Annotated in this window: 102 protein-coding genes (2 of these 102 running past the window's edge); 62 read left to right on the top strand and 40 right to left on the bottom strand. The window is 59.9% G+C overall.

Annotated features, from left to right (window positions below; genetic code table 11):
* Both GNP00_RS15250 and wecB read left to right on the top strand, forming a co-directional pair.
* Positions 1–659 carry the 3' portion of a glycosyltransferase family 4 protein gene (locus tag GNP00_RS15250; RefSeq protein ID WP_011583005.1) on the top strand. It extends 394 nt beyond the left edge of the window, so the window shows 659 of its 1,053 coding nt (coding positions 395–1,053); its start codon lies beyond the left edge, outside the window; it ends in the stop codon at positions 657–659.
* A complete protein-coding gene (gene wecB, locus GNP00_RS15245) occupies positions 656–1,765 on the top strand; it encodes a non-hydrolyzing UDP-N-acetylglucosamine 2-epimerase (protein ID WP_011583006.1) in 1,110 nt (369 codons plus the stop codon). Before GNP00_RS15250 ends, wecB begins: the two co-directional genes overlap by 4 nt.
* 13 nt (positions 1,766–1,778) lie before the next feature.
* Here the strand turns inward: wecB and GNP00_RS15240 are convergent, their stop codons facing one another.
* The 6 genes from GNP00_RS15240 to iolC form a co-directional block, all read right to left on the bottom strand.
* Positions 1,779–2,549 (bottom strand): glycosyltransferase family 2 protein, encoded by a 771-nt coding sequence (locus GNP00_RS15240; RefSeq protein ID WP_011583007.1) that lies wholly within the window; start codon positions 2,547–2,549, stop codon positions 1,779–1,781.
* Between the two features lie 306 nt (positions 2,550–2,855).
* Positions 2,856–3,569, bottom strand: coding sequence for a glycosyltransferase family 4 protein (locus GNP00_RS15235; RefSeq protein ID WP_166016145.1), 714 nt, complete (start codon positions 3,567–3,569; stop codon positions 2,856–2,858).
* 608 nt (positions 3,570–4,177) lie between these two features.
* Complete coding sequence (locus GNP00_RS15230; RefSeq protein ID WP_166016143.1) at positions 4,178–5,023, bottom strand: SMP-30/gluconolactonase/LRE family protein; 846 nt, start codon at positions 5,021–5,023, stop codon at positions 4,178–4,180.
* Between the two features lie 26 nt (positions 5,024–5,049).
* Entirely contained in the window at positions 5,050–6,054 is a 1,005-nt protein-coding gene (locus tag GNP00_RS15225) for a zinc-dependent alcohol dehydrogenase (RefSeq protein ID WP_041544892.1), read from the bottom strand.
* A complete protein-coding gene (locus GNP00_RS15220) occupies positions 6,026–6,949 on the bottom strand; it encodes a MurR/RpiR family transcriptional regulator (protein WP_011583011.1) in 924 nt (307 codons plus the stop codon). Before GNP00_RS15220 ends, GNP00_RS15225 begins: the two co-directional genes overlap by 29 nt.
* The gene (gene iolC, locus GNP00_RS15215) at positions 6,949–8,841 is read right to left on the bottom strand and encodes a 5-dehydro-2-deoxygluconokinase (RefSeq protein ID WP_011583012.1); all 1,893 of its coding nucleotides are present in this window, start codon (positions 8,839–8,841) and stop codon (positions 6,949–6,951) included. The genes GNP00_RS15220 and iolC overlap by 1 nt, the downstream gene beginning before the upstream one ends.
* Positions 8,842–8,978: 137 nt before the next feature.
* Here iolC and GNP00_RS15210 point away from each other — a divergent pair, with 137 nt between their 5' ends.
* The 6 genes from GNP00_RS15210 to GNP00_RS15185 all read left to right on the top strand — a co-directional run bounded on the left by GNP00_RS15210 (position 8,979) and on the right by GNP00_RS15185 (position 16,198).
* Positions 8,979–9,752, top strand: coding sequence for an SDR family NAD(P)-dependent oxidoreductase (locus GNP00_RS15210; RefSeq protein ID WP_011583013.1), 774 nt, complete (start codon positions 8,979–8,981; stop codon positions 9,750–9,752).
* Positions 9,753–9,816: 64 nt separating this feature from the next.
* Positions 9,817–10,779, top strand: a complete 963-nt coding sequence (locus tag GNP00_RS15205; RefSeq protein WP_011583014.1) for a substrate-binding domain-containing protein — start codon at positions 9,817–9,819, stop codon at positions 10,777–10,779.
* 52 nt (positions 10,780–10,831) lie between these two features.
* Complete coding sequence (locus GNP00_RS15200) at positions 10,832–12,352, top strand: sugar ABC transporter ATP-binding protein (RefSeq protein WP_011583015.1); 1,521 nt, start codon at positions 10,832–10,834, stop codon at positions 12,350–12,352.
* 31 nt (positions 12,353–12,383) lie between these two features.
* On the top strand, positions 12,384–13,391 hold the full coding sequence (locus tag GNP00_RS15195; protein ID WP_011583016.1) for an ABC transporter permease: 1,008 nt from the start codon (positions 12,384–12,386) through the stop codon (positions 13,389–13,391).
* Positions 13,392–13,427: 36 nt separating this feature from the next.
* Entirely contained in the window at positions 13,428–15,059 is a 1,632-nt protein-coding gene (locus tag GNP00_RS15190) for a GMC family oxidoreductase (RefSeq protein WP_011583017.1), read from the top strand.
* Positions 15,059–16,198, top strand: a complete 1,140-nt coding sequence (locus GNP00_RS15185; RefSeq protein WP_011583018.1) for a hypothetical protein — start codon at positions 15,059–15,061, stop codon at positions 16,196–16,198. Before GNP00_RS15190 ends, GNP00_RS15185 begins: the two co-directional genes overlap by 1 nt.
* 235 nt (positions 16,199–16,433) lie before the next feature.
* Here GNP00_RS15185 and GNP00_RS15180 read toward each other — a convergent pair whose 3' ends face one another.
* From GNP00_RS15180 to GNP00_RS15135, 10 genes are all read right to left on the bottom strand, one after another.
* On the bottom strand, positions 16,434–16,733 hold the full coding sequence (locus GNP00_RS15180) for an antibiotic biosynthesis monooxygenase (RefSeq protein ID WP_041544896.1): 300 nt from the start codon (positions 16,731–16,733) through the stop codon (positions 16,434–16,436).
* A 2-nt stretch (positions 16,734–16,735) separates the two neighbouring features.
* A complete protein-coding gene (locus tag GNP00_RS15175) occupies positions 16,736–17,344 on the bottom strand; it encodes an NADPH-dependent FMN reductase (RefSeq protein WP_011583020.1) in 609 nt (202 codons plus the stop codon).
* A 101-nt stretch (positions 17,345–17,445) separates the two neighbouring features.
* Positions 17,446–18,210 (bottom strand): SDR family NAD(P)-dependent oxidoreductase, encoded by a 765-nt coding sequence (locus GNP00_RS15170; protein ID WP_011583021.1) that lies wholly within the window; start codon positions 18,208–18,210, stop codon positions 17,446–17,448.
* 142 nt (positions 18,211–18,352) lie between these two features.
* Positions 18,353–19,630, bottom strand: coding sequence for a TRAP transporter large permease (locus tag GNP00_RS15165; RefSeq protein ID WP_343037187.1), 1,278 nt, complete (start codon positions 19,628–19,630; stop codon positions 18,353–18,355).
* Between the two features lie 45 nt (positions 19,631–19,675).
* Positions 19,676–20,185, bottom strand: coding sequence for a TRAP transporter small permease (locus tag GNP00_RS15160; RefSeq protein WP_011583023.1), 510 nt, complete (start codon positions 20,183–20,185; stop codon positions 19,676–19,678).
* Between the two features lie 69 nt (positions 20,186–20,254).
* Complete coding sequence (locus GNP00_RS15155) at positions 20,255–21,268, bottom strand: TRAP transporter substrate-binding protein (RefSeq protein WP_011583024.1); 1,014 nt, start codon at positions 21,266–21,268, stop codon at positions 20,255–20,257.
* Positions 21,269–21,501: 233 nt separating this feature from the next.
* Positions 21,502–21,888: a cupin domain-containing protein gene (locus GNP00_RS15150; protein ID WP_198139703.1), complete on the bottom strand. Its 387-nt coding sequence runs from the start codon at positions 21,886–21,888 to the stop codon at positions 21,502–21,504.
* Positions 21,888–22,754 carry a sugar phosphate isomerase/epimerase family protein gene (locus GNP00_RS15145; protein WP_011583026.1) on the bottom strand — a complete coding sequence of 289 codons (867 nt, stop codon included), beginning with the start codon at positions 22,752–22,754 and terminating at the stop codon, positions 21,888–21,890. Before GNP00_RS15145 ends, GNP00_RS15150 begins: the two co-directional genes overlap by 1 nt.
* Complete coding sequence (locus GNP00_RS15140; protein ID WP_198139704.1) at positions 22,751–23,620, bottom strand: phosphoenolpyruvate hydrolase family protein; 870 nt, start codon at positions 23,618–23,620, stop codon at positions 22,751–22,753. Before GNP00_RS15140 ends, GNP00_RS15145 begins: the two co-directional genes overlap by 4 nt.
* Complete coding sequence (locus tag GNP00_RS15135) at positions 23,607–24,839, bottom strand: Tm-1-like ATP-binding domain-containing protein (protein WP_011583028.1); 1,233 nt, start codon at positions 24,837–24,839, stop codon at positions 23,607–23,609. Before GNP00_RS15135 ends, GNP00_RS15140 begins: the two co-directional genes overlap by 14 nt.
* A gap of 221 nt (positions 24,840–25,060) precedes the next feature.
* Here GNP00_RS15135 and GNP00_RS15130 point away from each other — a divergent pair, with 221 nt between their 5' ends.
* The 14 genes from GNP00_RS15130 (at position 25,061) to GNP00_RS15065 (ending at position 43,685) form a co-directional block, all read left to right on the top strand.
* A complete protein-coding gene (locus GNP00_RS15130) occupies positions 25,061–25,729 on the top strand; it encodes a GntR family transcriptional regulator (protein WP_011583029.1) in 669 nt (222 codons plus the stop codon).
* A gap of 170 nt (positions 25,730–25,899) precedes the next feature.
* On the top strand, positions 25,900–27,069 hold the full coding sequence (locus tag GNP00_RS15125; protein WP_011583030.1) for an LLM class flavin-dependent oxidoreductase: 1,170 nt from the start codon (positions 25,900–25,902) through the stop codon (positions 27,067–27,069).
* A gap of 386 nt (positions 27,070–27,455) precedes the next feature.
* Entirely contained in the window at positions 27,456–28,379 is a 924-nt protein-coding gene (locus tag GNP00_RS15120; protein WP_011583031.1) for a LysR substrate-binding domain-containing protein, read from the top strand.
* A gap of 146 nt (positions 28,380–28,525) precedes the next feature.
* Positions 28,526–29,644 carry a hypothetical protein gene (locus tag GNP00_RS15115; RefSeq protein ID WP_011583032.1) on the top strand — a complete coding sequence of 373 codons (1,119 nt, stop codon included), beginning with the start codon at positions 28,526–28,528 and terminating at the stop codon, positions 29,642–29,644.
* Between the two features lie 20 nt (positions 29,645–29,664).
* Complete coding sequence (locus GNP00_RS15110) at positions 29,665–30,837, top strand: DUF5624 domain-containing protein (RefSeq protein ID WP_011583033.1); 1,173 nt, start codon at positions 29,665–29,667, stop codon at positions 30,835–30,837.
* A gap of 249 nt (positions 30,838–31,086) precedes the next feature.
* A complete protein-coding gene (locus GNP00_RS15105; RefSeq protein ID WP_011583034.1) occupies positions 31,087–31,926 on the top strand; it encodes an HpcH/HpaI aldolase family protein in 840 nt (279 codons plus the stop codon).
* Complete coding sequence (locus GNP00_RS15100) at positions 31,926–32,804, top strand: amidohydrolase family protein (protein WP_157038132.1); 879 nt, start codon at positions 31,926–31,928, stop codon at positions 32,802–32,804. The genes GNP00_RS15105 and GNP00_RS15100 overlap by 1 nt, the downstream gene beginning before the upstream one ends.
* Before the next feature lie 8 nt (positions 32,805–32,812).
* The gene (locus tag GNP00_RS15095; protein WP_246259130.1) at positions 32,813–34,942 is read left to right on the top strand and encodes a dipeptide ABC transporter ATP-binding protein; all 2,130 of its coding nucleotides are present in this window, start codon (positions 32,813–32,815) and stop codon (positions 34,940–34,942) included.
* Between the two features lie 2 nt (positions 34,943–34,944).
* A complete protein-coding gene (locus tag GNP00_RS15090) occupies positions 34,945–35,904 on the top strand; it encodes an ABC transporter permease (RefSeq protein WP_011583037.1) in 960 nt (319 codons plus the stop codon).
* A complete protein-coding gene (locus GNP00_RS15085) occupies positions 35,901–36,815 on the top strand; it encodes an ABC transporter permease (RefSeq protein WP_011583038.1) in 915 nt (304 codons plus the stop codon). The genes GNP00_RS15090 and GNP00_RS15085 overlap by 4 nt, the downstream gene beginning before the upstream one ends.
* Positions 36,816–36,848: 33 nt before the next feature.
* Entirely contained in the window at positions 36,849–38,435 is a 1,587-nt protein-coding gene (locus GNP00_RS15080; protein WP_011583039.1) for an ABC transporter substrate-binding protein, read from the top strand.
* Positions 38,436–38,881: 446 nt separating this feature from the next.
* Complete coding sequence (locus GNP00_RS15075; protein ID WP_011583040.1) at positions 38,882–40,960, top strand: hydantoinase/oxoprolinase family protein; 2,079 nt, start codon at positions 38,882–38,884, stop codon at positions 40,958–40,960.
* Entirely contained in the window at positions 40,957–42,981 is a 2,025-nt protein-coding gene (locus tag GNP00_RS15070; protein WP_011583041.1) for a hydantoinase B/oxoprolinase family protein, read from the top strand. The genes GNP00_RS15075 and GNP00_RS15070 overlap by 4 nt, the downstream gene beginning before the upstream one ends.
* A 248-nt stretch (positions 42,982–43,229) precedes the next feature.
* Positions 43,230–43,685, top strand: coding sequence for a hypothetical protein (locus GNP00_RS15065; RefSeq protein WP_011583042.1), 456 nt, complete (start codon positions 43,230–43,232; stop codon positions 43,683–43,685).
* Positions 43,686–43,931: 246 nt separating this feature from the next.
* On the opposite strand, the gene GNP00_RS15060 is transcribed toward GNP00_RS15065, so the two are convergent.
* The 6 genes from GNP00_RS15060 to GNP00_RS15035 form a co-directional block, all read right to left on the bottom strand.
* Positions 43,932–45,551, bottom strand: coding sequence for a GMC family oxidoreductase (locus GNP00_RS15060; RefSeq protein ID WP_011583043.1), 1,620 nt, complete (start codon positions 45,549–45,551; stop codon positions 43,932–43,934).
* Positions 45,552–45,782: 231 nt separating this feature from the next.
* Positions 45,783–46,961, bottom strand: a complete 1,179-nt coding sequence (locus GNP00_RS15055; protein ID WP_011583045.1) for a MalY/PatB family protein — start codon at positions 46,959–46,961, stop codon at positions 45,783–45,785.
* A gap of 64 nt (positions 46,962–47,025) precedes the next feature.
* Complete coding sequence (locus GNP00_RS15050) at positions 47,026–48,579, bottom strand: ABC transporter substrate-binding protein (RefSeq protein WP_011583046.1); 1,554 nt, start codon at positions 48,577–48,579, stop codon at positions 47,026–47,028.
* The gene (locus GNP00_RS15045) at positions 48,576–50,618 is read right to left on the bottom strand and encodes a dipeptide ABC transporter ATP-binding protein (RefSeq protein WP_011583047.1); all 2,043 of its coding nucleotides are present in this window, start codon (positions 50,616–50,618) and stop codon (positions 48,576–48,578) included. The genes GNP00_RS15050 and GNP00_RS15045 overlap by 4 nt, the downstream gene beginning before the upstream one ends.
* Complete coding sequence (locus tag GNP00_RS15040; RefSeq protein ID WP_011583048.1) at positions 50,615–51,493, bottom strand: ABC transporter permease subunit; 879 nt, start codon at positions 51,491–51,493, stop codon at positions 50,615–50,617. The genes GNP00_RS15045 and GNP00_RS15040 overlap by 4 nt, the downstream gene beginning before the upstream one ends.
* A complete protein-coding gene (locus GNP00_RS15035; protein WP_011583049.1) occupies positions 51,490–52,458 on the bottom strand; it encodes an ABC transporter permease in 969 nt (322 codons plus the stop codon). Before GNP00_RS15035 ends, GNP00_RS15040 begins: the two co-directional genes overlap by 4 nt.
* A gap of 288 nt (positions 52,459–52,746) precedes the next feature.
* Between GNP00_RS15035 and GNP00_RS15030 the strand changes: the two genes are divergently transcribed.
* From GNP00_RS15030 to GNP00_RS14990, 9 genes are all read left to right on the top strand, one after another.
* Entirely contained in the window at positions 52,747–53,685 is a 939-nt protein-coding gene (locus GNP00_RS15030; protein ID WP_049764962.1) for a LysR family transcriptional regulator, read from the top strand.
* Positions 53,686–53,791: 106 nt separating this feature from the next.
* Entirely contained in the window at positions 53,792–56,116 is a 2,325-nt protein-coding gene (locus tag GNP00_RS15025; protein ID WP_011583051.1) for a molybdopterin-dependent oxidoreductase, read from the top strand.
* Positions 56,117–56,331: 215 nt separating this feature from the next.
* Positions 56,332–57,354 (top strand): ABC transporter ATP-binding protein, encoded by a 1,023-nt coding sequence (locus GNP00_RS15020; protein WP_157038240.1) that lies wholly within the window; start codon positions 56,332–56,334, stop codon positions 57,352–57,354.
* Between the two features lie 79 nt (positions 57,355–57,433).
* Positions 57,434–58,471: an extracellular solute-binding protein gene (locus GNP00_RS15015; RefSeq protein ID WP_011583053.1), complete on the top strand. Its 1,038-nt coding sequence runs from the start codon at positions 57,434–57,436 to the stop codon at positions 58,469–58,471.
* Between the two features lie 7 nt (positions 58,472–58,478).
* On the top strand, positions 58,479–59,378 hold the full coding sequence (locus GNP00_RS15010; RefSeq protein ID WP_166016137.1) for an ABC transporter permease: 900 nt from the start codon (positions 58,479–58,481) through the stop codon (positions 59,376–59,378).
* Complete coding sequence (locus GNP00_RS15005) at positions 59,379–60,185, top strand: ABC transporter permease (RefSeq protein WP_011583055.1); 807 nt, start codon at positions 59,379–59,381, stop codon at positions 60,183–60,185.
* 26 nt (positions 60,186–60,211) lie between these two features.
* On the top strand, positions 60,212–61,084 hold the full coding sequence (locus GNP00_RS15000; protein WP_011583056.1) for a sulfurtransferase: 873 nt from the start codon (positions 60,212–60,214) through the stop codon (positions 61,082–61,084).
* A complete protein-coding gene (locus GNP00_RS14995) occupies positions 61,081–62,046 on the top strand; it encodes a substrate-binding domain-containing protein (RefSeq protein ID WP_011583057.1) in 966 nt (321 codons plus the stop codon). The genes GNP00_RS15000 and GNP00_RS14995 overlap by 4 nt, the downstream gene beginning before the upstream one ends.
* Positions 62,043–62,546, top strand: a complete 504-nt coding sequence (locus GNP00_RS14990; RefSeq protein ID WP_011583058.1) for a hypothetical protein — start codon at positions 62,043–62,045, stop codon at positions 62,544–62,546. The genes GNP00_RS14995 and GNP00_RS14990 overlap by 4 nt, the downstream gene beginning before the upstream one ends.
* A gap of 22 nt (positions 62,547–62,568) precedes the next feature.
* Here GNP00_RS14990 and GNP00_RS14985 read toward each other — a convergent pair whose 3' ends face one another.
* Positions 62,569–63,786, bottom strand: coding sequence for a CoA transferase (locus GNP00_RS14985; protein WP_011583059.1), 1,218 nt, complete (start codon positions 63,784–63,786; stop codon positions 62,569–62,571).
* Between the two features lie 202 nt (positions 63,787–63,988).
* Between GNP00_RS14985 and GNP00_RS14980 the strand changes: the two genes are divergently transcribed.
* Positions 63,989–66,022 carry a 3-hydroxyacyl-CoA dehydrogenase NAD-binding domain-containing protein gene (locus GNP00_RS14980; protein WP_011583060.1) on the top strand — a complete coding sequence of 678 codons (2,034 nt, stop codon included), beginning with the start codon at positions 63,989–63,991 and terminating at the stop codon, positions 66,020–66,022.
* Positions 66,023–66,114: 92 nt separating this feature from the next.
* On the top strand, positions 66,115–66,885 hold the full coding sequence (locus GNP00_RS14975; protein WP_166016136.1) for an enoyl-CoA hydratase/isomerase family protein: 771 nt from the start codon (positions 66,115–66,117) through the stop codon (positions 66,883–66,885).
* An 85-nt stretch (positions 66,886–66,970) separates the two neighbouring features.
* On the opposite strand, the gene GNP00_RS14970 is transcribed toward GNP00_RS14975, so the two are convergent.
* The 5 genes from GNP00_RS14970 to GNP00_RS14950 all read right to left on the bottom strand — a co-directional run bounded on the left by GNP00_RS14970 (position 66,971) and on the right by GNP00_RS14950 (position 72,921).
* The gene (locus GNP00_RS14970) at positions 66,971–67,894 is read right to left on the bottom strand and encodes a 2-hydroxyacid dehydrogenase (RefSeq protein WP_011583062.1); all 924 of its coding nucleotides are present in this window, start codon (positions 67,892–67,894) and stop codon (positions 66,971–66,973) included.
* Positions 67,895–67,957: 63 nt separating this feature from the next.
* Positions 67,958–69,616, bottom strand: coding sequence for a GMC family oxidoreductase (locus tag GNP00_RS14965; protein WP_011583063.1), 1,659 nt, complete (start codon positions 69,614–69,616; stop codon positions 67,958–67,960).
* A gap of 103 nt (positions 69,617–69,719) precedes the next feature.
* A complete protein-coding gene (locus GNP00_RS14960) occupies positions 69,720–70,223 on the bottom strand; it encodes a flavin reductase family protein (protein WP_157038133.1) in 504 nt (167 codons plus the stop codon).
* Between the two features lie 108 nt (positions 70,224–70,331).
* The gene (locus GNP00_RS14955) at positions 70,332–71,222 is read right to left on the bottom strand and encodes an amidohydrolase family protein (protein ID WP_011583065.1); all 891 of its coding nucleotides are present in this window, start codon (positions 71,220–71,222) and stop codon (positions 70,332–70,334) included.
* Positions 71,209–72,921 (bottom strand): IlvD/Edd family dehydratase, encoded by a 1,713-nt coding sequence (locus GNP00_RS14950; protein WP_011583066.1) that lies wholly within the window; start codon positions 72,919–72,921, stop codon positions 71,209–71,211. Before GNP00_RS14950 ends, GNP00_RS14955 begins: the two co-directional genes overlap by 14 nt.
* Positions 72,922–73,167: 246 nt before the next feature.
* Here GNP00_RS14950 and GNP00_RS14945 point away from each other — a divergent pair, with 246 nt between their 5' ends.
* The 6 genes from GNP00_RS14945 (at position 73,168) to GNP00_RS14920 (ending at position 78,117) form a co-directional block, all read left to right on the top strand.
* On the top strand, positions 73,168–74,055 hold the full coding sequence (locus GNP00_RS14945; RefSeq protein ID WP_011583067.1) for a dihydrodipicolinate synthase family protein: 888 nt from the start codon (positions 73,168–73,170) through the stop codon (positions 74,053–74,055).
* 120 nt (positions 74,056–74,175) lie between these two features.
* Positions 74,176–74,865 (top strand): GntR family transcriptional regulator, encoded by a 690-nt coding sequence (locus GNP00_RS14940; protein WP_246263724.1) that lies wholly within the window; start codon positions 74,176–74,178, stop codon positions 74,863–74,865.
* Positions 74,866–74,983: 118 nt separating this feature from the next.
* On the top strand, positions 74,984–75,325 hold the full coding sequence (locus GNP00_RS23740) for a carboxymuconolactone decarboxylase family protein (protein ID WP_011583069.1): 342 nt from the start codon (positions 74,984–74,986) through the stop codon (positions 75,323–75,325).
* Between the two features lie 60 nt (positions 75,326–75,385).
* Positions 75,386–76,381 (top strand): dihydroxyacetone kinase subunit DhaK, encoded by a 996-nt coding sequence (locus tag GNP00_RS14930; RefSeq protein ID WP_041544900.1) that lies wholly within the window; start codon positions 75,386–75,388, stop codon positions 76,379–76,381.
* 2 nt (positions 76,382–76,383) lie between these two features.
* Positions 76,384–76,998 carry a dihydroxyacetone kinase subunit L gene (locus GNP00_RS14925; RefSeq protein ID WP_166016134.1) on the top strand — a complete coding sequence of 205 codons (615 nt, stop codon included), beginning with the start codon at positions 76,384–76,386 and terminating at the stop codon, positions 76,996–76,998.
* A gap of 66 nt (positions 76,999–77,064) precedes the next feature.
* Positions 77,065–78,117, top strand: a complete 1,053-nt coding sequence (locus GNP00_RS14920; RefSeq protein WP_041544902.1) for an aldo/keto reductase — start codon at positions 77,065–77,067, stop codon at positions 78,115–78,117.
* 354 nt (positions 78,118–78,471) lie between these two features.
* Here GNP00_RS14920 and GNP00_RS14915 read toward each other — a convergent pair whose 3' ends face one another.
* The 3 genes from GNP00_RS14915 to GNP00_RS14905 are packed head-to-tail and all read right to left on the bottom strand — an operon-like array spanning position 78,472 to position 81,379.
* On the bottom strand, positions 78,472–78,774 hold the full coding sequence (locus GNP00_RS14915) for a hypothetical protein (protein ID WP_011583073.1): 303 nt from the start codon (positions 78,772–78,774) through the stop codon (positions 78,472–78,474).
* A 39-nt stretch (positions 78,775–78,813) separates the two neighbouring features.
* Complete coding sequence (locus GNP00_RS14910) at positions 78,814–79,872, bottom strand: LLM class flavin-dependent oxidoreductase (protein ID WP_011583074.1); 1,059 nt, start codon at positions 79,870–79,872, stop codon at positions 78,814–78,816.
* A 55-nt stretch (positions 79,873–79,927) separates the two neighbouring features.
* Positions 79,928–81,379: an NAD-dependent succinate-semialdehyde dehydrogenase gene (locus GNP00_RS14905; RefSeq protein WP_011583075.1), complete on the bottom strand. Its 1,452-nt coding sequence runs from the start codon at positions 81,377–81,379 to the stop codon at positions 79,928–79,930.
* An 87-nt stretch (positions 81,380–81,466) separates the two neighbouring features.
* Between GNP00_RS14905 and GNP00_RS14900 the strand changes: the two genes are divergently transcribed.
* Complete coding sequence (locus GNP00_RS14900; RefSeq protein ID WP_343037186.1) at positions 81,467–82,606, top strand: GlxA family transcriptional regulator; 1,140 nt, start codon at positions 81,467–81,469, stop codon at positions 82,604–82,606.
* Between the two features lie 30 nt (positions 82,607–82,636).
* Here GNP00_RS14900 and GNP00_RS14895 read toward each other — a convergent pair whose 3' ends face one another.
* Both GNP00_RS14895 and GNP00_RS14890 read right to left on the bottom strand, forming a co-directional pair.
* On the bottom strand, positions 82,637–83,692 hold the full coding sequence (locus tag GNP00_RS14895; RefSeq protein ID WP_011583077.1) for an ABC transporter ATP-binding protein: 1,056 nt from the start codon (positions 83,690–83,692) through the stop codon (positions 82,637–82,639).
* 96 nt (positions 83,693–83,788) lie between these two features.
* Positions 83,789–84,532, bottom strand: a complete 744-nt coding sequence (locus GNP00_RS14890) for an SDR family oxidoreductase (protein ID WP_011583078.1) — start codon at positions 84,530–84,532, stop codon at positions 83,789–83,791.
* A gap of 281 nt (positions 84,533–84,813) precedes the next feature.
* On the opposite strand from GNP00_RS14890, the gene GNP00_RS14885 reads away from it, so the two are divergent.
* From GNP00_RS14885 to GNP00_RS14810, 16 genes are all read left to right on the top strand, one after another.
* Positions 84,814–85,785 carry an SMP-30/gluconolactonase/LRE family protein gene (locus tag GNP00_RS14885; protein WP_011583079.1) on the top strand — a complete coding sequence of 324 codons (972 nt, stop codon included), beginning with the start codon at positions 84,814–84,816 and terminating at the stop codon, positions 85,783–85,785.
* 128 nt (positions 85,786–85,913) lie between these two features.
* Entirely contained in the window at positions 85,914–87,179 is a 1,266-nt protein-coding gene (locus GNP00_RS14880; RefSeq protein ID WP_011583080.1) for an ABC transporter substrate-binding protein, read from the top strand.
* Positions 87,180–87,246: 67 nt separating this feature from the next.
* Positions 87,247–88,116, top strand: a complete 870-nt coding sequence (locus tag GNP00_RS14875; protein ID WP_011583081.1) for a carbohydrate ABC transporter permease — start codon at positions 87,247–87,249, stop codon at positions 88,114–88,116.
* Positions 88,117–88,118: 2 nt separating this feature from the next.
* Positions 88,119–89,063: a carbohydrate ABC transporter permease gene (locus GNP00_RS14870; RefSeq protein WP_166016130.1), complete on the top strand. Its 945-nt coding sequence runs from the start codon at positions 88,119–88,121 to the stop codon at positions 89,061–89,063.
* Positions 89,064–89,160: 97 nt separating this feature from the next.
* The gene (locus tag GNP00_RS14865) at positions 89,161–89,949 is read left to right on the top strand and encodes an SDR family NAD(P)-dependent oxidoreductase (protein WP_011583083.1); all 789 of its coding nucleotides are present in this window, start codon (positions 89,161–89,163) and stop codon (positions 89,947–89,949) included.
* A gap of 421 nt (positions 89,950–90,370) precedes the next feature.
* Positions 90,371–91,312: a sugar-binding transcriptional regulator gene (locus GNP00_RS14860; RefSeq protein WP_011583085.1), complete on the top strand. Its 942-nt coding sequence runs from the start codon at positions 90,371–90,373 to the stop codon at positions 91,310–91,312.
* A 142-nt stretch (positions 91,313–91,454) separates the two neighbouring features.
* The gene (locus GNP00_RS14855) at positions 91,455–92,765 is read left to right on the top strand and encodes an ABC transporter substrate-binding protein (protein WP_011583086.1); all 1,311 of its coding nucleotides are present in this window, start codon (positions 91,455–91,457) and stop codon (positions 92,763–92,765) included.
* A gap of 97 nt (positions 92,766–92,862) precedes the next feature.
* Complete coding sequence (locus tag GNP00_RS14850; protein ID WP_011583087.1) at positions 92,863–93,735, top strand: carbohydrate ABC transporter permease; 873 nt, start codon at positions 92,863–92,865, stop codon at positions 93,733–93,735.
* 10 nt (positions 93,736–93,745) lie between these two features.
* Positions 93,746–94,570, top strand: a complete 825-nt coding sequence (locus GNP00_RS14845) for a carbohydrate ABC transporter permease (protein WP_166016129.1) — start codon at positions 93,746–93,748, stop codon at positions 94,568–94,570.
* Between the two features lie 35 nt (positions 94,571–94,605).
* A complete protein-coding gene (locus GNP00_RS14840) occupies positions 94,606–95,604 on the top strand; it encodes an ABC transporter ATP-binding protein (RefSeq protein ID WP_011583089.1) in 999 nt (332 codons plus the stop codon).
* On the top strand, positions 95,604–96,377 hold the full coding sequence (locus GNP00_RS14835; RefSeq protein ID WP_166016127.1) for an L-iditol 2-dehydrogenase: 774 nt from the start codon (positions 95,604–95,606) through the stop codon (positions 96,375–96,377). Before GNP00_RS14840 ends, GNP00_RS14835 begins: the two co-directional genes overlap by 1 nt.
* A gap of 15 nt (positions 96,378–96,392) precedes the next feature.
* Positions 96,393–97,169 carry an SDR family NAD(P)-dependent oxidoreductase gene (locus GNP00_RS14830; protein ID WP_011583091.1) on the top strand — a complete coding sequence of 259 codons (777 nt, stop codon included), beginning with the start codon at positions 96,393–96,395 and terminating at the stop codon, positions 97,167–97,169.
* Between the two features lie 26 nt (positions 97,170–97,195).
* On the top strand, positions 97,196–97,894 hold the full coding sequence (locus GNP00_RS14825; RefSeq protein ID WP_041545733.1) for an HAD family hydrolase: 699 nt from the start codon (positions 97,196–97,198) through the stop codon (positions 97,892–97,894).
* Positions 97,891–99,480 carry an FGGY-family carbohydrate kinase gene (locus GNP00_RS14820; RefSeq protein ID WP_011583093.1) on the top strand — a complete coding sequence of 530 codons (1,590 nt, stop codon included), beginning with the start codon at positions 97,891–97,893 and terminating at the stop codon, positions 99,478–99,480. Before GNP00_RS14825 ends, GNP00_RS14820 begins: the two co-directional genes overlap by 4 nt.
* 362 nt (positions 99,481–99,842) lie before the next feature.
* A complete protein-coding gene (locus GNP00_RS14815; protein ID WP_011583094.1) occupies positions 99,843–100,754 on the top strand; it encodes a sulfurtransferase in 912 nt (303 codons plus the stop codon).
* A 108-nt stretch (positions 100,755–100,862) separates the two neighbouring features.
* A complete protein-coding gene (locus GNP00_RS14810; protein ID WP_041544907.1) occupies positions 100,863–102,077 on the top strand; it encodes a YeeE/YedE family protein in 1,215 nt (404 codons plus the stop codon).
* 70 nt (positions 102,078–102,147) lie between these two features.
* Here the strand turns inward: GNP00_RS14810 and GNP00_RS14805 are convergent, their stop codons facing one another.
* A complete protein-coding gene (locus GNP00_RS14805) occupies positions 102,148–102,363 on the bottom strand; it encodes a hypothetical protein (RefSeq protein ID WP_041544908.1) in 216 nt (71 codons plus the stop codon).
* A 98-nt stretch (positions 102,364–102,461) separates the two neighbouring features.
* Between GNP00_RS14805 and GNP00_RS14800 the strand changes: the two genes are divergently transcribed.
* The 3 genes from GNP00_RS14800 (at position 102,462) to GNP00_RS14790 (ending at position 105,189) form a co-directional block, all read left to right on the top strand.
* On the top strand, positions 102,462–103,070 hold the full coding sequence (locus GNP00_RS14800) for a DUF6969 family protein (protein ID WP_011583096.1): 609 nt from the start codon (positions 102,462–102,464) through the stop codon (positions 103,068–103,070).
* Positions 103,071–103,450: 380 nt separating this feature from the next.
* Positions 103,451–103,867, top strand: a complete 417-nt coding sequence (locus tag GNP00_RS14795; RefSeq protein WP_011583097.1) for a MobC domain-containing protein — start codon at positions 103,451–103,453, stop codon at positions 103,865–103,867.
* A complete protein-coding gene (locus tag GNP00_RS14790; RefSeq protein WP_011583098.1) occupies positions 103,864–105,189 on the top strand; it encodes a relaxase/mobilization nuclease domain-containing protein in 1,326 nt (441 codons plus the stop codon). Before GNP00_RS14795 ends, GNP00_RS14790 begins: the two co-directional genes overlap by 4 nt.
* Before the next feature lie 296 nt (positions 105,190–105,485).
* On the opposite strand, the gene GNP00_RS14785 is transcribed toward GNP00_RS14790, so the two are convergent.
* Together GNP00_RS14785 and GNP00_RS14780 are read right to left on the bottom strand one after the other, a co-directional pair.
* The gene (locus GNP00_RS14785; RefSeq protein ID WP_011583099.1) at positions 105,486–105,755 is read right to left on the bottom strand and encodes a hypothetical protein; all 270 of its coding nucleotides are present in this window, start codon (positions 105,753–105,755) and stop codon (positions 105,486–105,488) included.
* Between the two features lie 89 nt (positions 105,756–105,844).
* Positions 105,845–106,078, bottom strand: coding sequence for a hypothetical protein (locus GNP00_RS14780; protein ID WP_011583100.1), 234 nt, complete (start codon positions 106,076–106,078; stop codon positions 105,845–105,847).
* A 546-nt stretch (positions 106,079–106,624) separates the two neighbouring features.
* Here GNP00_RS14780 and GNP00_RS14775 point away from each other — a divergent pair.
* On the top strand, positions 106,625–106,804 hold the full coding sequence (locus tag GNP00_RS14775) for a hypothetical protein (RefSeq protein WP_041544910.1): 180 nt from the start codon (positions 106,625–106,627) through the stop codon (positions 106,802–106,804).
* 61 nt (positions 106,805–106,865) lie between these two features.
* Here the strand turns inward: GNP00_RS14775 and GNP00_RS14770 are convergent, their stop codons facing one another.
* Entirely contained in the window at positions 106,866–107,771 is a 906-nt protein-coding gene (locus GNP00_RS14770; protein ID WP_011583102.1) for an ArdC family protein, read from the bottom strand.
* Between the two features lie 548 nt (positions 107,772–108,319).
* Between GNP00_RS14770 and GNP00_RS14765 the strand changes: the two genes are divergently transcribed.
* Together GNP00_RS14765 and GNP00_RS14760 are read left to right on the top strand one after the other, a co-directional pair.
* Positions 108,320–109,429 carry an AAA family ATPase gene (locus tag GNP00_RS14765; RefSeq protein ID WP_011583103.1) on the top strand — a complete coding sequence of 370 codons (1,110 nt, stop codon included), beginning with the start codon at positions 108,320–108,322 and terminating at the stop codon, positions 109,427–109,429.
* Positions 109,430–109,435: 6 nt separating this feature from the next.
* On the top strand, positions 109,436–111,658 hold the full coding sequence (locus tag GNP00_RS14760) for a S8 family peptidase (RefSeq protein WP_011583104.1): 2,223 nt from the start codon (positions 109,436–109,438) through the stop codon (positions 111,656–111,658).
* Positions 111,659–111,869: 211 nt separating this feature from the next.
* Here the strand turns inward: GNP00_RS14760 and GNP00_RS14755 are convergent, their stop codons facing one another.
* The 3 genes from GNP00_RS14755 to GNP00_RS14745 form a co-directional block, all read right to left on the bottom strand.
* A complete protein-coding gene (locus tag GNP00_RS14755; RefSeq protein ID WP_011583105.1) occupies positions 111,870–113,024 on the bottom strand; it encodes a P-loop NTPase family protein in 1,155 nt (384 codons plus the stop codon).
* Positions 113,025–113,384: 360 nt separating this feature from the next.
* Positions 113,385–114,476 (bottom strand): phospholipase D-like domain-containing protein, encoded by a 1,092-nt coding sequence (locus tag GNP00_RS14750; protein WP_011583106.1) that lies wholly within the window; start codon positions 114,474–114,476, stop codon positions 113,385–113,387.
* A protein-coding gene (locus GNP00_RS14745; protein ID WP_343034291.1) for a TRM11 family SAM-dependent methyltransferase crosses the window boundary here: on the bottom strand, positions 114,473–115,343 show its 3' portion. 530 nt of this gene lie beyond the right edge of the window; the window shows 871 of its 1,401 coding nt (coding positions 531–1,401); the start codon falls outside the window, past its right edge; its stop codon occupies positions 114,473–114,475. Before GNP00_RS14745 ends, GNP00_RS14750 begins: the two co-directional genes overlap by 4 nt.

Genomic DNA, 115,343 nt, shown 5'->3' with positions numbered 1-115,343 from the left:
TTGTCATGGAGCATCCGCGCCTGAGCAAGAGATGCGAGTTAGTCCGCAATTTTGTGCCTTGGGATCTTCTGCCAAATGAAAATCGGAAAGAAATAAGCCTACCGGGATGGCATCGCCGGCCCATCTTGTTTCTCGGCCGGATGGATGGGCTAAAAAACCCATCAGAACTCTTGGACGCCTTCGAAGTCATTGAGGCGAACCGACCTGGGCAATTCCTTCTGCTCTTTTGCGGCCCGATTATGCCGGAGTTTGATCTCCAGAAGGAGTTGAAGACACGCCGTCTTATGAGCAGTTGTGTTTACATGCCACCGGTTCCTTTTACGTCCGTTCAGAAGCTGCTACGCGCCATTGCAACAAGGAAGGGGATATTCGTCTCGCCATCAAGGGACGAATCCTTCGGCCTGTCAGCGGCCGAGGCGATTTCGTACGGTGTGCCCGTGGTCCTGTCGGATATCGAAGCTCACCGCAGTCTTACTGGCACACATCGTGAGGCATTTACCTATGCTCTCGGCGATCCCAAGGGACTGGCGGCACGCGTCTTTGCCGTCATCGATAACTACGAATACATGTTGAACGCCGTCTCAGATCTCAGGAAGTCCCTCTCCTCCACGTCCTTCCTGAGCGACTGGAACAAGCTCATGACGGAATTGAAACTGTGACGAAAAAGGTCCTCTGTATTGTCGGCACTCGCCCCGAGGCCATTAAAATGGCGCCCGTCATTCTGGCATTGAAGCAACAGCCATGGGCCGTGGTTCATGTGCTGGCCACCGCGCAGCACAGGCAAATGCTGGACCAGGTTTTGAATTTCTTCGGCATTGTGCCCGATAGTGACCTGAACGTAATGCGCCCCAACCAGGACCTTACCGAGCTTACCGCGCGGCTCCTTGTCGGGGCCGGCGAGGTATTGGACCGGGAGCGGCCCGACGTGGTGCTGGTGCAGGGGGACACAACCACTGTTATGGCGGTCGCCATTGCCGCGTTCTATCGCCGGATCGCACTCGGGCATGTGGAGGCCGGCCTGCGAACGGGGGATATCCGCAACCCCTTTCCCGAGGAGGCGAACCGGGTCATCGCCGGCAGGTTGGCGCGCTGGCATTTCGCTCCGACAGAGGGCGCAAAGCAGAATTTGCTGCGTGAAGGGGTCTCGGAGGATCGCATTTTCGTGACGGGTAATACCGTTATCGATGCGCTCCTCAACACCGCGGAGCGCAGGATCGACAGTGGCCTCAACCTTCCGGAAGGGAGGCGTATCGTCCTGATTACTGCGCACCGGCGCGAGAACTTTGGCGAACCCATCCGGCGCATTTGTGCGGCGCTTAAGGAATTGGCGCTGCGGAATCCGGACGTGCACCTCGTCTACCCGGTTCATCCCAATCCTAATGTAAAGGAGGTGGCCGAGACGATGCTTGCCGGGTTGCAAAACGTGCAGCTTTGCGCTCCGCTAGACTATGCGCCTTTCGTTTCCGTCATGCGCCGCTCACACCTGATCATCAGCGATTCTGGCGGAGTTCAGGAAGAAGCACCCGCGCTCGGCAAACCTGTTCTCGTCCTGCGGGATGAGACGGAGCGTCCTGAGGCGGTGGCCGAGGGCGTGGTAAAGCTGGTGGGCACGGATCACGATTACATCGTTTCTCAGGTGCAGCTTCTGCTTGACGATGCCGATGCCTATAAAAATATGTCCCGCGGTGTCTCTCCTTATGGAGACGGAATGGCGTCGCAGCGCGTCATCGAAATCCTGGCGTGTGATACTGCCGGGCGGGGTTGAGGCTTCTACTCACTCACACTGCATGGCATCTTTTCCGCAGGCCATGATATATATAGTTGGTCATGTAGTAGCAGCTCTTCAGCTTGCTATAACCAAGATGCTGTGTGTAGATGATCCAGGGCCATTTTGCCGACCGGAACTTATTGCCGGAGAGCGATGCAGAGTTAACACGATAGTTGGCTAGCGGAACATCGCTTGGAGTCGCGAAAACCGGCTCACCGAGGCGCTGCAGAGCCTGGAGCCAAAACAAGTAATCTTCAGCGCCGACATTCTCGAATCGGAGATCCTGTAGACGGCTCTTCTTGTAAACCGCCGTGAGATTACCGATGAAGTTTGAGCGCAGCATGCGATGGTAATCTGTGCTTTCCGGCGCTCGAACAGATCCGATCGGCTGGCCATCCGGTCTCATGCGAATATAGTCGCCAAAGGTGATGGCGGTGCCGCTCGCCTTTATGAACTGTAGCTGTCTGTCGAGCTTCATGGGATGCCAAAAGTCGTCGCTGTCAAGAAAAGCGATATAGCTTCCCTGAGCGAGGTCCAAAGCTCGATTTCGGGAAGCCGCGGCACCCAGCCGTCGGTAATTGGTGAGCTGGCGAATCCTGGGTTCGGCTTTCGAAACTTCCTCAACGATTTGCGCCGTTTCATCGTCCGAACAATCATCGATGACGATCAATTCCCACGCCAGATAGGTCTGGGCACATACAGAGCTTATCGCGTCCATAATGAACGGTGCCGCATTGCGCGCTGGCATAACGACGCTGACGAGAGGGAGGGTGCTATGCATTTTCTAAACTTCTTGAATATTGGCTTATGTGCCGTCCGTATCGACCGACATAATGTTCTTGAAAATAATCGCGGTAACGGGTCTCCCAAAGCGCCCTGGCATTCATTCCAGCTCGCCTCATGTCACTAAGATGCAGTTCAGCTATCCATCGGTTTAAAGGGTCAAGCCCCTCTTCTATGGCCCATCCAGAACCATGCCTCTCGACTCTTTGGCCGGGAGGGGTGCCTCTCGTGGTCAGCAGCCCACGTCCGAGCATAAGATGCTCGTAATACTTGTTTGGCGCTGCATAGGCATGATTGGGATTGCTCAGGTAATAAAAACCGCAATAACATGCACTTGCCGCATAAGCGCGACGCCCTCCGCCCATTGCATCGGGCCGTAGTAGGTGATGTTCCCGCTCCGGGACGCCGCAAGCCTGACTTCTTGTTCCCGCGCTCCATACCCGGCGATGTGAAGGTGTATATCGGCGCGGGAGGATGCGAACGCCACAAGGTCCTCGATACCACGATGGCGTCGCTCCAATACGCCGAAGTAGCCGATATGGAGGGTTCCGGAATATTCCGGTATCTCCTCTGCACCCAGATCCTCAAGAGGTACGTTTTCGAGAATCAGCGGGGCATTTGCGCCTTTCTGCAACCTGTGCTGCTCGACCCGTTCTTCTGCAGCGATGATGCAGAGATGGGCTTCGCGGGCCAAATAGGATTCCATACAATTCATAATCCTGGATGCGTAGCCAGACACACCCCGTGAAGATGAGTATTGGTCATAAATATCGAAAATGAATTTCTTCCTGAATAACCAGCAGAAGAGATAACCCACCAATGCTGTATCCAGGTCTGCGCAGTGGACCGCTGCTATTTTTTCCCGGTGTTTGTATAAGGTGGCGAGCAAGTATCGCTGCCAACGAAGAAACCCTATGAAATTCCCCCACCTTGCACCTATCCGGGTGCCGCTGCGGTAGATGACTTTGTAAGGTGCGGGCTCATAGTCCGCGCCCGCGCGCGCCCATCCGATGAACATGAACTCTTCGTTTACGAGCTCGGCGCATCGGAAGAATTTTCTTATTCTCGAATCGTAGTCCGATAGGTAGGACCTTACAAATGCGATCAGCAATGTGTCACCGCGAGCGTTTTCGAATATCTGTTTATGTACTCGATAAACGAACGCGTCAAGCGTCGTCGGCGCTGTGTACAACAAGTTTAGGGCGCGTGAGGATTATCGATATCGGGGCGGTAGGCACTTTCAGCGGCAGACCAGCAACTTCTGCCGCCTCTCCAGGGGAGTCTGGGCTATTCACACCTTGGTGTCAGTCGGCTAGTGAAGCACCCGTGTTTACAATGCGGAGGCTTGGTGAAAGCCGACCACAATTATCATCGGCCGAGGCCCAAAGATTTTTGGGAAATTGCGGGCGGCCCGCAAGACGATTGTCGGGCCGAAATAGCCACCCCGGTCGGTTCTGGGGCCGGCAGCGCATCTCGCATTTCAGGAGATCAGCGGAATAGAGCCTGTATGCGCAGGTTCAAACCATCTACTGATTATGCTGGAGCTCAGGATCGAGGCTGAGTGATCCAGATTTTCCACTCCGTCAGCCGATGCATCGGAGAGCGTCGCCCATCACGCAAAAATGATCAGAGTGCCAGCAAAGTGTCGGCGACAAACCGAGGCCCAAGCCCGCGATAATCTTGTTCAAGCCGGAATACACTCCCAGCGAGGGGCTGTAACCTGCGTTCCACGCCTCTATTCGCGGTGGTTGCATAAATGGTTCGGAGATCCTCACCGCCGAATGCGATTTTTGTCACCCGGCCCACGGGTAGCTCAATATGGGCTTCATATCGACCGCTTGGCGAGAAACGCGTGATTCTACTGCCATCCCAGTGAGCGATCCAGACATTGCCGGCTGAATCCATGACGAGACCATCGGGGATGCCCCATTCTCTCGGCCATTCCGTGAACAACCGCTTGTTTGTGAAGGAACCGTCGGCCTCGCGGTCGAATACGTACACTTCGTGCACTTCGGAATTGACTGTAAAGATGCGCGGGTTGGCGGGATCGGCGAACGGTCCGTTGAAGACAATATAGCCTTCGTCGAATTTCAGGAGGCGCCCGTCCGGGAACAACTTGTATGCTGACCCGGTCGGATTCCTTAAGCCGAGGTCCAAAGTACCGAAGATAAGGCCGCCATCGATGTCGACGGTGCCGTCATTGATGCGGTTGCCGGCGATGCCGGGTTCGGGATCGATGATCAACCGTAGTTCCCGACGGTTCAGATCGTAGGCATATAGGCCGTCCTCGAGGCCCAGGACTACAGTATCGACCTTATATGTAAGCGCCGCGAACCCGACCTGCTGTGGAAGCGCGTAGCGGCGAACCTGGTTGGATCCGGGTACAAAGGCCCAAAGAGCCGGGTTGGTAGAATCCACGCAATACAGCGTGCCATTTCTCGGGTCCCAAATCGGCCCTTCGCCAGTTTCCATTCCTGCTTCGAAAAAAACATCCATTCCTACAGCCGGGGATCAAAAACGAACTTCACGCCTTCGGCCGACATGGAGCGGTCGAAGGCAGTCTTCCAGGCGTGCAATGCGCAGACATCAGAGACAAGGGGCTCAAGATCCACCTTCCGGTCGCGAATCAGCTTCATCGCCCGAAGCCAAGACTTCGGGGTTGATGCAAATCCTGCGGTAATCTTGAGTTCCTTGTAGCAGACGTAATCGAAGGGAAGCTGCGAATCCCTGCCGACAATCCCCATCTGCATCAGGTGGCCGCCTTTCGTGAGTGCCGCCAAGGCGTCGGCGATGCCGTATGGAGAACCCGAGCACTCGACGACACGGTCGAAACTCTGAGGGACGAGGGGCGTGTCATTGTCACTGACGCTGAATCCAAGCCGTTCGGCGAGATCGAGTCTGGCCTTGTCCTTGGTCGTGCCGCGGATATTGACGTTCGCTCCTGCCGCCCGCGCGACCTGCGCCGCGATGAGGCCGATCGCTCCGGGGCCGATGACAAGAACCTCATTATCAGGGCCGACATAGTTGTATTCGCCGGCCATGGAATTTGTCACGAAAGCGACGGGTTCTGCCATGGAAGCCGCGGCATCCGACATGAAATCAGGAACGGCGTGCAGTCCATGGGACGGCACCTCGACCCAGCGCGTCATCGCTCCGTTGGCATGGGTGCCGATCGACTTGCGATTGGCGCACATGTTCGGCCTACCGTTCCGGCAATAGGCGCAGGTGTGACATACCGAATAAAACGTCTCAGTGACGACACGCTTGCCGACAAGCGCCGGATCGACGCCTTCCCCGGCGTCACAAACAAAGCCGCAAACTTCATGACCCACGATTACCGGTGGGACAACCTTATATTCACCCTTCAGGATGTGGATGTCCGTGCCGCAAATACCAGCGGCGGCAACCTCCAGCACAACGTTGCCGTGTCCTGCGATTGGCCGAGGGAACTCGATCAGGTCCATCTCGCCGGACTCATTGCTCAGTTTGGTGATGCCTTGCATTGTTCTCTCGATTTTTGTTCAAAGCCTGCTTGTTCTCGATGCGGATGCCGAGACCAACGAACAGGGATTGGAGAATTGTGGATGTCACCGATATCGATCGGATCCCGTTCAAGTTGGAATCCTGGACAAACAGCGCTCTTGTTGCGATGTCAGCCAGCGGGCTTTCCTTACTGTCGGTGATGGCGATCACCTCGACATTGGCCTCTTTTGCTGCCCGCGCGGTCGCGATGACATCTTCGGCATACTTGGCGAAACTGATTGTAATGAGGACATCGTTCTTGTCGAGAATGGCCGCCTGGCGCTGTAGCAGGCCACCGGGCCCGTCGAACAGGACGGTTTTGCAGCCCAACATCGACAGGCCGTAAAAGAGGTAGGACGCCAGCGGAAATGCCCGCTTTTGGCCGATGACCGCGATCAGGTTGGCCGAAGCCATGGCCTCGACGATTTTCTCCATCTCCTGGACATCCACTTCGGCACGACAGGCCTGAAGCGCCGATATGTTGGCATCGAAAAACGCGTCGAGCACATGTCCTATCGTTGAAACCTGACCGGCCCCGGGTCGGGTCAGTTTGCTGGTCAGGCCGACATAGGAGTTCTGTCCTGTAATCGCCTGGGAGCGGAGGAGCCTCTGCATCTCCGAAAAGCCGCTGAATCCAAGCAGCTTGGCGAAGCGAACGATTGCCGACGGCGCAATATCCAGCATACGCGCGAGTTCGGTAATCGAGTGTATCGGAACCTCATGCGCTCGCTCGATGATGAAGTCGGCAACGGCGCGCAGCTTCTGCGGCATCGACATGCGGCGAAGCCGGATGAGATTAATGAGGCCGTCGGCCGATGTCGGCGGCTCTATCACCGGATCCAGAATCGCGTCGATGGATTTGTTTTCGGCGGCCATCAAGCCACCTCGGCTATCGACGTGCTTTGCTTTGTAGAGCTCCACATATCCACCACCTTCGCGTAGTTCCCCTTGATCTCATTGACGGTTTCTTCGTCCGTCGAGATACCGGCGAACCATTTCCTTGCGGGGTCCATAAAGATCGACCGTCCAACAGCGAATCCTTGGCAGAACGGCTGCTGTGCGGCAAGCTCGATAGGTATGCGCAAATCTTCGATCGGCTGGCTGAGGCCCAGCAGAATAACTCCACGGCAGTAGGGATCGAAGCTCTTGACCATACTCTCGAGCTGATCCCATGCGTCTGCTGTTTCGAAGCCGGAAAGCTTCAGCCAATCGGGCTTGAGGCCGGCAGCGTAGAGCTCGCCGACCGCAGCAATGAGCAGCGCGTCGGACCGCTCAAGGTCCAGCGGGAGAATGACCTCCAGCATCCACTCCTGTCCACGGCCGCGGCAGCAGGCTTGCAGCCTTTTGAGGCTCGCCTGTTGCTCGTTCTTGAGTGCGATGTCATCGCCTGGATGATACCAGACCAGCACCTTGGCGACGTGCTTCGGGTTCCACGCGGAGATGGTTTCCTCAAGCGAATCTTCGGCTTCAAAACGCAGCGGACGAGAGCCCGTTTCTTCCACCGGGCGGCCGACCCACCAGCCGTCTTCGGTCAAGGCCTCCATCACATCGGTGCCGTAATGCTGATCGATCAGGACGCCGGGATTGGCAAGACCGCGTTCTCCGGCAACTTCCTTTGCGGCGCGGGCGATCAATTTCTTGAAAGCGATGGCGTCAGCCTTAGAGCGCCCGGTTTCGGCTATCAGCTGGGCGAAGGGGACGCGATGGTCGAAAGCAAGCGCGGTGAGGCCTCTTTCAACACGAGGCCGTTTCAGCACCGCATGCAGCCGTTCCAGCTCGCTGCCCTTCGCTATCAGATCCACCGCTGATTCATCTTCAATTGTTTCGATCTCTGCCAGGAATGGCATGGCGTCAGAGCATGCATGACGCGACACAACGAGCGCACCATTCAGGTTACCTCTGCGCAAACATGCGTTGACAGGCTCGCCTTGCAGCCAAAGCGAAAGGAACCCCGCGAGGAAAGCGTCGCCCGCGCCGACGACATTTAGGACGTAGACTTTGAAGCCCGGGACAGGTCTCCATTCGGACCGAGGCGGTATCTCACCGGCAAACGCGATGGAGCCCTCGGCGCCGAGCTTCAAAACGAGAAGAGCCGACGTGTTGCCGCGGACCTTCTTCAAAGCCTCGACAATATCGTTGCTTCCACCGAGCCTCAGGAACTCCTCCTCGTTGCCGACGACGATATTGATCTTGTCCAGCAGATCATTGATTGAACTGACGACACCCTCAATGCCGCCCGGCGACTGCTCCCACAGGGCCTTGCGGAAGTCGATGTCCAGAACGACCTTGCCTGCGGCCTCGCGGGCGGTCTCGACGGCTTTGCGCAGGGCGTCGGCGGTACCCGGTTCCGACATGTGCGTGCCGGTCAGCGCCAGTAATCTGGATTGGCGGACCTTTTCCGCTTCACGGTCACCGAAACCAACCGCCATGTCCGCGGCGCGGTCACGGTAGAAATCGAGCGCGATCGCATCGGCACGCTGCATTCCAAGGAACGCGAGGGCGGTTCGTCGCTGGGGATTTGCCGTAACGCAGGTATTATCAACGCCTGCTTTGGCGAGTTCGGCGCGGATATACCGTCCCATCGGGTCTTCTCCGGTACTCGAAATCATCGCCGTCTTCAGACCGAGCCTTGCGCAGCCAATCGCCAAGTTTCCGCTTGAGCCGCCGACGTAGCGTCGGAATGTCGCGGTGTCCTCCAGGGATGTGCCCTTTTGTTCGCCATAAAGATCGACTGCGATCCGGCCTAATGCAGCAACGTCGAATTGCACGACAACTCTCCTCCGAACATGCGCGTCCATTCGTTTTTTGCTAGAATGTTATTTTCATTCAGTCAACGAATTGATCTTGCAACAATAGAAAAAAATGTCTAAACGAGTGCTGCGGTTGATGGGAGGAATGCGACGGAATGGAAGTGCTCTCTGGTAAGGTCGCCCTGGTGACGGGCGCTGCGCGCGGGTTGGGAGAAGCGATCGCGGTGGAGCTTGCCGCCCAAGGCGCAAGGGTTGCCCTGCTGGACGTTCTCGACGAGCTTGGCGCTGAAGTCGCAGAAAATATTAAGAAATCCAGCGGAAATGCATATTACCGGAATTGCGATATCCGCGATACTGAAGAAGTCAGATCGGCCGTTGACGAAGTCTATTCCACTTACGGCAAGCTCGATGTTCTGGTGAACAACGCGGCTGTGAGCACGGCGCCCACGTCAATCCCAGAGCTCTCTGAGGAGACGTGGAACAATATTTTCAACGTCAACGTCTCCTCCATCTATCGCTTTTGCCGTTTCGTCCTGCCGCGCATGCAGGAAGCGGGCGGCGGCGCTGTGATTAACATGTCGTCTGTGCACCAAAGCCATTCGCTGACCGGATGGACCGCCTACGCCGCCACCAAAGGCGCGATCATTTCGATGTCGCGGCAATTGGCGGCCGAATGGGGGCGCTTCAACATCCGGGTCAACACAGTCTCGCCCGGTGCGATTGACGCGACGATGACACGTCAGATTCTCGACCGCGATCCGACCGGCCGGCAGGAAGCAGCCTTCCGGCACATGCATGCACTGGAGCGTCTCGGCAGGTCGGAGGAAGTCGGCAAGACGGTGGCATTCCTGGCGTCCGACGGCGCGGGTTTCATCACGGGTGAGGACATTCTTGTCGATGGCGGGCTGACCAAGCTCTGCCGCCTTTGACAGATGGGCCGCGGGCCTGGGCTGGGCGGCGGCGATTTCGTATCCAACCAAGGAGGAGAAGTACATGAAGAAGATACTGGCTGGCCTGCTGATGGGTGCTGCACTCGTCTCGGGTTCAAGCGCTTTCGCGGACGAATGCAAGGTCGGCGTGTCGGTGTATACCCTGAACAGTCGCTTCATGGCAGCGCTGCAGCAGGCGGCCATCGCCAAGGCACAGGCACTGGGCTGCGAAGTGGTTTCGACTGACGCCCAGAACGATCTTACGAAGCAGATCAGCGATGTCGAGGATTTGCTGGCCGGCGGCGTCAACGTTCTTGTGATCGATCCTTATAACCAGGGCGGCCTCGTCGCCACGGTCAACAATGCGGCCGCCCAGGGGATTCCTGTCGTCGTTATGGACAACACGATGGATGCGAGCGCCAAGTTCGTCACCATGGTCCAATCCTCCAACATCAAGAACGGCACGCTCGTCGGCGAATGGGTCGCCAAGAAGATGGGCGACACGCCGATGAAAATTGCGCTCTTGTCTGGTCAGGAAGGCAGCGGTGCCGGTCTCGAACGCCGGAGCGGGTTGCTGCTCGGGATTTCAGAGGAGCAGCTGCGTTCGCTTGGCAAGACGAATTATGAGATCGTCGCGCAGCGCTACACCGATTGGACGTCCGATGCGGGCCTCCGCGCGATGGAGGATATCCTCACCGCGCATCCGGATGTCAACGTGGTCCTGAGTGAAGCCGACATCATCAATTTCGGCGCGATGAGGGTTCTGGACGAAAAGGGCAAAAACGACGTCCTTGTCGCGGCTGCCGCTGACGGCCAGAAGGAAGCTTATGCCTTCATCAAGGAGGGCAAATATGGTGCGACTGGCCTCAATGATCCGACCCTTGTCGCCAATACCGCTGTCGAAATCGCAGTGAAGGCCTTCAGGAAAGAACTCGGCGACGGCGTTCAGAAGCTGACGCTTACCGAACCGGCTGCCGTCCACGCCGAAAACGTCGACGAGTACTATAACCCGGATTCAGTTTTCTGATCTTCGGACTTCGGCGGCGGGGAGACCCGCCGCCGATGTTCAGTGTGTGACCATGACAGACTTCGTCCAACTTATCGGCATCGAAAAGCATTTCGGCGGGATCGCGGCGCTCAAGAGCGTGGATTTCACCGTTAAATCCGGGGAAGTGCATGCCCTCATAGGTGAAAACGGGGCGGGCAAGTCAACGCTCATGGGAGTGCTTAGCGGCAATGTGATCCCTACCGCGGGGACGATCAGTGTTGAAGGATGTGTGAGGCGGTTTTCCACCCCTGGTGATGCCATCGCCGCGGGCATTGCCATGATCCATCAGGAACTCGTCCTTGCTCCTGATCTCACGGTCGCCGAAAACATATTCATGAATCGGATGCCCCGGTTGATCGATTGGGCAAAGCTCCGTCGCGACGCTGCCCAGATACTCGACCGGCTTGGCTTTGAAATCGACCCGGGCGCCACCATCGGCGACCTACCTTTGGCGCAACGTCAGATCGTTGAGATTGCCAAGGCGCTTTCGCTCAACGCGCGGCTGATCATTTTCGACGAACCGACGGCGGTGCTCGGTCCATCCGACGCGCGGCGGCTCCTGAACTTGATCAGGTCACTGCGTAGCGAAGGCGTGGCCATCGTCTACATCTCGCATCGTCTCGACGAAGTTGCCGATATCGCAGACCGTGTCACGGTTCTCAATGACGGTTCCCTTATCGCGACCAGGGCGGCAAAGGACGTTACCATCGAGGAGATGGTAAGATTGATGGTCGGTCGCCCCATATCCGCGTTGTTCGGCGAGAAACGGACATCACCCTTTGGAGCGGAGATTTTCCGCGTCGAGTCGCTTACCGCTGGGCCGCTCGTGCAAGATCTGTCGTTCGGCGTTCGAGCCGGTGAAATCGTCGGACTTGGCGGCCTCATCGGATCAGGTCGCACGGAGACGGCGCGCGCCATTTTCGGCGCCGACAAACGGGAATCCGGACGGATTTTCATCGATGGCTCCCAAGTGAAAATCAGGGACCCGCGCGACGCCGTCAAAGCGGGGATCGGCCTCGTTCCGGAGGACCGCCGGGGCCAGGGTGTCGTTATCGATGCCTCCATCCGGATCAACACGACGATGACGTCGCTCAGGAGATTTTCCCCGGCGGGAATCATCAAGCGAACTTTCGAGCGCCGCTTCGTGGGAGAAAAGATAGCTGCGCTCAAAGTGAAATCGGCGGGCATCGACGCGCCCGTACAGTCACTTTCAGGCGGCAATCAACAGAAAGTCGTCATCGGCAAATGGGTCGACGTCGCAAGCAAGGTGATCATCCTGGATGAGCCCACTCGCGGTGTCGACGTGGGTGCGAAATCGGAAATTTACGCGATCATTCGACGCCTGGCCGATGAAGGCAGAGCCGTGCTGCTGATCTCGTCGGACCACCAGGAGCTCTTCGGCCTGTGCGACCGGGTGCTTGTGATGGGCAGGGGGCGAATCCGGTCGGAGCTTCTGCCTGGCGAATTCGACGAAGAGCGGCTGCTCTCGGCCTCGCTCGCAATCGAACCAATACAAACGACCGTGAGAACGGATCAAAACCCTGCGGGCTGAAACCTGCAGAGGAAGGAATTCGGAGTTGACCATGACGCCGTTGCAGAACGTTCAGCATTTCCGCAGCAACGCCATTAAGACCGAGAGGCATAGACAAGGCGTCAAGTTTTTGAGCTTTACACGCCGTTACGGCACGCTTGTCATCTTCGTTCTCCTCGTTGCTGCGGCGGCATATATCTCGACCGACTTCCTGACATTGCGGAACGTGATGAACCTGCTCAGGCAGGCATCGACGACCATCATCATGGCGATCGGCATGCTCTTCGTCGTGCTCACCCGCGGCATCGACCTGTCGATCGGATCGGTCCTTGCCGTGGGCGGCGTGATTGCCGCGCTTCTCGCGCCGGAGTGGGGATTGCCTGCATCAATTGCCGTTGCGCTGGTCGCTGGTCTTATTTGCGGACTCGCATGCGGCACTCTCATCGCGTATCTCAGGCTGCCCCCGTTCGTCATAACCTTGGCTATGATGACGGTGGCTCGCGGCTCTGCCTTTATCCTGACCGGCGGGCAGCCCATCATGCTCAACGACGCGGCCAGTGGGTTAAGTGCTTTTGCCGGCGGCTACATCGGCCCGGTCCCCTATCCCGTGCTGCTGATGGCAGCGATCGTTCTGCTGGGAACCTTTGTGCTCATGTTCACTTCGTTCGGGCGCCTGGTGAAGGCGATCGGTTCGAACGAGGAGGCTGTGCGCCTGTCCGGCATACGGACACAACGCTATATCGTGGCGGTTTATGTCATTTCGGGTTTCATGGCGGCGCTTGCCGGTGTGCTGATCACCGGCCGGACCGGTGTCGGAGCGCCCAATGTCGGCGTCGGATTCGAATTGCAGGTCATAGCCGCCGTCGTCATCGGTGGCGCAAGCCTCATGGGCGGCCGGGGCGATGCGCTGAACACCGTGCTTGGCGCGCTCATCCTGGCCATTATCGGCAACATCATGAATCTTTCCAACGTACCAGGCTATACACAGCAGGTGATTATGGGTGCGGTCATCGTCGCGGCTGTGATCCTTCAGAAGATTCAGAACCAGAAAATGAGCTGATAGCCGTCCGCTCATCGACCGGGAAGACATTGAACCATGGCTGACTACATCATCATCGGCGCCGGGGCGGCGGGGTGCGTCCTGGCGAACCGTCTCTCCGCGGACAGGGGCTGCGAGGTGCTTTTGATTGAGGCGGGTGGCCCCGACCGCAATCCACTCATTCATATGCCGGCGGGCTACTTTGGTCTGATGAAGACGGGTGTGGTCGATTGGGGCTATCACACTGTGGCCCAGAGACACCTGGACAATAGGGTGATGTTTTGGCCCCGCGGCAAGACGGTTGGCGGTTCCACGTCGGTAAACGGCATGGTCTATGTCCGCGGGCATCCGAACGACTTTGACGGATGGGCGCAGATGGGCAACCAAGGTTGGTCCTACGACGATGTGCTGCCTTATTTCAAGCGCCTAGAGAACTGGGAGCTTGGTGCCGATGCGTTCCACGGTTCGGGAGGTCCCGTATCCACCACCCGCGTTAAGAATCTCAGCCCACTCAGCAAGGCCTTCATCGAGGCCGGAGTGCAGGCGGGCTATCCGTATACGGACGATGTCAATGCGGCCAGCCAGGAGGGCTTCGGGCCGATGGACGGGTATGTGGCCAACAAGCGCCGCGTCAGTGCTGCCACAGCCTACCTCCGCCCGGCCATGACGCGGCCGAACCTGACTGTTCTGACCAATACGCTCGTCTCCCGCGTCCTCATCGAGAACGGCCGTGCAGTCGGGGTAGAGATCGTCAAGGGAAGGCAAAGCCAGGTCAGGCGTGCGCGGCGCGAGGTGATTCTCTGCGGCGGCTCGATCAATTCCCCCCAACTGCTCCAGCTATCAGGCATAGGGCCCGAGGCGGTTCTTTCCTCCGCGGGCGTCGATACCATCGTGAACTTGCAGGGGGTCGGGGCCAATCTCCAGGATCATCTCGCCGCCGGCGTCAAACTCGCGATAAAGAAGCCCCTCAGCCTTTATCCGCACACTCGGCCATTGAAGGCGGCACTGGGCCTGGCACAGTATTTCCTGACGAATTCGGGGCCTTGCGTCTATAGCGGCGGCGAAGCACTGGCATTCGTTCGCTCCAGGCCCGAGCTGGTTATGCCCGATCTGCAATATCACTTCGTCGGTCTGATGTACGAGGATTGCGGCCGGATCATCGTTCCACGGCATGGCGTAATGGCATATTTCAACATTTCGCATCCACACAGCCACGGAACGATCAGGATCAAGTCGGCCGACCCGCGCCAGCATCCGATGATCGATCCGAACTATCTCTCTTCGCCCGAGGACGTCCGGCTCATGCGCGAAGGTGTGCGCATCGGTCGCGAAGTCTTCGCGCAGGCGGCCTTCAACGAATATCGTGATTTCGAATATGCGCCGGGGGCGCACATGACCGACGAAAACGATATCGACCGCTACATCCGCGAGAACGCCAATTCAACCTTCCACCCCGTAGGAACCTGCAAGATGGGCAGCGATCCAATGGCTGTCGTCGACGACCGCCTGCGTGTGCATGGCATCGAGGGACTTCGAGTGGTCGATGCTTCGATCATGCCGAAGCTTATCTCCGGTAATACGGCGGCTGCGACGATGATGATCGCAGAGAAGGCGGCGGATATGATCCTCAAGACGGTCGACACCGAGAGCGCTAAACAGCCAGTCCCTGCGCAAGCTATGGTGCGCTGATGAAGTCTTACAATCTTTCGGCGATCGGAATCGAGGTAATCTTCGACCTCGGCCTCGGGCAGATCTCAAAACTCGTCGTCACCCGCGACGGCCGCGAACTGTCGCCGTTCCACACAGTCCCGTGGAGGGACGATCCAAACCAGGAATTCCCGGAGGGAACGGACCCGCACCTGGAACGAATGTCGGTTGACTTCTTCTGTGCGCCCTTCGCCAAGTCCGATATCGAGAATACGCCCCTTCACGGCTGGCCTGCGAATGCGCCATGGACCTTGCTGGAGGAGGAGGATTTCGAAGGAAGTAAACGCGCCAGCTTCCTGCTTTCTAAAACGGTCATGGGCGGTCAGGTCATCAAGACTTTGACGGTACGTGACCGGCATCCGTTCCTCTACCAGTCGCACCGTTTTGTGGGAAGCCAAGGGTCAATACCGGTCGCCTATCATCCGATGGTGAGCTTGCCGTCCGGGGGTGTGGTATCTGTGTCGCCCAAGCTGCGAGCGGAGACGATGGCCATTTCGCTGGAGCCTGATCCGGAAAGGGGAAAATCCGCACTTGCGTATCCTTCAACGTCAGAGGATCTCCACGCATTTCCGACGAGTGATGGTGGGCAGGTGGATCTCCTGCGATACCCGATTGCCGATATTAATGAAGACCTGGTGATGCTTATCGAAAACCCGGCGAATCCGCTGGGTTGGACTGCGGTTGTCCGCCCAAACGAACGGGACATCGCCATTGCGTTGAAACAACCGGCCGTTCTTCCGGCGACGATTTTCTGGTACTCCAACGGGGGGCGGTTTTATGCCCCATGGAACGGCCGCCATCGCGGCGTTCTTGGCGTGGAAGAAGCATGCACTTATTTTGCCTACGGCCACAGCTCGTCGATTTCCGACAATCACCTTAGCCGCAATGGCATCAAAACGGCGATATCCCTCGAGGGAGACCCGGAAATCCGGTGCGTGATAGGAGCCACAACGCTCTTCGGGCACGAAACGGAAGCGGAAAGGATAGACATTGTGGATGGACAGCTTCGGGTGACAATGCGTGGCGGTCACAACTTTATGCTGCCCTATGATGCCGACTTTCTCGCAAAATCCGCGAAACAGGGCGCTGGCTCCGGGTCCGCTCGCGCGATTGCGGACTGATGATGCATTGAGCTTCTGTAAGCACTGGCCTGAGTAAGACTGATGGCGTCGGCACGTTGCTCCTAAGTTTACGTGCCCTGCAGGCAAAGCAGATTTGAGCAGTGGTCGAGCCAGAAACATGGGCGCACATAATCGGTGGTCCATGGTCAATTCGGTTTGCCACCAGCTTCCGGATACTGACGTGGCTTCCTACCCGGATCATTTCCCCTCTGCAGGGTGCAGGCTGCAGGCAAATCTAGGACCAGGTCTTGTGATGTCTGATCCGGCAAATCTGGTTGTTGTTGCGATCCGTAAAATGTTTCTGAAGTTGGGAAACCGTTTGTTGCCTGAGAGCCGAATTATCATACGCGGCCAACTCGGCTTCGTTCGACCACACCGTCAATGCAAAGCCGGCATCTGGTTGAGTAATGTCCTGAACCAGATAATAGGATTGACGTCCGGCCACCAAATTGCTGTCGTGCAAGGTGACGTAATCTCGCTCAAAATCCTCCCAGCCTCCTGGCCGGAGACGGCCCCATCCAATCTTGAGAAGCATAGTCATTCCTTTCTAGCCGTAGCGCGCATCCGGGCCGGCCATTTCGCATGCTCGCCATTGAGAAAGTCCAGAACCTGCTGCGAAAGCAGGGTCAGCTGCCCACGTACGGCCTCATCCAGACAATCGCCATTCGCGCTGAATGCCTTTCCTACCGCTGTGTTGATCCCAACGCCCAGCGGCGTGGGCCAGCCCCTTAGCGCGTGAATCACAGACCGCAGACCGGTCAAAGTAGTACCGACCGCCTGCCAGCCGGAAGCGCAGACAATGCAGCCGACAGGCCGCCCCTCGAAATAGGGCCGTACGTCGCTGCGCAAATCCTCCACATAGTCCAGGGCATTCTTAAGCATGCCGGAGACCGAGCCATGGTAGCCGGGAGAACTCAGGATCACGCCATCTGCACGCTGAAGCGCGGCAATCAGCTTTTGCGCTTCCGCAGTCCTGAAGGGGATTTCTGGCGCGTACATGGGAATTGACAATGCTGCTCCGTCGAAGATCTCGATATCCGCCCCTAGATTGCTCGCCATGGTCATCGCATACCGCAATGCCATTTCTGAAGACGAGCCCGGCCGGGTCGACCCGCCTATGCCGACGATCAGAGGCCTGCTACTCAATTCGGTTCTCCTCCCGTTGTGTTGCCGCTGGCGGTCGCTCGTCGCGACCGCGATTCTGGCGACTGATGGAGCCGTCATCGGTCGCATGCGAGCGGCCGCAGTCAGCCCATCCTGAGCCCGCCATTGACGTCGAGGGTCGAGCCGGTGACGAACCCGGCACCCGGTGACATCAGATAGGAGACCGCGGCGGCGACTTCCTCGGCTTTGCCGACGCGCTTCAGCGGAACCTCCTGGATGTAGGGGCCCCGCAATTCGTCTTGGGGACCTGCCTCCACGATGCCGCGGAAGGCGGGCGTGTCGATGACTCCCGGCGCCACGGCGTTGCAGGTAATCCCCTGGGGCGCGACCTCGAGCGCCACAGTGCGCGTCAGGCCCAGCACCGCTGCCTTGGCCGCACCGTAGGAAACCCCGGCCTTTCGGCCGGTTTGGCCAGCCAGCGACGCGAAGGTCACGATCCTGCCGCCCTGCAACCGGTTTGCACGATGCTGACGCAGGAATTCGCGAATACACAAGAACGCGCCGCGCGCGTTTAACGCCTCCGTCCAAATCCAGTCGTCGAGCGAAACATCTGCGGTTGCGGGCATCTTGTCATAGGACGACTTCACGCCCCCCGCGCAACAAACGACGCCGTAGATTGGCCCCATACTCTCGACGGCACCGGCGAAGCTGGCGGCCACGCTCGACTCATCCGTCACATTCATCAGCCACGCTTTGTGGCCATCCCCCAGCGCTGACGCGGTTGCCTCCGCGCCAGGCAAATTCAGGTCGCACGCCGCAACGCGAAATCCGTCTGCGGCGAGCTTGCGCGCTACGGCGGCGCCGATTCCGCTGGCCGCCCCGGTAATCAATACGACTGCCTTTTCCAAGATCGTTTCGCTCCCTAGTTTCTGTGTACAGTATACCAAATACCAAATCACGTCAACGCAACGCAATTCTCACCGTCCGAAACAGCGGCACTCGAATTGCTGCGGTCAGCCCAGCACTGGTGATCTGGGTCCTGCTCCGGTCTCAGTGATAGAGATTGGGCAGAACCATTACGATTTGCGGGGACGCCACCAGAACGAAGATGCAGATGACCATCATCAGGAAGAACGGAAATGACATCCGGCCGATCGAGAATATGTTCTTGCCGGTAATGTTCTGAAGGACGAAGAGGTTGAAGCCCACGGGTGGGGTCAGCGCACCAATCTCAATCATCAGAATAAGGAAAATCCCGTACCAGATTGGGTCGAAGCCAGCGGCGACGACCATCGGCAGGGTTACCGGCAAGGTCAGAAGAATCATGGACATGCCGTCGAGGAACATGCCCAGCACGATAAAGACCAGCATCAGGATCGCCACCAGTCCGAAGGGGCCGACGCCCAGACTGTCCACCGCGCGCGACATTGCGTTGGGTATCCCGGCAAGGGCGACAAACGACGACATGATGGCGGCCATGCCGATAAGCATGACAAGCATGCTGGTGGTACGAACCGTCCCTCGTATGCTGAGCTTGAATGTCTCCCACGTCAGCAAGCGCTGCTGCGCAGCAATCAGGAGGGCGCCCGCCACTCCCCACGCCGCGCATTCGGTGGCGGTGATGTAGCCGGCAAACAACGCGCCGAAGATGAAGATGAACAGCACGGCAACTGGTGCGAGTTCGAATAATCTGGCAAACCGCTCGATGAGTCGCATCGGTTCGGGATCGTCTGGTGTGCGATGTGGATTGAGGACGGACCAACCACAGATGTAGCCGGAGAAGAGCCCCATCATCAGCAATCCGGGCAGGAAGCCGGCGAGCATCAGCTTGACAAGTGAAACCTCGGCGACGACCGCATAGATCACCATGGCGATCGAGGGTGGGATCATAATCCCCAACGTGCCGCCCGCGGAGAGAGCGCCGATGATAACACCGTCGTCGTAGCCACGCTTGCGCAGTTCCGGCAGGGCAATCTTGGACCCGGTCGCGCACGTGGCCGTGGATGAACCGGAAACGGCTCCGAACAATCCACAGGCTACGATAACCACGTGGAGAAGCCTTCCCGGTACCCAGTCCACCCAGGGCGATACGCCTCTGAAAATCTGCTCCGACAGTCGCGTTCGGAACAGAATCTCGGCCATCCAGACGAACAGCGGGAGCGAGGCCAGTTCATAGCTGGTGAGGGCGCGCCACGACACGGTTTTCATTAGCGTGCCTATACGAACGAACGAGAAATCCTGCAGAAAGAACAACCCGCCGAGACTGATCAGGAAGATTGCCCCGAAGATCCAGATGCCCGACCCGAGGAGCACCAGCAGCACGGCCACTATGATGAGACCTCTTGCGAATTCCGGTTCCATGGCAAAAATCCCCTAGGTGGCTTCTGCCATCGATTCCGCGAAGCGTTCACCGCCGATCATAATCATGATGAACTGGCGAACCATCTCGACCAGGAAAAGGACCGATCCAAGTACGAGGCCCAGAGGCGGCACCCAGAGAGGCAGCGCAATGACGCCTTCCGTTTCATAGCCGCGCACATAGCTGCTATACATGTCCACGCAGTAGTAGTACCCGACAAAGGATATGGCAAAAATGCCGATGGCAATGCAGAGCAGATCAAATGCTTTTCGCACACCCTCGGGCAGGAAATAGAGGAGAAGGTTTATCCGCAGCATTCCGCCGTCGCGGACGGTCTGGGCCGCGCCAAGGAAGGTCATCGTCGCCAGCCCATATCCGACGAACTCCACCACTTGGTTGGACGAGACGCCAAGTGTCCAGCGCAGGACGATTTCCACAAGCATATACGCAGTCATAGCCACCAGAACGGCGCCGGCCGCAATTTCGCCAAACCGCGCCGTGGCAGCAAGAATCCTCGCCAGCATGCAAACCTCCTCCCGTGTGAATCAGCCCCGGCCCGCCTGCGCGAGCCGGGAGGGTATGCGTCGGCTAAATCAGTTTGACCCTTTTTTGGCTTCTTCATAGGAAGACAGCACCGCAGAGCTGACATCCGCGCCGACCTTCTGGGACCACTCATCGCGCAAAGGCGCCGCAGCTTCAATGAGCGCCTGCCGGAACGGCATGGATATTTCTTCAGCCACTGCAATGCCTTTCGAAATCATTTCAGCGCTGTTTTCCTTGAGGCGCACCTTCGCCCTGTCATATGCGTCGGAACGCGCCTGCTCGGCGGCCTCCAGCACAGCCTTCTGCTCGTCGGGAGAAAGGGAATTGTAGGCATCCTTATTCATGTGAACGATCCAGAATGCCGTCGACATGTTGAGCCGTGTGAAGTCTGACATCTGCTCGTAAAGATGCGACTGGAGCCCGTTATCGTCCGTCGTGATGACGGAGTCGATAACGCCCGTTACCAGCGCCGGCGCAACATCACCCCAGGCCATGGGAACCGGAGAGGCGCCGACATTACTCAGGGTTCTTGTCGCAATCGGGCTGTTGGTGCGGGTCTTCAGCGTTTTCAATGCATCGACGTCGGGAACGGGCTTCTTCGACCAGAGTCCATCCGGCAGCGAGATCACCTCGAACAGAAGCATCTGATTTTGGCTTTCGAGCTGCTCGCGGACATAGGGCTCGAAAGACTCGAAGAGCGCACGTGACTCGTCTAGCGACGTCGCCATGAACGGCACCGACTGAATAGCGGCGACCGGGATCGTGCCGAGCATCTTATCGAGCATGGATGTTGAGAGCGGCACAACGCCCTGCTCGACTGTCTTCAGGATGTCTGCTTCCCCCAGGCCCAACGAGCCGTTGAAGTGAACATTGATCTGGACCTGGCCGTTCGTCTTTTCTGAAACCAGCTTCGCGAAATCGGAACTGGCGGTTCCCGAGAGATTGGTCGGACCGAAATATTCCTGCATGTCCAGTCTGACTTCCTGGGCCACCGCAGGCGCGGCAAGCGATATACAGCCTGTGGCGGCTGCGGCCAGTAACAGGCGTCGGCTCATCTTGAACATTGAATTTCTCCTCCTCCACTATTGCTTGGACGACGTTCATCAGCGACGTCGTTGACGGTGTATGGTATACGAAATACCAAATTCGTCAATGGAACGCGCCATCCAACGTTTTGAAAAATATGTCTCTCCGTTGGTTGGCGCTGGTCTAGCGAAGTGCCGCTAGACAGGCGCCACGAAGCAGCGCCTCTGGTCATGGTCGTCAGCAGAGGAGGATGGGCCGTGCTCACGGCCGTTCACTGTTTCTCCTCCGCAATCGCTGCGCGGTAGGCACTGGAAAAGACGATGAACATCGCCGCCGTATGTTCGCCGATGTTGCGTGCGTTGTGGACGATGTTCGCAGGTATGGTAATGGCGTCACCCTCGCTCATTTCAACTTCCTGATCATCCCAAGTGTGCACGATACGGCCGCTGACGACGGTTAGGACTTCCTCGCAATTGGGATGATAATGACGCCCGTTTGCCTGTCCGGGCTCGATGTAGCACATGCCAACCGTGAGGTTCCGCGAGTTGTTCTGCGAGGCTCCGACCTGCCAGACCAGACGTCCCCAAGAGGTCGGTACGACGAGGTGTCGGTCGTTGCGGCTCACGATAACCTCGTCTGCCATTGCATCTTCGCTCATCATTCGATCCCTATTATTTCACTACGCAAAAAGTCGATGTCTCGCTTGGTCAGCGCTTCGTAGTCGTACCCCGGCTTGGGCCTGCCGTGGCTCGGCCGGTTGAGGCAGATAACTGGCGAGATACCCGAGTCCACCACAGCCTGAACGATGGTCCTGACCGGCCAGTCTGAATCCTCAAGGGAAGCCGCCCAGACCAGATCGCGGCCTGACGGCTCCGCTTGCCCGCCTTTGACGTGGACATAGCCGATCAAGTTCTTGAGCCGTTCGAACCCCTCGATCGAAGGAAATACCCCGCAGGCCCACTGGTTCTGGATGTCCCATGTGAAGCTTGCGGTTTCGGGCCGGCCGAGAAGTTCAAAAAAACCGATAATGTCGTCGTCGTGGGTGAAGATTGAATTTGGGGCCTCGTTCTCGATGGTCGTCCTCAGGCCGGCCTCGGCAATCCGGTCCACCGCCTCGCGATAGAGGTCGACAACCCAGGCGAGTTCATGCTCAAGCAGCGCCAGACGGCGCCCATTGCCGTCGACGGGAAGGCTTGCCGCGATCAGCCTGAAAAAGCGCGGCCTGAGGATCTGGGCGGCGGCAAGGACGCTCTCGAGCTTGCGCAAGTGTTGTTCAACGAAATGATCCTGGCCCTTGGACAAGTCCTCCTTGAAGAAGGTGCTGGAAAGGCAGGTCACTTCCAGCCCGCTCCCGTCGATCGCCTTGCGAACCCGTTCGGCGGTGGGCTGGCTAAGATCATTGATGCTTTCGCCAAGGATCGAATCCCGAAGATCAAGGTCGCGAATGCCCCAGCTTTTCTGTATCTCGATTGACTCTGAGAAGTCCGCGGAAGCCATCGAGTTCAACACGGTCAGTCGTGTCATTTGAGATTTCCGTCTTCGGAAGCGGGCTGACGGGCAGCATGCCCCACAGCCTTGAACGCGCGCGCGGTCTCCGTCATCGCTGTCTCGGTAGGCAGCCGCTCGAGGCTTGATGCGCCAAAAAAGCCCGCGACGCCTTTGGTTCGCGAAAGCACGAATTCCGCGTCCGCGGGCATCGCGATCGGGCCGCCGTGGCACAGCACTATGATATCGTTGCGCACCTCTGCCGCGGCATCACGAATCTCCTGCACGCGGGCAACAGCGTCTTCGAGTGACATCGCTACGGAAGCGCCGATCGTCCCCGAGGTGGTCAGACCCATGTGGGCGACGATAATGTCGGCGCCAACCGCCGCCATCTGACGCGCCTGCTCTGGATCGAACACGTATGGGCAGGTAAGCAAGTCAAGCTCGTGCGCCCGGGCGATCATTTCCACCTCAAGGCCGAACCCCATGCCGGTGCCCTCGAGATTCTCGCGGAATGTACCGTCGATCAGTCCCACGGTCGGAAAGTTCTGAACACCGGCAAAGCCGGCATCGGCAACCTGGCGAAGAAAGATCGGCATGAGGCGGAAAGGATCGGTCCCGCACACACCTGCCAGAACCGGAGTGTCCTTCACGATAGTCAGCACCTCGCGCGCCATGTCCATGACGATTGCATTGGCGTCGCCATAAGGCATCAATCCGGCAAGCGAGCCGCGGCCGGCCATCCGGTATCTGCCCGAATTATAAATGATGATCAGATCGACGCCGCCCGCTTCCGCGCATTTCCCTGAAAGCCCGGTTCCCGCGCCTGCGCCCACGATGGCCTTGCCATCGGCAATTGTTGAACGAAGGCGTTTCAGAATGGTTTTGCGATCATGCATGAGCATTGACCTTCTTTTCGGCCATTATCTCGATAAGCGCCTCCACCATTGCTTCCGCGAAGGAGGGATCATTGATGTCGGTATTGAACTCGCGGATCTCGATGTCGGCACGCAACGACTCACGCAGCCCACGCAGCAGCGCATTATCGGCTTCGGGATCGTGGAAGGGCTGGCCCGCACGCGCGATGAGCGAAATGCCCTTGAGCGGCACGAAAACCACGGTGGGCCCTTTTGACTGGCTAAGACGCGAACCGAGCCGCCTTCCGATTTCCAGGCACTCCTGTGGCGTAGTCCGCATCAGGGTAATCGAAGCGTTGTGGCGATACAGATTCCGCTCCCGGAATTTTTCCGGAACCGTCTCCCATGCGCCGAAATTGACCATATCCAGCGCGCCGAGGCTGACGATCTGCGGAATGCCAGCCGCGCCGGCGGCCGTCAGCCGGTCCGGCCCTGCTGAGAAAACGCCTCCGACGAGTTCATCTGCGAGTTCGGTCGTCGTCACGTCGAGCACGGCTGAGAACATTCCTGCTTTCGTGAGTTCCTCCATCGAGCGCCCGCCGGTTCCGGTCGCATGAAAGGTGAGAACTTCGAAGCCGCTCCGCTCGAGCAATTCACGGGCCTTCTGGACACACGGCGTCGTCACGCCAAACATTGTGGCGGCGATCAGCGGTGCCTCACGCGATGGCGCGTCGGTCACGGGCTGTCCCGCCATGCCTGCAACAGCGCCTGCGGCGTTTCCGAGTATTTTGCGGGAAATTTTGTTGATGCCCGCGATGTCGACCACCGAGTGCATCATCGTAATGTCCGTTGAGCCGACATAGGCACGCGTGTCGCCGGAAGCCACCGTCGAAACCATCAGCTTCGGCACGCCAATCGGCAGTGCTCTCATGGCAGCGGTCACCAAGGCGGTTCCACCGGTGCCGCCCAGCCCGGCGATCGCGTCCAGCTTGCCTTCCTCATAGAGGCGCAGCGCAAGAGCTGCGGCGCCCTTGGCCATCGCCGAAACGGCGGCACCGCGATCGTGAGCCTCTATAAGGGCCGCAAGGTCGGCGTCGGCCGCCTCTGCCACCACGCTTCTGGATATGTCGGGCCGGGTCGATGGATCCCCGAGGATCCCTGTATCCACAAGAAGGGTTTCAATCCCCTGCTTTTCGATCTCGTCACGCAAAAAGGCATATTCCGCGCCTTTCGTATCGAGCGTGCCCATGAGCACAACAGTAGACATGCGGCTCCTCCCTCGCTCACCAACGGTCCACCAGCCTCAACGTGCAGGAATCTCCCGAGCCGTCAGCACTTGGCGTTTGGTATACCAAATACCATCCCCGGTCAAGACCGGGGAGGTGGGCGATCGCGTTAGCCGACTGGGAGGAAGTGCATTGTACTTGGTATTTTGTGCACTTTCCTATATCTGGGCTGAACAGAAATGAGGAGCTTTCGGTTCAGACCATGGACTATGCAATTGGGATCAGCACGGTCAATCAACGCGCATATGACCTTCTGTGCGAGCTAATAGCCGCAGGCCACCTGCAAATCGGCGAGCGGCTCGATGAACGCGACTTGGCCGAGAAGATGAACATCAGCCGCACGCCTGTGCGTGAGGCCATCGGCCGGCTTTCCGCCGAAGGCATCATCGAGCGGCGCCCCTATCAGGGGAATTATGTGCGAACCTTCTCCAGCAAGCAGATTCGCGACCTTTTTGATGTCCGAAAGAATCTCGAGACCCTTGCTGTCAGCCTGGCAGTCCGCAATGCCAGCGATGATGATCGTGCTGCGCTCAAGTCGCTGGTCGAGCGTTGCCATGCGGCATTCGACTCGGGAGACCGGTCTGAATTCGAGAAGGCGGACGGCCAGTTCCATGCCATGATCGCGACGCTGTCGGGCAATGACACATTGATCAGTTGCCTGAGCAATCTGCGGCTGCAAGTTCAGCTCGCGCGGCACTCAGCCAATGAAAGCCTCGAACTCCAGGTGCGCACCATTGGCGAGCGAAACGCTATCGTTGAAGCCTTCTTCGCCAAGGACGCGGCCATGGCGGCGAAATTCATGCGCAAGCACATCGATGGATCCAGGGACGCAGTTCTCTCACAACTGCAGTCTCGCGCCGTTGGAAAATGAGATTTCCGGCAGGTCTACGGTAGCGTTCGCGGAGTGAAGGCGGACGCTCCACGTTCCGGAGGTTCCGACGCCATGCCGTGCCGATCTGGCCGTTGACAGCAATTTGGTATTTGGTATACCAAATTCTGTCTCTGCTGGGAGACGCCGCATCCACAAGGAGGAGCTTACTGATGCCGAATCTCGGACATGGTGTCTTCGTGGCACCCTATCATCCGCTCGACGAGAACCCGACGATGTGCATCCATCGCGATTTCGAGCTCATGGAATGGCTTGATAAACTCGGCTTTGACGAAGCATGGATCGGCGAACATCACTCAGCCGGCTTTGAGACCATTTGCTCGCCGGAGCTTTTCATCGCGGCGGCAGCCGAGCGCACACGTCGTCTGCGCTTTGGAACCGGCGTCATCTCGTTGCCCTATCACAACCCTCTGATGGTGGCGAACCGTATAATTCAGCTTGATCACATGACGCGCGGTCGCGTCAGCTTCGGATTTGGACCCGGTCTGTTGGCATCGGATGCGTTCCAGTTGGGAATCGACACGAACAAGCAGCGCGAGATGATGACGGAGGCGCTGGACGTTATCCTGCGCCTGCTGGATGGGGAGACGGTGACCGAGAAAACGTCCTGGTACAATCTTGTCGAGGCCCGCGCCCACCTGCTTCCCTATACGCTGCCGCGGCCCGAGATCGCAGTGGCAAGCTCAGCGACGCCGTCAGGCGGGAAGATCGCTGCAACCTACGGCCTGAGCATGCTGTGCGTGGCCGCCGCCTCGCCCACGGGATTCAATGCATTGTCGACCAATTGGCAGATCGCCTGCGAAATCGCGGCCGAACGCGGCACGACGATGGACCGCCAGCGGTTGCGTGTCGTTGCGCCGATTCACATCGCCGAGACGCGGGAAAAAGCCCGTGCCAACTGCGAATGGGGCTTCATGCGGTACATCAACTACTACAACAATCACGATCAGCGCTATACCATTCCTGCGGGAGAGGATCCCGTCGAGTGGTTCTGCGCCAATGGCTATGGCGTCGTCGGGACGCCAGATGACGCCATAGAGCTGATCCAGCGGCTCCTCGACCAGCAAGGCGGGTTCGGCTATTTCACGCAGCTCATTCATGACTGGGCTGACTGGGAGGAGACAAAGCGTTCGCATGAACTTTATGCGCGCTATGTGATGCCGCATTTTTCGGGCGCAAACGCCAACCGCATAGCTTCCTACGAATGGAACTCCGCGCACAAATCGGACCTTCAGGACAGCAAATCACGTGCCACGAAACTGGCTTTTGACCAGTTCGAGTCCGAGCGGAAACAGAAAGCAAGCCAAGCGGTTGCAAACTAGCAAGCCACAGCCGGATTGGATCAGCTGCTCATTGTGCGCAGCTGATCTGTACCGATAGGCGTAATCTCTCTAGCGGCGCGAAACCTTACTTGATCTAGATTGGTGCCACGGATTGGAGCAGCTACGCAGTCAGCTGCCGGTTTCCGGGCGCCGAACTGCGGACCGGAGGTGAGCGCAGGGTGACGCAGGTTCAATAGCGCGTTCTAGTTGGATGCCGCGGACGGACAGACAGTCGGCAGCGGCGCCCGGAGGCCTTCAGCTTTTTCCGCTGCACAACGCCCAGAGTCGTTAGCCCTATGCGGATCAAAATCACGCCAGTTTTTCTTGTTGTATACCAATCAATCCCCTGGCATTGATTTTCAAAATGCCGTCATTGGGGCTTTTGCGTGAATCTGAAGCAGCTTCAATATTTTAGCGTTCTGGCCGAGGAGCTTCATTTCAGGCGTGCTGCCGAAAAGTTGAACATCACACAAAGCCCCCTTTCCATCGCAATTCAAAATCTTGAGCAGGAATTAGGCGCAAAGCTTTTTCATCGGAATCAGCGAAGCGTCCAGCTTACCGAGGTCGGCAGACGGCTCTACGATCATGCGCAGGGGTTGATTAGCCGACTGGAACATTGCGAACAGGACATCCGCGCGATCGTGAACGGCAAGGCAGGACAGTTGCGCATTGCTTTCACGGCCGCTTCGTCGTTGCTGTCCCCGTTCCCAAAGCTGATCAGTGCATTTCAGAAGAAATTCCCGGAAATCGACGTGCAGTTGCAGTCGATGACCACTGTGCAGCAAATTTCTGCCCTGAGTGAGGGAACGATCGATATCGGGCTGCTGCGCCGACCCCGCCAGAGTATACCCGCCGAGATTTCGACCCGACGACTGGCCACCGACCGGCTCGTGGTGGCCTTGCCTTCGGGACACCCTCTGACGTCCAAGTCGGTCGTCGCTATTCCAGAGCTTGCCAAGGAGAAGTTCATCTTTTTTCCACGTAAGATGGGTATCGGGATCTACGACCAGTTCATTAAGCTCTGCGGCAAGTGGGGCTTCGCGCCGGACATCGTTCAGGAAGCCGAGGAGGCCACCACAATCGTGGGATTGGTTGCCGCCGGATTGGGGGTGGCGGTGGTTCCTGGAGGATTGAGATATATCCAGATACCAAACCTTGAGTTTCGGCATATTGCCGACGAAGATGCCATTACAGAGCTTCTACTCGCGTTCCGAACCGGTGAGGCCAATCTGAAAGTCCAGCAATTGGTTCACCTTGCCCAGCAGGCGTTCTCGACGGAGGCTGGTGAGGGTATCGGTGCTGAAATCTGATTAGAGATCCGGGAAACGATCTGCTGTGCCGTCGATGCTCCCTTCATTGATTGGAATTCGCAATCAATAGAGGCCGAAGTTGAAATTGCTTCGGTCATGCTCCTCCCACTAGACACGTTCTCATATCCGCTGAGAGGGGAAACGTGATGACGGGCGATTTGCGCGCCTTCGAGGGTGAAGGTCGGGTTATCCATCCGGTAGCTGCCATTGAAACATTTGGTGCTCGGGCGGCCGCTGTCTGCGTGCAGGATGACAATGTGCTTCTTGCCGTTCCCCAACTCGCCAAGGATATCGAGGGCAGCGATGCGCACATGAACGGCGGAACGAGCGATGTTGATATGCCCCTGTTTCGCTGGATGTCGGGAGCCTTTGTGCAGATAGCAGCGCTGGGGGTTCCCGGCGGAGAGGATGCCGAATTCTTCGAAATAGGCGGCCAGAGGTTTTTAGCCACGGCAAGCGCGCGGTCAGGACGGGGGCCTTATGAACCTAACTTGGCCAGTCGCATCTGGCGGTTGGGTGATCGCGGCTACGAGGTTTTTCAAGATGTGCCAACGTTCTACGCCAAACAAGTGCGTCACCTCCGCATCGGTAGCCGAGACTTCCTTGCTTACGCGGTGGGCGTGACCGTGGATGGACCCGAGCGGCGGCACCCGAGCCGGTCATTCATCTACGAGTGGCGTGGTCACGAGTTTGTTCCCCTTCAGACACTGGATGGAGAATGGGGGTATAATTTCTCCGCCTTTTCGATCAGCGGACGCGAATTCCTCGCCTATGCGGATCACGTCTCCGGTTCCAGGATATACGAGTGGCGGGACGGACGCTACGAGGAGTTTCAACTTCTGCCTGGAGATGGAGGGCGCGCGTTTCAGCCCATCAGGCTGGGTGATGGCTTCCAGCTGGCTTTCGCCACGATTTCGGGAGACGTCAGTATTTTCGAATGGACCGGAGAGGCATTCGAAATGCGGCAGATCTTGCGGCGCGATGGCGGCCGCGAATTCGCACTTTATCAGCGTGGCGAACGGTCTTGGCTGGTTCTGGTGCGGTTCATAGAGGGAACGCCGCAATCTCCGAAAACTGACCTGACATCGTTCGTTTATGAATGGCACCCGGATGGGTGGAGGCAGGTGGATAGCTTTCCGAGCTTTGGCGCCACAGATGCGGCATTCTTTGAAAGCGACGGACAGCCCTTCCTCGTCGTAGCGCATAGCCTGACCGCCGGCATCCGGTTTCGGCAGGACAGCGCCGTCTACGAGTTTAGAGCATAGCGACAGCGAAGGGACGTGCCGTGGAAAACCAATATGCCCCGCACGAAGATTTTGTGCGCCTTTATGACCTATACACCGGCCCGCAAAGCATCGCGGCTGATCTGGCCGAGCAGATGGTCGGCGCCACGTCGGCAAACCCGCTGTTGGTGTCGACAGGTTCGGACCTCGTGCTGTTCCCCGGGGGCGGCGCCTCGCCGATTGCCGAGAGTTTCCGTCACAGTACCCGCGGCTTCAAAGAAATGACCGCAGTATCCCACCTCGGTACAACCGTGGCATGGCTTGCCGAGATGCATGAAACAGGCAATCCCGAATGGCAGCATTGGGCCTCCCGCTTGATCGATCAGGCCAATCGCACGCGGGAGCTTTGCAACCGGGATTTTGTTCAAAAGCAGATCGCGGTTGAAGCTTGGCGGGAACAGGAGGAGAAAATTGCGAGGCTCCTGGACTATGGCTGCCGAACCACGTCCGAGTTTCTGCAAGATTGCCTCGCTGACCCGTCGAAGTTGAGTTTCGACAACGTTCGGGAGGACTTCCTCGAGCCTCGTCCGGGATCGCAGATGGCTGTTCCTTTCAACGATGTGATGGTGGCAACTTTCGCGTTGACGTTCCTCGACATTGCCTACCGGACGATGAACTGGATTCATAGCCAGTCCATCGATTGGCAAAAGATAATGGTGCTGATCGCAGGACCGTCCGGACGCCCCACGGCCGGCTTGACCTGGGCTACGAATAACATGTGCCATTTGTTGTGGCGGGCCTCTGGAAAAAGCCTGCCCCCGGAACGGCTGTTGATCGCAGCGCACCTGCCCGGACTGGAAGTCGACGAGCTGAGCAACAAGGAAATGGTCGAGAAACTGGAGGCCGTATATCGCGGGTACTGGTGTAAGACCCGGGTGACGGCGGATATCGGCGCCAAGATGTTCGAGGGCTTTCCGGCATTTGTACCGAACATCGATGCGGCTCCGATCATCACATCCGCAACGAAGACGCTGGCCGAAATGCCCCGGTTGCGTGATCCCGATGACCGCTTGACGGCAATCTCCCGGCTGCGGCTTGTCATGGAAGATCCGCGTCAGTTGCTGTCGAACTCGGTTGCCGAATTCATCATCGATGAACTCTGCGTCCAGGACATGGACCCGTCTCGGGTTCGCATTCCCGGTTTCACCAACGTGGATTTCCCGGCCGTTTCCTGACGCGGGGCAGTCTGCTCATGGACAAGCCGTTGGGCAGGTTGCCTCAATTGCGACGCTACCATTGCTGGACGGTGTGCGCTCTGGGGCGCGTGCAGTCGGTGCAGGGTTTGCGAGTGGCCGCAGATTGGCCACGTCACGCTTCATTGATTGCCTATTCCAATCAATATGGCTCTTAACTTGAATTGGCGCATATCGCGCCTCGAAACTAGTTTCGCGGAATCGCCGCTTCAAAAGGCGGTGGAGGAGACTATGGATCATAAGCTACTACTCGTTCAACGTTCCGACATGATCGTTGAGCGGCTCGCTGCGGGCCAGTCATTGCTGTCCCTGGGTATTCGAACCTCCCGGACACCCGATATCGTCCGGATGGCGGCGACCTGTGGCTATGACGTCGTCTGGATCGATCTTGAGCATTCAACGATGTCGCTCGAAACGGCGTGTTTGTTGGCTCAAACTGCCCGGGATATCGGTTTGGCCGCATGGGTCCGGCCGCCGGAACAGGACTACGGCGCGATCGGCCGGCTTCTGGATGGCGGCGCCAGCGGAATAATCGCCACCCATATCGCCACGGCGGATGATGCCCGCAAAGCCGTAGCGTCTTGCCGGTATCCGCCGCGCGGAGAGCGTTCGCAAAACGCCCTGCTGCCCCAGTTGGCGTTTGAGCGTATGCCTGCCGCAAAGCGGGTCGAGGTCGTTGACCGCCAAACCGTACTGCAGGTTCTCATCGAATCGGAGGAGGGCGTTCGCAATGCCGAGGCCATCGCCGCCGTGGACGGTGTGGATCTGATCGCGCTTGGGTTGAACGATCTGTCGTCCCAGCTGGGCTGCATAGGGCAGCCGCGGCATCCTGAAATAATGTCTGCGTGCCGCCATGTCGCGAAGGCTGTGCGCCGTCAGGGCAAGCAGTTGGTCGTCGGCGGCGTTACCGATCCCGAGCATTTCAACGAATTGGTCGAGCTTGGTGTCGCGCCGCTCGCATTTGCGGCCATCGATACTGAGCTCTTGATCGAGGCGCTCGATGGCCGAGCTGCGAAATGGCGTGCCGGCCAGACTTCTCCTAATACCCACGACAGGACTTCGCAAAGCTGATGAATAAGCCACTCGTTTCCGAACCGATGTTGTCCCTTTCTTCGGTTGAAAGGCCAAAGTTCGATATGCCGCTGGGGGCATGCGACATGCATATGCATGCGTTTGGACCATTGGATCGGTATCCGAGTGTCTCCGAGCCGCAATATACCCTGCCGGACGGAAAGCTTTCGCATTATCAGCAGCTAATGAAAGTTCTCGAGCTCGAACGGTTTGTCGTGGTGCAGCCGAGCTTCTACGGCACGGATAATAGCTGCCTCGTGGACACCTTGAAGGCTGCCGGCGCTAATGCTCGCGGCGTCGTAATGGTCGAGGATGATGTGGCGGATGCGACGCTTGAGCATTTCCACTCCGTCGGCGTGCGGGGCATCCGTCTCGACTTGTTCAAGCGTGCTGCGCTTCCGCTTGCCGATATCAAGAGATACATCGCCAATATGGCCGAGAGGGTAAAGCCGCTCGGGTGGCACCTGCAATTCTACGCACCCGGTTATATCGTTCGCGACCTCATCGACTATCTCGGGACGCTCGATACAAATTTCATCATTGACCACATGGGCTACATGCTGGAGGAGGACGGGCTCACGGATGCGGATTTCCAGCGTCTCCTGAACCTGCTCAATGAAAGCAATGGCTGGCTCAAGCTTAGCGGACCATACAGAATTGCAAAAAACAAAGGATATGATGCGGTTAGCCACATCGCTCGGGCGATCGTGGACGCGGCTCCCCACAAGGCTGTCTGGGGATCCGACTGGCCCCACATTCCGCAGTCCAGCCGCAACACTGGCGAACTTCTGAACCTTGTCATGGACTGGGCGCCGGACGCCGCGATACGCCGCCGCATACTCGTGGACAACCCTCTCAACCTTTTTGATTTCACCTAGGCTGGATAATGTTGCCGCTCCCGAATTTCGTCCGGAAGGACCGGCTTGCAAGCCGCCATAGCGCGCTCCCCACCCGCTGGCGTCAGCGGGTGCATGAGCTGCTCGGGAGCATCAATGACAGCGAGAATCCCGGCAACCCGATGGCGGAAAAGCAGATCGAGGGAGACGTGCTCCTGTCAGTGCGCGACCTGCATGTGCAGTTTTTGACAGGAGCGGGCCTTATTCATGCCGTTCGGGGCGTCAGCTACGACGTTTGGGCGGGAGAGATCGTCGCCCTTGTGGGAGAATCGGGCTGCGGGAAATCCGTTTCTTCGCTGGCCCTGATGGGGCTGCTGCATGGCGGTGATGCGACTCGGATCAGTGGTGCCGCCAGTCTGAAGGGCATGGATTATTTTGGCCTTTCAGAAGAGCAGATGCGCCGGCTGCGGGGGCGCGAGATCGCCATGGTGTTCCAGGAGCCCATGACGGCGTTGAATCCCGTGTTGACGATAGGGATACAGATTATGGAGCCCATGCTCGCGCATCTGGGCTACTCCCGGGAAAAGGCGTGGAACAGGGCTGTCGAATTGCTGACCCTGGTTGGCGTGCCCGATCCCGAGCGGCGGCTGGGGCTGTACCCCCATCAGTTCTCGGGGGGCATGCGTCAAAGGGTGATGATCGCAATCGCGCTCGCATGCAATCCCAGCGTCATAATAGCGGATGAACCCACCACGGCGCTGGATGTGACGATTCAGGCCCAGATTCTCGATCTCTTGCAGGACCTGGTCGATGAACTGAAGATCGGATTGGTTTTAATTACGCATAATCTTGGCCTGGTTGCGCGATATGCCGACCGTGTCAACGTCATGTATGCGGGACGAATTGTGGAGGCCGGCACAACCAGTCAGGTGCTGCGTCATCCCCGGCATCAATATACGGCTGGATTGCTGAAGGCGGTTCCGCAGCTTGATATGCCACGCCAGGAACTGCTCGAGACGATACCGGGGCAGCCGCCAAGCCTCAGGGCCTTGCCGGAAGGATGCGCCTTTCGTCCAAGATGCTCTGCGGCTAGCGATAAGTGCCTGGAAATTCCGGCGCTGACGCGCAGCACGCAGGATCACAGCGACGCCTGCTTCCATCCCTTCAAGGACAATGGGGTCTACCCGGCGGCTGGAACGCCAGAACCCATCAAACCCGCAATCTCCAAAGAAGCTCTTTTGACGGTTTCAGGTCTGACCAAGCATTTTTACTTGGGTAGGGGCGCTACGGTGCGGGCTGTCGAAAATGTCAGTTTCAGCGTGCCGACAGGAGGCACATTGGGGCTCGTTGGCGAATCCGGGTGCGGAAAGACCACACTGGCTCGTCTTCTTCTGCGGCTGGAACAGGCAACTGCGGGTACGTTTGAACTGGACGGCGACGACCTGCTTTTTAAGCGGGGGCAGCGCCTTAAGGACATGCGCCGCAAAATTCAGGTGGTCTATCAGGATCCGTTCACGTCATTGAACCCAAGGCACAAGGTGGCGGACGCACTGGTCGAGCCGCTGCTTGTCCATAAATTGCGCAAGAACCGGCGTGAAGCGAGGGAACGGGTCGAAGAGGCTCTATCCCTTGTGGGCCTTCCATCGGAAATGGGCGATCGTTATCCCCATCAAATGTCGGGCGGGCAGCGCCAGCGGGTCGGTATCGCGCGGGCATTGGTGATGGAGCCGGACTTCATAATCTGTGACGAGCCGGTCTCCGCGCTCGATGTTTCAATCCAGGCGCAAATCATGAATCTCCTGGTGGAGCTTCAGAAAAAACTGGGCCTCACCTATCTCTTCATTGCTCACGATCTGGCGGTCGTTCGTCATATTTCCGATATCGTCGCGGTCATGTATCTCGGCCGGGTCGTCGAAAGCGGCCGCCGCCAAGAGCTTTTTGCCGAGCCGAGACATCCTTACACGCAGGCCTTGCTTGCCGCAGTTCCTTCGTTTCGAGGGCTGAAGGGTGAGGGATTGTCGCGTGGCCCCTTGCAGGGCGAGATCCCTTCACCGCTCAATCCACCCTCCGGCTGCGTCTTTCATACGCGCTGCCCGTTGGCAACGGATGAGTGTCGCACGGCCGTTCCCGAGAGCCGCTCCCTTACCGAAACTCACAAAGTTGCGTGCGTAAGGGCCTAGCCATGCTGCGTTACCTACTAAATCGGCTCATGCTCGCAATCCCGACATTGCTGGGTGTCGCGACGCTCACATTTTTCATGCTTGCCCTACTGCCGGGAGATGCCGTTGAAACGATGCTGCGTGCGGACGGAGGCAACCCGACACCCGAGATCATTGCGGCTGAACGCGCGAGACTGGGGCTGGATCGCCCAATCCTGGTGCAATTCGGCGACTTTTTATGGGGGTTGTTCACGGGTGACCTCGGCTCTTCGTCGTGGACGGGCAAGCCGGTCCTCGACGAGATAATGCTTCGCCTTCCCGTTACGCTGGAACTTGCCGTTCTCGGCATGATCATCGCGGTGGTCATTGCCTTGCCGTTGGGCACACTGGCCGGGATTTTTCACGGCACCTGGCTAGACAATCTCATTCGCATCTTCGCCTTCGGGGGCATTGCCCTGCCGTCCTTCTGGCTGGGCATGATGCTGGCACTTGCGATGCTTTGGTTTTTCAACTGGCTGCCGCCACTTGGTTCCAACTCGCTCTTTTCCGATCCGATACGGGTGCTGCAACAACTCACGCTGCCGGCATTGGCCGTCGGCTACCGATATGCCGCCATGCTGGTGCGCATGATGCGCGCCTCGGTCATCGAGGCAATGTCGGAGGACTATGTAAGAACGGCTCGCGCCAAGGGATTACCCGCAAGCAGCATTGTGCGCAGGCACATTGTGCCGAACTCCCTGCTGCCCACGGTCACGATAATCGGTCTGGAGTTTGCCCTGATGGTTGGAAGCCTTGTCGTGATCGAGCAGGTCTTCAGCCTGAACGGCCTCGGCCGCCTTTTCGTGGAGTCCGTGGCGCGCAGCGACCTAATTGTTATCCAGGGCATCGTGGTTGTCCTGACCATTATTTTCATCGCCATCAATCTGCTGGTCGATCTGGCCTATGCGGCAATCGATCCAAGAATAAGGCTGGGCCGAGGATGAGGAACGTCTTTCCCCCACCGTCTCACGGACCCCTTTGGGCAAACGAGCCCAAGCGGCTGCCCAACTGGGTTGAACTAATACGAAACTACCCGTTTGGGGTCGTCGGTCTGCTGGTTCTGGTTATCATCTTTGTCGCTTCGGGACTGGCGCATTGGATCGCGCCGTATGATCCCCTGGAAACAAACTACGCCAACACCTTAGCGGCGCCATCCTTGCAACACTGGCTGGGAACCGACACTTTTGGGCGCGATCTCTTGAGCCGCGTGCTCTATGGTGGGCGCACCGCACTATTTATCGGCGTTTCGGCGAGCATTATCGGCTCCACCATCGGCGCGATGCTCGGCATTACGTCCGCCTATATCGGGGGGTGGTTCGAGCTCATACTCGAACGTTTTCTCGAAGTGCTTCTCGCAATTCCAACCATGATTCTCGCCCTCGTACTTGTGGCAACGATGGGCCGGAATCTTGTGTTCGGCATCGATTTCAATCTCGTACTGGCGATCGCGCTGCCAATCGTGCCCAACATGGCAAGGATCGCGCGCAGCCAGACCTTGACGATCCGGCGGCAAGCTTATGTCGATGCCGCGCGCACGCTGGGATTTTCTTCCTCACGCATCATAGCCTGGCACATTGCGCCCAATATTGCGGGTCCCTACATCGTTATGGTCACGACCTTCGTAAGCCAAGCCATCCTGATCGAAGCCTCACTTTCCTATCTTGGGTTGGGCGTGACCGCACCAACGGCAAGCTGGGGACTGATGTTGGCGGGCAACGCGTTCAACAGCGCCTTGACCGCACCCTGGATCGTCATTTTCCCAGGGGTGGCGATCGCTTTGGTCGTCTTCTCCTTTTCCATGCTGGGTGATGCGCTGAGGGATATTTTCGATCCCAAGGCCAGCGCCGGGCGCTAGTTCAAAACCATGCATAATCTGGGAGGGAACTGCATGATACCGGGTAAAACATTCATCGCCGGTCTGGCAGCAGCAACTGTGATCGTCTCCGCCGCACCTGTTGCGGCACAGGGGGAGCCGCAGTATGGCGGCGCGCTGCGCTACGCCGTAAGCGACGATCCTGCGAATTTCGACTGTCACGCAGCCAACAATTTCGCGGTTCTGATGCGGCTCGCGCCTCATTATTCAACGCTGCTGCGCTTCAAACCCGGTAACTATCCCGAGATCGAAGGAGATGTCGCAAGGAGCTGGGAGGCCGACCCCGAAGCGCTGACCTATACGTTTACTCTTCACCCCGACATCCAGTTCCACGATGGCTCGCAGTTGACTGCGGAAGACGTCGCGGCCACCTTCGAGCGGCTAGCCTTTCCGCCGGAAGGCGTCATTTCGGAAAGAATCGAAACCTTCCGCCAGATCGAATCCGTCGAAGTCGTGGATGAACTGACGGTACGGTTTCACCTCAAGGAATGGGACACGTCGGTTCTCGGCACCTTTGCTTCACCGTGGAACTGCATCTACTCCTCGGAACTGCTTGAATCGAATCCCAGCTACCCATCGCGAGTCGTCATGGGGAGCGGACCGTTTGTATTCGAGGATTTCGTCGCGGGGTCGGTCTGGACGGCGTCACGGTTCGAGAATTATTTCCGTGAAGGCCAGCCTTACCTCGACCGGCTCGAATCCTACACCATGGAAGGGCAGGCCGTCGTCAATGCCATTCAGGCGGGTCAGGTTCATACGGACTTCAGAGGTGTGAGCCCACAGGCCGCTGAACGTCTTCGCACAGCATTGGGCGACGGGATTACGACCCATGTTGGACCGTCGCTGACTCACTTCCTTGTCACATTCAACAGCCAATCCGCTCCGTTCGACGATCAGCGGGTGCGCAAGGCGCTGAACCTGGCGATAGATCGTTGGGGCGGCGTCGCGGGTCTGGGCGCCACCAGCGAGATGAAATATGTTGGAGGGCCGCTTATGCCCAACGGCCAGTTTTCCGGCAGTGACGCTCATCTCGAATCGCTGCCCGGATTCAGCAGAAACATAGAGAAAGCGCGTGAGGAAGCCCGGCAGCTTTTGGCTGAGGCCGGTCAGGCAGACCTGTCTTTCACGCTGACCGTGCGGGACGGCCCTCCAATCCTCGTCGATTTCGCGGTATTTCTTGCTGACCAATGGCGTAGAGTTGGGGTCAATGCGGAACTCAAAATCGTCCAGACGCCCGAATGGGCCTCTGCCCTGACCAATAGCAATTTCGTGGCCATTACCGACATCTATTCGGCACTGCGCGAAGAGCCGACAGAGCAGCTCACCAAGTATATCTCCTATGATCTTTCTCACCGATCTGCCGGCCGTTTCGACGACCCGGTGCTTGACGATATATGGGCGCGCCAGGCTGTCGAAACAGATCCTAGAGCGCGGCTGGATCTCTTGCGTAAGTTCGAGGAACGCCTGATGGAGCAGTCATACTCCTTGCCGGTCGTCTGGTTGGAGCGAAGCGTTGCGATGGATGCCAAGCTTCACGGCTGGACGTTCAGCCCTTCCAACTTTCTCTATCTGGATCAATCGGGCACGTGGCTATCCAACTAACGAACAGCCGCCGATGGAATTCTCCGCTCGATAGTTCAGCCCCTTGCGCACGCGGTGTTCTCAACTGGGGCGATGACCTGACATCTTGCCGCACCTCACGAGTGCGGCCTGTCCGTGCTCATGCGCCTTGATGCGGAGCGGGCTGTCCAAGGGGCAGCCAACGGTTACGACGAAATTGTGTCTGACAACGCGACAGGCATTTGCGGAGAATACCGCCTTTTATTGAATATCCTGCAGGTCCCGGCGTCCGGCGGCTTCATGCACTTGGTCTAAGTGCGGGTTGCATAAGCGCATAAGAGCCTCCGCCTGTAACGGATTTGTAAAGCTGCCATCCTGAATAGGCAGGTTTCTGCAAAATCGAGGCAATGCTAGCAAATCACCTGGGCTGCGACGGCCGCGCCGCTGCCCGGCATATTCTCTTGCTTGCTTAGTCATGGAGATCGCGGATGAGCCTGGATACATTGAATGGAACCTGTCGCATCGGCATCGATGTGGGAGGGACATTTACAGACCTCGTCCTGGTCGATCGTGCGACTGGTGCACTCACCGTGTTCAAGGAACCGAGCACGCCTGCCGATCCGTCCGAAGCCGTGGAACGCGGGGTGAGAGGCGTGCTCGAACGGGCCGGTCGTCGGCCCGAGGAGGTCGAGCTGATCATTCACGGCACCACCATCGGCCTCAACGCCATCATCCAGCGGCGCGGCGCAAGAATGGCGCTGGTGGTTTCGAAAGGAAACCGCGATGTGCTCGAGATCGGCCGGGGCAAAGTGGATCGCCCGTTTGACCTGAACGTCGTCAAGGAAGTGCCACTGATCGCCAGCAACATGGTCCATGAGGTGCCGGTCCGCATCCTGGCCAATGGACATGTTGAAGGCGAACCCGCCGTAAACCCCGAGCTGATCGAAAGTCTGACCCGGGCCAAGGTCGATGCCGTCGCCGTGGTTCTCCTCAACTCCTATCTTCACCCGGCGCCCGAGGCCAAGCTTGCCACTCGTCTGGCGGAGGCATTGCCCGGCACGCTCGTCACCGCATCGGCCGCGATCTGGCCGGAAATCAGAGAATATGAGCGGTCTCTGGTTGCCGCGCTGAACGCCTATATCAGCCCCCTGATGGAAGCCTATTTCTCGCGCCTGACCAACCGAATGGCGGAATTTGGGCTGCGCGCGCCGGTCTATGTGACGACGAACAATGGCGGCACGATCGGACTGTTGACCGCGCGCCAGCGCCCAATCGAAACGGTGCTATCGGGGCCAGCCGCGGGTGTGGTCGCCAGCTCGTCATTTGCCATCCAGGGCGGCATCGAACGCATCATCACCTTCGACATGGGCGGCACCAGTTCGGACATGGCTGTCTCGGAAGCCGGCGTGCCGGAATTCACCACCCGCTCGACCGTTGGAGACTTCCCGCTGATCCTGCCGGTGGTCAGTGTCAATGCCATTGGCGCGGGCGGCGGCTCGATCGTTACGGTGGACAAGCAGGGAGTGCTCAAGGTTGGCCCCGAAAGCGCGGGCGCCGAACCCGGCCCCATCTGCTACGGTCGCGGGGGAACGCGCCCCACGATTACGGACTGCTATCTTGCCATGAATCTGCTGCGTGAGGACGGGTTCCTCGGCGGCGCCATGCGGCTGGACCGCGCCGCCGCGATGAATGGACTGGCGGAACTGGGTGCCCGACTCGGCTTCGAGGGCCGCGACATCGCCGAACGCACGGCCGTGTCGGCGTTGCGCGTCGCCACGGCGCGCATGGCCACCGATATCTACAAGGGCTTTGCCCAGCGTGGCCTCGCACCACAGGACTTCATGCTGGCCGCCTATGGTGGCGCTGGCCCCACCCATGCAAATTTTCTGGCCGAGGAGGCGCACCTAAAGGGCATAATGATCGCTCCTTCACCCGGCACCCTCTGCGCATATGGCGCTCTCATTTCCGACCTTCGCCGCGATTTCGTGCGCACTTTCCGTACTGCCGTGGACGGCAGTGCCGCGTTCACCGCAAGGCTGGCTGAGCTGGCGGATGAAATGCGGGCGGAGGCTAGCGCCTGGATCGAGGCGGAAGGCGATATCGTCGGACCGGTGGAGCGTCGCTGGACAGCCGATCTGCGCTATCGCGGAGAAGCCAGCGAGATTCAGGTCGATCTCCAGGAAGCCGATATCGACGCGCATAACCATGCCCCCCTGGTAGAGGCTTATCACGCCGCCCATAAGCTGGCCTATGGCTTCCGCGACGACGCCCATGTGATCGAAATCCTGAACCTCCGGGTTCAGGTTACGGGCCGCGTGCCGAGCTTGGATGCGCCCATGGCCGCCGCCACGCCTGGGCCGGCGACGCCGCGCACGAAGCGGCCCATCTACTTGACGGGCGGCTGGGTCGAGGCCGATGTTTACGATCGCGCCGCCCTGGGCGCCGGCGCAGTGGTCAAAGGGCCCGCCGTCATCGAGCAGGAGGACACGACCTCAGTAATCCTGCCGGGCTGGAGGGGTGTCACAAACGCTCAAGGGGTGATCCTAGTGGAAAGGATGATGTCATGAAGCTCGACCCAATTCTGATCGAGATCCTGTCAAACAAGGTGACCTCGATCGCCGAGGAAGCGGGCTATACCATCCGCCGTATCGGCCATACGCTGATGGTCAAGGAGATCGCCGATTTCTGCTGTGCATTGGCGACCGACGAGGGCAGGTTCTTCGCCTTTCCGCGTGAAATCGGCGCCACCGGCGGCGTTGTCGCTGACGCATCGGTCGTGATCGAGGCCATGCCCGACCTGCGCGAGGGCGACGTGGTCGTCACCAACCACCCCTATGCCTCCGGGGGGCTGTGCACTCACACGCCCGACGTGCAGCTCCTGGTGCCGTATTTCCACAATGGCGAGCGGGTCTGCTACGGCTGGTCCTTCCTTCATATCTCTGATGTGGGCGGCCGGGTGCCGGGCAGCATCTCGCCCACCTCCACTGAACTCTTCCAGGAAGGGCTGCTGCTGCCGCCCGTCCGCCTGATGTCGGGCGGCGAATTCAACCCCGACGTGCTGGCGATCATGAACGCCAATTCGCGCACGCCGGAAGCCAATCTCGGTGACATCAAGGCCATGATTGCGGCCCATCGTGTCGCGCAGCGCCGGGTCTCCGAAGTCATCGAGGAGCATGGGCTGGAAACCTTCCGGCAGGCGCAGGTGGACCTTATCGAATATGCGCGGCTGAAATCGCGCGAGGCGCTGCGGCGCATTCCCGACGGCACTTACGATTTCTGGGATTACCTCGACGACGATCTCACCAGCCGGATTCCGCTCAGGATAAGGCTGCAGATGACCGCGCGGGACGGGCTAGTCCACCTCGACTATTCCGGCACCGATCCGCAGACGCTCGCCGCCTACAATATCGTTACTCGCGGCCAGCGCCATCAGTGGCTTACCCAGAGGATGATTTCGTTCATCTCCACCATGGCGCCCGATATTCCGTTCAATGCCGGGCTGATGGAGAACGTAACCGTCACCGCGCCCAAGGGCACGGTGCTCAATCCGGAATTTCCGGCGGCCACCGGGGTGCGCCATGCCACCGCAATGCGCGTCAACGACGTGATCCATGGAGCACTGGCCGCTGCCGCGCCCGACCTGATACCGGGCTGTATGAGCGGGGTTATCGTGCCGGTGACCATCGCCGAACCCCCGACTGCCACCAAGCCGCGCAACGTCATGGTCGTCGAACTGATGGTAGGCGGCACCGGCGGGCGGCCCGGGCTGGACGGGGTGGACGGGCGCGGCGCGCTGATGTCGTCCATGTCCAACAATCCGATTGAAGTGATCGAGGCCTCGGCCTCGGTTGCCATCCGTGAATTCCGGCTGCGCCCCGACAGCGGCGGCGCCGGCGAATGGCGCGGCGGCTCGGGCCTGTCCCTGACCTTCGAAGTGCGCCGCGACGGCTGCCAGATCCTGGGCCGCGGCATGGAGCGCTTCCTGTTCCGGCCCTGGGGCGTGGCCGGCGGTCGGCCCGGCGCGGCGGCGCGCACGCTCATCAACATGGGCACGGCCAATGAACGCGAACTGGGCAAGATCGACATCATCACGCTGAACCGCGGCGATACCTTTACCGTCATGACCCCGGGCGGCGGCGGCTATGGCGATCCCTTCGCCCGCGACCCCGCCGCGGTAGCTGCGGACGTGGCCGTCGGCATCGTCTCGCTCGAGGCAGCGCGGACGGCCTATGGCGTTGTTCTGACCGAAGCGGGCGAGGTCGACATGGCAGGCACCGCTGAATTGCGCAGTGCCCCCCGGCCCGCCCCCTCAGCCTTCGGCTTCGACGACCTGCGCCTGTTATGGGACTCGGTCTTCGACGATGCCGGGTTGAGCCGGTTGAACGCGCTGCTGCTCACCATACCGGCCCATGCCCGCAATGCGCGCCGCCGCGCCTTCTTCGATGCAGTGATTCCCGGATTGTCAAGCGATGGCATCGATCCCAAGGCTTTTGCCGAGCTGGCCGAAACCTACCGGGAACGCTTCGTGGCCGAGCTTGCCCGGCTGGAAGCCCACTATGCCGAGGCGGAGCTGAAGGCTGCCGAATGATACGGGGGCGCATGAGCGCCTGGGCTGAAGGGCGGCTGTCTTTCCGCGTCTTGTCACAACCGGCATTCAGTTTGGACGGTCGTGACAAAGCTGGTTTTTCAATTCGTCAAATGTCGGATGGGCTGCATGTCGTTAGATTGACGCGGAAGATTCGATAGGCAGCAGCCCAGATGGCTGAAGCGGACGGGCAGCCCACCTCTATGGCTATCCGATCCTCTCAATACAATCACGCAAGGAGTGTGTGTTCGATGAAGCTGATGCGAAGTGTATTCGAAGTCGACGAAGAAGAGATGTCCCGGCTCATGCAACCGTCCGCCGGTTTTGGCATCGATCTTGCCATCAAGCGCAAGCTGTGGGACCCCGCATGCCATGTGCTTGTTGAAGACTATGCTGCCGGCGCGGTAACACCCCGCTATGGCGTCTGGGCAACGGGTCTGCACATCGCCCTGAAGGGCAAGGTCCAGGTGGAATACTGGTCTTCCTACAGTATGGGCAACTGGGTGAGCGGCAAGTTCGTGGCGGAGCCCGGTGACGCCTACTTGCTCGACAAGGGCGACCAGCTTCGGTTCACCGTCCTGTCAGATATCCCGTACCGTCATCTGGGCATCCTCATGCCGGCGCATGCTTTTGCGGCAGAGCCGGACGAGAGCGTGCGGCCAGAAGGCGAAGTTCAAAGTCGCAAGCGCGAATTCGGCAAGCTGTAGATTTGCAAAACAGATGCCTTTGTCCGATTTCTTCTGATTTGAAGAAACGGAAAGCCCGAGCGGCCGGACAAGGTGCCGGCCGCCCAACAGCCCGTGGTCGATCCGGGGCCAAACCCCGTTCTGTGCGAGGGATCGGCATTGACGGTTCCGCAAATATCGCCGCTATAGCGCCGCGCCTCATCCCGCAGAACCCGAACCGAAGGTCTCGCGGTTTGCAGTCATCGGCAGAGCTGCCGCAAGACTATCTTAGGAAACGCAAAGCAGTTGCGCTGCCTTTTCGGCAATCATCATCGTCGGGGCATTTGTGTTGCCCGACGTGATCGTGGGCATGATCGAGGCATCGGCAATGCGCAGATTGTCTATACCGTAAACACGCAATTCTGGATCAACCACAGCCTCCGGGTCAGTTCCCATGCGTGCTGTGCCGACTGGATGGAAAATGGTTGTCCCAATCTCGCCGGCCGCGCGGCGGAGCGCCTCTTCACTGTCGTCATCCCCTCCGGGCTTCAATTCTTGAGGCTGGTAACGCCGCATCGGCTCCTGAGCCATGATCCGGCGGGTGAGGCGAATGGCACTCGCCGCAACTGCCCGGTCGGTCTCGGTCGATAGATAATTGGGCTGGATCGCCGGAGGCTCGGAAGGTTCGCTCGAGCGAATCCGAACCACGCCCCTGCTTTCCGGCCGTAGGTGACAGACACTGGCGGTGATCGCCGGAAACGTATGCAGGGGCTCGCCGAAACGATCAAGCGACAGCGGTTGGACATGGAACTCCAGATCGGCTGACTCGACATGCGATCCTGATCGCGCGAAAGCACCGAGTTGGCTCGGTGCCATCGACAGGGGTCCGGTGCGTCGCAGGAGATATTCGACCCCCATCATACCCTTCCCAATAAGCGTTCTGGCACGCGCATTAAGCGTTGAGGCGCCGCTGACCGCGTAGATGCAGCGAAGCTGGAGGTGATCCTGCAAGTTCGCGCCCACGCCTTTCAGAGCGCGACGTGTCTCGATTCCGAGAGCAGCCAGATGGTCGGGATCGCCTATCCCGGAACGCTGTAGGATTACAGGCGACCCGATAGCCCCGGCCGCGAGCAGTATGTCGGCCCGGGCCTTGGCTATCCGGTCACGGCCACCGAGACGGAAACGCACGCCTGTGGCGCGATTACCTTCAAAAATGAGCCGGTCCACCTGTGCATTGATCTGAATCCGAAGATTAGGCCGGTTACGAACAGGGGCAAGAAAGGCCCGCACCGCGTTCCACCGGAAGCCGCCGCGTTGCGTGACGTCAAAATAGCCGCAACCTTCGTTGTCTCCGCGGTTGAAGTCTTCGGTTCGCGGGATGCCCGCCGCCTCGGCCGCATCACGGAAGGCATCCAGTATCGGCCAGTGCAGGCGCTGTTTCTCTACGCGAAGTTCGCCCTCGGCGCCGTGATAGTCATCCTCACCGCGATAATAGTTCTCGGCTCGCTTGAACAGCGGCAGTACGTCCTCCCAACTCCAGCCCACATTGCCGAGCTGACGCCAGTGATCGTAGTCACGCGCCTGTCCGCGCATGTAGATCATCCCGTTGATTGACGAGCAGCCGCCAAGCACGCGCCCACGCGGATAGCCGATGGATCGACCGTTCAATCCCGGCTCCGGCTCCGTCTTGTACATCCAATCGGTGCGCGGATTGCCGATACAATAGACATACCCGATGGGAATTCGGATCCAGTGCCAATTGTCGCTGCCACCGGCTTCCAGGAGCAGCACCCTGCGCGATCCGTCGCGTGTGAGTCGGTTCGCCAGCACGCATCCCGCGCTACCGGCGCCAATCACGATATGATCGTAGGTGCCGAAATCCTCGTCGGCTTCGACCTGGTTGCTCATCGCCGATTCTTCCTGATTATCGCGAGCGCAAAGGCGGCCGCCGAGGGCACCGCGTCGACTAATGTCGGCATGGTCGGCGGTGTTGCTGAAACACGCCTTGCGGAAAGGCCGAAGGCGCCGATGTCGAAGTTGCCTGTAGCCTTCCAAAAGCTAGTCGGCTCTATGCCATCGACCATGGGATCCTTCCTCGTGAGTTGCCCCGTCGAAGCCAGGTCTACGCGTCGATCGTGATCAGGCCTCGGCAAGACATGCGGCCTTCAGGCGTGCCAGCTTTTCGCCCAAGACATCGGGGGCGGTCGCAAAATTCAGCCGAACCCATCCCTCATAACCGGTTCCGAAGCTTTCGCCTTCACTGAAGCCGATCCGGGCCGTGTCGAGAAAGAACGCAGCGGCGGGCCGGCTCAGTTTCAATCCGCGACAATCGATAAAGGCGAGATACGTCGATTCCGGTTGATGCAGCCTCAGATTAGGCACCGCCTCGACGGTCTTCACCACTTTTTCGCGGGCGGTAGTTAGATACCCTAGCGTAGCATCAAACCAATCGTCGCCTTCCGTCCAGGCGGCGTAGCTGGCGTCAATCGCGGTGATAGCAGGTTTTCCCATAAGCGCTTTGGGGATGCGACGGTCGAAGCGCTCGCGCAGGGGACGGGAGCCAAAATGCATGACGGCGAGCCGCAAAGCCGGTGTGGTGAACGACTTTGTAGCCGAACTTGCGGTGACGGTGCGCGCCGCGGCCTCGGGTGATAGGTTTGCAAGGGAAAGGTGCCGGTGGCCTGGATAGATGATATCGGCATGGATCTCGTCAACGAAGACGATCAGGTCGTGTCGTTCGGCGATCGCAATCACTGACGACAGTTCTTCCCTGGTCATCACACGACCGGTAGGGTTGTGCGGATTGCAGAGGAGGATCATCCGAGTGCGGTCATCGATTTGCGCTTCCATTGCCTCAAAATCGAACCGGAAGCCGTCTTCACCTTCGATCATCGGGCAATCGATCAAGGTGCGCCTGGCTTCTGTGATGCAGGCGCGGAACGGCGGATAACAGGGCGTCGGCAGGAGGATGCCGTCCCCCTCTTCGGAGTAGGTAAGGATGGCCGCAGAGCAGGCCTGCATGAGATCTGTCGCCACGACCACGTCGGCGGGATCAACGTTCCATCCATGACGGCGCGACACCCAACCAGCCCAAGCATCCGCGGCAATTCGCTCGGCCGGGATCGCGCTGCGGCGAGGATAGCCGTAGTCGCGCTGCTTCGTGGTCCCCTCCACCGCGTTCTGCACGACGTCCGCCACCTTGAGGTCCATATCGGCGATCCATGAGGGGACTATGGTGTCGGGAAATCTCCTCCATTTTGAATTGCGGCGTGCGCGAAGGAACTCGGCATCGAGGAACAGATCATCTTGCAGATTCATGGCGTCCTTCAAAGGGGATGGTCAACGAAGGCCAAGCCAAGCGGCTTGGCCTCGTCCAGGGCTTTCAATTCGCGACCGGAGTCATGTCGAAGGCGCGCAGCCAGTCGTCTGGACGCGGGGTCCATTCGACGCTGTTGCGCACGGCATAGGTCGTCGGTTGTGAATAGAGAAACAGCATCGGCGCAAAATCACGCATATATTCGGTGATCTCGGCCACCAGTTTGGCCTTTTCCTCGTCTGTCTCAGCGTTCAGATAGGCTTCATAGAGCTTGTCGTAGCCTGGATCCTTCGCTTGGTTCGACGCTCCCGCCGAGCGGAAATAGATCAGAAAGCCTCGAGCCGACATGTCGTAGGCCGCATAGCCTACAAAACGCATCGGCGCTGCGGTTTCCGGGTTGTTTCCCTGCTGCGTCATGGTCTGCATCGGCATCTGCTCGATATTGACCTTCACTCCGATCTGGGCGAGCTGCGCGGCGACAACCTGGGCGATCTGATCGCCCGCCACATAGGCGCCGGTCGGCACGCTCATCGTCGTCGTGAACCCGTTAGGGTATCCAGCCTCGGCCAGGAGAGCCTTTGCCTTCTCCGGATCATAGGGATAGGCTTTGAGATCGGGATTGTAGCCCGTATAGATCGGGCTAAACACTTGACCTTCAAGCGCCTTGCCATAGCCGCTCAACAGCGTTTCCGTGATCTGCGGAACGTTGACTGCGTAGTTGAGTGCCTGACGAACCAGCTTATTATCGAACGGTTCTTTAGTGGTGTTGTACCAGAGATAGACGCTGCGCGAACTGTCGATGGCGCCTACATTGAACTCGCCAGTTGCCTCGATCTGCTTCAGATCCTGTGGATCAAGGATGGTGGCGACGTCGACCTCGCCGGCCAGAAGCCCGGTCAGCCGCTGCGCCGGCGAGCGCAGCACCTTCATCTCGGCGTTGCTGAAAGCGGGTTGTTCTCCGTAGTAGTCGGGGTTGGCTTCGAGGACCGCCCCCGCTTCCGGATCAAAACTGACCAGCCTGTAAGGACCGGAGGCATTCGCCTCCAGCTTGGGGTTGTGGCTATTCGCCCATTCCGTATCGAGGAAGTAGATATAGGACATCCGGCGCAGGAAGTCCGGATACGGGCTTGAAAGCGTAAAGCGCACGCGGGTCGGCGTCACCGCTTCGACGCTCTTGATGACCGGCTTCAGATCGGCTGCGAACGTAAAGCCCAGTTCGGCGTCGAACATGCGGGAAAAGTTCGCCACGATCTCGTCGGCGTCCAGCGGCGTTCCGTTCTCGAACCGGGCCGCCAGATTCAGCTCGAACTCCCATATCAAAGGCTCTGGCTGCTCCCATTGCGTCGCGAGGTCGCCGACGACCTCCAACTCCGGCGTAATCCGGGTCAGGCTGGAATAGATGTTGCTTTGAAGTGTGACTTCGGCCCGAGGATTGACGCCCTCATGGGGATCGAGACCACGAAACCCAAGCGGGATGGCGATTCTGACGGTGCTGCTGTCCTGCGCTGCAGCCGATCCCACATATTGTAGTGACCCGAACTGCATCGACAGTGCGATCGAGAAGGCAAGGCCGAGGCGGAGCAATGCTCGCCGGCCAAAGTCGCAGCGTGAGAAGCTCATTTCATGTTCCTTTCCTCTTTATACGGCGAGCTGGTTTGTTGATTCTCCAGCTTCTTTTTGTGCGTTTGGGAGCGACTGACGGGGTAATGGCACGCGACCGAAATTCCCCCGCCTAGATGCTCCAAGCTCGGCTCGATGCTTTCGCAGATGACCTGGCGTTGCGGGCACCTGGTATGAAACCTGCAGCCGGCGGGGGGCTGGTCCGGCGATGGCAAGTCGCCCCGCAGCCTTTCGCCCATCATCTTGGCGCCCGGTATGGAGGCAAGAAGCGCTCGTGTGTAAGGATGGGCAGGGTTCCTGAAAAGCGCATCGGTTGGCGCCAACTCCACCAGCTTTCCAAGATACATCACCGCAACGCGATCGCACATGTAGCGCACCACGTTCAGGTCGTGCGATATGAACAAATATGTCAGTCCGCGCTCCCGCTGGAGTCTTCGGAAGAGGTTAAGGATCGTCGCCTGAACTGAAACGTCGAGCGCTGAGACGCTTTCATCCGCGATGATTAGTTTGGGGTCTTGCGACAGCGCCCGCGCGATGCCCACCCGCTGGCGTTGGCCCCCAGATATTTGCGCTGGGCGCTGATCGATCAATTCCTGCGAAAGGCCGACCTCATCCATCAGTGCCGCAGCACGTTTGCGGCGCTCGGCTTTTGCCAGTCCGTTATAGCTCAACGGCTCGGCAATGATCTCTCCTATGGTCATGCGCGGATCGAGCGAGGAATACGGGTCCTGAAAGATCATCTGAACATCGCGCCGCCATTGCCGGCGACCAGAACCCAGATCGCTTAGCGGCTGGCCGCGATAGATAATCCGGCCTTGGGTTGGATGGTCGATACCTGCGATAAGGCGCGCCAGCGTGGATTTCCCGCAGCCGGATTCGCCGACGACGCCAAGCGACTCGCCTTCGAAAATCTCGAGCGTCACTCCAGCTACTGCCTGCCGCTGCTTGAGCGGTGCCCGCGTAACGAGGTGGCGCGACAATATGAAAGAGCGACTGACCGCTTCGCTCTTGACCAGCGGCACTCGACTGGCGGCCGGCAACCGCGCAACGACGTCGATTGGCGGGTCGGGAAGACGATTGGTCTTGCTCAGCGGTTGGATACAGCGAAACATACGGCCGTCGGCGGCAATGCTCGCCGCAGGAAGCGTTAGTTCGCATTGGGCCGTGGCCAGGGCGCAGCGCGGCGCGAAGCGGCAGCCGGAAGGCGGGTTTGCCAGACTCGGCGGCGCTCCTTCGACGGGATTGAGCACCGTTCCGGGGGACACCTTGTTCGGGGTCGAGGCGAGCAGCCCAGCCGTATAGGGGTGGATTGGGTCATTGAGCAGGGCTTTGGTAGGACCCTCCTCGATGATGTTGCCGGCATACATAACGGCGACCCGTTGGGCGCGGTCCGCGACCACGTCGATGTCATGCGTGACGAGCAACACGGCCAGTTGAAGGTCGCGGCGGAACGCATCAATCAGATCCAGAATTTGCGTCTGGATCGATACGTCAAGCGCCGTCGTCGGTTCGTCAGCAATCAGCAGCTTTGGGCTACGAGCCAGCGCGAGGGCGATCACCACTCTCTGCGCGAGTCCGCCCGAAAGTTCATGCGGGAAATCGACCAGGCGGTCCCAGGCACGTGGCACCCCCACCATGTCCAGAAGCTCGGCTGCGCGCCGGTTGGCGGCATCACCTCTCAGGGGCAACGCCTCTCGCAGCTGCGCGCCAATGTTCATTCGCGGATTTAGCGCGGTGGCGGGGTTCTGGAATACGACGCCAATATGCTCGGCGCGGAATTTGCGGCGGGCATCCGGCGACAGACTCGCCAAATCGACACCGTCAAGTGCGATCCGCCCTTCGGCAATAAATCCGCCTTCCGGGAGAAGCCCCGCGATCGACATCGCCGACATGGTTTTCCCGCAACCGGATTCACCCACGATCCCGAGGCACTCTCCTGGCCCAATAGAGAAGGAGATGCCGTTGACCGCGATGATCGGTCCGGCCGAGCCATCAAGTCGGGTCACGAGCCCCTGCACATCCAGAACGGGTCCGCTCATGACTTTTTCCAGCCCTGAAAACGGATCATCCCGCGGACGGAGAGGCGGCCGGCAAGCCAGTCCCCGGAGAGCTGAATGCCTAGGATGAGGAGCATCAGCATGACACCAGGAGCGACCGACAGCCACCATGCGGCGCCAAGCTGCGATTGACCCGCGGCGACCATCTGGCCCCAGTCGGGCGTTGGCGGCTGGACGCCTAGACCAAGATAACTGAGCGACGCTTCCAAAAGCAGGCTTGTGGACAGGTTCAGAGTGGTCGTGACGATAGCAAGCGGCATTACGTTCGGCAGGTAATGGCGCAGGATGATCTGCCCGGTTGATCCGCCCCCCATTTCCGCGGCTTCGATAAAATTCTGCCGGCGCAAGCTCATCGCATGGGCGCGCGTCAGCCGGAACTGCGATGGCCAGGTCGCTAATGTGATGACGATAACCAGATTGATGAGGTTTACTCCTGCGAAGGCGAGGAGGACGAGCGCCAAAATGATCGATGGCATGGCGAGCTGAATATCGGCGAGCCGGCCCAAAAACTGGTCGATCCAGCCTCCGCGCGCTCCGGCGAGAACTCCCAGCCCCACGCCGACGATTGCGGAAAGCAGGCAGGCGCTGCCGGCGATTAAAAGCGGCATTCGCCCGCCGTATAAAATGCGCGACAGCAAATCCTGCCCGATCGCATCGGTTCCGAGGATATGCGCCGAGTTCAGGTTTGGCGCAGCGTAAAGGTTGTAGAGGTCCTGATCAGAGGGCGAGAAAGGAGAGATCGAGGGCGCCAGGATTGTCAGGCCGACAATAAGCACGACAAGCGAAATGCCGATGGCGCCGGGCACTGTCATGCCGATTCGAATGCGACCGCGCTGCGGTTGAGTAGCGGCTATCACTGAACGCTCCTTTGGCGCGGATCGAGTATCGCGCTCAGGATGTCGACGAGCAGATTGACCAGGACGAAAACGATCGCGACGAAGCTCACGCTTGCCAGGACAACCGGGAAGTCCTGATTGTTAAGCGCGCCTACGGCGAGCTGCCCGATGCCCGGCCAGCTGAAGATCGTCTCTACAACGACTGCTCCACCAAGCATGGCACCAAGCTGCAGCCCAATCTGATTGAGAACGGGAATAAGCGCGTTAGCGGCGACGTGGCGCAACCGGACCATTCGCGGCGACACTCCTTTGGCAAGTGCCGTGCGGACATGATCGGCATTCTGGACATCCAGAATAGAAGTGCGGAACACGCGAGCGATTGCCGGTGCTACATAAATGCCTAGCGTCAGAGATGGCAGGACCAGATGCAGCGGACTGCCCCCGCCCGCGCTCGGCAGCCAGCGCAGCTTGATCGAGAAAGCCAGGACCAGCAGCACGCCTAGGAGAATCGGCGGGAACGCCTGCAGCGCCATCACGACGGCCATCGGAATTTCACGCAACATCCAATGTTTCGCGAAGGCCGAGGCATAGCCTATTGCAAGGCCCAGGACGGTTCCTAGAGACATCCCGCAGAGCGCGAGGATCAGCGTGTTGGGAAACCGTTCGAACACCAATGCCATTGGCGAGGTGGCGTATCGCAGCGAGTTTGGAAAATCGCCGGTTGCCACATTCTTGAAGAAGATCAGGTACTGCACGAGGAGCGGCTGGTCGTATCCGTAGAGGCGGCGCACACGCTCGATATCCTCGACGCTTGCAGACGGCGATACCAGGGAGGAAGCCGGGTCTCCGCCCAAATTAAGGGCGAGGAACACGATTGTCAGGGCACCCCAGATCGCAAAGACAGCTCCTGCCGATCGGCTGAGCAGGTAAGGGAGTGTCACCGGGGGCCGATAGCGGAGTTTGCGGGAGGGGGCAGAGGTGCTCATCTATGATTATTCCCGACGCGAGACGACCAGGATCAGTGGTTGGCCAGTAGTGCGCATGGAGCTCGTTTCCTCAATTTTTTGCAAGCCTTTCGGGCAGCGTAGCGCCACGATCGGCATGCGGCAGGAAGCCAAGTGACAACGCTTGGCCTGCCGGATGTTCTCCGTCTGGATCACCGCATCGATGTGTTCGAAAACTCAGCATGTCCGAGAAGGTACCAAATTTCTATCTTGCGTATCACACGCAAATGCGATCATGTTGTTTTCGGAATCTGCAAAGTTGAGCGTGCCATGGACAGCCTCAAATCAATGGAGCTTTTCGTCTTAGCAGTTCAGAGGGGCAGCCTATCTGCGGCCGGGAGGCACTTCGGAATGGCTCCCGCATCGGTTTCACGTTACGTGAATGCACTGGAGGACCGGCTTGGCACGCGGCTTCTAAATCGCACAAGCCGGTCGTTGACCCTGACCGAGGCGGGTGAAGCATATCTTGCCACTGCCGCGAGCGTTATCGAGCAGTTGGCAGCGGCGGAAACAAGGGTTGCCGAACTGGGCAAGACGCCCAGTGGCACCTTGCGCGTGCACAGCCGCATCTTCGTCGGAAGCCAGTTTATCGTGCCCTACGTACCGCAATTCCTAAAGCGGTACCCCGACATAAATCTCGTTCTGATGCTTTCGAATGAGGAAATCAATCTCGCGGAATCCAATGTCGATCTCGATATAAGGCTCGGTAAGCTCAACGACTCGGACCTCATTGTCTCAAAACTGGCTGAAACGGAACGTTGCGTTGTTGCCTCGCCAAAATACCTGGATGCAGCGCCCACTATTACCTCCCCAGCCGATCTTTCCCAGCATAGCTGCCTCGTCTATACCAAGCACATCGGCAGTTCCGTTTGGTCCTTCATCAACAAGGATGGGCTGCGGTCCGATGTCCGCGTGAGCGGGCGCTATACCACCGACTATGGCCCTTCCTTGAAAACTCTAGCGGTTGCCGGATTCGGGCTGGCTCTTCTGCCCGAATGGTCGGTATTCGAGGACGTGGCAGCCGGGCGGCTGGTGCGGCTCTTCGCTGACCATAGGGTCAGCCACATCGGCTATGATTTTGATAACGGCGTTTACTGCGTCTGGCAGCGCGATCGGCATCAAGCGCTTAAGACACGGCTATTTATCGACCATCTGAAATCCTGTTTTTCTCAATCCGCGGGCGGTCCGTTGAATGTGTACGCCGCCTGACCGGTCTTGTGATTGATGCAAGGGCACCTTTCCGAAATGTAAAAAGACGCCGTTGGTCCGCAACTGTTACTCTCATGCTAAAGGGTCGAGGCAAGGGAGCGCAGGGGTGTCGACCACCAACAGGCGCCTGATCCAAAGTTCTCATTGGGGAGCATTCACCGCGACGTTGCAAGGCGGCGTATTGGATGTCATGCCCCTGCGGGGTGACCCGGACCCTTCAATCTTGATCGGGAATGTCGCGGACGCGGTCCGTCCTGCCTGCCGTATCGACCGACCGATGGTTCGCCGCGGGTGGCTAGAGAAGGGGCCTGGTCCTGATGCGAACAGAGGCCGGGAGCCCTTCGTGCCAGTATCTTGGGATAAGGCGCTTGATCTCATCGCAGCGGAGTTGGTCAGGGTGCGCGATCGCTGCGGCCTTGACGCGATTTACGGGGGCTCCTACGGCTGGTCGAGTGCTGGCCGCTTCCATCACGCTCAAAGCCAGCTCCATAGATTTCTCAACAAAGCTGTAGGTGGATACACGCGCTCGGTGGGCAACTACAGTGCTGGTGCCGCGCAGATACTCGCTCCCTTTATCATCGGCAACATAGATTGGACAAACCGCAGTTCCGCCATATGGGCAGGGGTGGAGGCCGATTGTGACTTGATGGTCTGCTTCGGCGGCATGGCATCGAAGAATGCTGCGGTGAGTTCGGGCGGCGTATCGCAGCACACCGTTTCCAGCAGCATTCGTCGAATGCTGGAGCGTGGCGGACGCATTGTGCTGGTCAGTCCGTTGCGGAGCGACATCGATGCGCATCGCGGCGTCGAATGGCTCCCGGTTCGCCCGCTTTCCGATGTGGCGCTGATGCTTGGTCTGGCGCATGTGCTGGTTGAGGAGGATCTTCTCGATCGCACTTTTTTGGATTCTCACTGCGAGGGATTTGATATCTTCGAGCACTACCTGCTCGGGCTTGCCGGCGGTCCGGCACTGGATGCTGATTGGGCAGCATCTAAAACTGGTATCGCCGCTTCATCGATCCGTGATCTCGCGCGCCAAATGGCGGCGGGTCGAACACTGGTCACGGTGAGCCAGTCCCTTCAACGGGCTGAACACGGGGAACAACCCGTCTGGGCGGCCTTCGCCCTCGCGGCAATGCTCGGCCAGATTGGATTGCCAGGCGGTGGCTTCTCCTACGGCCTTGGTTCCCTGGCGAATGTCGGTAAGCCGCCGCTTGCTGTACCTCTTCCTACGCTGCCGCAGGGTATCAACGGGTCTGATAGCTTTATCCCCGTGGCGCGAATCGCCGACATGCTGCTCAATCCCGGTGAGCGCTATCGCTATCGTGGGGAAACTCGCGTTTATCCGGACATTCGCCTCGTCTACTGGTCGGGCGGCAATCCGTTTCATCACCATCAGGACCTCAATCGTCTTATGAAGGCCTTCGAGCGTCCTGATACTGTCATCGTCCACGAGCCTTATTGGACAGCCAGCGCGCGCCGGGCCGACATCGTGCTGCCCGTTTCCGTCACGCTAGAGCGTGACGACATTGGCGCTGCCGCAAATGATCCTCGGATGTTCGCTATGCGTCGAGTGGTTGAGCCACCAGTGGCGGTGCGCGATGAGTACGCAATCTACAGCGAGCTTGCCCGCCGGCTAGGACGTGAACTGGAGTTCACCGAGGGCCGCGACATCGATGAATGGCTTTCGCATCTTTATGATCAAACCCGCGCTGCGCTGATTGAGCGGGGGTTGGACGCTCCTGATTTTGCGGAGTTCGTGGAGCGTGGCGAGATAGAACTGCCCGTTCTCCAGGATCCCGGCCCGCTCGAGCGCTTCCGCGCTGATCCGGTGGCTGCTCCGCTGCCCACGCCTTCGGGACGCCTCGAGATCTTTTCGCGGACCATTGCCGGTTTTGGAGAAGAGGATTGCCCCGGACATCCTGCATGGCTGGAGCCGGAGGAGTGGCTTGGTGCCCCGGCTGCGAAGCAGTTTCCGATACAATTGATCGCGAACCAGCCGGCCACCCGTTTGCACAGTCAACTCGATTTCGGCCGGATCAGCCTCGCCTCGAAAATCAAAGGACGCGAGCCGATCACGCTGAACGCCATGGACGCTGCGGAACGTGGCATTGCAGAGGGCGATATTGTTCTGGTGCGCAACGCTCGCGGTGCATTCCTGGCTGGGGCGCGGCTTTCAAATGATTTGATAACCGGCGTTGCCCAGATCGCCACCGGCGCCTGGTTCGATCCACGGTTGATAGAGGGAGTTGGACACGTCTGCGTTCACGGCAATCCGAATACGGTTACGCGCGACGTTGGAACTTCGGCCCTTACGCAGGGGTCGACCGGCCAGCTTTGCCTCATACAGATAGAGCGTTTTGAGGGGCCTTTGCCCGAGATTCGAGCTCACACTCCACCGGAGATCGTACAGCCGGACGGGGATCTTTAATCAAATTGTAAAGCTGCCGTCCCGAACCGGCAGGTGCCGGGGATAATTTGAAGGTGGTAGCTAGGATACAATCGGCAGAAGCAGCCGGTTTCGCAGTCTAGACGCCCATCGCGCAGAGGTTTTCAGTGAGAGAGACCGCGTCCGATATAGATGGTGCCGGCCTAAAGCTTCGCGGGATAAGCAAATCCTTCGGAAATCTCCAGGCATTGAGCAGAATGGACCTGTCGGTGCCGAGGGGCGAGCTGATGGCCCTTCTGGGACCGTCAGGCTGTGGCAAGTCCACCACATTGAGGATCATTGCTGGATTCGAGCAGCCAGATACCGGAAAGGTGCTGATCGCCGGCAAAGATGTAGTGCATCTGCCGCCGAACCGCCGCGGTTTAGGCATGGTGTTCCAAGACTACAGCCTATTCCCCCATATGACCGTGGCCGAGAATGTGGGCTTCGGACTGAAAATTGCCGGCCTTGCGCGTGCTGAGATAGCGAAGAGGGTACGCGAAGCCTTGAAACTCGTACAGTTGAGCGGTCGCGACGACTACTTCCCGACGCAGCTCTCCGGCGGCCAGCAGCAGCGGGCGGCGCTTGCCCGTTCGCTGATCATGCGGCCTTCACTCCTGTTGCTGGACGAGCCTTTAGGCGCACTCGACAAAAATCTGCGTGAGAATATGCAGTTCGAATTGCGGCGGATCCAGCGGACGATGGACATCACCACGGTGATGGTGACGCATGACCAGGAGGAGGCGCTGACCCTTGCAGACCGGATTGCGGTGATGGTCGACGGTCGCGTTTTGCAGGTCGGCACGCCGCTTGAGGTTTATGAGAGTCCCGCAAATCGCGTCGTCGCCGAGTTTCTGGGTACCGCCAATATTTTCGAAGGCGTCGCCGACCGCCACACCATACGAGTTGCTTTGGGCGATCGTACTGAGGTGCTCGCGGCCCAGCCCGAACTGCGTGACGGCGCTGTACTCCTTGGCATCCGTCCTGAGAAGATGTGGATATCGGGAGAGCGAAACAGCCGTGGCAACGCGGTGGCCGGAACAGTTATCGGCCACGTTTTTCGCGGCACCGCGCATGTTTACGAGGTGGAGGTCGGCCCCAATCTCGCACCGGTCCAGGTTCTGGAGCAGGCGAACAGCCGCCATGATACGCGCGTCTATTCGCTGGGAACTTCAGTTTGGATCGGTTGGCGGCCCGAGGATGCCTTCGTGTTCCCTGCAGAGCGGGAGGGGCGTGCATGAATGTGGAGCCTTCCGGAAGCAGCCGGCAAGCCATTGATGTCCAAACGAATAAACCAGTCCAAGCAAAAGGGGAGTGTGCATGAAAATCTCCAGACGCCAGGTCATGACATCCGCAGGAGCCGCGACGCTCCTCAGCTTCGTACCTTCCATAGGGCGAGCACAGAATAAGCGCATCACTGCGACCACTTATGCCGGCGCCTTTGACGAGGCGATGCAGAACGCCTTCGTAAAGCCGTTCGTCGAGCGTACCGGCATTCAGGTGGATTTCCTGATGGGCAACAGCCTACAATGGCTCTCACAGGTTGAAGCAAGCCCGCAGAACCCGCCCATCGACGTGGTGCTGATAAGTTCCGCATTGATGAACGACACTGCGGAGAAGGGTCTTTTCGAGGCGCCGTCGGTTGAGAAGGTGCCGAATATGGCACATGTGGATCCGATCTTCGTCAAGGCCAATGCTGGCGGCGCGGTCGCATTCAACTACGGCTTTCACGGAATCGCTTACCACAAGGAACGAGTGGCCGAGCCCCCGAAGACCTTCATCGAGTTTATCGAACGGACCAAGGCTGGTGACTGGATGGCAGGCCTTCCTGGGATCAATTATCCCGCTACTTTTACCGTGGTCATCTGGCGTTTGAATCAGCTTCTCGGCGGGGAGATTGACGACATAACGCCGGTCATCGAAACGCTGAAGGAAATGCGTGAGAATACCGTTTTCTGGGCGAATTTCTCGGATTTCGAAAGTCAGATGCAGACGGGCGAAATCGATATTTCGCTGTTCCCTGACGGCCGGGCCTGGGCGATGGTCGATGCCGGTGCCGACTGGCTGGGCTTCTATTCGCCGGAAGAGGGTGGGGTGCTCGGCCCGACAGCTGCCGCGAAGCCGCTGAACGCCAAGCCCGAGGCCTGGCAGTTCATCAACGAACTGCTCGACCCGAAGGGACAGGCTGCCTTTGCGGACCGGATGAACTATGGGATGACCAACGAGACAACGGTTTATCCGGACAAATTCGCGGCCCGCCGCGTCGACTGGCGCGATCTAACTGTGCCTCCTTTCTCCGAGATTTCCGCGCGTATCCCCGAATGGACCGAGCGCTGGAACAAAGAAATCGGCGCGTGACAGCGTGATGGGCGATGGGAAGGGCGCGACTTTGATCGGCGCACTTGATGCCGGAATATCGGTGGTACGGCGGCCGCGCCGCCGTGCCATTCAATTTGTGCCTCGCAGCCTCGTCCTGCCGATCGTCCTTTTCCTGATCGTGTTCTTCGTACTGCCACTGGCGGAGAATGTCTTCCGTAGCTTCGATCCGGAAACCGGGCGCGAGCACTACGTTAAGATCTTCACCGACGTTTATTACCTTGAGGTGATAGCCGTAACGCTGGCTCTCAGCCTTGGCGTCACGGTGCTGTGTCTCCTGATCGCTTACCCGGTGTCCTACACGCTTGTGCGCCACTCCGGTCGCTGGAGCGGCGTGCTGGTCTTCATTGTCATTGCGCCACTCCTCACCTCCATCATCATGCGCAGCTTCAGCTGGCTGGTCCTGCTCTCGCGGCAGGGCCTCGTCAACGGAGTGCTATTGGATATGGGGCTGATTGATCGGCCAATTCGCATGTCCGCCGGGCTCCTGCCGGTGACGATCGCGCTCGTCCACGTGATGATTCCATTCATGGTGTTGTCCATCGCGCCGGCAATCCAGGCGATAAATCCCCGCCTTGAGGAGTCGGCACGCATACTTGGCGCCAGCCGCATTCGCACCTTTCTCACGGTGACATTTCCGCTCAGCCTCGACGGCGTCGCGACGGGAATGATCCTCGTGTTCATGATGGTAAACGGAAGCTTCGTGACGTTGCAGATTCTCGGTGGCGGCGCGGTACAGACCTTGCCGCTGCTGATCTACCAGCAGTTTAACCTGACCCGCGATTTTGGCTTTGGAGCCGCGATGTCAAATGTTCTCCTCGCAATAGCAATCATCTGCCTCTGGCTTCAGATATCATTGATCCAGCGGCGAGGAGCGGAGGCGCGGTAGATGCTGACTCATCGCGCTGTCGAACGCCTGATCAATGGCGGTCTCCTGTTCTACACACTGGCATTTTCGATCTTTATGCTGGCGCCCATCCTGATTGTAGTGATTGTTGCCTTCTCGGCCAATTCCTACGTCAGTTTCCCAATCGAGAATTGGTCGTGGCGATGGTTCCAGCGGCTGTATGAGTACCGCCCCTATTTCGATAGCTTTGTTGTAACGTTGAAACTCGCCGTACTGTCGGCATTCTTCGCCTGTCTCCTTGGCGTGCCTGCCGCGCTGGTCCTCTCCCGAAGCCGCGGGAAGTTTGCCAATGCGGTCATGACGTTCATGCTGTCGCCTCTCTCCATTCCTTCCATTGTGCTCGGCTTTGCCATGCTCTTCTATCTGTCGCGTATCGGTCTCGGCGTCAGCTTCATATCGCTCCTGATCGCCCATGTGGTGGCATCCATCCCCTACATCGTGCGCACTGTGGGCGGGCAGTACCGCAGCATGACGCCGGGCTTCGAGGAATCTGCGATGATACTCGGCTGCAACGGCTGGCAAACATTCTGGTATGTCACCTTTCCCATGATCCGCGGAGCAATCCTTGCCGGCGCTATCTTCGCCCTCATTATTTCCATCGACAACGTCTCGCTTTCTCTCTTCTTTTCCAGTCCCACCACCGCGACCCTGCCGGTGGTCATGCTGAGTTACCTCGAGAGTTCGTTCGATCCCTCGATTGCCGCGGCGAGCACGGTGCAGCTGATCATCGCTGTCGTGCTGCTTTTCGTCATCGAGCGCCTCTACGGCCTGAGAGGCATCACTGGCTGAGGCTGAACTATCTAGGGAAATTCGAAATGGCCGCACGAAAGACAGCTATCGACCTGATGGTGAATACCGACTGGTTGCTGAAGCACCTGGACGATCCCGATCTGGTTGTCGTCGACTGCACCTGGACGCTGAAGGATGCCGCTCGGCGGGGGCGGGAACTCTACCTCGACCGGCACCTTCCCGGCGCCCGCTTTCTCGACATTGAGAAGGTGGCGGACACTGCCTCGCCCTACGCCACGATGCTGCCGACGCCGGAGGTATTCGCTTCCGCCATGGGGGAGCTTGGAATATCGCGCGATACCCGCGTGGTCGTCACCGCCGACGGCTATACCTCCGGCCGCGGTTGGTTCCTCTTTCGTGTGATGGGTCATCCCTGGGTGCGTATCCTTCAAGGCGGCAACGACGCCTGGGCGCTTAAGAACTACCCGCTGGAGGCCGGGGAACCGCCGGTGGTCGAGCCGAGATCTTACATTCCGGCTCCTGAAACGGAACGCGTGGTCGCCCTGCATGAAATGAAGGAAATCATAGCCACGGGAAGCGCAGCCGTGGTCGACGCCCGCAACACGCCGCGATTTACTGGCGAAGCAGGATTGAGCCACGGCGACCTGCCGGGCGGACACATGCCCGGCGCCGTAAACATCCCTTATGGGAGATTTCTCGACGAACACGGCGGATTCGTCAGTCCAGAAACCGCTGCCCGCATCTTTGCCGAGCACGGTGTGCCCGAGAGCGGTTCGGTCGTCGTAACCTGCGGTTCGGGCATCTCGGCGCTGGTCCCGGGACTGATGCTGGAACAGCTCGGGCGCGATTGGCGGCTCTATGATGGTTCATGGAATGAATGGGTACAGCAGCCCGATACTCCAAAGGTAATCAGCCGGGCTGAAGGAGGTTCGAAATGACCATGCTCCGCATCGGTACGGGGCGCTATGATCGTGTCATGCCGATCGCCGACCGCGAGGTGACGATACCCGGCTATGACCTCTCGCTCGACTATATGCACGTGAGAAAAATACCTCCTGCCGTCTGGGGAACGGAGGATCTCGATCTGGCCGAGGTCGCTTTCGGCCAACTTCTTGAAAAGCTCGATTCGGGCGACAGTCGGTATCTCGGCTTGCCGATCTTCCCCTCGGTCGCCTTTCGCCACGACAGCGTCTTTGCCGTTGCCGGTGGCCCGGTGCGCACCCTTGCCGATCTCCAGGGCGCACGGATCGGCACAACGCAATATTTCGGTACCACCACAATTTGGATAAAGGCGATGCTGGAACGCCAGTACGGCCTCGATCTTTCCGCTGTTGATTGGACAATCGGTCCGCTCTCGCGTCCAGCCGGCGAAATCCGCCGTCACCACGCAGATGGCGCCAGGGTAGTTTATCTGGAGCCGGGCGACAGCCTTGAAGCGAAGGTGGACCGTGGTGAATTGGACGCGATCCTCTCATATGTTCCGCCGCGGCAGCTTCGAGAGGGGCAGATGCGTCGTCTGATCACAGATGTGCCGGTTGCCGAGCGGGATTGGATGGCGCAGACGGGATCGGCACCGCTGCTTCATCTCCTGATATTACGTACAAGTCGCGCCAGCGCCGATCCAAAGCTGGCGCGAGAGCTCGTTCATGCCTTCAGGCAGGCGCGCGACATCGCCATTGCACGCTTGCGCGAAACGGCTTGTCTTACGGCGTCGATACCCTTCCTGCCGCGCGTAATAGAAGAAGCCGAGACCCTGCTTGGACCATCGATTTGGCCCTGTGGCCAGGCTGAGGCTCGTTTGGGGATAGAGGCATTCCTCGACTACGCACATGCACAAGGTCTCACCTCTCGTCGCTTGAGGGCAGACGAGGTGTTCTTGCACACCGGGGATATGGAATGATTTCCCTCACAATCGACCTTTTTCCGGAAGTTCCTATCGCTGACGGTGTTTTCCGGGGGGTTCTCACCCCCTCGACCAAGCGCTTTGACGACGGTCTACCGTCGGCTGCTATCGTTCTTGATGCGAAGGAGCCTGCGGGTGGCTCCCGCCTGTTGCTTTCAGTGCTGGCTACCAGGGGCGGGGATTTCGGTGATAGCCTCGCCCGCGCACAGGGGCTTTTTGTAGTGATGGCCAATCCGCTCGCGGGGCGAGAGGATGCGTTCAGGCAATTCTACGTCGACAGGCATATGGGCGAGATGCTGGCGCTCGACGGCATATTGGCCGGTGCTTTATGCCAAAGCAACGGCGAGGGGCCGGTGTTTGTTTCTCTGTTCCCATTGCTGGATTGTGTTACTGCCGCTGCGTCGCTGGCAGCGGTGCGGGGGACGGACCGGTTGGCACCCAATCCCGAAGTCGACCGCGCGACTTCGCGGCCGGGTTTCTACGACAGATGGAAATAGCGGTAGGGGTCGCACCTCCAACTCAGTCCGTGCCGGTTGATGCGGTCTCGCCCAGCGCTCCGGACATCACTATGCGTCCGATCTCGACAGGATCCAAGCCATAGTCTGCCAGGATTGCATGGGTATCTTGACCTAACGCCGGAGCGGGGCGGGCGTGCCTCAGATCAAATTCGCTCATGTGAAATGGCGATGCGACGGTCGGCACATGCTTTCCTTGCTGCTCCAAGATGACGCGTCCGCCGATCGCGGCGAGCTGTGGCGATGAAGCTGCTTCGCCAACCGAGTTCACCTTTGCCACGACGACCTTCTCCTTACCAAGTCGGCGGACCAATTCGGTAGTGGTTAGCTTCCGCGTGACGGCCGATAACGCCTCGACCAAAGCCTCACGGTTCTGCTGGCGGTCGAAAACTCTTGCAAACTCCGGCACGTCCAGCGTCGCTGCATCGAGAGCATGCGCGCATCGCCGCCACTGCTCGTCCGTGGAAGCGATGATGACCACTTCGCCATCGAGCGCTGGAAACGCCTGGTTGGGCACCGTCAAATGGTTGGCGGTGCCCATTGGCTTCCGCTCGATTCCCGTCATCCAATACTCGGTGTAGAAATGGCCCAGCAGGTGGGCGGCGCTCATCAGCAGAGAGCTGTCGACACGCTGCCCGCGCCCGGTTTTCCATCTGTGCAAGATCGCCGCAAGGATTCCGGCGACGAGCGCAAGACTCCCGTGCATGTCGATGACGGCAGTTCCGCAGCGGACCGGCGGCCGCCCTGGCTCTCCCGTGACCGAGATTAGCCCGCTATATGCTTGTAATGCCAGATCGTTGGCGCCAACCTCGGAGAGGTCGCCCGTGCGCCCGTAGGCCGTGAATTCTGCCTGGATCAGTCGTGGGTTCTCGGATGATAGCTCATCATAACCGAGCCCCAGGCGTTCCATCACGCCGGGGCGAAAATTGCTGACGATTACATCGGAGCTCAACGCCAGCCGCTTAGCCAGAGCCTTTCCCTGCGGGTTGCGCATATCGAGCGATATAGAGCGCTTGTTGCGGTTGAGTGCTATAAACGACGGGCTCATGCCCAACTCGGCCAATTGTTCCGCCGATACCCCGTAATAGCGAGCTTCATCGCCCGCCGGGGGCTCTATCTTGACCACATCGGCGCCGAGATCGCCCAGAACCTGAGTTGCCGCTGGACCCGCGAATACGCGCGTGAAATCCAGAACCCGTATTCCGTCCAGAAGATTCTGCATAGCGCTCCTTCTCCTGCTTTTTCCTGCCGAGCTAGCATTCTTATGGAAGGCGCCGATATTGGTTGAGTGGGTATAATTCCTTTGCGGATCAGGCAAAGCCGGACAGCCCACCGGATCCAGGTAAGGCTGGTTTTCCGATTCTTTAAACATCCACACGCTGTCCTAGGACTAGACTACCGGCCGTTTCGACGGGAGATTCGTTATGGACGGGCCGGTGGTATGGGAACTGCGCGGGAGGGTTCTCCACGTCCTGATCGACAATCCTCCAGTCAACGCCGGATCGCAGCCTGTACGTGCGGGCGTGCTAAAGGCGATAGGCGAGGCCGGCGCGAGCAACGCCGAGGCCGTGGTCATCCAGGGCGCGAACGGAAACTTTGTAGCCGGATCCGATCTGCGGGAGTTTGAGGGCCCGCTTTCACCTCCCGAATGGCCAGAAGTATTCAGCGCAATCGGCAATTGCCCCATTCCCGTGGTGGCGGCCATCGAAGGCGCAGCGCTCGGCGGCGGTTATGAACTGGCGCTTGCCTGCGATGGCCGTATCGCAGCACCCGACGCGGTGGTCGGCTTGCCGGAGGTTGCATTGGGTATCATCCCGGGTGCGGGGGGAACCCAGCGTCTTCCGCGCCTCACCGGGCGAGCCGAGGCGATCCGCCTGATCTGTGGAGCGATCCGTGTACCCGCGAATGAGGCGCTGGCAAAAAGCATGGTAGATCGGATCGCGGAAGACGATCTCATTTCTGCAGCCTGCGACTTTGCCTTGTCGCTCCCGGGCAAGCGGCGCCTCGACGACGCCGCTGTCCCCAAGGAGTCTGCCGAGGTGATCGAGGCTGCGGCGCGGGCAGCCCTTGCCAAGGCGCGAGAAAGCCGCGCGGTCGTTGAAGCAATCGCGTTAATCACGAGAGCGGGCATAGGCAGCACGGCTGAGGCCTTGGCCGAGGAACGATCTGTTTTCCAGGCACTGCGCAAAAGTGAGCAATCGGCTGCGTTACGCTATCTGTTCTTCGCAGAGCGCACCGCCGCGCGCGCGCTGCCCAGGTTCGACAAAGAAAAACGCGTTACGCGTCTCGGTGTCATTGGCGCTGGCACCATGGGGGTGGGATTGGCAGTGAGCCTTCTCGCAGCCGGGAAATCCGTCGTGCTCATCGATAAGGACGATCTTGCGCTTACCCGTGCCAGCGCTGCGGTGAAATCTGGGCTCGCCCGTCTTGAAAGAGGCGGTAAGCTGAAGGAGGCCCCTGACGCTGCGCTGGCACGTCTGGTTGCCTCGAAGGAGCTTTCCGCGGTCGAAAACTGCGAGGTGGTGATCGAGGCCGTAGTGGAAAGCTTTGAGGTCAAGTCGGCTGTTCTCTCGGACCTCCACGCGCGCCTTTCACCCGGCGCAATGGTGGTATCCAATACTTCCTACCTGGATATTGCCGAACTCGCGCGCGCCAGTGGCCGTCCCGATCGCTTTCTAGGCCTGCATTTCTTTGCCCCGGTTCCGGTGATGACCCTTGTAGAGGTGGTGCCGCTGCCGGAGACCTCGTCTCATACGCTCACCGTTGCTACGCAGTTGGTGCGCGACATGGGCAAGGTCGCGGTGCGCGCTGGCCCCTGCAACGGGTTTCTCGGAAATCGGATTTATGCCGCATATAGGAGAGAATGCGAGCTTCTCGTCGAGGAGGGCGCAATGCCTTGGGATGTCGACGCCGAACTGCGGAAACAGGGCTTCCGTATGGGTCCTTTCCAGGTGGGCGACCTTTCGGGCCTCGATATCGGTTGGGCGCTCCGCCGCAGTCGGGATGCAACGCGTGATCCGCGAGAGCGCTATTTCGCGCTGCCGGACACGCTCTACGAAATGGGCAGGCTCGGGCGAAAATCCGGCGCTGGATGGTACGCCTACAGCACTGATTGTCCTGACGGCCAACCCGATCCTGAGGTGGAGAGGCTGGTCCGCACAAACGCCCGCGCCGGCATAGCTGCTCCCGATGCCGAAACCATCCGGCAGCGTGCCATGGGAGCGATCCTAAACGAGGCCGCGCGCGCCTTCGAGGACGGCACCGCCGCCGCCGCGTCGGACATCGATGTCGTTCTGGTGAACGGCTACGGTTTCGCGCGCGAGCGTGGCGGTCCCCTTTGGCAGGCATCACGATTGTCGTCGGACGAGCGCACTCTCATGATTGATCTTGTCGCTCATGCGAACGGTTACGGCTTCACCCGCGGCGATGTTGAGTCCCTCATCGCGGCGCTTACCTGAGCACCCGCATCTTGCGAAGCCGCTTTGTGCCAATGGGGTGAGAACTGGGAAGAACCGGTCGCCAAGAGGAGGCCGAACGATCGGAGATGATTATGCCTGCGACCCACAGCGTCAAGATAGAAGATTTCATGGCGACGGTGACGATCGACCGGCCGCCGGTCAATGCGCAGAATCGCGAGCTGCGCCGGGAGCTTATCGAAACCTTCGATTCATTGGGGGATCGCGACGATGTCCGCGTGGTGATCCTGACTGCCGCCGGCAAGTACTTTTCTGCAGGTGCCGACCTTAAGGAGCGGCAGTCCTTTGAAGGCTCGGAGGGCGAGTACACTGCCCATAATCGCTTGACGCGGGAGTTCTTTTATTCCGTTCGTGATTGCGCGAAACCGGTGATCGCGGCCGTAAACGGCCCGGCATTCGGAGCCGGGTTCGCCCTGATGCTGGCCTGCGACATCATGTATGCCACTGAGGACAGTTACTTTGTCATGCCGGAAATCAATGTGGGCCTTGCCGGGGGCGTTAAGTTCATATCCGAGCATTTCAGCAAGTCACGCACAAATGCGATGTATTTGACGGGCGATCGCTATCCAGCTTCTGAGCTTTACCGCCTCGGCGTAATCGAGGCCGCCTTGCCTGCCGATGAGATGTGGCGCGAGGTGAGACGGGTAGCACGGAGCATTGCTTCGAAGAGCCCGCTCGCGGTCAGTCGGATCAAGGCAGCTTTGGCTGTAATCGAAACGATGCCTGTACGCGAGGCTTATAGATATGAGCAGTCGATCACGTCCGATCTGGCAAAAAGCGAGGACGCGAATGAAGCGCAACGCGCATTCATTGAGAAGCGTCAGCCAATTTTCAAGGGCCGCTGATTGGACTTGCCCCTGCCACGGTGTTGCGGTCTCCGTTAGTCATGAAGGCCGCGGACCGCAGAATCCCCAGAGCATCGCTGCCGGCCTAATGGCGGAAATGCGACCGCAACGAAGCGATCATAGACAGGCCCATGGCATCGCGCGTCTCTCTGGTTGCGCTCCCTATGTGCGGAAGCACTATCACGTTCTCCTTGTCGCGAAGCTCCGCGGGGACGTGCGGTTCCTTCGCAAACACGTCCAGTGCCGCGCCAGCAATGCGACCAGACACCACCGCCTTCACAAGGGCGGCTTCGTCGACGACGCTGCCGCGCGCCACATTCACCAGCCATCCTTCCGGGCCGAGCGCTTCCAATATCGCTGAGCCCACCAAATTCCTGGTTTCCTCGCCTCCGGGGCAGCAGACGATAAGCGCATCGGACCAATTGGCGAGTTCGATCAGACTAGGGAAATAGGTGTAGGCGCTGTCCGGTTTCCGCCGCGGGCCATTATAGGCGATCTCGGCGCCGCTGCATTCGAGGCGGCGCGCCACCGCCTTGCCGATATGGCCAAGACCTATGATGCCAACGCGGCACCCGCGTACGGTGCGAGCCAAAGGCAGATTGCCGTCGGGCCACAAGCCGGCGCGCGCATAGCGTTCTGCCCTGCTTATGCCGCGCAGGAGCGAGAAGAGCATCACCACCGCAAGATCAGCCACGTCATCGGCCAGCACTGGGGACGTATTCGTCACGGCGATGTTTCGGGCCTTGGCGGCCTCAAGATCTATGCCGTCCATGCCGGCGCTGAAACATGCGATAATTTCAAGCGCCGGCAGGCGGCCGATGAGGGCGGCGTCCACGGGGCCGGCCCCGAGTGTGGCGATACCGCGAATCCTGTCCCGATTGGCCTCGATAAGTCGATCGCGCTCTGCCCCTTGGGAAGGCAGTTCTAGAACTGAAAAGTGCTCGCGCAACGTGTTGACTGTGGGTGCGGGAAGACTCGTAGCCTGAAGAATGACAATCTCGTCATCCATTTGTACCCTCCTGGAAAGCTATGTTGCTGGCGCCGACCGGATATTGCCGGCGCGGCCGCCGGGTTAGGCCGCTCGCGCCTCCAACGGACGTGCGGCCCGTCCGAGAATGAGGTCGGACGCCTTCTCCGCGATCATCATGACGGGGGCGTTGATGTTGCCGCTGACGATGTTGGGCATGATGGATGCGTCCACGACACGCAGCCCCTGCAAGCCATGCACACGCAGTTCGTCGTCCACGACTGCCATCGGGTCCGATCCCATCTTGCATGTGCCCGATTGATGATGTCCGGTGGTCGCCGTGCTGCGGACGAATTTTTCGATCTGGGCCGACGAAACGGCTTCCGTACCAGGGCCGAGCTCGGTGCTGATAAATTCGGACAGCGGGGCCTTCGAGGCGACCAGGCGTACCTGCTCCACGCCTCTGATCAAGGCTTCCGCGTCGCTTGGCGCGGAAAGTGCGTTGGCGTAGATCACCGGCGCGTCGGCTGGGTCAGCCGAACGGAGGGTTATCTCGCCGCGGCTCTCGGGCCTGAGCAACAGCAGTTTGACCATGAACCCCTCCTGTTCAAGCGGATCTGGCCGCAGCGCCGAAAGGAAGGGGATGCGGACCCGTGAGGAGCCCAGCCCAAGGAAAAACACCCAGCCCAGATCCGGGTATTCGAGGTCGGGCCTGGTGCGGGTGTAGGCGCCGGCCTCGGCGGGGAAAACTGCGCCTTCCCCCGTGCGAAACAGAACCGCTCGCGTCATCATGAATGCCGCTCGATCGATACGGGCCATGCTGTGCAGCGTGATCGGCCGATTGCAGCCGAACTGGACCGAGATGGAAATATGGTCCTGAAGGTTCTTGCCGACGCCCGGCAGTGACATGTGCACTGGAATGCCGAACCTGGTCAGTATGGCGGGATCACCAATGCCGGACCGCATCAGGATAGCAGGGGAATGAATCGCTCCGGCTGAAACGATGACTTCCCGTGTGGCATTTGCACGCCTGGTTTCCTGCTTCCTACGATACTCCACGCCAGTTGCGGCGCCGTCTTCGATCAAAATCCGAGATACGTGCGCGGAGGTCATGACATCCAGGTTCGGACGATCTCGCACCGGGTTTAGATAGGCGGCGGCCGAGGAACAACGCCGACCCCGGTCAATGGTGAAATCGTAGCGCCCAAATCCCTCCTGGCGGGCCCCGTTGAAATCATCGTTGAGCGGAAAACCGGCCGCCGCACCGCTCTCAACGAATGCTTCGTAAAGCGGATGCTGCGACCGCGCTTTCTGGACGACCAGCGGCCCGTCATTGCCGTGCCAGCGGTCGCGTCGGTCGACATTGCCTTCGGAGCGAAGAAAATAGGGGAAGACGTCGTCGAACGCCCAGCCCCGGTTCCCCATCTGCGACCAGAGATCGTAGTCACTTGGGTTTCCGCGAACGTACAGCATCCCATTGATGGACGAGGTGCCGCCTAGGACGCGCCCGCGCGGCCAGGGATCACGACGGCCGAGAAGCCCTTCGTCCGGTTCCGCCACCAGGCCCCAGCCATGCATGTGTGTCCGGATCAGCTTTCCGCAACCCATGGGGATGTGGATCAGGGGGTTCCAGTCCAAGCCGCCCGCCTCGATCAGCAAGATCCGCAGCTGACGGTTTTCCGATAACCTGTTCGCGAGCACACAGCCCGCGGATCCTGCCCCGACCACGATATAGTCGTAAACCGACGCATCCGAAGCATTCATCGATTTAGTCCAGATTTGCCTTCTGTGAGGCCGACCGGCGCCGGATTAGGACCGACGAGCGATGTGATCCTCGGGTAATGGTTGGCGTCGGTTCTGTCATCGGTCAAGTAAACTCCGGCAGAGGGGCGGTCGCCGCATATTTGCCGTCCTGATAAATGAGTGGCGCGATGCCCTCGGCGAGGCGCACTTCCTTTACCCGGGCTATGACCACGGAATGCGTCCCGTAGTGCACGACACTGTCGATGAGGCAAAAAAGATTGGCCTGCGCATCCACCAGGAACGGCTGCCCATTGCGCCCCGTCTCCCATTTTCCAAGTTCGAAACGCTCGCGGCCCTTCATCTTGCCGCTGAAAGCCTCGGACAGGGAAATCTGATTGCTGCAGAGGAGGTTTAAGTAAAAATTCCCTTCTGCAACGAGCGGATCGTGTATCGACGCAGATTTGTTTACGCATACCAGGACGGCAGCAGGCTCGGCGCAGACCGAGGTCACGGCTGTAACTGTTATGCCGTAGCGCTCGGCGCCATCCGAGCAGCTGATAAGGCTTACAGTGCTTGCCAATCGCCGCATTGCGCCGCGAAACCCGTGTTGAATGTCCTCTATGATCATTGGAAGTCCTACCGTCAAAGACAACTACCATATAGGTAGGAGCCTGTGTTTCTGTCCTGAATATTCCCGCCTACTTCTTGAATGATTCGGACTCGGGTCCAGGCACCGTTACGTTGCCCAATACAGATCGCTCGGATTATTCACCAGAACCATCCGGCGCAGTCCCTCGTCGGGTAGCCATACCGGTATGAGATCGACCAGATCCGCATCGTCGGGCATGTCCGACCACAATCCGGTGTGAGGCCAGTCCGTGGCCCATAGGAGGCGGTCCGGGCGTGCGGCGACCAGAGCGTCGATCAGGGGAAGAAGGTCCTCATAGTCTTTGGAGCGGCTAAGCCTGTATGGTGCCGAAAGCTTCACCCAGAGACGACCTTCTTCGACCTCCCTCAGCAGCGACTGGAACGGACCAGCCTTCGCGCCGGCTTCGGGCCGTGCAAATCCCAAGTGGTCGATTACGAGCGGGACGGGGCATTGTCGGGCCAGTGCCGACAGGTCCTGGATCTCTTCGATATTGATCTGAAGCTGGATATGCCAGCCAAAGGGTTCCAGCCTGCGCCCCAGGGCTGCTATGTCCGTCAGTTCCAGACCACCCGGGTTGATGCGATTGATGCGGGTGCCGCGTACGCCCCGCATGTGCAGGTCGGCAAGTTCTCGGTCGGGCAATCCGGGTGGTATGACGACAATCCCGCGCCATAGATCAGGATGTTCGGACAAGGCGGAGAGCAGGGCGGAGTTGTTGGTTCCAAGGACGCTTGGCTGGACGAGTACCGCGCGTTCCAGTCCGAGTCTTTCGGCCAGTCCGGAATACTGCTCGTGTGTCACCAGATGCGGCGTGTAGCTGCGCCTGGCGGCCAGATGGCCTGCGCTATCGGGTGCAAAGACGTGGACATGCGCATCGCAGCTGCCGGGGGGCGGAAGAAAGTGCGGTGTGCGCTCCAGCCGTCGAGGCGGCAGGCAGCGAGGAGCACCGGGTGGGACAGGGTCGCTATCTGCCATCATGTCGCGAATCCGGAGGAGGGATGAGGAATTCGAAATCACAGCCTCTGTCCGCCTGAAGGATCTGCTCCTGAAAAAGTCTCGCGTATCCTCGTTGCGGAAGGTCTTGCGGTGGGGCTGACGGTGTCCGCTTGCTTAATTCCTCCTCGCTGACGAGAAGCTCAAGCCGGCGCCCGGGTATGTCAAGCTCGATCTCGTCCCCGGTTCTGACAAGCCCCAATGGTCCGCCGACCGCGGCTTCAGGGGCCACATGCAGGACGACCGTTCCAAAAGCGGTGCCGCTCATGCGTGCGTCGGAAATGCGGACCATGTCTGTGACCCCGCTGCTGGCCAGCTTCTTGGGGATAGGTATATAGCCTGCCTCCGGCATACCGGGCGCGCCCTTGGGGCCGGCGTTTCTGAGCACGAGCACGGTGCCGGGGGAGACATCAAGATCGGGCGCATCGATGCGAGCCATCAGGTCGGGCAGGGAATCGAACACGAGGGCGACGCCACGATGACGGGCGAGGGCGCTGGAGGCCGCCGACTGTTTGATGATCGCCCCGTCAGGAGCCAGGTTGCCCCGCAGCACCGCCATGCCGCCCTCCGGACTGATCGGTGCCGATCTCGGCCGGATCACCGTTTGGCCGGGAACGATTTCCGCCTGCGAGACGATATCGGCGAGAATCCCGCCGGTGACCGTCCGGGCATCGAGGCGCAGTAGGTCCGATAACTCGGCAAGCAAGCGTGGTACGCCGCCCGCATGGTGGAAATGCTCCATGTAATGCATTCCGGACGGTTTCAGGTCGACCAGCACCGGAACTGAACGTCCCAAGGCATCGAACTCCTCCAGGTCGACCGAAAGGCCGGCGCGACCAGCGATCGCGGCAAGGTGGATTAGGCCGTTGGTCGAACCCCCAAGGGCCTGCAGCAAAACCTGCGCGTTGTGAAGGGAATCCTGCGTAAGGATCTCGTGCGGCAGGGGCCCGCCGCTGCGGGCCATTTCAACCGCTCGCTTCCCAGTCGCTTCGGCGCATCGGATCCGTTCGGCATGAGTCGCCGGGATGCTTGCGCTCATCGGCAGTGAAAATCCCAGCGCTTCGCACATGCTGGCCATGGTGCTGGCCGTACCCATGACCATGCACGTCCCCACCGACGGGGCAAGTCGCCCGCTCACCTCGTCGATCTCGGACTTGCTGATGCGGCCGGCCCGATGACCGCTCCACAACCGCCGGCAGTCTGTGCAGGCGCCCAGAACCTCTCCCTTGTGGTGCCCCACCACCATCGGTCCGACTGGAAGTACGATGGAGGGGATGCCGGCGCTTACCGCCGCCATCATCTGTGCGGGTAGGGTCTTGTCGCACCCGCCGATCAGGACGACCGCATCCATTGGTTGGGCGCGGATCATCTCCTCGGTGTCCATCGACATCAGATTCCGAAGGAACATCGATGTCGGATGAGCAAAGCTCTCATGAATCGAGATGGTCGGAAAAACCATGGGCAGGGCGCCCGCAAGCATCACCCCGCGTTTCACACCTTCGATCAGGGCAGGAACGTTGCCATGGCAGGGATTGTAGTCGCTGAAGGTGTTCGTGATCCCGACGATCGGGCGATCGAGAGCTTCGTCGGAATAGCCCATTGCCTTGATGAATACGCGGCGAAGGAACAGGGAAAATTCCTTGTCCCCATAGTCGGTCAAGCCCTTGCGAAGCCCATTCTCCATCGACTTTTCTCCTCCACCCTCTGCAGGCACTAAACGCGCTCGATTTTGCAGCTCGGTAGGCTCGGGTTATCGCTTGACGGGGCAAATTGTCAATAATGATCACCGCAAATTCGGGAATTCTCCCAAAAAGGCCATAGATTATTGACAATTTGCGCCTCATATTCTAAGCGGCGGGTGGTATGGACGAAGCGCAGTCCAAGACCGGATCGCGTTCGTCGCTTGCATCGGTAAACGGGAAAATCAATCATGCACCCAAAGCGCTTGCGCGGTGTCATTGCCGCTATCGTTACTCCCATCCTGTCTACCAACGGGCCGGACGCAACGCGCTTCATCGCGCTTGCGCGTCAACTTCTTGACGAAGGCTGCGACGGACTGAACGTTCTGGGCACCACGGGCGAGGCCACCTCGTTCAGCCTGGCGCAACGGCAGCAGCTGATGACGGCCATAGCGGGTTCCGGCTTGCCGCTCGACCGGATGATGGTCGGCACGGGCGCCGCGTCTGTGGCTGATGCGAGCCAGCTTACCGCACTCGCCGGCGAACTTGGATTTGCAGGAGCTCTTATCTTACCGCCATTCTACTACAAGGACGTGGCGGACGAGGGGGTCGTCCGCTACCTTGCCACTATAGCCGACCGCACCAGCTCCCCCATTCCGATCTACCTCTACAACTTCCCCGCCCTTTCAGGCGTCCCCTATAGCATCGACCTCATAAAGCGGCTCCGGGCGGAGCTAGGAAGCCGTATCGCCGGACTCAAGGATTCCTCCGGCAACATGGACTACGCGAACGAGGCAGCGCAATTGGAAGCCGATTTCGACGTGTTTCCTTCCAACGAAGCCACGCTGCTCGAAGCGCGGAACGGTTCATTTGCTGGCTGCATATCAGCGACCGCAAACGTGAACGCCCCGTTCTGCAGCAGGGCATTCCGCGACGGTGATGAAGGCGCGCTCGGCGCAGCCGTCTCGATCCGCGCGCTTTTCACCGGCAAACCGCTGGTCGCGGGCGTGAAGGCCTTGGTATCCCACATGCGCCGGGAGCCGACAATTGCCGACCCGATGCCGCCACTCGTCCGATGGAGCGACGCCGCCGAGCGGAGCCTCTTTTCTGAGTACGACCGCATCGTCTCCTCGGTTTGAGCGGTATGTCAGGCCGGCGGTGTGGCGACGAAAGGTATCGGCAACGGCGATTGCGATCGCTGTCGGGATGACATTATTGGTTCCGAAAGCCAGCGTGCCAGGCGCGGTTCGGAGAACGTCATGGACGACGAAATTTTGCAGCAGTCGGAGTTCGCCCATTACATCGGGCGCGAGGCCGAAACCGCCAGAGCGATCGAGGAAGACATCATCTTCGGTAGACTCCCCCCGGGGACGAGGCTTGTCGAGGATACCCTTCTCGCCAGGTTTGGCGGCACGCGTCACCTCATCCGGCAGGCACTGGTTCAGTTAGAGAGGACCGGTCTTGTTGTGCGGGAGCGCAACAAATCCGCCGTCGTGCGAACGCTTAGCATCGACGAGGTCAACAAGATCTACGAGATCCGTGAGCTGCTCCACAGGAAGGCGGCGATGCTGATAAGGCTGCCCGCCAAGGAGACGCTCATTGAACGGCTGTCCGTCATCCAGGCCTCCTATGAACGCCATGCCGCGGAAGGGAACCTGCGCGGGGTTCACGAGGCGAATGATCTTTTTCACCTGACTATGTTCGCCGAATGCGGCAACGAATATCTGCTCGAGGAGATCAGGCGCTTCATGCTGCTGAGCCTTCCTGTGAGGGCGGGCAGCATTGCGGACGCTGGGATGCGGACGATTTCGACAGAACATCATCGCCTGATGATCAACATGCTGCGGGGAAGGGACAACTGGTTGCTTGCGGAGCTGTGCGTCGCGCACCTCAATCCCTCGAGGCAGCACTACCTGGAACGAGCGGGGATCGCGTCTCCGCTGCGCTGAATGCCACCGCTGGACCACGGCTGGAGATGACGGGTCCAGCCAAAGACTCGTCGGAAGTGTTCAGGACAATCCCCTGCCCACCATTAGTTTCTGGTTCGGATCGCAGGGGAGACAATTCGTGCCCAGAACCCTTAACAAACTCACTTCTGCATACCTGCAAGAGGCCTCGGCGGATGCGGCTGCAGGCTTCCGCGCGATGCGGGCCGCGGTGGTCGCGGCAGGCCCGTTGGACAAGGTTACCTGCGAGCTCATCGTGATCTCCGGGCTCGCCCTCCTGGGCTATGAGGATGCGTTCAAAACCCATGCGCGCCGCCTCATCGAGGCCGGCACGTCCAGGGCGGCGGTTGAACACGCCGTCCTCGTCACGCTCTGCTCGACATCGACGCTGTTCCAGGTCGCCAGGGCAATACAGTGGCTGGACGACATTGATGCGGAAATCAAGGCGGCAAAGGGGGCCTGAGGCCGCTGCCGCCCTGTCGGCGCGACGGTGCCGGCTATTGTTCTCGAGGGGAAAGCTGCTGTGAAGAAACTGATGAATGCTGCCGACGACTATGTCGACGAGATGCTGGATGGGCTCTGTTCCATGCACCCTGCGCTCGTGCGGACGGGATCGAACGGACGAGTCATTGCGAGGGCTGTCGGGGCGGTGAAGGGCAAGGTCGGAATCGTGTCCGGCGGAGGCTCCGGGCATCTGCCTCTCTTCACGGGCTATGTGGGAGAAGGCCTGCTCGATGCCTGCGCGATCGGCGATATCTTCGCGGGACCGAGTGTTGAAGCGTGCATGGACGCCATTCGAGCGGCGGATGGAGGGAGGGGAGTCCTGCGTCTGTTCGGCAATTATGGCGGCGATCGCATGAATTTCAATCTCGCCGGAGAATTACTGGAAGGCGAAGGTATCGAACTGACCACCGTACTTGGCCGCGACGACATTGCCAGTGGTGCCGAAAACGAACGTGAAAAACGGCGCGGCGTCGCGGGAATTATATATGCCTACAAGGTGGCCGGTGCGAAGGCGGCCCAAGGCGCGGACCTGCAGGAGGTCACGCGCGTGGCGGAGGCAGCCGTTGATCGCTGCCGCACCATCGGCTGCGCCTGGGGGGCTTGCCAGATCCCGGGGGCTGCTGGCCCTACCTTTACGATTGGCGACGATGAGGTCGAAATGGGGATCGGCATTCACGGCGAGCCCGGAATTTGGCGCGATCGCCTGAAACCGGCGGATGCACTTACCGGGGAGATGGTCGCTCGCCTCCTTGAGGACAGCTTCGTCAAGAACGGCGGCCGCGCTTCCGTCCTCGTCAACAGCCTCGGTGCGACTTCACTGGAGGAATTGTTCATCGCTTATCGTTCGATCGCATCCCTCCTCAAGGAGCGCGGCATCGAAATCGTGAGCCCGCTGGTAGGCCACTACGCGACCTCAATGGAGATGGCCGGCTTCTCGGTGAGCATCCTTGCGGTCGACGAGGAGCTCGAAAGCTTGCTCGCTGCGCCGGCGGATTGCCCTTTCTGGAAGGTGTAGCGATGGGATTTACCCATACCGAACTGAATGCCGCAGTCCACCGAGCCGCGGTCGCGGCCGCCCAATTCGAAAGCGAACTGAATGCCGCCGACGGCAAGCTTGGAGACGGTGACACGGGCATCATGCTCAGACGCCTATTCGAGCGGTTGGATGCGGTTTCATTGCCGCACGACCTCGGCGATGCGTTCAAGAGCCTGGCTACGGCGGCAGCGGGTGCAACCGGTTCGAGCCTTGGCACGCTTCTGATGACCGCTCTTCTTGCTGCCTCCCATCGCCTGAAGGGCAGGAGCGAAGTCCCGTGGGGCGGGCTTGGGGCAGTGATGCTCGCAGCACGGGATGCCATGCTGTCGCGGGGTGGAGGTGCGCTCGGGGACAAGACCGTGATCGATTCGATCGATGCCGTGGGCCGCGCGATTGACGGGTTGGACGATGGGGCGGAGGCGAAGGTGCGATCGCAGAAGGCAGCGAACCAGATGCTCGTCGAATTCCGCGACAGGCCCTGCCGCCTCGGCCGGGCGCGTATGTTTGGTGACAGGAGCAAGGGCATTGACGACCCGGGCATGCTCGCATTCACCCGCCTTGTCGAAGCAGTCTGCGGGGAAGTTACTTCCCGCTGACGCATTCATGGTTGAGCGTTCTGACATAATCGATGTCGCAACTTTCGAGTCATGGAGGAGTGGGTTTTGGAATACCGACAGCTAGGGTCTTCCGGACTGAGTGTTTCAGTGCTCACGCTCGGAACCATGACATTCGGCGGCGAGGGCGTGTTCGCCAAGGTAGGGACCACGGATCTTCGCAGTGCGGCGCGTCTCGTAGACATGGCCGTCGATGCAGGCGTCAACCACATCGACACGGCGAATGTCTATTCTTCTGGAGCATCCGAGGAGATTGTCGGCGAAGTTGTTCAGGGCAAGCGTGACAAGCTCCTGATTGCAACCAAGGCCGGCATGCCGGCCGGAAACGGCCCGAATGAACGCGGATCAGGACGCGCGCATCTCATCGCCCAGTGCGAGGCGAGTCTCAGGCGGCTGAAAACCGACCATATAGACCTTTACTATGTGCATGCATGGGACGGTCTGACGCCGCTGGAGGAAACGCTTGGGGCGCTGCAGACGCTGCAGGAACACGGCAAGATCCGCTACACAGGCTGCTCGAATTTTTCCGGTTGGCATGTAATGAAAGCCCTCGGCGTTGCTGAGAGCCACGGTTTTCCGAGATTTTGCAGCCAGCAGATCCATTACACGCTCCTGGCGCGCGAGGCCGAATACGAACTTGTGCCGATTGCCGTGGACCAGGGGGTAGGGATAACCGTCTGGAGTCCTCTTGCCGGCGGACTTCTCTCCGGCAAATATCGTCGCTCGCAGTCGCCGTCTGAGGGCCGTCATCTGCGTGATTGGGGCTCGCCTCCGGTGCACGATACTGACCGCCTTTATCGCATCGTGGAAGAATTGGTCGATGTCGCGCAGAGCCGTGGCGCCACGGCGGCGCAGGTCGCGCTGGCCTGGACCATGCGACGGCCCGGGGTTTCCAACCTCATAATTGGTGCAACCAGCGAAAAGCAGCTGGCCGATAATCTCGCGGCCGCCGACCTCGTGCTTAGCGATGAGGAAAACGCACGCCTTTCAAAGGTAAGCGCGCTACCGCTGCCTTACCCCTATTGGCACCAGGTCCGGACAGCAAAAGCCCGTCTGGGTCCTGCGGATATCTCATTCCTGCAGGACTTCATTCGCGACTAGGCGCCAGCCTGGTGGGGCACGCTAGAGGCCGCGCGGGAGATCAGCGCCTGTGAGGCGGGTTGCCATCGCCGTAGGCAGAGGGCGCGAACGCCGCAGCTAAGGTTTCTCAGGAGCTGTTTTGTAATTTCTCGGGGATGAAACCCAGCCCACGATAGAGAAATGCTGTTACTGCGAAGCCGCCTGACTGTGGCAGCGCAACGGTGATACCGCGAGCGGCCTACCGATAATAAATTGAGACGCTAGTTTCGCTGCTTTTGGAGGCCGCTTTTTTATCCAGCCCGGCATATCCGGCTGCGTCAGCGCGCCCACTTGCCGCCCGGTCAGCAGCATTCCCTGCGTATTCGCCAGTCACGCTCAGACGCGTTCGATGTGAGCGCGAATCTCCTTGCCGTCTGCCGAGATCCAGCCGTGTGCACGCGCTCCCTCGATCATCCTTTGAAGGGATGCCACCCAGATATCCTCACTTGCCTTCCCGGAGAGCGCCACCAGGGACTCGATGTCGACCCAGGCAGTATCGGTCCCCTCCAACCTAAGGAGGGGGCCTTTCAAGACATTTGCAGCCGCGTCTTCGGAACTGGAATCCAACGTCACCTTGAACTTACGGAAGTCGTCGGGTTCGAATAAAGCAACTTTGCCGGCTGACACCTGAACGATCATTGTTCGTTTCCTGATACCGAAGCCTTGGCCTGCAAACTTCTAGCTTGCAGCCCTCCTTGCCGGGTTGTTTGACGCGTTGAATGCCTTGACCTCATTGGCGATGAATTCAAGGCTCTTGCGCGTGCCCTCTGTGGTGACGAATCCGTAGCGGTAGGTCACGAACAGATCGGTTACGCCGAGCGAGCTAAAGCGAGCAATCTGGCGGCGGATGTGGTCCGGTGAGCCAATCAGGCTGGCTTTGGACCATCCCTCGAATGTGGGCTCGCCCTTCTCGCCTCCGCTGGCGTCGTTGATGCCCCGCACGAGCCTTTCACGTTCCTCCCGCAGCCGCTGCTGAACGCGATGGAGATAGCCGCCGGAGCGCACGATCACGTCCTCATCCTGGCTGCCCTCGATGAGATAACCGTGCGTCTGCATCGCGAACCGCACGGATTTCGGATCAATGCCCCGTTCGCGGCATACATCCCTGAACATCTGAGCCGATCGTTCTGCGAGTTCACTGCCGTTGTTGCCGATGTTCATCACCACCGACATACCCTTGTCGAGCGCCATGCCGATCGAGGCCGGAGAGCCGCAGGCGAGCCAAAATGGCGGATGCGGCTCCTGGCGGGGGGAAGGAGTGATCGTCACGCCGTCCACCGAATAAAAGCTGGACGAAAATGGCGCGTCAGGGTTCTTGAACAGGTGGATGAGAAAGTCGCATCCTTCGTTCAGCCGCTCCCCGGATGATTTGAAGTCGATCCCGAGGCGTTTGAATTCGTAAGGCTGATATCCCCGACCAAAGCCGACCTCGAGACGTCCGTTGGCGAGCTGATCCACCATGGCGATCTCTTCAGCAACGAATATCGGATTTCGCAATGGCAGCAGAATGATGCTCGTCCCAAGGCGGATGGTGCTCGTCGCCTGCGCGATTGCGGCGACCAGCGTCAAAGAATTGGGCACAATCGCGTAGTTGGAGAAATGGTGCTCGGCGAACCAGGCGCCATCATATCCAAACTTCTCCGCCAGCCTCGCGTCTTCGATCAGCGTCGGGTAGATGTGCCGCGTATCAATTGTCTGCTCGGCGGACTGCCCAAGCAGAAATGCATGGAGCCTCACTTTGCGTACTCCTTGGATTGTTCGAAAGGACCCCCCAGGGGGCAGCTTCCAATATTCAGCCAATATCCGTGTGGATGAGTTTTGAAGAGACGAACTCGCGAATGCCTTCGAGGCCACATTCGCGGCCGTAACCGCTCTCCTTGACGCCTCCGAACGGAGCTTCGGGAGCGGCCGCGGCGAAGGTGTTCAGGCCCACCATGCCCACCTGCATGGCTTCGGAAACTTTCGTCGCATCAGCTAGCGATGAGGTGAACAGGTAGCCCGCAAGCCCCCATTTGACCGCGTTCGCCTTCTCGACCGCCTCTTGCACGGACCGGACGGGGATGATCGGTGCTACCGGCCCGAACGGTTCTTCCTCGAAGATGAGAGCCGTATCCGGCACGTCTCCCAGAACCGTGGGCTCGAAAAAGAAGCCACGGTTAAATCCGGATGGGCGCTGGCCGCCGGCAAGGATGCGCGCACCTTTCGAGCGTGCGTCCTCGACCAGCCTTTCCACCCGCTCGCGCTGACGTGCGGTGGTGAGCGGTCCCATCTGCGCTCCCGCGTCAAACCCACTTCCAAGCTTGATGGAGCGCGTTTCCTCGACCATTGCCTGGGTGAAGGGCTCGACGATCTTCTCGTGAACGATGAAGCGGCTGGGGGACACGCACACCTGGCCCGCATTGCGGAACTTGGCCCGTGCCGCTGCAACGCCGACCTTCTTGGGGTCGGCATCCGGCAGCACGATTGCCGGCGCATGTCCGCCCAGTTCGAGGACGAGATGCTTGACCGTGTCCGCGGCTTGCTGAATCAGAATCTTGCCGACGCGCGTCGAGCCCGTGAAGGTTACGGCCCGCACCGAGAAGGATGCCATCAGGGGTTCAACCACATCCTTCGGGCTGCCAAGCACCATGTTGAGCACACCAGGAGGAAGACCTGCCTCCTGGCAGCAGCGAACAAACGCTTCTACAGTGGCCGGCGCTTCCTCGGGCGGGCGCAGGATGACGCTGCAGCCCGCCGCGAGAGCGGGGGCAACCTTGCGCGCCGAGGTTCCGAGGGGAAAGTTCCATGGGATGAGCGCAAACACGATCCCAAGCGGCTCCAGCTCGACGCGGAGCCGGCTTTCCGCGCGGCGGGCCGGAACGGTGTAGCCATAAAGCCGCCGCCCCTCTTCGCCTGACCAGTCGAAATGGTCGGCAGCGCCGCGCACTTCCGTTATCGATTCGGAGAGAATCTTGCCCGTTTCAAGCGTCAGCAGAGATCCTATCTCCTGCGCATTTTCGCGCAGCGCGGCCGCGACCTTGTGAAGGATCTCACATCTCTCATATGCAGAAGTCCTCCGCCATTTCTCGAAACCCGCAGCTGCGGAGTCCAACAGCTCCTGCAAATCCTCGGGTGCAGCCGAGCGATAGCTGCCGAGTACCTCTTCGTTCGAAGGATCGATGACCATCTCTTCCTTCGCACCCCGGCCCGTGACGGACCGGCCGTTTATGAACAGCGAAGGGTTGGGATATTTGCGACCGCTCATGGGTGGCGCCTCAGCGTTGTCTTTGTGCCTAAGCGTTTTTGTTTTGAAAGCAGGCAAATGTCCCGGACCTTCGCGACAATATATTGAATGATTCCGACAACCGGTGTACCAATGGCGGGAACCCGGTGGTTCGTACCGAAAGACGTATGGCCCTCAAGCGGGAAATCTAAAAGAGAACTTGGACCGGCTTTGGAAAGCAAAGGGATGTTAAACGCATCGCCGCCCGGCAATTCTCGTCGAGAGCTCGATACGGCGAGAAGATTAGGTTTCGTACTTCTTCCCCAATTCAGCCTTCTCACCTTGAGCGCTGCTTGGGAAGGGTTTCGTCTCGCAAATTCCCAAACCGGCGCGGCAACCTATGTTTGCCAAACGGTTGGAGTGACGGGACGCGAAGTTCGGTCGAGCAACGATATTATCGTGAAGACCGATAAGGAGGTGGCCGACGATCCGTCCTTCGATATTACCTTCGTCATTTCCAGCCTCAATTCGGCAGAGTTCCGCGACCAGCGGCTCGAAGTCTGGCTCCAGGCGCAGGCGGCCAAGGGCAAGTTGCTTGCGCCGATCGGTTCGGCAGCCGTGCTGCTGGCCCGAATAGGCCTGCTCAACGGCTATCGGTGCGTGACGCACTGGAAACATCATGAACAATTCCTCGAGCGCTTCCCGCGTGTCAGGCTGAGCCGTGGTCTCTACTGCGTCGACCGTGAAAGGCTCACTGCGGCAGGTGGCCTTTCCGCCCTCGACCTTGGGCTTTCCATCATCAGCAGGGGTCTGGGCTCGACGCTCGCGAAGCAGGTCGCCGAGGAGGCGCTCCTGGCGCGCCTCCGCAGCGACAACGAGGCCCAGCGCATGGACACCAAGATCCGATATGAGGTCACGGAACCCCGCCTTATCCGCGCGCTCGAGATGATGGAAGCCAATCTGGAACGGCCATTGTCGCTCACACAGATCGCCAGCGCTTCAGCGGTGTCGGAACGGCAACTGGAGCGCCTGTTTGCCAAATACATGAAAAAGCGGCCGCTCAAGGTTTATTCCGAGATCCGGCTCCAATACGCTAGGGAACTGGTCAAGAGCACAACTGAATCGATCTCGCGGATTGCAGCCGCTTGCGGGTTTTCCGACGGCTCCCATCTATGCCGACAGTATCGGGCAGCCTTCGGCGAGCCACCCACCTTGACCCGCCAAAAGAGCTCGGAGTCCGGGCATTCTGCCGCCTCGGAGGATAACTGACCGCGATCTATCCGGCGCGTCCGCTGGCCGTCAGAGGCGCAGGCCAGTCTTGGAATCGAAGAGAAGCAGATGTTTGGGCTCGACGTTGATCGTCACCGGATCGCCCGGCCTTAGCGACACGCGCTCGCGGGACAAGCAGACCAATTCCTTGTCTCCCGCGCGTAGTATGATCTGCGTCTCGGATCCCGTCGGCTCGACGATAGCCACCGTCGCCGGCGAACCGGTGCTCGTTATGTTGAGATGTTCGGGCCTGAAGCCGCAGGTTACCGGGCGCCCTTCCATATTCGCTGGGCCGCTTGCAAGCTTGAGCGAGAGGATGCCGTCGCCTGCCTGAAACATCCCACCAGTTATCCGGCCCTCTACAAGATTCATCGAAGGCGAGCCGATGAACGAGGCCACGAAGACGTTGCGTGGATTGTCGTAGAGATCGAGCGGCTTTCCAATCTGCTCTATGATACCGCCGTTCATAACGACGATGCGGTCGGCCATGGTCATGGCTTCGATCTGGTCGTGGGTGACATAGATCGTCGTCGTTCCGAGGCGCTGGTGCAGCTCCTTGATCTCGGCACGCATCGCCACGCGCAGCTTGGCATCCAGGTTGGAGAGCGGCTCGTCGAAGAGGAAGGCCTGCGGGTTGCGCACGATCGCGCGGCCCATGGCCACCCGCTGGCGCTGGCCGCCGGAAAGCTGCTTGGGAAAGCGGTCCAACAGGTGATCGATACCTAGAATGGATGCGGCATTTGCCACGCGCTGATCCGCTTCTGCGTCCATCGCATTGCGCATCCGCAAGGAGAAATCCATGTTTCTCTGCACAGTCATGTGCGGATAGAGCGCATAGTTCTGGAAAACCATGGCAATGTCGCGGTCCTTGGGAGCCAGATCGTTGACCACCCGGTTCCCAATGCGAATCTGGCCGCCAGTGACATTCTCCAGGCCGGCAATCATTCTCAGCAGCGTGGACTTTCCGCAGCCAGAAGGCCCAACCAGAATGATGAACTCACCGTTGTCGATGTGTATGGAAATGTCCCGGATGATATGCAGCGCGCCGAAGTGCTTTTGCACACCATCGATATCTACTGTCGCCAATGCTGCTCCTCCCTTGGTTCTTCTTCCACACCTCTTCGCAGACTATGGCCCGATCCCGCGTGGCGATCCTTCTTGGATCCGCCTGAAAGTGCCTGCTCACAGTTGCTGCGCTAAGGGGCGCACGACGACCTCGTTGATGTTGACATAGGCCGGCTGCCGCGCCACGAACGTCACGATGTTTGCGATATCCTCGGCCTGAAGCCGTTCCATCTTGAGCACCTGTGCGAAACCCGCCTGAGACTCGGGATCGGTAATGTGACTGACAAGATCGGTGGCAACGGCCCCCGGCATAATCGTGCAGACACGTATCTTGTGCTCGATCACTTCCTGCCGCATTGAATCCGCCGCGGCGCGGATCGCTGCCTTGGTGCCTGCATATGCGCCAGTGAGCGGCCTCTGCCGAAGGGCTGCGCTGCTGCCGATATGAATGATGCTGCCGCCTCCGTTCGATTTCATCTGATCGATTGCGCGATAGGACGTGTAGAAGAGCGACATGACATTGAGCTTGTTCATGTACTCCCAGTCGTCGATTTGACCGCGCTCGAACCGGCTGGCGAGCATAATGCCGGCGCAATTCACCAGGATCGAAACCGGTCCGAAGCGCTGCTTGCAGCGCTCGAAAAGACGATCCACCTCCTCGCGGACGGTGATATCCCCCGCAACCGGTTCGATCTGTCCGCCGTCATTCGTGAGTTCCTGCGCAAGTTCGTCCAGACGTTCCTTGCGTCTTCCGGTAATGACGACCTTAGCGCCCTCCCGTGCAAAGGCACGGGCAACTGAAGCGCCAATTCCGCTCGATGATCCGGTTACAACCACTGTCTCGTCTGCCAGGAATCTCATCAGTCTCTTTCACTTTCCCTTGAAATTTCCCCCGAACGCGAAAGCATTCGGATGCCCTGAGTAGATGCAGGCGGCAGCAGGGAACGTCCTGAACGAAAGCGACAAAGTTCAGCAGACTGTCGACCAGCCTGACGGGTCAGGTCGATGGCGAATATCGAGGTGGATGGCGAGTTTGTTATATAGTTTGACGACTACGTTCACGGCACCATGGGAGCACCATGCAACAATAATTTTACAGTTGGCCGCGGGTGAAGCGGCTACAGACAACTGGATCATACAGAATGTATGCAGGGTTGACTTCTTCCGTATTGCGCGCTGATCAGTATTCCGGCGACCCGGCACTCCGGCGCGTGGCCGATGGTTTGCGCTTTCCCGAAGGTCCGGTTGTCCTGTCGGACAGTACGCTTTTCGTGGTCGAGATTGCCGGTGGCACCGTACTTTCCTTCGACCCAAATGGACGCCGCACCGTCGTGGCCGAGGTCGAGGGTGGACCCAACGGGCTTGCCTTCGGCCCTGATGGCGCACTCTACCTATGTAATAACGGAGGCGTCGCCTGGCGTCAGGAGGACGGATACAGGCGACCGGCTGGGCAGCCGCCCGACTACAAGGGCGGTCGTATTCAGAGAATTGTTCCTGACACGGGCGAGGTTTCCCTGCTCTATGACAGCTGCGACGGCCATCCCTTGCGAAGCCCGAACGATCTGGTTTTCGATCGGTTTGGCGGCTTCTATTTCACGGATATGGGCAAGGCACGCGCCCGTGATCGTGACCATGGTGGGGTATATTATGCGACTCCGGACGGGCGTTCGATCATAGAGGTGGCATACGGATTCCTGACGCCGAACGGAATAGGCCTCTCGCCGGACGACAGCGAACTGTACGTTGCCGAGACCGAAACGGCACGGCTTTGGGCGTTTGAAATCCTTTCGCCGGGAAAGGTTCGTAAAGAACCATTCCCGTCGCCGACGGGCGCACGCCTGGTCGCAGGCCTTCCGGGCTTTCGCCGTTTCGACAGCCTGGCGGTCGACCGAGACGGCAATATCTGCGTCGCCGCCCAGTTTCCCGGCAGCATCGTAGCGTTTCGGCCAGACGGCACGCTCGTTAGGGAAGTGGCGATGGGCGACCCATTCACGACGAACATCTGCTTTGGTGGTGCGGATTCCGCAGTCGCCTATGTCACGCGCTCCTCGCTTGGTGACGTCGTGGCGACCGATTGGCACACGGGCGGACTGAGGCCGCATTTTAGTCTCTGAATGGCGTCACTCAATGAGGGGAGATGGTTTCAGGGTCCGGCGAACGGGATAAGGATTCGCCAGGATGTCTTTCAACGGCGAGCCGTTGACGGATCAACTGATCGGGAGGGAATGAAGGGAGGAGTACCATGCAAAGCATTAGGTCTAAATTCTTGATCGCTGCGGGCCTTGCGGCATTCATGGGAGGCATGGCCTTGCCTGCCCATGCGCAGCAGACTGAAATAGTGCTCTGGGACATCCAGCAGCCGGGCGACGGTTCCCCACGGGGCGAGGCATTTAAAAAGAACCTGGAGGCCTTCGAAGCCCAAAATCCGGACATCAAGGTGCGGGTCGAGATAATTCCGCCTCCCCTGCTGGATCCCAATCTGATCCAGAGCGCTTCGGCGGGCAATTCTCCCGACGTGACCCGTGTCTTCAACATCTATCTGCAGCGGCACGTGGCGGCGGGATCGATCCAGCCGCTGGATCAGTACATGACGGAAGCCGACAAGGAAGGATGGCTTTTGCCCTGGGACAAGTCGGGCGTGGTCGACGGCAAGAAATATGGCATGCCGCTTGAGTACCGGTTCAGCGCGATGCTTTACAGGAAGGATCTTCTCGATCCCGCCGGCGCGCAGGTCCCCAAGACCTGGGACGAGGTTTGTTCTGAGGCGAAGAAGGTGACAAGCCCCAAGGTGATGGGTTTCAGCTTTGGCATCTCGGAAAGCGATCAGGCCAACATCCTCAACGAGTTGATGGAGACCTACTTCCTCAATGCCGGCGGCCGCCTCTTCGGCGAGGACGGCAAGGTGAACCTCGACCGGAATATTGGCGTGGGGTTCCTCGCCACACTCAAGCGTCTCGTCAGTGAATGCAATGCTGCGACACCGGCCGTGGTCGAGACCACCTACAATACCGTAACCGAGGGTCTCGCCGCCGGCACGATCGGCATGGGCATGATCGGCACTCACCGCTTCTCGACGATTGCGGCCAAGGGCGCTGGGGACAATCTGGGATGGGCACCTCCGCCCACCGTGGAACCCGGCAAGGAAGGCGAAGTCAATGTGCGCGGCTGGCTCCTGTCCATGGGCGTAAACGCAAAGCATCCCGACGAGGCTGCGCGTTTCATCAGGTTCATGATGTCAAAGGAAGCGCAGCTAAACATCGCTCAGGGCGGGGAACTCCCCACCAGGCTCGAAGCCTACGACGATCCATGGTTTGAGCAGCCCGAGGCCGCGGCGGTCGTTGCCTGGAAAGACTACATCACCAAGCACGGCGTGGTAAGCAATTACCCGGACAATTTCGTCGAGCTCAGCCAATTGATGGCGCAGGCGGCCCAGCAGGTCATCCTGAATGACGTATCGCCTGAAGATGCGTTCGACAGCGTGACGAAGCAGTACCAAGCTCCGTACTAGGTGGAAATTTCTTCGGCAGCAGCATCCTGAGGGGTGTTGCTGCCGCCTTTTGGAGGCAGGACGCTCCATGCTCACCAATCGGTTCTCGCCCTATGCGCTCCTCGCGCCGGCGTTGATAATAGCCCTCGGCATTTCTTTCTATCCGGCCTACTACGCCGTTGATATCAGCCTGCACAGAACGTCCTTCTTCCAGAAGCTGAACTTTGTCGGCCTCGACAATTATCGCAGGCTCTTCCTGAATCCGGAATTCGCGCAGGCGCTTGTCGCCACGATGAAGTTCACGTTCGGATCTGTCGTTCTGATCATCCCGATGGGACTGGCTTTTGCACTTCTGCTGAACCAACCCATCCGCTTCAGCGCATTCTTCCGGACAGTGCTCATCTTGCCTTGGGCATTGTCCCAGTCGGTCACGGCGATGCTTTGGATGTGGATTCTCAATCCCTCCTACGGGCCGGGCAATTTCATTCTCGAACAACTCGGCCTGCCAAGCATTCTCTTCCTCTCCGAACCGAACTGGACGATCTGGATCGTCACGGCCGTGAACGCTTGGATGAGCTATCCCTTGCCGATGGTGCTCTTCCTGGCTGCGCTCCAAACCGTTCCCAAGGAACTCTACGATGCGGCCCAGATCGATGGATGCTCAGGCTGGCGCCAAATCTGGCACATCTCCATTCCGTGGATAAAAAGCACAATCATGACTACTTTGATCGTGATGACGCTGCAAGTGGTGAACATGGTCACGCTTTTGTACGTCATGACCGGTGGTGGGCCGCTCGGCACAACGCAGACGCTCAGCCTGTTCGTTTTCGAGGACGGGTTCTTTAACTTCAAACTTGCCAGCGCCGCTTGCGCGGGCGTCATCATCTTCGTCCTGAACATCATCTTTAGTATGTCGTACATCCGCGTGTTGCGGCAGTCGCACATGGAGGAGCGCTGATCATGGCGGACGCACGTAGCGTGATGGATTCCGGCCGCGTGAGCATAAAGCGCCTTCCTCCGAAGGCTCGGACGCCGGAGGCAGTCCGAAGGGGACCCGGCCTGTTGTCCGAACCGCGGCGCCGGAAGCTGACTGAAATCTTGACCTATGTGGTTCTTGTTCTTGGCTGTGTCTTCGCGCTTGCCCCGATTCTCTGGGGCTTATCGACATCCCTCAAGGTGCAGTCGCAGATCGCCGCCTATCCGCCGGTCTGGTGGCCCAGTCCGTTTACACTCGAGCACTATACCGGGCTCTTGATCCGGCCCGAGATCAAGCGCTTCTTCTTGAATAGCGCGTTGCTCGCCATCAGCACGATCGTAATCTGCCTGTTGGTCGCCACGCCGGCTGCCTACGCTGCCGCCCGCTTCAAATTCCGCGGAAAGACGAGCATCCTGCTTCTCCTGCTGGCGTCGAGCATGATCCCCGGCATATCCATTCTCATACCGATCTATACGATCGCTGTGCAGGCCAATCTGCTCAATGGATATTTCGTCCTGATCGTCGTCTACACCGCATGGATGATTCCGCAAGCCGTCTGGTTCATCAGAGGCTTTCTTGACGGCATCCCCGCCGAACTCGAAGAGGCTGCAATGATTGACGGATGTTCCCGTTTTGGCGCGTTCATGCGCGTGGTGCTTCCGCTGATGCGGCCCGGTCTTGCTGCCACGTCCATGCTGATATTCATGTTTGTCTGGAATGACTTTCTTATCGGCGCAATGTTGACCACACAGGAAGAGATGCGGACGGTGCAGGTTGGACTTGTCCGTTACATCCAGGAGCCTACGGGCGTCTGGTGGGGGCAGTTCATGGCCTTTGCGATGCTGGCGATTGCGCCGGTCGTTATCGCTTTCCTGTTTTTGCAGCGCCGGTTCGTAGAGGGCCTTACCGCTGGCGGCGTCAAGGGCTGAAACCCGTTGTCCCTCCTTCGTTTTGTCAGGCTGAGCGGAACGGCCGGCCGCCGGCGCATTTGCGGGTTGCGGTTGGCTAAGTGAAAAAGGAAAGAAAATGGAGCGCACGAAACACTCTACAGTCTTGATCCCGGACCTGGCCGGCAAGGTCGTCCTCGTCACCGGCGCGTCGACCGGCATAGGAGCGGCTGTCGCACGCGCTTTCGCCGAGCAGGGCAGTTCCGTGGGAATCCACTACAATACAAGCGCCGCCGAGGCCTCGGCGCTCGCGGAAGACATCGCCGTTGGCGGCGGCAAGACTTTCCTCGTCAGAGGCGATGTTTCTGTTCCGGATGAGATGCGTCGGATCGTGGATGAGACGGCAAACCATTTCGGGAGGCTCGATGGGCTGGTCAACAATGCCGGCAGCATGCTCGGCCGCATCCTCTATGCGGACGTGACCGAAGAGCATTACGACGCCGTCATGGATCTCAATGCAAAATCCGTTCTCGTGGCGTGCCGCGCCGCTCTCCCATGGCTGCGGAAGAACGGGGGCTTCATTATCAATACATCCTCGATCGTTGCGCGCACCGGGGGCGGAGGCGGAGTCGGGCTCTACGCCTCCAGCAAAGCTTTCGTATCGAGTTTTACCCGTGGCCTCGCCCGCGAAGTGATCTCCAGCGGCATTCGCGTGAACGCGGTATCCCCGGGGGTAATCGAGACGCGGTTCCATGAACGGGACTCGACGCCTGAACAGCTTAAGGCCGCGCTGGCCACCATTCCGCAAGGCCGCCTTGGAGCGCCGTCGGATTGCGTTGGTTCTTTCCTATTCCTCGCTTCTGACTTGTTGAGCGGCTACATCACCGGTCAAACGATCGAGGTGAATGGCGGTCAGGCAATGCCGTAGCTGGAGCGCTGCGAGCGTCTTGAAACGAGGATAGACGCCATCAACCTTTCGAAGCCGTGGCGGAAAAATCCGCCATGCTCTCGCCCCGGTGTTCATGTCAGAACCGGCGGCTGAAAAAGAGCCGCCATAGGCACCACCGGCGGAGCATAGGTGACACCCTGCACGCCCGTTCTGTGGTGCTGCAAGTCTCGAAGAACTCCAAGATCGCCGCGCCGGTTGCCGCAGTGGCTGCCCGAAATTCCGCGATCACCAGTGCCCGTTCGCTGCCGCCCACAGACAGTCCAGTCTCTCGCGGCCAGTCGCGGCACCCCGCTTTTTCGATCTCGACGTAGTCCACCAAAGTGTAGCATTTGCTCAGTCAATCGGCATTTGCCTTGACGGCGTCAGCGCCACCTGCAAAAATTTAGGGGTGGTAGGTGATATGAAAACAAAGACAATACGACTGGACGATGCTGCGCGTGCCGGGTGGCTGTATTATGTCGCCGGCAATACGCAGGACCAGATTGCCTCTAAGCTCGGCATCTCGCGCCAAACGGCGCAGCGGCTTGTTTCGCTGGCGGTTTCGGAAGGCTTGGTAAGGGTAAGGCTGGATCATTCGATCGCAAGCTGCCTGGAGCTTGCGGCGAAGTTGAGATCGCGCTTCGCTCTCGATTATATCGAGGTGGTGCCGAGCGACCCTGACTCTATATCCACGACAATTGGGATTGCCGAGGCGACGGCGGCCGAGATTGAGAAGCGGCTGAGCTCGCCTGCCCCGATCGTAATGGCGATCGGCACAGGCCGCACGCTGAAGGCCGCAATCGAACAGCTACCGGCGATGGACTGCTCGCAGCATAAGGTCGTGTCGCTAACCGGAAATATCGCGCCGGACGGTTCCGCCGCCTACTACAACGTCATCTATACCATGGCCGACCGGGCTAAGGCGCGCAGCTACCCGATGCCCCTGCCGGTGATCGCCTCCTCGCGCGAGGAGCGCGAGATGCTGCACAAGCAGCCGATGATCCGGGCCACGCTCGAACTGGCGGCGCGGGCCGATGTGACCTTCGTCGGCATCGGAGATCTGGGAGCCGAGGCACCGCTTTTCATCGACGGCTTCATTTCAGAGGCCGAGCTGAAGGCACTGCAAAAGACGGGTGCGGTCGGAGAGATCGTCGGCTGGGCGTTCGACCGCGACGGACGCCTCGTCGAAGGCATCACCAACGATCGCGTGGCGAGCGCGCCGATCCCATCGCGCGAGCGCAACCTTGTCATCGCCAGCGCCATGGGCGAGCGCAAACTCAAGGCCATCCACGCGGCGCTCGTGCGGAGGCTGGTCAACGGCCTCATCACAGACGAGCGAACCGCCGCAGCGCTGCTGGCCTGACCCGGATTCACCATTAAAAACCCGCCATTCCCACACGGATTGCTGCAACGCAGCATCGAATCAACATTGACATCTTTGGCCTAAGCCGAATAATTGCTCATATCAAAGGCAAATGCTCACCCTTTGATAGGGAGGAATTTCGATGAGAATATCAGTTTTTGTGCTCGGGCTGGCCTCTGCCGGCCTTATGACCTCCACCGCCAATGCCGAAACGCTGACGATCGCCACCGTTAATAATGGCGATATGATCCGCATGCAGAGGCTCGCGAACGATTTCACGTCCAAGAACCCCGATATCGATCTCCAGTGGGTGACGCTGGAGGAGAATGTGCTGCGCGAGCGCGTCACGACCGATATCGCCACCAAGGGCGGGCAGTATGACGTGATGACCATCGGTACCTACGAGGTGCCGATCTGGGCAAAGCAGGACTGGCTCCTGCCGCTCGACAATCTCGGGGAAGGTTACGATACGGATGACCTTCTGCCGGCCATCCGCAGCGGCCTTTCGGTTGACGAAACGCTCTATGCGGCACCCTTCTACGGCGAAAGCTCCTTCATCATGTACCGCAAGGATTTGATGGAGAAGGCGGGCCTCACAATGCCGGAAGCGCCGACCTGGGACTTCGTCGCCGATGCCGCGCGCAAGATGACGGACCGCAATGCGGAGATCAACGGCATCTGCCTGCGCGGAAAGGCGGGATGGGGCGAGAACATGGCTTTCCTCACCGCCATGTCCAATAGCTTTGGAGCACGCTGGTTCGATGAAAACTGGCAGCCGCAATTCGACCAGCCGGAGTGGAAGGATACGCTGCAGTTCTACGTGGACCTGATGAAGGACGCCGGGCCGTCCGGGGCTTCCTCCAACGGCTTTAACGAGAACCTGGCGCTGTTCCAGCAGGGCAAGTGCGGCATGTGGATCGACGCCACTGTGGCCGCTTCCTTCGTCTCGGATCCCGAGGACAGCACCGTGGCCGATCAGGTGGGCTACGCACTTGCGCCGGACAAGGGGCTTGGCAAGCGCGCGAACTGGCTGTGGGCCTGGTCGCTGGCCGTACCGGCCGGTACGCAAAAGGCGGAGGCCGCGCAGAAGTTCATCTCCTGGGCGACGAGCAAGGAATATCTCCAGCTCGTGGCTTCCGAGGAGGGCTGGGCCAATGTGCCTCCAGGTACACGCACCTCGCTCTATGAGAACCCGGAATATCAGGAGGCCGCGCCCTTCGCGGATCTGACGCTCAAGTCCATCGAAGCCGCCGATCCGACCAATCCGACGGTCAAGCCCGTGCCTTATGTGGGCGTGCAGTTCGTGGCGATCCCGGAATTCCAGGGGCTCGGCACCACGGTGGGCCAGCTCTTCTCTGCCGCGCTCGCCGGCCAGATGTCGGTCGACGACGCGCTTGCCCAGGCGCAGAACGTGTCCGAACGTGAGATGAAACGCGCCGGCTACATCAAATAAGCAATGTCGAGAGCCGCCGGACAAGGTGTCCGGCGGCTCCCCAACGGCTTCAAACCCGATCGCAATCACCGCCGCGCGGCAGGAAGGGAGGTCCAGTATGGCTACCCGACAGACACGTACCCTAGCCCGCGCGATGATGGCGCCCGCGGTCGTCCTGCTTCTCGTCTGGATGATCGTGCCGCTGGCGATGACCCTGTGGTTCTCGTTCCAGAATTACAATCTGCTGAACCCGATCACCCGCGGCTTCGCCGGCTTCCTCAATTATGAGTTCTTCTACACCGATCCCGCGTTCTTCCAGTCGATCGCCAACACGCTGATCATCGTCGGCGGGGTCCTCGCCATTACCGTGATCGGCGGTATCCTGCTGGCTCTGCTGCTCGATCAGCCGATCTTCGGCCAGGGCATCGTGCGCATCCTGGTGATCTCGCCCTTCTTCGTCATGCCGCCGGTCGCGGCGCTGGTGTGGAAGAACATGATCATGCATCCGGGCTACGGGGTTCTCGCCGACATCGCCAGATTTCTCGGTCTTCAGCCCGTTGACTGGTTCGCGCAGCATCCGCTTTTCTCGATCGTCATCATTGTCGCCTGGCAGTGGCTGCCCTTCGCCACGCTGATCCTGCTCACCGCGCTGCAGTCGTTGGACGAGGAGCAGAAGGAGGCCGCGGAGATGGACGGCGCCAACGTCTTCAACCGTTTCCTGTATCTGACGCTGCCTCATCTGGCGCGGGCGATCACGGTCGTCATCCTAATCCAGACGATCTTCCTGCTCGGCGTCTATGCAGAAATCCTCGTCACCACCAATGGCGGACCGGGCTACGCGACCACGAATCTCGCCTTCCTGATCTACCGCACGGCGCTCCTTTCCTACGATGTCGGCGGCGCGTCGGCCGGCGGTGTGATTGCGGTGGTCCTCGCCAACATTGTCGCGCTGTTTCTCATGCGCGCCGTGGGCCGCAACCTGGACCGATAGGAGGCTGAGAATGGCGCGCGCAGTTTCCACCCGAAGGAAGACCATCGCCACGATCGCTGCCTGGCTGGTCGCCCTCGTGATCTTTTTCCCGATCCTTTACACGGTGGCCACCAGCTTCAAGACGGAAGCCGAGGCCATCTCCGGCATCAGCCTCATTCCCTCCGGCACGTTCGAGAACTATGTCCAGGTGCAGACGCAGCGGGACTATTTCAAGCCGTTCATGAACTCGGTGGTGATCTCCGTCGGCTCGACGGTGATCGCCCTCCTGATCGGGATTCCCGCCGCCTGGTCGATGGCCTTTTCGCCGACCAAGCGCACCAAGGACGTGCTCATGTGGATGCTCTCCACCAAGATGATGCCGGCCGTCGGCGTGCTCGTGCCGCTTTACCTCATGTTCCGCGATTTCGGGCTGCTCGATACGCGCATCGGCTTGACGGTGGTCTTCACGCTCATCAACCTGCCCATCGTGGTGTGGATGCTCTATACCTATTTCCGCGAGATTCCGGGTGAGATCCTGGAAGCCGCGCGGATGGATGGGGCGAGCCTTGTGGGCGAGATCGTCTACGTGCTGACGCCGATGGCCGTGCCGGGCATCGCGTCCACCCTGCTTCTGAACATCATTCTGGCCTGGAACGAAGCCTTCTGGTCGATCCGCCTGTCCGCCGCTAACGCCGCTCCGCTGACGGCCTTCATCGCCTCCTTTTCTAGCCCGCAGGGGCTGTTCTGGGCCAAGCTTTCCGCCGCCTCGACGCTCGCGATCGCGCCCATCCTCATCATGGGCTGGTTCTCGCAACGTCAGCTCGTGCGCGGCCTCACTTTCGGGGCGGTGAAATGACCTGCGAGCCGTTCGAATAGGCGTGGGAGGAGACCATGGGCAACATTACGCTCAAGAATGTTTGTAAGGCCTTCGGGTCCACGACCGTCATCCCCGACATCGATCTCGACGTCGCGGAAGGCGAATTCGTCGTGTTCGTCGGTCCCTCCGGGTGCGGCAAGTCCACCCTGCTGCGGCTCATCGCGGGGCTGGAGGATACCACCTCCGGCACCATCCTGATCGACGGGAAAGACGTAACCCGGGAAGCGCCGGCCCGGCGCGGCCTTGCGATGGTGTTCCAGTCCTACGCGCTCTATCCGCATATGAGCGTCTATAGCAACATCGCCTTCCCGTTGAAGATGGCCGGTACCGATAGGAATACGATCGACAGGAAGGTTCGCGCGGCGGCGGAAACGCTCAATCTCACCAGCTATCTCGACCGGCGGCCGGGGCAACTGTCGGGCGGCCAGCGCCAGCGCGTCGCGATCGGCCGGGCCATCGTGCGTCAGCCCAAAGCCTTCCTGTTCGACGAACCCCTCTCGAACCTCGACGCCGCGCTGCGCGGCACGATGCGGCTAGAGATCAGCGAACTGCACCACAAGCTGGGCACCACCATGATCTATGTGACGCATGACCAGGTGGAGGCCATGACCATGGCCGACAAGATCGTGGTGCTTAATGCCGGCAATGTTGAGCAGGTGGGTTCGCCGCTGGAGCTCTACCGCAGCCCGCGCAACCTCTTTGTTGCAGGCTTCATCGGCTCGCCGCGCATGAACCTGGTGACTGGCCCCGAGGCGGCTCGCCATAACGCGAGCACCATCGGCGTGCGGCCGGAGCACTTGAAGCTCTCCACTACCGAGGGCGCGTGGAAGGGCACAGTGGGGGTGGCCGAGCATCTGGGCTCCGACACATTCCTGCACGTGCAAACCGACGGTATCGGCCAGGTGACGGCGCGGACGGACGGCGAGATCTCCCTCCGGCATGGGGACACGGTCTGGCTCACGCCCGAACCGGACAAGATCCATCGTTTCGATGAGAAGGGACTCGCGATTTGATGCAGAGACTGAAAGACAAATCGGCGCTGATCACCGGGGCGGCAAGGGGCATCGGCCGTGCCTTCGCCGAGGCTTATATCCGCGAGGGTGCGCGGGTGGCTATCGGCGACATCAATGTGGAGGCCGCGAATCGCACCGCGCGGGAGCTCGGCGCGCAGGCCTATGCCGTCGAGCTCGACTTCACCGATCAGGCCTCCATCGATGCGGCGGTCAGGGCGGTGGAGGCTGAGACCGGCGGGATCGACATCCTCGTCAACAACGCCGCTCTTTTTGACCTCGCGCCGATCGTGGACATTTCTCGCGAGAGCTACGACCGGCTGTTTTCGGTCAATGTTGCCGGAACCCTGTTCACGCTGCAGGCGGTGGCGCGCTCGATGATCTCTCGCGGCAAGGGCGGCAAGATCATCAATATGGCAAGCCAGGCGGGCCGCCGTGGCGAGGCGCTGGTGGCCGTCTACTGCGCCAGCAAGGCGGCGGTGATCTCCATCACCCAATCGGCGGGCCTGGATCTCGTCAAGCATGGCATAAATGTCAACGCGATAGCGCCGGGCGTGGTCGACGGAGAACACTGGGATCACGTCGATTCCCTCTTTGCGAAATACGAGAACCGTCCGCAGGGCGAGAAGAAGCGGCTCGTGGGCGAGGCCGTGCCCTATGGACGCATGGGGCGGGCGGAGGACTTGACCGGCATGGCGATCTTCCTCGCCAGCGCCGAGAGCGATTACGTCGTCGCGCAGACCTACAATGTCGACGGCGGCAACTGGATGAGCTGAGAAGGACAGACCTGAATGTATTTGGAAAAACTGAGGCTTGACGGGCGGGTTGCCGTAATCACCGGCGGCGGGCAGGGCATAGGTGCTGCCTGCGCGCGGGCGCTCGGCGAGGCCGGTGCCACGGTGATCGTGGCGGACCTCCTGGCCGAACGGGCCGAGGCCACCGCCAAGGAGCTCTCCACCGCCGGGATCAAGGCGCAGGGCATTGGACTCGACGTCACGAAATCCGCCGATGTAGATGCCGCGGCGGACGAAATCGCGCGCCAGCACGGCAGGATCGATATCCTCGTCAACAATGCGGGCGTGGCCAAGAGCGACGTGCGGGCGGAAGATACCAGCGACGAACACTGGCGCTTCCATATGGACGTCAATTTGGACGGTGTGTTCTGGTGTTGCCGCGCGTTCGGCCGGCACATGCTGGAGAAGGAACGCGGCGCGATCGTGAATATCGGCTCCATGTCGGGCTTCATCGTCAACAAGCCGCAGCCGCAGAGCTTCTACAATGCCTCGAAGGCGGCCGTGCATCACCTCACGAAGTCGCTTGCTGCCGAATGGGGCCGGCGCGGCGTGCGCGTCAATGCCGTGGCGCCCACCTATATCGAGACGCCGCTGACGGCCTTCGGCATCAAAGAAAGCCCGGAGATGTACAAGGTATGGCTCGAGATGACGCCGATGGGGCGCGTTGGCCAGCCGGACGAGATCGCTTCCGTCGTGCATTTCCTGGCATCCGACGCCTCCAGCCTGATGACTGGCTCGATCGTGCTGGCCGACGCCGGCTATACCTGCTGGTGAGGGATTCCGGGCGGAAGGCAATGGCGATGGGCGGGCAGGCCGGTACGGCGCTGGTGATTTTCGACTGTGACGGCGTGCTCGTCGATAGCGAGCCAATTTCAGTGTCGGTTCTGCTGGAGGTGATCGGGGAAGCGGGGCTGACGCTGAGCGAGGAGCTTGCCTATGAGCGTTTCCTCGGCGTGAGCCTGGCCAGCACCTGCAGCATCCTGCAAGAAGAATACGATCTCGTGATGACCGCAGCGGCGCTGGACTCGCTCCGCGAGCGCCTCTACAGTCGTTTCCGCGCAAATCTCACGGCAATCGCCGGCATCGCCGACGCCTTGCACCGGCTTTACCAGCCCTTTTGCGTGGCCTCCTCGGGGCAGCCGGAGCGGATAAGGCTTTCGCTGGGGTTGACGGGACTTCTCGAAAAGTTCGAGCCGCATATCTTTAGTGCGACCATGGTCAAGAACGGAAAGCCAGCTCCCGATCTCTTTCTTCATTCAGCCGAGGCGATGGGCGCTGAGCCCGCCCGCTGTGTGGTCGTGGAGGACAGTCCCGCCGGCATCCAGGCTGCCCGGCGCGCCGGCATGCGAGTCTTTGCTTTCGCCGGGGGCTCGCATGCGCGTCGGGAAAGCTATCGCGATGCCATCACGCGCGCCGAACCTGATCTCGTCTTCGACGATATGACGCTCCTGCCGGACCTCGTCGAGCGTGGATTTCCTACCCGGAAGGTCTTTTCATGAGCGGTCTGGTCGCAGCGGTCGACGTCGGTACCGGCAGCGCGCGCGCCGGCATCTTCACGGCAGGGGGCGAGATGCTTGGCCGCGCCCAGCAGGACATCGCCATGCAGAAGCCGCTTCCCAACCATGCCGAGCACGACTCGGAGGACATATGGGCGGCGGTTTGCATCGCCGTGCGGGAAGCGTTGAGGGCGGCCGCTGCGGCCCCGGGCGATATCTCCGGCATCAGCTTCGATGCCACCTGCTCTCTGGTGGTGCGGGATCGAAACGGCGATCAGCTCTCTGTCTCCACGACGGGCGAGAAGCGCTGGGACACGATCGTCTGGCTCGATCACCGCGCTCTGGCGGAAGCGGACGAATGCACGGAGACGGGGCACAAGGTGCTCGATTTCATCGGCGGCGTCATGTCGCCGGAGATGGAGGCGCCAAAGCTCATGTGGCTGAAGCGCCACCTGCCGGAGAGCTGGGAGAAGGCCGGCTATTTCTTCGATCTTGCCGATTTCCTCACATGGAAATCCACGGGCCGGCTCGACCGCTCGCAATGCACGCTCACCTGCAAATGGACCTTCCTCGCCCATGAGGAGCCCGGCTGGAGAGAGGATTTCCTGGCAAGGGTCGGGATTGCCGATATGCTCTCTCGCGGCCGCCTGCCCGAACGGGTCTCCGCCATTGGCAGCGATCTCGGCCCACTTTCGCCGCAGGCGGCAGAGGAATTGGGGCTGACCACGCGCTGCCGCGTCGGCGTCGGGCTCATCGACGCACATGCGGGGGCACTCGGCGTGCTCGGCGGCTTTGCGGGCAATTCGACGGAGATCGAGCGCCATCTGGCGCTCATCGCCGGCACATCCAGCTGCGTCATGGCACTGTCGCGGGAGCCCAGGCCCGTGCGCGGGCTCTGGGGCCCTTATCTTGGCGCGGCGCTTCCCGACTGCTGGCTCAACGAGGGCGGGCAATCGGCCACCGGAGCGCTGCTAGACCACATCATCCGCTGGCATGGCGCGGGCGGCAAACCGGACCGGGAGATGCATGCCCGCATCTGTAGCCGCGTGATGGAACTGCGCGAGAAGGAGGGACCGGAAATCGCGCCGCGCCTCCACGTGCTGCCGGATTTCCACGGCAACCGCTCGCCGCTGGCGGATCCGCATGCGGTCGGCGTCATCAGCGGGCTTACGCTCGATTCCTCCTTCGACAGCCTGTGCCGTCTCTACTGGCGCACGGCAGTGGGAATCGCGCTTGGCGTCCGCCACATCCTCGATGCGCTGAACGACAAGGGCTATGTGATTGACACGCTGCACATCACCGGCGGCCACACCAAGAACCCGCTCCTCATGGAGCTTTATGCGGACGCGACCGGCTGCAAGGTAATCGAGCCGAAGACGGACGATGCCGTGCTGCTGGGAACCGCGATGGTGGCTGCCACCGCCGCCGGGCATTATTCCGATCTGGTGACGGCCTGCACGGGGATGCAGCAGGGTGGTGTCGCCCGCCTGCCCGATCCCACCGCCCGCGGCCGGTTCGACCGAGACTACCGCGTGTTTCTGGAGATGCACCGGCAACGCGCGGTACTGGATAAAATGAGCGAACAATAACGACGACTCCTTTGGAGCCGCCGGAATGGCTGCAGCATTAGCCTGTCGTCGCCAAGTGGCTGCTGTCATCCCTTCGCAGGGTGGCCTCGGGATGCTTCTCCCCCGCTGGCCGAGCCTGGCGGGCCTTTGCCCGGCACCCTTCTGTTGATGTATTCTGAGTTTTCCTGCCTGGTGAGTGCGTCACGCCGAGTACGACAATGGCGGAAAACTATTCCTGCTGGTTCGGTGAACCGGAAACAGTATTCCGCGTCGATTTGATCGATGACCAGCCGATACTCTGACTTTGCATTCGGTGAGGAGTAGAGTTTGGCAAGATTGGCTCCGGGCTGAAACCCGGACGACAAACACGGAGTGTCATCCAAATGCGCGTAGTTTCTTTGGCGTTTCTGCTGTCCATTCTCTCGGGGGTCGCGTTTGCGGACGAGATCCGCCCGTTGGTGGATGCCGAATGGGTAAAGGCGAATGCCGGCAAGGAAAACATCGTCCTGCTCGATATCCGCGACAATGTTGCGGATACTGATCTCGGCGAAAAGCCGTACATCGAAGGTGCGGTCGTTGCGCCTTATGCCACGGCGGGTTGGCGCACGGAACTGAACGGGGTTCCGGGCATGCTGCCCCCAGTGGAGCAGATTACCAAACTGATCGCGGATCTCGGCATCGACAATGACGATCATGTCGTAATCGTGCCTTGGGGTACCGACTCCAGCGAGATTGGAGGGGCGACCCGCGTCTACTGGACGTTCAAGTATCTTGGACATGACGAAGTATCGATCCTTGATGGCGGCTGGCGTCAGTACGATGCCGCTGGCGGCCCCCGATCAACTGAACCGGCCAAGCCAGAGCTGGCCGAGTTCACCCCGGAGACTCGCGATGAACTGCTCGCCACGACCGACGAAGTTGCAGAGGCTCTGAAGTCTGGCGTGAAGTTGGTCGACGGGCGTCCGGCCGAGCAGTACGAAGGCAAGTCGAAAAGCCCCGTCGTGGCTTCTTACGGAACATTGCCGGGTTCTCTGAATATCGAGCATTCCAAGCTCTACAGCGCGGAACACGCGCTCTTCGCCCGTCCGGAGACGGTGAAGGCGCTGACCGAGGCCGTCGGCTTGGGCGCGGACGAAAAGAACATTGCCTTTTGCAATACCGGCCATTGGGCGTCGGTCGCCTGGTTCGGCCTTTCCGAGGTGCTGGGCAATAAGAATACCAGCATGTATGACGGTTCAATGGCCGAGTGGACCGCTGATCCGGCACGCCCGGTCGAAAACAAGTCGGGCAGCTGATCGCAGAACACCAAGGCCCGTTTCGGGGCAAGAAGATCACGACGAATGTCCGGAAGCCTCCGGGCATTCGTCGTTTGAGTGGCGCCACTAGAACCGGTCGGAATGACTATGACTGACATCTCTTTTGATCGGCCCAAATACCTGCCGCCGGCAGTGATTGATCGTATGCCTGCTTTGATTGCGGGCGGCGCGATGCTGGTCGGCTTCCTTGCCATTGCGCAGCTGATTGACCTTCGGCAGGCGGCCCTGTTCCTAGTAGGCGGCCTATTGGGCACTGCCCTCTATCATGGTTCTTTCGGGTTCACCGGCGGATGGCGCCGTATGGTTGTGGAGCGACGCGGACGCGGCGTCCGCGCACAGATGCTGATGATTGGCGTGGCCGCGTCGGTGATGATTCCACTGCTATCGGCAGGCAATCTCGGTGGCCAGCCACTCGTCGGCGCGCTGGCGCCGGTTGGTGTTTCCGTGCTGGTGGGCGCATCCATGTTCGGCTTGGGTATGCAGCTCGGTGGGGGCTGCGGCTCCGGCACCTTGTTCACGGTGGGCGGCGGCTCCTCGCGCATGCTGGTGACGTTGATCTTCTTCATCGTCGGCGCGCTGATCGGTACGGCCCATCTGCCCTGGTGGTTGGAGTTACCCTCCTACGGGACCATCGACCTCGGCCGGCAGCTTGGCGCTGGTACGGCGATCCTCGCCACTCTTGCCGCGCTCGGCGTGGTCGCCCTGTTGACGCTGCTGATTGAGCGGCGCGCGCATGGCGACATTGAACACGAGCCCGCGCCCTCGCGCCCGGGCTGGAGCTGGATCCTCTACGGCCCATGGCCGCTGGTCGGGGCGGGGCTGCTTTTGGCGTTGCTCAACATCGCCACGCTGCTGCTTGCCGGCCATCCCTGGTCCGTGACCTTCGGCTTCGGCTTGTGGGGCGCCAAGATTGCCCAAGCGGTTGGCGTGCCGGTCGAGAGCTGGGCGTTTTGGAACTGGCCTGGTCCGCAGTCGGCGCTACAGTCAAGCGTGCTCGCCGACGTCACATCGGTCATGAACTTCGGCATTATTCTGGGGGCCGCGCTTGCCGCCAGCCTCTCTGGCAAGTTCGCACCCAAGGCGAACATCCCGCTCGGCTCCTTTCTTGCCGCGGTCGTAGGCGGCCTGCTCATGGGATACGGCGCGCGGCTCTCCTTCGGTTGCAATATTGGCGCGCTCTTCTCCGGAATTGCATCGGGCAGCCTGCACGGATGGCTGTGGTTTGCAGCCGCTTTTGTAGGATCCCTTGTCGGCATTTGGGCTCGCCCGATTTTCGGTCTCGACGGATTCGTGAAAAAATGAGCACCGCTCGCAATACATTCCTCTTCGGCACGGCGCTCGCCGCGGCAACCGCCGGTATCGCTGTCGATCATTATTCGCATCCGGTGCCGCGCGCCGAGATCCCGGCCGCTTCCGCGCCTGCTTCTGCCGCACCATGCGCGGCAGCCGCTCCATGTGCCGCCGGTGCTCCTGTCTCGGCCCCGGCCGCTGCCCGGGCGGCTCCATGCGCGGCTGGTGCACCATGCTCCGCGGCTGCGCCGAAGCTGGCTCCTCCGCCGCCTCCCGCAACGCCAAGCGCCCAGCCCACAAAGCTTGCTCCGCCCCCTCCACCGGCCCCGCTTCCGGCCGAGGCGAAGAAGAAGCTTCCGCCTCCTCCGCCCCCAGCACCACTGCCGAGCCAAGGAAATGGCTGAAAGCGCGGAAGAAGTCGCGCTGCGCGAAATCGTCTTCTGCGAGGGGCTGCTCGCCAAGGGCGGCCTCAATGTGCTTACCGAGACCTTTCGCGACACGAGCCAGATTACGGCATGGGAGCATTATCCGCCCGGCGATGTTTACGACCCCGCGAGCGGAGCGCAGTGGTTTTACCATTGCCATCCCGTCGAGGAAGGCACGGTTGAGCATGGCCACTTCCATTGCTTTCTGCGCCCACAGGGACTCGATGGTCCGATCCACCACCTTGCGGCCGTGGGCGTGGATGCTTATGGGCGTATTTTGCGGCTATTCACCGTGAACCAATGGGTGGTCGGTGACGACTGGCTGGATGCCGAAGGGACGATCCCGCTATTGCCGCGTTTCAATATCGAAATGCCGCGCCCGTCCTACCTCGTCAATCGATGGCTGACGGCCATCTTCGCCGCTTATGAGCAGAAAATTGCCGGATTGATCCGCGAGCGCGATAAGGTGCTTGCCGCACATCGTCCGCTGGAGGGGATTGAGACACGCCAGGACCGCACGCTGGAGGTCACTTCGGAGTTTAAGTTCCCAGAATTACCTCAAAGCACTGGACTTGCATAGCGATTCCTGGCTGATCCCGTGTCCGGGTTCTTTCGCTTCTCCCAACCCAAAGTCAGACGGTAGAGGCGGTGTATCTCAGCCCATCTTGCCCTTCTCTTGGGTGAGCTAGGCCGTATCTGACCATCAGAATCGCATTGTAAGTCAATCCCGTCGCCGTCAGCCGGCCAGGCCGGCTCCTGCAGCCGGAAAAATGGCATTAGCGCTCTGCATCATGCGGGAGAATCCCGTCAGAGGAGCAGGCGTACGGTGCTCCCCCGGCTCAATCTATGTGAATTTATTGGCGCACCTCGAAGGAGAAAGTTCGAACACTCTCTTCGAAGTGCTGGATGAATGGGAGCGCCATCTCGCGCAGCTAGACCCTAAGGGTCTGCGGTGCGACCATGACAAGCCTGCGCCGTGATTTCCGTAAATCGGCGGGCGAACAGCCGGGCAAACATCCGCCGCCCTTCTCACTGCGTCTGACCGCAGCGGAACGGGCGCGACTGGAAAACGAAGCGGCTGGCAAGGCGCTCGGGGCCTATATCCGGGAACGGCTGCTCGGGGAGGATACCGCGCCCCGCAAGCGCCGAGGTAACAGCCCGATCAAGGATCATGAAGCCCTCGGGCGCGTCCTGGGGGCCTTGGGCCAGTCCCGGCTGTCGTCCAACCTGAACCAGCTTGCCAAGGCCGTAAACACCGGCTCGCTGCCCGTCACGCCGGAAACCGAAGCCGAACTCAAGGAGGCCTGCCGCGAAGTGTCGGCGCTGCGGGATGAGCTGCTGCGCGCGCTCGGCAAGTCTCCGGGGGACGGGCCATGATCCTCAAGGCCAAAGAGCGCGGGGACGGTCCGCAGCTCGCCCGCTATCTGCTGGCGATACGCGACAACGACCATGTGGAACTGCATGAGGTGCGCGGCTTTGTCAGCGACGACCTTCCGGGGGCGTTCGGCGAAGCCGACGCCATCGCTAAAGGGACGCGCTGCAAGAACTACCTGTTTTCGGCGAGCCTCAATCCGCCGCAGGATGCGCAGGCGGCGGTTGAAGATTTCGAGCGGGCTATAGCCGATATGGAGCGCAAGCTCGGCCTGGAAGGCCAGCCGCGCGCCATTGTGTTCCACGAGAAGGACGGGCGGCGTCATGCTCACGTCGTCTGGTCGAGGATCGATTCGCAGCGCATGCGCGCAATCAATCTGCCCCACTACAAGGTCAAGCTGCGGGATGTGTCCCGGAGCCTCTACCTGAAACACGGCTGGGAGATGCCGCGCGGCCTACAGGACCCCAGCCTGCGCGATCCGCTGAATTTCAGCCGCGAAGAATGGCAACAGGCAAAGCGCGCCGGACTCGATCCGCGCGAGCTTAAGACGGTCCTTGCGCAATGCTGGAAGGCTTCCGACAACAGGGCATCATTCGAGCGGGCGCTCAGGGAACGCGGCTTCTGGCTCGCCAAAGGCGACCGGCGCGGGTTCGTCGCCGTCGATTATCGCGGGGAGGTCTATTCGCTGTCCCGCTATGCCGGGGTGAAGACCAAAGACCTTGAAGCAAGGCTCGGCGACCAGAAGCGGCTCCTTTCAGTTGAGGAAACCAAGATCGAGATCGCAGGCGGGATAACCCGCAAGCTCGAAGCCTTCATCAAGGAGGCCGAGCGTCAGGCGAGACAGCGCGAGGCCGTTCTCGCGTTCCGCAAGACGGAAATGGCTGCCCGCCACCAGGATGCGCGTCAGCGTATGTCAGCCGCCCATGAACAGCGATGGCAGGCCGAAACCTGGCAACGCGCGCAGCGATTGCCGAAGGGGTTTTCCGGCATCTGGCATCGCCTGACCGGGCAATATTCCAGGATCAGGACGCAGAACGAGCTGGAAGCGCTGGAAGCCTATCGCCGCGACCGCACGGAAAAGGACGCGCTGATCTTCAAGCAGATTGAGGAACGGCAGGCGCTGCAACGAGATATCCAAGCGCAACGCGCGATGGCGCAGCAGGAGCTGCTGCGGCTGCGTGAGGATGTAAGCCGCTACCAGGATATCGACCGCGACGACGGCGATCATCCGCACTCCCGCGACCGCGAGAAAGAGCACGAAGCTGAAACCCGGAAGCGTCCGCGCCCGGAGCGTCCCCATCGCCACAGGCGCAGCTTCGACCCGTGATGCGGGAAAGAGGGGCGCTTACGTCCCCTTTCCCGGCTTCGGCCTGAGGGCATCAGCCGCCTATTCGTCAATGACGGTGAGACCGCCCGCTCCGCGCACCACCTCAGCGAAATAATCAAGATACAACTGCTTGTACTCGGGTTTCGCCTGCGCTGTCTTGATGGCGAGGGCCGCAAGGCCGCAAAGGATAAGCGCCGGATCAAGCCCCTCGCCAGATAGCGCCCGGTGAGCTTGTCGAGTTCTTCAAAGAAGGGCTTTGCGCGGGGATCGAATCGCGGGGGCTGCTCCATCGCCCGCTACGCCCCTTTTTCGTCGGCGGCGCTTTTGTACGGATAGATCGTCCACTCGCCCTTGTTGTTGATCCGGACCTCGCTTCCGTTCTCATCAACGAGAGTGAGGTAGAGCGTCACCCATTTGGCGCGGTAAGCTTCATAGCCCGCAAGTTTGTGGATGATTTCGTAGAGTCCCTGCCGCATCTCGGTCATGGACAAGGGCGCGTTGTCCCGGCCACGCAGTTTGATCTTGAACGAGTTGCTTGCCGGTTTTCCGCCGCTGCGTTTTTCCATGGAAGAAATCGTACAACCTGACCTTGCCGGGCCGGAAGAAAATGCGCCCCGAAGGGCGCATTTACCTGCGGATAAAAAAGGAAGAGCGCTTACGCGCCCTTCCCGGCTTCGGTCTGGGGGGCATCGTCCAGCGGCGCGCGCAGGACGATGCGGCCATTGATCGGGCAGGTTTCAAGCTGGAGCGTGTAGCCCTTCCCGTCCTTGTGCGGCCAGGCAGCGCCGACCTTGTTCCAGTAGGACTTCTCGCCTTTCTGGGCGACGTGCCAGGCGAGGTATTGCGGTGCGCTCAGGGCCTGGGCGGTGTCGGTGTTTTTGCGTGCCATGATCTCATCTCCTTGGTTTGGGTTGGCTTGCTAACGCCTCCCGTGCAGGCCGGAGGCAAGGATCGGGCATCATGGCCAACACGGTCCTGCGCAGCAGGAGTGGTGCGGGCAGGCCATTGAAAGACAGAGGCGCGTCCGGCCAGGGATTCCAGGCGTCATCGATGCAAGCCACCCAGCCGAGAGGATGAGCGGCACGGGGGCAGAAAATTCCCGCTGTCCAAGGCCATCCGCTTCGGTCAAGACCCGCCGTTCCCGGCCAGCAACCTTCTGGCGATAGTCCATATCCGGTCAGGCGTCGGCACGCTCTTCCAGCGCCACGGGATGGGCTGCAATGACATGCGCCGCCTCTTGCCGATCAGTGCCGCTTCAATCCTGCCGCGCTTCGATTATGCCTACCTCAAACCGTAAGGCGGTTTTCCGTCTCCTTCCTTCTTCGTTTCAAGCCGTCCCTTGATCCATCAGCGCCTTGTCTGGGCCGATGATCATGTGTGCCGGGGCCGAAAGGCCCTGAGTGGTTCGGGGCCTCCTGAAACAAAGGAGGAAACGATGAAACTCGTCTCACGTTTCGAGGCGGCATCCCGCAGCACCGCTGAGTTGAACGGTCTGCTCGGCGAGGCAATGCTTGCCTTTGCTGCCGCACCGCGCAGCTCGCAAGAGCGTCGCGACGCGCTGGCCTCGATACGCAATATCGAGAACGAGCTGGCGATACGCCCGCCGGGTCTTTAGCCCCTTCGCGGCTGGCCTCACGGCCAGCCGCGAATTTTCCGCCTGAGAGGGGAATCGCCGCTCACGCGGCGATTCCTTGTTCCACCTGTCTCCCTGCCTGAAGGCCATGCAGGAAGTCGGCGGCGCGTTGCGCGTGGCTGGCGGCGGCAAAGATGGCCCGCTTATCGTTCTTCAGCACCTCTAGCCATGAGCCGATATAGGCGGCGTGATCCGCGCGCGGCTCCGGCGTCAGGCCAAGGTCGGCGGACAGGAAGGCCGCGCCCAGCTCGGCGACAAGCTCCTCCATCGCGTAGCCTTCATCGCCCCAGCGCTTGCGCCCGAACTCGCGCTCAAGCCGCAAGGGGTGCCGGGTCCAGTGGGTGAGTTCGTGCGCGAGCGTCGCATAGTAGCTCTCGGCATCGCGGAACGCCTCGAAGGGCGGCATCTGCACGCGGTCTTCGGCCATCGTGTAGTAAGCGCGGTCGCCGCCGTGCCGGATATCGGCGTGGGTCGCAACGAAGAACGCATCCGCCTGCACGTTGCGCGCTACCTCCTCAAGCCGGGGCTCGGCCACCGCATAGAAATGCTGCGGCAGCCCTTCCACCTGCTCGACATTGAACACGGTATAGCCCTTGAGGAACGGGATTTCGCGCTCGGCCTCTTCGCCGGTTGCCTCGTCGCGCTCTGTCCTGCTGATGCGGTCGGCATAGACGACTAGGCTGCCGTGCTCGCCCTTGCGGACATGCCCGCCCAGCTCCTGCGCCTGCCTGAAGGTCATCCAGATCGGCGCGGCAAAGCCCTTCGCGACAGCCTCGCCCCAGAGCATCAGCACATTGATCCCCTGATAAGGCATGCCGTTGGAACGCAGCGGCCTCGTGATCCGCCCTGCAGCGTGCTCCGCGCTCCAAGGCTTCAGCCAAGGCCGCACGCCCTGCTCCAGCTCGGCGACTATTCGGCTTGTGATCCTTTCATAAACATCTGTTTTCATCTTCCTTCCCTTCCTTTTGAAAGCAGGTTGCGCATGCAACCGATGCCTCCCGGCGAGGGTGGGGGTAGCAAAGGCAAGGGCGATTTCCGGGTTATTTTGCCTCGCGAGGAATTCGCCGAAGGCGAAGGGGAAAATAATTCGGAAATCGGGAGCGGAGCGACTTTACCCTTGCCGCGCGAGGGGCAAAGCCCCTTAGCTTTTACTTGGGGCGTTGCGGGGTATTTCCGCTGAAGGAGGTGTGCCGGAGACCGGCACGGGGTCCGGCCAGGGGGAAGGCTTTCCGCACATTCCAACAGAGAAGTGCCCGTTCTGAGGAAGACGAGAACAGGCTTGGCTCGCCGGTCCCTGCGGTGCGCCCGACCTCGTGGTAGTGCTAGGCGAGCGCACAGGTGACGGGGATGCTCGCGTCCTCGGTGGCCGGGGCTAGGGTGCAGTGCCAGGGGACAGGGTTCGAGACGGAGGTGGAAGACTTTTAGATTTCTACCTTGCGTTTTCGTCCACTTTGTGGTTTTATAAGCCTCAGCAGAGAAATAGGCGACGTAGAGCATATGGAAGACACTGAAAACATGAGGGGTGATTTCGTCCACCTAGCGAGGATCGCGCTTTCTGACCGCCCCCAGGACGTGCAGACCTTCCTTCGTCGCATCGCCAAGCGCACCGGCGACCCTTCGCTATCGGCAGCCCTTGTCGATCTGCTGCGCAAACGCCCCACTCGCTCATCACCTCTGCGCCGCACGGCGGAGATACCGCTGCCGGTTGATACCGACTCCCGGTTCCAGCTCCTGCGGGTGGAGGAGCGCCCGGAGTTGCCGCACGAGCCGATTTATACAGAGAAGGTACGCGAGACGCTGACGCGCCTAATCAAGGAGCGCCGCAATGTTGAGGCCCTGATCGACGCGGGGCTCGAGCCGACGAGAACGATCCTGTTCACAGGCCCGCCGGGCGTCGGGAAGACGCTTGCCGCGAAATGGCTCGCGCGTGAGTTGGAGCGTCCCCTGCTGATCCTGGACCTATCCGCTGTGATGAGCAGTTATCTCGGACGCACGGGCTCGAATCTTCGCCACGTCCTTGATTACGCAAAATCGATCGACGGCGTACTGCTCCTCGACGAGCTGGATGCGATTGCGAAGCGGCGCGATGATACAGGAGAGATCGGCGAGCTGAAGCGCCTGGTTACAGTTCTTCTGCAACAACTCGACGACTGGCCATCGACGGGGCTCCTGATCGCCGCCACCAACCATGCCGAGTTGCTGGACCCGGCGGTCTGGCGTCGCTTCGAAGAGCTGGTCGAGTTCGAGTTGCCGGGACGTGAGGCGGCGAGCGCCTTCATCAGGGCGCTGCTGCATCGCACAGCGCCGCAGGCCGAGGACTGGTCAGATGTGCTTTCGTTGGTGCTGGCCCGGCAGTCCTTCAGCGATATCGAGCGCATGGTGAACAGCGCCCGGCGGTCGGCGGCGCTCGACGGCAAGAGCCTCGGCGAGCACCTGTCTTCGCTCCTGACCATCGATAACTGCCCCAAACAGGATCGCATCGATCTTGCTGTTCAGCTCGTCCAGACCGGGCTTGCCTCACAACGCCGCGCCCATGAGCTGACCGGAGTGGCGCGCGATACGATCCGCGAGCGTCTGAAAGGCACCGCGGCCGAGAAGTCGGAGTAAGCCGCCATGCCTAAGCAAAATTTTCTCCTCGGCCGTGGTGAGCGTTTGACGGAGGACGTGACGGTCCGGTCGGGCGGTGGTCCGAAACAAGCGCCCTATACCTTCAGCGAAGCGCGGACCCGCCTCACGCCGATGCTGGGCCAAGCAGTAAAGGAAGTGGATGCTCTGCCTGCCGACGCCTGCCCGCGCGATCAGGTTGTGCTCTCCCTCACGCTGAACCCGGAATACATTGCCAAATCCTACTTCCCAGCCGAACTGCTGCGCGACGTCGGGGTCGAGGTCGTGGGCAGCCGCCCAAAGAAGGTCAAACCGGAAAAGCGCTCGCGCGACCGGGAACCGACGGAGACCATAACCACGGAGCTGTTCGCGCGCGGAACGCGCAGCGCGTTCCGCAGGTGGAGCCAGACGCTGCCGGACTGGTCGCCTACGCGGCGCAGTGCCGATGATCTGGTCTCGATCGAGGAGATCGCCGCTCCCGCCCCTCACATGAAAATCAAGGGTACACTGCCGGAGGAAGGCGTGCTGCCGATGGAGATCGTGCTCCATGCGGGCGAGCTGGAGGGCGAAGTGGATGCGCTCGAGGAGTTCGGCCGCTTCCTCGAAGCGCGGGAGTTGCCCCGGAATTTCGGCCGCCGTTTCTACGCACAGGGGCTCTGCTTCATCGAGCTCGATGCCCCAAGCGAGCGCGCCGAAGAGATCGCGACCTTCTCGACCGTGCGGGCGCTGCGGAAGATGCCCGAGCTGCGGATGCTGCGGCCGACGATCCGCTCCTCCGGAATCCCGAGCACGCGGCCGACGCTGCCAACTGAACCGGCAGTGTCCGAGGGAACGCGGGTGGCGATCTTTGACGGCGGCGTGCCGGAAGGCCATCCGCTGACCGAATGGGTCACACCCTACGAGGTGGAAGGCATGTTGCCCGCAACAGCGGAACTGCATGAACATGGCGTCGCGGTCACCTCGGCTGCCCTGTTCGGCCATATCGACCCGAAGAAGCCGATTCCCAGACCCTTTGCCGCGATTGACCATTACCGGGTGCTCGATGAAGACCCGCATCAGGACCCGCACGAGCTCTATGAGGTGCTCGAGCGCATAGAAGGCGTCCTCGCGAGTCAGGAGTACGATTTCGTCAACCTGAGCATCGGGCCGTGCCTCCCGATCGAAGACGATGACGTACACGCCTGGACTGCGGTGCTCGATGACCGCCTTGCGCGCACCTCTACCTTGGCAGCGGTCGCGGTCGGCAACGATGGAGAGAGCGACTCAGCAACCGGCCTCGACCGGGTCCAGGTGCCTTCCGACTGCGTAAACGCCTTGGCCGTCGGCGCGTGCGACACGACCGAGAACGATTGGCAGCGAGCGCCCTACAGCTCGGTCGGACCGGGCCGGAGTCCGGGGCTCATCAAACCTGATCTGGTGAGCTTCGGCGGGTCGGTCGCGCGTCCGTTCGTGGTGCTGAGCCACGAGCTCGATCCGAAGCTGACGACGACTGGCGGTACGTCATTCGCCACGCCGAGCGTTGTGCGCATGGCGAGTGGTGTGCGGGCGCATTTCGGGGCGAATCTCAACCACCTAGCAATCCGCGCCTTGCTCGTCCATACGGCTGAAGTGAGTGAGATCGACTCTCGCGAGGTAGGCTGGGGACGCTGTGCCCAGGACTTGAACGAGATCGTGCTCTGCGCGGATGACGAGGTGCGCGTCGTCTATCAGGGGGAGATTTCTCCGGCAAAGTATATTCGCGCCTCAATTCCGGTGCCTCCCGTCGAGATCAACGGCATGGTCAATTTGAAGGCGACCATCTGCTACAAGTGCCAGACCGATCCGCATCATCCGGGGAACTATACGCGCGCCGGCCTTGAGGTTACCTTCCGGCCACACATTGAGCGTTTCGCGCGTGAGGGCCAGCTTCACCCAGACAGCAAGTCCTTTTTCGGATCGTCGCCTACGGGCGCGACCGAGGATGAGTTGCGGCGCGACGCTTGGAAGTGGGAGAACTGCCTGCACGCGAGCAGGCGGATGCAGGGCCGTTCCCTCCAAAACCCGGTGTTCGACATCCATTACAACTCGCGGCTTGAGGGCCGCAATTTCGCGCCCGGCCAGAAGTTGCCCTATGCCCTCGTGGTGAGTGTGCAGGCCAAGGGCGTCGCGGACCTCTACGATCAGATCGTGCGGAAATACGCGGCCCGGCTCGAGCCACTGCGTCCGGTCCTCGAGGTGCCGGTGCGGACCTGAGTCATCCCCTCTCGGGTAGGCGGAATGCACCAGTTCCTTCTACAGACAGAAGGGACCCGTCCCCGATCCAACGCTCCCGCGCACCAGTGAGAGCTGGCGACTGATCTTGCGCAACGGATGGAAGCCGAATGGCCGAGACCGCCACCGGCGGGCTCGGTTCGCGACAGCCCGGGCCTCCTACGTCCGTTGGAGGGCGCGACAAAATACAAAGTCACTCGCCTTCGCTCTGGCGACGAATGACACCCTGCTGTTCGTGGGCTTCCAACAACAGTTGAACATATTCCCGCGTGCTGGTTGTCACATGTCCTAAGTCAGGCCATGCAAAAGGAGCACTCATACACGTTGCGCTGATTTCCAGCTCCGCACCGAGCAATTCGGCAACCGAAAGCGCTGCCTCGGGCTCCTTGGAATCAGGCCAAAGGTCTTCATCCAGCACAATGTATGCATCGCCTTCGTCATCGACGAAAATCTCTGCCAACAGCGCACCAAGTCGCTCTGCGGGTGTCGCCGCGTCTTCAAGCAAAGCAGTGCGCAAGAGCATGGTAATGCTCTTTACGTTGAGCGTCAGTGTGGGCCGTGAGTCCACCACTATGATCGTGGGCTCAGGCCGCTGCCGTGCCATAGGCTGTGGAACAGGTTTTGGGTCCACTTCGGAGCCTTCCAACCAAGCGGGCGTAGAAAAGATGTCGATGGGAGATGCGCCGCAGCCAGGGCAGTGCCAAAGGTTCTCCGCAAGCCGTGCACCCGTGATCTTGCCGTCGCAATGTAGGCAAAACCATTCGGCAGACCGCTCTCCGAACAGTGGATGTAGCACGACCCCTTCGGCATCAGGTTTGGTGGAACGTCTTGGCCAGTCGGAAGAAATCCCTGCACGCACCTTGGTCGCTTCCTCATCTGCGATCACTAGTGCTGCGTCCAGGAAATCGCGTTTGCGTACAGGGCTGGTGTCAGAATGCGGTTCTTCGATCTCAACAATCGGCTGCGAGAACAGTGCTTCGCCAACAAGGATGCGCCATCCGTTGCCTTCCATGCGTATGTCACCGAACAATTCAAAAACCCGATACGGGTGATCGCCGATCTTTCCCTGTCTGATCGGCTCGTAGACTGGACGGGAGAAGCTCTTGTCGATGAACCTTTCTTGTTCACCCGCGCCTGGATGAGACTGACGAACAAACGCCTCGGCCTGCGCCAGTTGCTCTGTACTCGGGAGCCAGCCCTGCTTAGCTTTAGCTGCCAGTTGCGTCCAATGCGCAAACTTCAGCTCAGCCGCAATCGCATTGAGTGCTTCGTGTTGCGGAATCCGGTTTGCCCGCGCATACCGCTTTCCGAGTGTCTTGAGTGTGTCGATTTCGTTCTTCTTAGTCATGATCCATTTCCAAATGGGATCTGACTAGGTGTCCGCTACTAACCAGATCCCACGATTGGGCTGGAATCTTATAATTGAAGGAAAGTGCTGCGTAGCTTTGCGTGGCGGACACACCGGCATGCACTGAATGCCAACACAATCGTGCAAGATTCTGCAAGCGTCGTCAAGCCTTTGCCGAAAGTAGTCTTGCGCAGCACTTTAAGTCTGTGGCGCACCAACGAGCGGAGGGCTTAATCTTCACGGGTGATGGGGCCGCAGGCCGCGACACAGGCAAGGGAAAGTCAGCGGATCAGGGTAGCAAAAGATTAGATCGGACGGACAGCAAAGGTCACACTGCGGTAAATTCCCGGCGGCGAACCTTCAAGAGTGCAGCCGCCTACCAATCCGCGTACCTATGGCGTCCTGAAACTCTTGATTTGAAATGAAGCCGTATTGCTTTCCTTGATGGCCTATGAAGTTTATTGCGTATGGCGATAATCTTCTAAAAAGGTCGGTTCCCTGCCGGTATATCCTAAGTTCGTATCGGCTTTCGCCAACCCGTGATATAGCGGCAAGGTCGCCCTCGCGCGCAACGCCGGTGTAGCGATATGGGCCAGTTCCAAGCCGAAAATCGAGATTGTTCTCCGCCTCGAACGTAACCCGAATTTCTTCCTCTCTTCCAATGTCAACAAAGTTCATTTGGATGAGACAAGAGTAAGTCCGCTTATGGCCCCGCTCGTTGAGGATCGTTAGAGCCGGAAAAAAGTCGTAGCAGTCGCGGCTAAGCCAGAAATACTGTGTTCCCCTACCGGCTATGGAGCCCGGAACGGCATTGATCCGGGCTGTATCTGCATGCCCGAGCCGGAGGATCATGGTGACCTCGTCCGTCTCATCGAGAACAATCGCGCCTGCCTCCTCATCATATAGGAGCTGCCATGCTGGGGCCGTTCTATCGGTCAAGGTCGGCTGGTACATATCCCAACGCTGCGCGAGCATGCTAGTGACCATCTCATCCCAGCAGAATCCTAGGTTATGCGTTGTGGGTCGGTCGAGCAGCACGGCCATTTCGACATTTTGTGCCATGCCAGGTCCCGTGAAGTTCCCGCTGGTGACAACGACCATTTGGCCCTCGTTCGTCTTCGACCCGTAACTCTTGGCATGCATAAGCCGCTTGCGGTTGACGATGTGGACCTCGGCTCCACAGTCCAATAGCTCGGCGACAACCTGCTTGCTGCTCAGGTTCTGCCTTGTACTGCCGCCGAAGATCGCCACGACCTTCCCACCCCTTTCGATGTGGTGCCGGAACACGGGATAGAAGCGAACGCCCCCGTTATAGTTTGCGAAACCCGACATCAGGTACAGAGTGCCTTCGCCAACCGGCTGCTCCCTGAGCCAGACGCGCTCTAGGATTGAAACCAACCCCTTGCTTTGGCCGGTCGCATAAACATTCGGATGAAGCGTCAGCTCGTTCATTTGTTTCGCAGCACGATGAGAGTTTCAGCGGCGACGGCATTGCTCATGTGGTAGCCGTAGCGATGATAAGTTTGCAGGGGCATCAGCTCTTCAACACTCCAGCCCTCGGCTGCGGCAAGGCTCGCTAGATGCGACGGTGTATCAATGTCCCAGCGGATGCCGCCGAGGGTCGTGTGGTTGTGACCCACGATCAGCCCGAACGGGGCGCGGCGGTTCATAACCCTCTTGACGGCTTTGAAGCTGCCTTTCATGGAGGCGAAATACCGATACAACAGCATCGGCACGGCCTGGCGCCGAAATCCGTCATCTTGGCCAAGCGCATGCTGGAGGCGCAGACAATAATTGGCCTGCTCCTCGGGAAGATTGTCCTGGTTGTTTTCCAGTTGTGCAGGCAGTGCCCGTCGAGCGTTCCCGCGCAGCTCGCGGCTGCCAATAAGCTCAGCCTCCAGGCTCAAAATCTGCTCGGGCTCGACCAGTTTCAGCCATACAAGTGACAGCCGTTGCGTGTCGATGTAGGGAAGCGCCATCGCATAAGGCGGGCTGGTGATGGCGGCGTCAAACCGACCGCCCACGGCTTTGATTGAAAGCTGGCCCACATCGCAGAGCAAAGCTTTGCCTACGGGGAGCGAGGTTCCCAAGACCGCCTGTGCAGCCTCGATCCGTTCCAGCGTCTGGAAAGTTGCGGCGAGAAGCGCCTCGCTGAACGGCGTTTCGGGCAGAGGCGACTTTCGCCGTCTGATGCGGAGGTCGTTCGGGTCCTGCTGCGAATAATCACGCAAAAGGTTACTGGCTATGACTAGGAAGACCGGCGCGAGGTCTCCCGCGATCTCTTCGATTTTCAACCGGATGCCTTCGAGTTCAGCCAGA

This window comes from Chelativorans multitrophicus (assembly GCF_011317445.1).
GTDB lineage: Bacteria > Pseudomonadota > Alphaproteobacteria > Rhizobiales > Rhizobiaceae > Chelativorans > Chelativorans multitrophicus.
The sequence above is the reverse complement of the archived record's forward strand: the minus strand, read 5'-3'. Positions and strand labels throughout refer to the sequence as shown.

Coding starts and splice junctions, on each gene's coding strand:
- GNP00_RS15095 (WP_246259130.1), top strand. CDS start 32,813: ATGTTGCCGCTCCCGAATTTCGTCCGGAAGGACCGGCTTGCAAGCCGC.
- GNP00_RS15050 (WP_011583046.1), bottom strand. CDS start 48,579: ATGAGCTTCTCACGCTGCGACTTTGGCCGGCGAGCATTGCTCCGCCTC.
- GNP00_RS14955 (WP_011583065.1), bottom strand. CDS start 71,222: ATGATGGCAGATAGCGACCCTGTCCCACCCGGTGCTCCTCGCTGCCTG.
- GNP00_RS14875 (WP_011583081.1), top strand. CDS start 87,247: ATGCTCACCAATCGGTTCTCGCCCTATGCGCTCCTCGCGCCGGCGTTG.
- GNP00_RS14975 (WP_166016136.1), top strand. CDS start 66,115: ATGCCTGCGACCCACAGCGTCAAGATAGAAGATTTCATGGCGACGGTG.
- GNP00_RS15145 (WP_011583026.1), bottom strand. CDS start 22,754: ATGACACGACTGACCGTGTTGAACTCGATGGCTTCCGCGGACTTCTCA.
- GNP00_RS14945 (WP_011583067.1), top strand. CDS start 73,168: ATGCACCCAAAGCGCTTGCGCGGTGTCATTGCCGCTATCGTTACTCCC.
- GNP00_RS14780 (WP_011583100.1), bottom strand. CDS start 106,078: ATGGCACGCAAAAACACCGACACCGCCCAGGCCCTGAGCGCACCGCAA.
- GNP00_RS15000 (WP_011583056.1), top strand. CDS start 60,212: ATGGCCGCACGAAAGACAGCTATCGACCTGATGGTGAATACCGACTGG.
- GNP00_RS15210 (WP_011583013.1), top strand. CDS start 8,979: ATGGAAGTGCTCTCTGGTAAGGTCGCCCTGGTGACGGGCGCTGCGCGC.
- GNP00_RS14980 (WP_011583060.1), top strand. CDS start 63,989: ATGGACGGGCCGGTGGTATGGGAACTGCGCGGGAGGGTTCTCCACGTC.
- GNP00_RS14830 (WP_011583091.1), top strand. CDS start 96,393: ATGTATTTGGAAAAACTGAGGCTTGACGGGCGGGTTGCCGTAATCACC.
- GNP00_RS14795 (WP_011583097.1), top strand. CDS start 103,451: ATGACAAGCCTGCGCCGTGATTTCCGTAAATCGGCGGGCGAACAGCCG.
- GNP00_RS14970 (WP_011583062.1), bottom strand. CDS start 67,894: ATGGATGACGAGATTGTCATTCTTCAGGCTACGAGTCTTCCCGCACCC.
- GNP00_RS15205 (WP_011583014.1), top strand. CDS start 9,817: ATGAAGAAGATACTGGCTGGCCTGCTGATGGGTGCTGCACTCGTCTCG.
- GNP00_RS15015 (WP_011583053.1), top strand. CDS start 57,434: ATGAAAATCTCCAGACGCCAGGTCATGACATCCGCAGGAGCCGCGACG.
- GNP00_RS15035 (WP_011583049.1), bottom strand. CDS start 52,458: ATGAGCACCTCTGCCCCCTCCCGCAAACTCCGCTATCGGCCCCCGGTG.
- GNP00_RS15230 (WP_166016143.1), bottom strand. CDS start 5,023: ATGGAAACTGGCGAAGGGCCGATTTGGGACCCGAGAAATGGCACGCTG.
- GNP00_RS14850 (WP_011583087.1), top strand. CDS start 92,863: ATGGCTACCCGACAGACACGTACCCTAGCCCGCGCGATGATGGCGCCC.
- GNP00_RS14750 (WP_011583106.1), bottom strand. CDS start 114,476: ATGAACGAGCTGACGCTTCATCCGAATGTTTATGCGACCGGCCAAAGC.
- GNP00_RS14835 (WP_166016127.1), top strand. CDS start 95,604: ATGCAGAGACTGAAAGACAAATCGGCGCTGATCACCGGGGCGGCAAGG.
- GNP00_RS14765 (WP_011583103.1), top strand. CDS start 108,320: ATGGAAGACACTGAAAACATGAGGGGTGATTTCGTCCACCTAGCGAGG.
- GNP00_RS15045 (WP_011583047.1), bottom strand. CDS start 50,618: ATGAGCGGACCCGTTCTGGATGTGCAGGGGCTCGTGACCCGACTTGAT.
- GNP00_RS15150 (WP_198139703.1), bottom strand. CDS start 21,888: ATGAGCGAAGATGCAATGGCAGACGAGGTTATCGTGAGCCGCAACGAC.
- GNP00_RS14755 (WP_011583105.1), bottom strand. CDS start 113,024: ATGACTAAGAAGAACGAAATCGACACACTCAAGACACTCGGAAAGCGG.
- GNP00_RS14880 (WP_011583080.1), top strand. CDS start 85,914: ATGCAAAGCATTAGGTCTAAATTCTTGATCGCTGCGGGCCTTGCGGCA.
- GNP00_RS15010 (WP_166016137.1), top strand. CDS start 58,479: ATGGGCGATGGGAAGGGCGCGACTTTGATCGGCGCACTTGATGCCGGA.
- GNP00_RS15155 (WP_011583024.1), bottom strand. CDS start 21,268: ATGTTCAAGATGAGCCGACGCCTGTTACTGGCCGCAGCCGCCACAGGC.
- GNP00_RS15060 (WP_011583043.1), bottom strand. CDS start 45,551: ATGAGCAACCAGGTCGAAGCCGACGAGGATTTCGGCACCTACGATCAT.
- GNP00_RS15190 (WP_011583017.1), top strand. CDS start 13,428: ATGGCTGACTACATCATCATCGGCGCCGGGGCGGCGGGGTGCGTCCTG.
- GNP00_RS14965 (WP_011583063.1), bottom strand. CDS start 69,616: ATGAATGCTTCGGATGCGTCGGTTTACGACTATATCGTGGTCGGGGCA.
- GNP00_RS14885 (WP_011583079.1), top strand. CDS start 84,814: ATGTATGCAGGGTTGACTTCTTCCGTATTGCGCGCTGATCAGTATTCC.
- GNP00_RS15080 (WP_011583039.1), top strand. CDS start 36,849: ATGATACCGGGTAAAACATTCATCGCCGGTCTGGCAGCAGCAACTGTG.
- GNP00_RS14950 (WP_011583066.1), bottom strand. CDS start 72,921: ATGGAGAATGGGCTTCGCAAGGGCTTGACCGACTATGGGGACAAGGAA.
- GNP00_RS15055 (WP_011583045.1), bottom strand. CDS start 46,961: ATGAATCTGCAAGATGATCTGTTCCTCGATGCCGAGTTCCTTCGCGCA.
- GNP00_RS14820 (WP_011583093.1), top strand. CDS start 97,891: ATGAGCGGTCTGGTCGCAGCGGTCGACGTCGGTACCGGCAGCGCGCGC.
- GNP00_RS14800 (WP_011583096.1), top strand. CDS start 102,462: ATGGCTGAAAGCGCGGAAGAAGTCGCGCTGCGCGAAATCGTCTTCTGC.
- GNP00_RS14785 (WP_011583099.1), bottom strand. CDS start 105,755: ATGGAAAAACGCAGCGGCGGAAAACCGGCAAGCAACTCGTTCAAGATC.
- GNP00_RS15125 (WP_011583030.1), top strand. CDS start 25,900: ATGCCGAATCTCGGACATGGTGTCTTCGTGGCACCCTATCATCCGCTC.
- GNP00_RS15160 (WP_011583023.1), bottom strand. CDS start 20,185: ATGCTGGCGAGGATTCTTGCTGCCACGGCGCGGTTTGGCGAAATTGCG.
- GNP00_RS15105 (WP_011583034.1), top strand. CDS start 31,087: ATGGATCATAAGCTACTACTCGTTCAACGTTCCGACATGATCGTTGAG.
- GNP00_RS15185 (WP_011583018.1), top strand. CDS start 15,059: ATGAAGTCTTACAATCTTTCGGCGATCGGAATCGAGGTAATCTTCGAC.
- GNP00_RS15195 (WP_011583016.1), top strand. CDS start 12,384: ATGACGCCGTTGCAGAACGTTCAGCATTTCCGCAGCAACGCCATTAAG.
- GNP00_RS14815 (WP_011583094.1), top strand. CDS start 99,843: ATGCGCGTAGTTTCTTTGGCGTTTCTGCTGTCCATTCTCTCGGGGGTC.
- GNP00_RS15140 (WP_198139704.1), bottom strand. CDS start 23,620: ATGCTCATGCATGATCGCAAAACCATTCTGAAACGCCTTCGTTCAACA.
- GNP00_RS15225 (WP_041544892.1), bottom strand. CDS start 6,054: ATGCAAGGCATCACCAAACTGAGCAATGAGTCCGGCGAGATGGACCTG.
- GNP00_RS14900 (WP_343037186.1), top strand. CDS start 81,467: ATGATTCCGACAACCGGTGTACCAATGGCGGGAACCCGGTGGTTCGTA.
- GNP00_RS14860 (WP_011583085.1), top strand. CDS start 90,371: ATGAAAACAAAGACAATACGACTGGACGATGCTGCGCGTGCCGGGTGG.
- GNP00_RS15220 (WP_011583011.1), bottom strand. CDS start 6,949: ATGGCCGCCGAAAACAAATCCATCGACGCGATTCTGGATCCGGTGATA.
- GNP00_RS15070 (WP_011583041.1), top strand. CDS start 40,957: ATGAAGCTCGACCCAATTCTGATCGAGATCCTGTCAAACAAGGTGACC.
- GNP00_RS15100 (WP_157038132.1), top strand. CDS start 31,926: ATGAATAAGCCACTCGTTTCCGAACCGATGTTGTCCCTTTCTTCGGTT.
- GNP00_RS15115 (WP_011583032.1), top strand. CDS start 28,526: ATGACGGGCGATTTGCGCGCCTTCGAGGGTGAAGGTCGGGTTATCCAT.
- GNP00_RS15030 (WP_049764962.1), top strand. CDS start 52,747: ATGGACAGCCTCAAATCAATGGAGCTTTTCGTCTTAGCAGTTCAGAGG.
- GNP00_RS15075 (WP_011583040.1), top strand. CDS start 38,882: ATGAGCCTGGATACATTGAATGGAACCTGTCGCATCGGCATCGATGTG.
- GNP00_RS15130 (WP_011583029.1), top strand. CDS start 25,061: ATGGACTATGCAATTGGGATCAGCACGGTCAATCAACGCGCATATGAC.
- GNP00_RS14790 (WP_011583098.1), top strand. CDS start 103,864: ATGATCCTCAAGGCCAAAGAGCGCGGGGACGGTCCGCAGCTCGCCCGC.
- GNP00_RS14775 (WP_041544910.1), top strand. CDS start 106,625: ATGAAACTCGTCTCACGTTTCGAGGCGGCATCCCGCAGCACCGCTGAG.
- GNP00_RS15085 (WP_011583038.1), top strand. CDS start 35,901: ATGAGGAACGTCTTTCCCCCACCGTCTCACGGACCCCTTTGGGCAAAC.
- GNP00_RS14870 (WP_166016130.1), top strand. CDS start 88,119: ATGGCGGACGCACGTAGCGTGATGGATTCCGGCCGCGTGAGCATAAAG.
- GNP00_RS14840 (WP_011583089.1), top strand. CDS start 94,606: ATGGGCAACATTACGCTCAAGAATGTTTGTAAGGCCTTCGGGTCCACG.
- GNP00_RS15020 (WP_157038240.1), top strand. CDS start 56,332: ATGGACCTGTCGGTGCCGAGGGGCGAGCTGATGGCCCTTCTGGGACCG.
- GNP00_RS14990 (WP_011583058.1), top strand. CDS start 62,043: ATGATTTCCCTCACAATCGACCTTTTTCCGGAAGTTCCTATCGCTGAC.
- GNP00_RS15135 (WP_011583028.1), bottom strand. CDS start 24,839: ATGTCTACTGTTGTGCTCATGGGCACGCTCGATACGAAAGGCGCGGAA.
- GNP00_RS14940 (WP_246263724.1), top strand. CDS start 74,176: ATGGACGACGAAATTTTGCAGCAGTCGGAGTTCGCCCATTACATCGGG.
- GNP00_RS15240 (WP_011583007.1), bottom strand. CDS start 2,549: ATGCATAGCACCCTCCCTCTCGTCAGCGTCGTTATGCCAGCGCGCAAT.
- GNP00_RS14915 (WP_011583073.1), bottom strand. CDS start 78,774: ATGATCGTTCAGGTGTCAGCCGGCAAAGTTGCTTTATTCGAACCCGAC.
- GNP00_RS14825 (WP_041545733.1), top strand. CDS start 97,196: ATGGGCGGGCAGGCCGGTACGGCGCTGGTGATTTTCGACTGTGACGGC.
- GNP00_RS14985 (WP_011583059.1), bottom strand. CDS start 63,786: ATGCAGAATCTTCTGGACGGAATACGGGTTCTGGATTTCACGCGCGTA.
- GNP00_RS14925 (WP_166016134.1), top strand. CDS start 76,384: ATGGGATTTACCCATACCGAACTGAATGCCGCAGTCCACCGAGCCGCG.
- GNP00_RS15180 (WP_041544896.1), bottom strand. CDS start 16,733: ATGCTTCTCAAGATTGGATGGGGCCGTCTCCGGCCAGGAGGCTGGGAG.
- GNP00_RS14995 (WP_011583057.1), top strand. CDS start 61,081: ATGACCATGCTCCGCATCGGTACGGGGCGCTATGATCGTGTCATGCCG.
- GNP00_RS14770 (WP_011583102.1), bottom strand. CDS start 107,771: ATGAAAACAGATGTTTATGAAAGGATCACAAGCCGAATAGTCGCCGAG.
- GNP00_RS14760 (WP_011583104.1), top strand. CDS start 109,436: ATGCCTAAGCAAAATTTTCTCCTCGGCCGTGGTGAGCGTTTGACGGAG.
- GNP00_RS14890 (WP_011583078.1), bottom strand. CDS start 84,532: ATGAGATTCCTGGCAGACGAGACAGTGGTTGTAACCGGATCATCGAGC.
- GNP00_RS14845 (WP_166016129.1), top strand. CDS start 93,746: ATGGCGCGCGCAGTTTCCACCCGAAGGAAGACCATCGCCACGATCGCT.
- GNP00_RS14865 (WP_011583083.1), top strand. CDS start 89,161: ATGGAGCGCACGAAACACTCTACAGTCTTGATCCCGGACCTGGCCGGC.
- GNP00_RS14855 (WP_011583086.1), top strand. CDS start 91,455: ATGAGAATATCAGTTTTTGTGCTCGGGCTGGCCTCTGCCGGCCTTATG.
- GNP00_RS15200 (WP_011583015.1), top strand. CDS start 10,832: ATGACAGACTTCGTCCAACTTATCGGCATCGAAAAGCATTTCGGCGGG.
- GNP00_RS15065 (WP_011583042.1), top strand. CDS start 43,230: ATGAAGCTGATGCGAAGTGTATTCGAAGTCGACGAAGAAGAGATGTCC.
- GNP00_RS14960 (WP_157038133.1), bottom strand. CDS start 70,223: ATGATCATAGAGGACATTCAACACGGGTTTCGCGGCGCAATGCGGCGA.
- GNP00_RS15235 (WP_166016145.1), bottom strand. CDS start 3,569: ATGTTCATCGGATGGGCGCGCGCGGGCGCGGACTATGAGCCCGCACCT.
- GNP00_RS14905 (WP_011583075.1), bottom strand. CDS start 81,379: ATGAGCGGTCGCAAATATCCCAACCCTTCGCTGTTCATAAACGGCCGG.
- GNP00_RS15090 (WP_011583037.1), top strand. CDS start 34,945: ATGCTGCGTTACCTACTAAATCGGCTCATGCTCGCAATCCCGACATTG.
- GNP00_RS14810 (WP_041544907.1), top strand. CDS start 100,863: ATGACTGACATCTCTTTTGATCGGCCCAAATACCTGCCGCCGGCAGTG.
- GNP00_RS15005 (WP_011583055.1), top strand. CDS start 59,379: ATGCTGACTCATCGCGCTGTCGAACGCCTGATCAATGGCGGTCTCCTG.